Origin of the sequence: Streptomyces sp. NPDC051286 (assembly GCF_044455345.1) — a bacterium.
Classification (GTDB): domain Bacteria; phylum Actinomycetota; class Actinomycetes; order Streptomycetales; family Streptomycetaceae; genus Streptomyces.
Genome location: NZ_JBITER010000001.1, coordinates 223,612 through 333,147 on the forward strand (window position 1 = coordinate 223,612; position 109,536 = coordinate 333,147).

Sequence of the window (109,536 nt, forward strand, 5' to 3'; positions counted from 1 at the left end):
AGCAGCGAGGTGCCCTGCCGGGGGTCGACCGAGCCGAAGTACAGCCCGCCGAGCGCCCCGCCGAGCGCGGCGGCACAGCCGCCGATCGCGAAGACGAGGGTGAACGCCTTGCGGACATCGATACCGAGCGCGGTCACCATCGCCCGGTCCTCGACCCCCGCCCGTACGACCAGTCCGTGCCGGGTCCGCCCGAGGAAGAGCCGCAGCGCGATCAGCACCACGACCGCCGCCGCGATCAGCACCAGCCGGTTGACCGGGACTTCCGCGCCCAGCAGGGAGAACGTGCCGGACAGCGCCTCGGGCCCGGGGAAGGTCCGGGCGTCCGAGCCCCAGATGCCCGACAGCAGCGCCGGGACGGCGAGCCCCACCCCGACCGTGGCGAGCACCTGCTCGCGCGGCCGGGTGTAGAGCGGGCGGACCACGGTGAGTTCCAGCAGCACCGCGGCGGCGGTGCCCACCGTCGTACCGAACAGGACCGCGAGGACGAAGCCCGCACCGCCGGGGCCCGCGCCCGGCAGATGGCCGGACGCCGCCCACCAGGTGCCGTAGGCGCCGATGGAGAGCAGCGCCCCGTGCGCGAAGTTGAGCACGTCCATCAGACCGAAGATCAGCGAAAGCCCCGACGCGATCAGGAAGTAGAGCGCTCCCAGACCGAGTCCGGTCATGGTGAGCAGCACAAGGGTGGACATCAGGAATGTTCCTCCGCGTTCCGGGAAGGGACGGGGGCGGCCGGGCCGTGCCCCACGCCCAGCAGCCGGCGCGCCGCCTCCGCGTCGCCCAGCAGCTCACTGGCCGGTCCCTGATGGGCGGTCCGGCCGTCGGCGAGCACCGTGCAGTGCGCGGCGAGGCGCCGTACGACGGCGAGGTTCTGCTCCACGAGCAGCACCGGCACCGCCTCGGCGGCCCGCTCCAGCACCTCGGCGACCTCGGTGACCACCTTGGGCGCCAGCCCCTTGGTGGGTTCGTCCGCGATGATCAGCCGGTTCCGGCTCAGGAGGGTGCGCCCGATGGCGACCATCTGCTGCTGCCCGCCGGACAGCGTCCCGGCCAACTGGCGCTCCCGGCGTTTCAGTTCGGGGAAGAGCTCATGGACGAGGGGGTACGCGGGTGCGCCCGCCCCGCGCCGCTCGGCCAGCCGCAGGTTCTCCGCCACGGTCAGTCCGGCGAAGATGCCGCGGTCCTCGGGGGCGTAACCGATGCCCCGCCGCACCAGCGTGTGGGTGGGCAGCGCCACGGTCTCCTCACCGTCGAGCCGGACGCTTCCGGTGCGCGGGACGAGGCCGAGGATGCCGCGCACCGTCGTGGTCTTCCCGGCGCCGTTCCGGCCGAGGAGCGCGGTCACCCCGTGGCGGGCGACATCGAGATCCACGCCGTGCAGGATGTGCCGTCCGCCGATGAGAACCCGCAGGTTCCGCACGGCGAGCAGGGTTTGCGTCGTCACAGCCCCTCCCCGAGGTAGGCCTGCTGCACGGTCGGGTCGGCGGTCACGGCCTCGGGGGTGTCCAGCGCCAGCAGCCGGCCGTGGTGCATCACGGCCAGCCGGTCGGCCAGCCCCAGCAGTACGTCCATGTGGTGCTCGACCATGAGGACGGTGCGGCCCTCGTCCCGGTGCAGGGTGCGGATCAGTTCGGTGAGTGCCGGGACCTCCTCCGCGCTCACCCCGGCCATCGGTTCGTCGAGCAGCATCAGCCGCGGCTCGCCCACGAGCAGCACCGCCAGCTCCAGCTTCCGCTTCTCGCCGTGCGACAGTTCGGACGCCAGCGCCCGTGCCCGGTGGCCGAGCCCGGTGCGCTCCAGCACGCCGCGCACCTCGTCGGTGTACCGGGAAGCGCGCCGCCACACGCGGTACGAGCCGCCCCCGGCGGCCTGGGCGGCCAGCCGGACGTGATCGGCCACGCTCATCCCCGGCCAGAGACTGGACGTCTGGAACGTCCGGCCGATCCCGCGCCGGGCCCGGACGTGCGCCGGACGGCCGGTCAGGTCCGCACCGTCCAGCGCGAGGGTGCCCGAGGTGGCGGTCGTCAGCCCGCTGATCAGATTGAACAGCGAGGTCTTGCCGGCCCCATTGGGACCGATGAAGGCCAGGAACTCGCCCTCGCGGACCTCCAGGGTGATGTCCTCGACGATGGTCGCCCCACCGACGCCCCAGGTCAGTCCGGCCAGTTGAAGCACGGGGGCGGCGGAGTGCGCCGCGCTCCCGTGATCCGCCGTGATGTCAGGTGCCGCCACTGGTCAGCCCGCCGAGGGCTTCGCGGGCGGCGCCACCTTGTCCATCGGCTCGGTGCTCACCAGCTCCGGCTTCGCGGCGGCGCCCTTCCCGGTCAGCTTCGCCACGAACATCGGCTGCAGCAGCGCGTGGTCCTCGGCGCGGATCTGCTCCCTGCCCTTCACCCCGTCGAAGCTCCAGCCCTCCAGGGCCTTCGCCATGGCGGCGGGATCGGTGGCGCTGCCCTCCTCCACGGCGTGCACGATCATCTGGGCCGCGGTGAAGCCGTCGGGGGTGAACAGATCAGGGGTGCCGCCCGCCTTGGCCACCGCGTCCAGCATGGCCTTCTCCACGGCGTTGTTGCCGCCCGCGCCGGGGAAGTAGTGCGCCAGGAACGAGACCTTGGAACCCGCCGCGCCGAAGACCGGGTACGAGGCGGTCCCGGCCAGCCCGGTGACCACTTTGGATGCGCTCGGCACCCCCTGCTGGTCCAGGGCGGTCCACAGCGCGGGGGCGGTGGAACCGGCCCAGGCGACGAAGACCAGATCGGGACCGGCGGCCTTCACCTGCCGGGCGAACGGGGTCAGGTCCGTGGCGCTCGGCGGGGCCAGCACGGAACCCACCTTCGCGCCCTGGCCGCCGAGCACGGCCTTCACCGCGGCGACGTTGGCCTGGCCGAACGTGGAGTCCTGGGCCAGCACGGTGACCTTCTTGCCCTTGGCCCCGCCGAGCATCGCTCCGGCGGTGAGGATGTCCTGGTAGGACTGCCGGCCGGAGCGGAACGTGTAGTCGTTGATCCCGGTCACGGCGTCGGTGGCGGCGGGCCCGCTGACGTACAGCACCTTGTTCTGCGCGGCGAGCGGCGCCATCTGCAGGGCGACCCCGGAGTCCGTGGTCCCGGCCAGGACCTTGTAGCCCTTGCCGATCAGGTTCTTCGCCGCGGCGACCGCCTTGCCGGGGTCGCCCGCGTCGTCCTGCTCGGTGACCTCGATGCGGTGCCCGGCCACTTTGCCGGTGCCCTTCGTCGCGTAGTCCAGACCTGCCATGAAGCCGTCGCGGTACTGCTTCCCGTAGGCCGCGAGCAGCCCGGTCCGGGAGTAGACCAGCCCCACGTCGACGGTCTGGTCCTTCGCGCCCTTGCCGGACGCGCTGTCCGACTCGCCCGCCTTGCCGGCGGCGGTGCAGCCGGTCAGCAGGACGCCGGCGGCGGCCAGCGTGGCGAGTGCGGAGAGGGATCTGCGGTGGTGGACGGTGCCTGTGGCTCTGCGACGCATGGTGACCGGCTCCTCGGCGGGATTCCTGTGATGTCGCCGAACCGTATGAACCCCGCGCCGCCGTCGACATGGTGCAGGGGCCCCCACCTGAGGCGGTGCACATGTGGGGGCCGCACATGGGCCGGGGCCGGGAGGCGCCGCCCCGTGGACCGGAGCGTACGGCCCCGGGGCGGCGCGGCACCGACGCGTCAGTGCCGCGAGCGGTGGCCCTAGGCGATCGCCTGGACCGTGGCCGTGATCGCGCCGAGGGCGGCGAACGCGATGCCGATGATGCCCATCACCATTCCGGCGGTCGCCTGGCCGCGGCCGCCTCCCTCGCCCCGGTCCGCCATGCGCCGGGCCGAGATGCCGAGGCACAGCGCGATGATGGGCAGGATGATCGGGACGAGCAGCAGCCCGAGGATGCCGAGCACCATCGAGGCCGTCGCCTTGCCGCTGGGCAGTGGGGCGCCGCCGTACCCGTAGCCGCTCGGCGGCTGGGCGCCGTAACCCGCCGCGCCGACTGCACTGCCTGACTGGTCAGCCATGTCTTCCTCTCCATCAATGTTGATCATGGTCATGATAAGGAGAGGTTCGAGCTCCTTCCGGACAGGAAGGTGAGGGATGTGTGATGAAAGGTCCTCCGGGCGCGACCCGTCAGGACGCGTCCCGGGGTGCCGTCACGTCGATCAGCCGGCACACCGTCTCGATGTCTATCTTCACCTGCGCGATCGACGCCCGCCCCGACAGCCAGGTGATCAGTGCCGAGTGCCAGGTGTGCTCGATGACCCGGACCGCGGACAGCTGCTCCGGCGTCGGGTGCTGGAGCCCCATCGAGTCCAGGATGATGGCCGTCGTGATCCGCGAGACGGTGTCCACCTCGGGACTGACGCTGCGGTCCGCGAAGGTCAGCGCACGCACCATCGCATCCGCCAGATGCGGTTCGCGCTGCATCGCGCGGAACGCCCGCATCAGGGTGTCGGCGACGCGCGCCGCCGCGTCGTCCCCGGCCGGAGGGCGCTTGCGCAGCGTCCCGTGCATGTGCTGGAGCTGGTCCTGCATGGTGGCGACCAGGAGGTGGATCTTGGAGGGGAAGTACCGGTACAACGTGCCCAGGGCGACCCCGGCGGCCTCGGCCACCTCACGCATCTGAACCGCCTCGAAACCGCCCCTGCTGGCGAGCTGGGCGCTGGCGTGCAGAATGCGACGACGACGGGCCTCCTGCCGTTCCGTCAGGGGCGGCGATGCCGGCTTGGCTTCCGCTGTCATGTGTCCCCATCCATGGCTTCTGTCCACGACCGGGGGAGGCGTCTGGGCCCCGGCGGCGCACAGCATGCCAGGGTGCCCGGTGGTGGCGCGAATCACCTGATCCGGCCGTTGCCTCGACGCTACCTGCCGGTAGATTCGTAGCTCATTGAACGATCCAGTCTGAAACTTGTTCTAGATTAGCGTGAGCGGTTACGCTCCGGCGAACACGCAGTGAGAAGGGGGCCGAGTGTGACCGCTGAGGCCATAGAAGCGGGCCCCCGCGCGGGCGGCCACGCGGCGGGCAGCACCGACGGGCGACCCCTGCGCATCGCACTTCTCACCTACAAGGGCAACCCGTTCTGCGGCGGTCAGGGTGTGTACGTACGCCACCTCGGCCGCGAGCTCGCCCGCCTCGGCCACAGCGTCGAGGTGATCGGCGCCCAGCCCTATCCCGTACTCGACGAGGGCGTCCCGCTCACCGAGTTGCCGAGCCTGGACCTCTACCGCCAGCCCGACCCGTTCCGCACCCCCGCTCGCGGCGAGTACCGGGACTGGATCGACGTCGCCGAGGTCGCCACCATGTGGACCGGCGGTTTCCCGGAACCGCTCACTTTCAGCCTCCGGGCCCGCCGCCATCTCGCCTCCCGCCGCGGCGAGTTCGACGTCATCCACGACAACCAGACACTCGGGTACGGGCTGTTGGCGGATCTCGGCGCCCCGCTCGTCACCACCATCCACCACCCGATCACCGTCGACCGGCAGGTGGAGCTGGACGCCGCCGGCAGCCGTCGCCGCCGCGCCTCCGTGCGCCGCTGGTACGCCTTCACCCGCATGCAGAAGCGGGTCGCGCGCCGGCTGCCGTCGGTCCTCACCGTCTCCGGCTCCTCCAAGCAGGAGATCGTCGACCACCTCGGGGTGCGGCAGGACCGGATCCACGTCGTCCACATCGGTGCGGACACCGACCTGTGGTCGCCCGACCCGAAGATCGCCGAGGTGCCGGGCCGGATCGTCACCACCTCCAGTGCCGACGTCCCGCTGAAGGGCCTCGTCCACCTCGTCGAGGCGCTCGCCGAGCTCCGTACCGAGAACCCGCAGGCGCACCTCGTGGTCGTCGGCAAGCGGGCCGAGGACGGACCGGTCGCTCAGGCCATCGAGCGGTACGGACTCCAGGACGCCGTCGAGTTCGTCAAGGGCATCAGCGACGCCGAACTCGTCGACCTGGTGCGGAGCGCCGAGATCGCCTGTGTCCCCTCGTTGTACGAGGGATTCTCGCTGCCCGCCGCCGAGGCCATGGCCACCGGCACCCCGCTCGTCGCCACCACCGGCGGTGCGATCCCCGAGGTGGCCGGCCCGGACGGCGAGACCTGCCTGGCCGTGCCGCCCGCCGACGCCGGGGCGCTGGCCGCCGCACTCGCCCGGCTGCTGGGCGACCCCGAACTGCGGGCCCGGCTCGGCGCCGCGGGCCGCGAACGGGTGCTGTCCCGGTTCACCTGGAAGCAGGCGGCCATCGGCACCGCGGAGCTCTACCGGCAGGCGATCGCCGCCCGCGCCGCCACCACGCACTCCGGCAGCCGTCGGTGACCCCGGCGCCCGTCCTCGCCGTCCCGGCTCCCTGACCCCTCCTCGACCCCCGACCGCGAAAGCAGGCATTCGTGCTGACCGTGGACTTCACCCGCTTCCCGCTCGCCGCCGGCGACCGAGTGCTCGATCTGGGCTGCGGCGCCGGACGCCACGCCTTCGAGTGCTACCGGCGCGGCGCCCAGGTGGTGGCTCTCGACCAGAACGGCGAGGAGATCCGCGAGGTCGCGAAGTGGTTCGCGGCGATGAAGGAGGCCGGTGAGGCCCCCGAGGGCGCCACCGCCACCGCGATGGAGGGCGACGCGCTCAACCTGCCGTTCCCCGACGAGTCCTTCGACGTCGTCATCATCTCCGAGGTGATGGAGCACATCCCCGACGACAAGGGCGTGCTCGCCGAGATGGTCCGGGTCCTCAAGCCCGGCGGCCGGATCGCCATCACCGTGCCGCGGTACGGCCCCGAGAAGATCTGCTGGACGCTCTCCGACGCGTATCACGAGGTCGAGGGCGGCCACATCCGCATCTACAAGGCCGATGAACTCCTGGACAAGATCCGCGGCGCCGGTCTCAAGCCGTACGGCACCCACCACGCCCACGCCCTGCACTCGCCGTACTGGTGGCTGAAGTGCGCGTTCGGAGTCGGCCGCGACGGCGACGACGCGGCGCTCCCGGTCCGCGCGTACCACAAGCTGCTGGTCTGGGACATCATGAAGAAGCCGGCCGTCACCCGGGTCGCCGAGCAGCTGCTCAACCCGGTCGTCGGCAAGAGCTTCGTCGCCTACGCCACCAAGCCGCACCTGCCCAGGGCCGCCGCCGCGGACGACCTTTCGAAGGCCGAGGCGTGACCACTCCCGAGCAGACCGAACACCTCGTCCTGCCCGGAGTGCTCACCGCCGAGCAGGCCACCGAGACCGTCGCCGCGCTGCTCGCCGTGCAGTGCGAGGACGGCGCGCTGCCCTGGTTCCGCGGTCACCATCTCGACCCGTGGGACCACACCGAGGCCGCCATGGCCCTCGACGCCGCGGGTGAGCACGCCGCGGCGGAACGCGCCTACGACTGGCTGGCCCGGCACCAGAACGAGGACGGCTCCTGGTACGCCGCCTACCACGACGGCGACCCGGACCGGCCGACCGACCGGAGTCAGGAGTCCAACTTCTGCGCGTACGTGGCGGTCGGCGTCTGGCACCACTACCTCGCCACCGGCGACGACGCGTTCATCGACCGGATGTGGCCGACCGTCTACGCGGCCGTCGAATTCGTCCTGCGGCTCCAGCAGCCCGGTGGGCAGATCGGCTGGAAGCGTGAACCCGACGGCACCCCGGTCGACGACGCGCTGCTGACCGGCTGCTCCTCCATCCACCAGGCGCTGCGCTGTGCACTCGCCATCGCCGAACAGCGCGAAGAGCCGCAGCCCGACTGGGAGCTGGCCACCGGTGCGCTCGCGCACGCGATCCGCAACCACCCCGAGCGCTTCCTCGACAAGAGCCGCTACTCGATGGACTGGTACTACCCGGTCCTCGGCGGAGCGCTCACCGGAACGGCCGCCAAGGAACGGATCGAGGAAGCCTGGGACCGCTTCGTCGTCCCGGGCCTCGGGGTGCGCTGTGTGCTGCCCAACCCCTGGGTCACGGGCGGTGAGAGCTGCGAACTCGCCCTGGCGCTCTGGGTGATGGGCGAGTCCGACCGGGCGCTGGAGATTCTCCAGTCCGTCCAGCACCTGCGCGCCGAGGGCGGCATGTACTGGACCGGTTACGTCTTCGAGGGCAACCGGGCATTCTGGCCGGAGGAGCACACCACCTGGACCGCCGGCTCGCTGCTGCTCGCGGTGGCCGCTCTGGGAGGCGACGAGGCGACGACCGCGGTCTTCAGCGGCGAACGGCTGCCGAAGGGGCTGGAGCCGGACTGCTGCGATGCGGCTCCGCGCACCTGATGGTCCGCGCGGACCACTGAGCGCCTCCTCACCGGCGGGTCAGTAGCGGCGGATGCGGCCCGCCACCGCATGCCGCTTTCCGCGGCCCGGAACCCGGACGGCGCCTCCTGAGTGGCGCGGCACCCGGGCCGGGACGAGCCTGGCCTGGAGTGCCGAACCGCGTCACTCACCGCAGAACTCGCCGTGAGCCCGTCCAGGGAGGCCCGCTGTGCCCCGTTCCGTACCGCTCCGCAGTCTGTTCGTGGCGTTGCTGCTGTCGTGCACCGTGTTGGTGGGCGTCACCGCGTGCGGCAAGGGCTCCGGCAGCAGTGCGAGCTCCTCCCCGTCCCCGAGCGGCACTGCGTCGGCGGAGAAGCAGAAGCTCGCGAAGACGCGGTTCGTCGCCAACGCGGGGCTCGCGGCGGGTGCCACGTATCAGTGGATCGTGAAGCCGTACCGTGCGGGCAAGTTCAAGAAGGGCGCCGACGGGCGGAAGTTCGCACTGGTCAAGGCGGGGCTCGCGGGCGGGTTCGCGTACAACCGGCTCAAGGCGGCCGCGGAGAACGCCAAGGGTGACCCGCTGCTGTCGAAGGCGGTCGCGCCGCTGACGGTGGGCATCGAGTCGCTCAAGGGGCTCGGGGACAAGCTCCGCACGGGCGAGGCGGGCGCGGGGGACGTCACTGCCTTCGAGAACGTCATCAGCGGCATCAAGGACGCGGGCAAGAGCGCGGGCGCCGAGGTGAAGGACAAGGTGCCGTCCGCCTCCCAGCTCGGTGGGTAACCGGATGTGCGCAGAGCGACGGCCGTTCAGGCGCTGTTGAGGTCTGCCAGTACGCGCAGGGTGTGGGGGTCCGGTGCCGTGACCAGCAGGTCGGTCACCGGGCCCTCGCGCCACAACTCCAGCCGTTCCGCGATCCGTTCACGCGGTCCGACGAGCGAGATCTCATCGGCGAACGCGTCCGGCACGGCCAGCACCGCCTCCTCCTTGCGGCCTTGGAGGAACAGCTGTTGGATCCGCCGCGCCTCCTCCGCGAAGCCCATCCGTGCCATCAGGTCGGCGTGGAAGTTACGGGCGGCGTGTCCCATCCCGCCGATGTAGAAGCCGAGCATCGCCTTCACCGGCAGCAGGCCTTCCGTGACGTCGTCACAGACGTGCGCGCGGGTCATCGGCGCGATCATGAAGTCGTCGGGGAGCCCGGTCAGCGACGCCTCGTACACATCGGTCCGCAGCGGCGACCAGTACAGCGGCAGCCAGCCGTCCGCGATCCGGGTCGTCTGCGCGATGTTCTTCGGGCCTTCGGCACCCAGCAGTACGGGCATCCCGGCCCGCAGCGGATGGGTGATCGGCTTCAGCGGTTTGCCGAGCCCGGTCGCGTCCGGACCGGTGTACGGATGGGAGTGGAACCGCCCGTCCAGCTCAACAGGGGCCTCGCGCCTCATTACTTGACGGACGACCTCGACGTACTCGCGGGTGGCGGTCAGCGGGCTCTTCGGGAACGGGCGCCCGTACCAGCCCTCCACCACCTGGGGCCCTGACAGCCCGAGCCCGAGCATCATGCGGCCGCCGGAGAGGTGGTCGAGGGTCAGCGCATGCATGGCCGTCGCGGTCGGGGTGCGCGCCGCCATCTGCGCGATGCCGGTGCCCAGCCGGATGCGGGAGGTGTGCGCCGCGATCCAGGTCAGCGGGGTGAAGGCGTCGGAGCCCCAGGCCTCCGCCGTCCACACCGAGTCGTAGCCCAGCTGTTCCGCTTCGCGGGCGAGTTCCAGGTGGGCGGGGTTCGGGCCGCGGCCCCAGTAGCCGAGAGCGAGTCCGAGCCGCATACCGGTCCCTCCAGCCCTCTCGAACTGACGAAACGTCAGATCGCTGCGTATGGACGGAGAGTACGGCAGCGGCCCCCCGCCCGGAAGGGGCGAGGGGCCGCGGAGCGGAAGTGCTGTCAGCCGCGCTGGATGCCCGTGGTGTCCTGCAGAACGCCACGGCGGCCGTCCTGGGTCTGGGCGATGAGGCTCGGACCACGCTGCTCGACGGCGAGGTACCAGGTGCCCGGCGCCAGTTCGGCGATCGGGCTCGGTGAACCGTCCTCGCCGTACAGCGGACGGGCCACGGGCACGGCGAACCAGAACGGCGTGAAGTCGCCGGCCGGTGCGGCGCCGCCCTGCGGGGCCTGCTGCGCCTGGGTGGGGTCGGGCTGACCGGGCTGCGGCTGGGCACCGTACGGCTGGGGCTGACCCGGCTGCGCACCGTACGGCTGCTGCTGGGCACCCGGGTAGCCGTACCCCTGGCCGGGCTGCGGCTGGCCGCCGTACGGCGCCTGCACGGTCTGCGGGCGCGGGGCGCCCATCAGGGGCGCCTTCAGCGCGGGAACCAGCGGGGTGGCGACCGCGCCGCCGGCCAGCGCGAGCGAGGCGATCAGGCCGAGGACGAGACCGGCACCGGCGTCGACCTCGCCGAGGTCGATGATCGTCCAGAAGATGTTCCACGCGCTGAAGAGCGTGGCCGCGACACCGAACTGGCCGAGTTCCAGGCCGACGACCTTGCGGGGCTGAGGCTGCGAATGGGAGAGCACGATGAGTGCCGCACCGATCACCCCGACCAGGTAGACGCCGATCGCATTGCCCAGCGAGTCCCAGGCGTTCGGCGCGTCGACGGTGAGGCCCTTGTAGGAGATGAAATCGAGGAAAGAGGCGATGAACAGCACCACCGCTGCTCCGATCACCACGCCATCGCCTCTAGTGAGTGAGCGGATATCCACGTGAAGGTCCTTAGTCGGTCGTCTCGTCGGGGCGGTCGTCGCTGCCGCCGGTGCGGCGGGCACGGCGCGAAGCCCGGGGGCGGCTCCGCATCGTACGGATGAATCTATCGTCTGCCCGGGCGGGTTGTGTCCTGGCCCGGACCTTGGACGGTCATCCCCCCGAATAACCCTGCATAACCGCCGCACAATCCCCGCATAACTACACGTGCTTACCCGCGCAGGTAGGAACTGATGCCAGTCGCAATGCCCTGTGCGGCCTTCTGGCGCCAGTCCGCGCTGGTGAGCAGGACGGCGTCCTTCGGGTCACGCATATTGCCGCACTCGATGAACACCTTGGGTACCGTGGACAAATTGAGTCCGCCCAGATCCTTGCGGGTGTCCAGCCCCGTATTGCCGCCCACGTAATTGGAAGGCGCACTTCCGGTAGCGCGGACGAAGTAACCGGCGATCCGGGTGCCGAGCTCGCGCGACGGTTCGACGATTTTCGAGGTGTCCGCCGCCCCGCCGCGCACGAGTGCGGGAAGAATCACATGGAAGCCGCGGTTGCCGGCCGCGGAACCGTCCGCGTGCACCGACACGACCGCATCGGCCCCGGCGTTGTTGCCGATCCGGGCCCGCTCGTCGACGCACGGCCCGTAGGGGCGGTCGTTGTCGTATGTGAGGACCACCTCGGCGCCCTGCGCCTGCAGGAGCGCCCGCAGCCGGTGCGACACGTCGAGGGTGAACTCGGCCTCGGCGTAACCCGAGTCGGTGGACGTACCGGTGGTGTCGCACTCCTTGTGCGCGGTGCCGATGTCCACCTGGCGGCCGATCTCGCGGGTGTGCTCGCGGTTGCGTGGGTTGTGCCCGGGGTCGATCACGACCGTCTTCCCCGACAGCGGCCCGGACACCGTGCGGCTCGCGGGCTTCGACGGGGAGGGCGGCACCGACGTCGTCCTCGCCGCCGGACCGCTTTTCGCGGGCGAAGGCGACAGGGACGGCGGGGACGACGTGCCACCACCGCCCTCGCGCGGCTGCCCTGCCGCTCCACCACCACTGCCACCGCCGCAGCCCGCGATCAGGCACGCGCAGCCCAGCGCGGCAGCGGCGAGCAGGGCCCGGCGGCGCCGCGCGGGGTGAGAGGCGGGAGGAACGCTGGTGTCGTACGGCACGTCGCGATGCTATCGGGCGGCTCACGGCCTGGTGCACGATAGCGAGCGGGCTCCCGGCGTCATGCGACTCCGCCTCCGGCGTTGTCGTCGGTCCACGACTCCCCCATGGCCTTGAAGGCATGGGAGGGGCCCCCTTCGCGTCGCCTCCCTCCTCCGCCTTGGATTCGAAGCCCCATGACCCCGCTCGCTGATCCACTCTCTAGCGCGCACCAGGCCGTCAGATCCCCGTTCCGGTACGGCGCAGGACGCGCAGCGAGTCCGTGGCCGACACCTCGGTGAACGCCCCGGACTCCAGCGCCCGCAGGTACACCCGGTACGGCGCCTGACCACCGTGCGCGGGATCGGGGAACACGTCGTGGATCACGAGCAGCCCGCCCTCGGCGACATGCGGCGCCCAGCCCTCGTAGTCGCCGTTCGCATGCTCGTCGGTGTGCCCGCCGTCGATGAAGACGAAGCCGAGCTGCCCGCCCCAGATGGCCGCGACCTGCGGGGACCGGCCGACGAGCGCCACGATGTGGTCTTCGAGGCCCGCCGCGTGCAGCGTGCGGCGGAAGGTCGGCAGCGTGTCCATCCGGCCGACCTCCGGGTCCACGACCGTCGGGTCGTGGTACTCCCAGCCCGGCTGCTGCTCCTCGCTGCCCCGGTGATGGTCGACAGTGAGTGCGGTCACACCGGCCGCCCGGGCGACGTCGGCGAGCAGGATCGTGGACCGCCCGCAGTACGTCCCGACCTCCAGCAGCGGCAGACCGAGCGCGGCGGCGTCGGTGGCGGCCGCGTGGAGGGCGAGCCCCTCGACCACCGGCATGAAGCCCTTGGCCGCTTGGAAGGCAGCGAGAATCTCCGGCTCGGGCTCGGCGGCCACGGGGTTCCTCCTGGTCGTACGGGAATGAAACGGCGCCTCATCGTGCCGTACGGGCCGGTCGGCGGTGTCGGCGGGGGTGGCTTGCGCCGACCGGGCCGACACCCGGTGCGGAGCGGTACTTGGCCGAAACCGTGCGACCATCTGACCTTCCGTCAGATTGGAACGTGTTCTACTCTTGCGCCGTTCCAGTGGCAGCGACCGGCGAGGATCCGTACATGGGCATCGGAATCACCCAGGAACAGCGGGAGTTGGCGCAGGCCGTACGGGGGTGGCTGGCGCGCGCCGTGCCCCCGGACGAGATCCGCAAGCTCCTCGACGCGAGTACCCCTTCCGCACCCGGCGTGCGCCCCGGCTACTGGGACGGTCTGGGCGAGCAGGGGCTGCTCGGCATCCATCTGCCGGCGGAGCACGGCGGAGCAGGCGGCACACTCCTCGACCTCGCCGTGGTTCTTGAGGAGGCGGGACGGGCCGCGCTCCCCGGCCCGTACCTGGCGAACGCGCTCGCCTCGGCGGTGCTGGGCGACGCGGACCGGAGCGACCTGCTGGGCGCCCTCGCCGCCGGTACCCGCGTCGGCGCCGTCGCCCTCGGCCCCGGCACCCTCACCGTCGTGGAGGGCGAGGACGGTCACCTTCTCGACGGCACGGCTCCACCCGTGCTCTCCGGTGCCGACGCCGACCTGCTCCTGCTCCCCGCCGAATCGGCCTCCGGCACCCGCTGGTTCGCCGTCGACACCGCCGCCGAGGGGCTCACCGTGCGCCCGCACCGCGGCGCCGACCCGACCCGCCCCACCGCCGAGGTCCGGGCCGACGGCGTACTCGTACCCGCGGACCGTGCCGTAGGGATCGACTCCGCGGCCGTCCGTGATCTCGCCGCGGTCCTGCTCGCCGCCGAGGCGTGCGGCACCGCCTCCCGGGCGCTGGACACCGCCGTCGAGCACGCCAAGGTCCGCGAACAGTTCGGCCGCCCCATCGGGCAGTTCCAGGGCATCAAGCACCTCTGCGCCGACATGCTCGTCCGCGTCGAACAGGCCCGCGCCCTGGTGTGGGACGCCGCCCGCGCGGCGGACGAAGCCCCGAAGGTACGGGGACTGGTCGCCGCCCTTGCCGCAGGCACCGCGCTCGACGCCGCGTACAGCTGCGCCAAGGACTCCATCCAGGTCCTCGGCGGCATCGGCTTCACCTGGGAGCACGACGCCCACCTCCATCTGCGCCGGGCGCTCGTGGCACGGCAGCTGCTGGGGGCGGGGGACGCGCACCGGCTGCGGGCTCTTCGGCTGGCCGAGGGCGGAGCGCGCCGCGAACTCACCCTCGAACTCCCTGCCGAGGCCGACCGTCATCGTGCCGAGGCGCGCGAGGCCGTCGCCGCCGCCCAGGGGCTCGACCCGAAGGCCGCCCGCCGCGTCCTCGCCCCGACCGGCTACGCCGCACCACATCTGCCGGCCCCCTACGGTCTGGACGCCGGGCCTCTCCACCAGCTCGCCGTGCAACAGGAGTTGAAGGAGCAGGGTGTGAGGGTGAGCGACCTGGGGATCGCCACCTGGGTGGTGCCGTCGCTCCTCGCGTACGGGACACCGGACCAGCAGGACCGCTACCTCATGCCCACCCTGCGCGGCGAACTCCTCTGGTGTCAGTTGTTCTCCGAGCCCGGCGCCGGCTCCGACCTCGCCTCGCTGCGCACGAAGGCCGAGCGGACCGCCGAGGGCTGGCGGATCAACGGCCAGAAGGTCTGGACGAGCGCCGCCCAGTGGGCCGATCACGGCATCCTGCTCGCCAGGACCGACCCGGACGTGCCCAAGCACGAGGGGCTCAGCTACTTCCTCGTCGACATGAAGAACACCGAAGGCATCGACATCCGCCCGCTGAAGGAGATCACCGGCGACTCCCTCTTCAACGAGGTGTACTTCGACGACGTCCTGCTGCCCGCCGACGCCGTCGTCGGCGACGTGGGCGACGGCTGGCGGGTCGCCCGCAACACCCTCGGCAACGAACGCGTGCACATGGCCGACCAGATGACCTTCGACACCGGACTGGAAGCGCTCATCGCCGGCTCCGGCGAGCTCGACGGCACCTACCGGGCGCGGATCGGCGCCCTCGCCGCCGAGGCGCACGCGCTCGCCTGCATCGGACTGCGGACCACTCTGCAGCAGGTGTCCGGACTGGAGCAGGGCGCCGGAGCCTCGGTACGCAAGCTCGTCCAGACCACCCACCAGCAGAAGGTCGCCGAACTTGCCCTGGAACTGCTCGGACCGGCGGGCGCGACCGCGGAAGGTCCCGGGGACCGGGCCCTGCACGGATTTCTGATGTCCCGCTGTCTGACCATCGCGGGCGGCACCACCCAGGTTCAGCTCAATGTCGTCGCCGAGCGCATGCTCGGCCTCCCGCGTGACTGAAGGGACGTGACCTCGCCATGAAGGCGTACATCGTCGGTGTCGGGATGACGAAGTTCGAGAAGCCGGAGACACGCGACTGGCAGTACTGGGACATGGCGAAGGAGGCGGGGAACGCCGCGCTCGCCGACGCCTCGGTCGCCTACGAGGAGGTGCAGCAGGTTCCCGTCGGCTACTGCTTCCAGGCCTCCACGGCCGGCCAGCGCGCCGCGTACGAGCTCGGACTGACCGGCGTACCCGTCTACAACGTCAACAACAACTGTGCCACCGGATCCACCGCGCTGATGCTGGCCCGGCAGTTCGTCGAGGGCGGCATCAGCGACTGCGTACTCGCGCTCGGCTTCGAGAAGATGACGCGCGGGTCGCTGGGGAGCGGGGCCGACGGCGGAGCGGACTTCAGGACCTCGCCCGTCGCCCGGCACTACGGGATCATGGCCGCCGCCCACGGCTTCGAGATGTCCCCGCCCACCGCCCAGATCTTCGGCAACGCGGCCCGCGAACACATGGAGCGGTACGGGACGACCGAGGCGCAGCTCGCAGCGGTCGGCGCCAAGAACCACCGGCACTCGGTGAACAACCCGTACGCCCAGTTCCAGGACGCGTACACGGTCGACGAGATCCTCGCCGCCAGGACCATCCACCGCCCGCTGACCAAACTCCAGTGCTCGCCCACGTCCGACGGGGCGGCCGCAGCCGTCGTCGTGTCGGAACGCTTCGTCGCGAGCCACGGGCTGGAGGACAGGGCCGTCGAGATCGCCGCCCAGGCCATGACGACCGACACCGGAGAGTCGTTCGCCTCCGGCACCTGCATCGATGCCGTGGGACTGCCCATGTCCCGCGCCGCCGCCCGGCAGGTGTACGACACCTCGGGGCTCTCGGCCGCGGATCTCGACGTCATCGAGCTGCACGACTGCTTCTCCATCAACGAACTCCTCACCTACGAGGCGCTCGGCCTGTGCGGCGAGGGCGAATCCGGCAAGCTCGTCGAGTCCGGGGCCACCACCTACGGCGGCCGCTGGGTGGTCAACCCGTCCGGCGGCCTGATCTCCAAGGGCCACCCGCTCGGCGCCACCGGCATCGCCCAGGCCGCCGAACTCACCTGGCAGCTCCGCGGCGAGGCAGGCGACCGGCAGGTGTCCGGTGCCCGGGTCGGACTCGCCCACAACATCGGGCTCGGCGGTGCGGCTGTCGTCACGGTCCTGCGCCGATAGGCGGAGCCGGGTGTCCGGCCATATACCGATGTACGGGGCGCAGGGCGCCTGCGAGTATGACCCTCATGGTTGACGTCACGGCGCCCACGCCCCTGCAGATCCGGCAGAAAACCCGCACCTGGGCGGTGGTACTCGCCGCCTGCACCGGCCAGTTCCTCGTCATCCTCGATGTGTCCGTCGTCAATGTGGCGCTGCCGTCCATGCGGTCCGACCTGGGGCTGAGTGCCGGTCAGTTGCAGTGGGTCCTGAACGCGTACGCGATCGCGTTCGCCGGGTTCATGCTCCTCGGCGGGCGCGCCGCCGACATATACGGACGCAAGCGGATGTTCCTGGTCGGACTCGGCCTGTTCACCGCCGCCTCACTCGCCGGCGGGTTCGCCCAGGAGGGCTGGCAACTGCTGGCCGCCCGCGCCGCGCAGGGACTCGGTGCCGCCGTGCTGTCTCCCGCGACCCTCACGCTTCTCACCGCAGCGGTTCCCGAGGGCCCGGCCAGGACCAGGGCGATCGGCACATGGATGGCCGTCGGCGCCGGCGGCGGCGCGGCCGGCGGACTGGTCGGCGGGGTGCTCACCGACCTCCTCTCCTGGCGCTGGGTCCTGCTGATCAATGTGCCGTTCGGCGTGCTCGTCCTGATCGGCGCCACGGTCTGGCTCGCCGAGAGCCGGGCGGGCGGGCGGCACCGTATCGACCTGCTGGGCGCGGTGCTCGTCACGGTGGGGCTGGCCACGGTCTCGTACGGCATCGTGCAGACCGAGCAGGAGGGCTGGACGGCCGCGGCCACCCTGGTGCCGCTGCTCGGCGGGGTGGTGCTGCTGGCCCTCTTCGTCCTGGTGGAGGCACGGACGGCGGTGCCGCTGATGCCGCTCCGGGTGCTGGGCACACGGGCGGTGGCGGCGGCGAACGTGGCGATGATCGTGATGGGTTCCGCGACGTTCTCGATGTGGTACTTCATGACCGTGTACGCGCAGTCGGTGCTGGACTACACGCCGATGCAGGCCGGACTGGCCCTGATGCCGACCTCGTTGGCGGTCGTGCTCGGCTCGACGTTCGCGCCGCGGATCATGGCCCGGGTCGGCGCGAAGAACCTCGTCCTGATCGGTCTGGCGATCACCGCCACGGGCTTCGGCTGGCAGTCCACGATGGGCGCGGACGGCTCGTACCTCACGTCGATCTGCGGGCCCGGCATCCTGATGATGGCCGGTGCGGGGTTCGCGTCCACCCCGCTCGCCTCCCTCGCCACCTCGGGCGCGGCGCCCGGGGACGCCGGTCTGGTCTCCGGGCTGGTCAACACCTCGCGCACGATGGGTGGTGCACTGGGTCTCGCCGTGCTCTCCACGGTCGCGGCGGCACGGACCGGCGGCGGCACCGGGGCGGAGGAGCTGACCGCGGGGTTCGCGCTGGCCTTCCGGACAGCCGGCACGGTCCTGCTGGGCGGACTGCTGCTGATGGCCCTGTGGCTGCCGCGCCACCGCTCGTCGCGCTCCGTAATGACCGGCCCGTCGGCCACGTCAAGCCCGTCGACTCCGTCCCGCGCGTCGAGCCCGTCGGGCGTGTCGAGCCGGTCCGGCGATTGAGGGCAGCGGGGCGCCGGCCACGCCCGGCGCCCCGCTGCGAACACCGCCTACAGCCAGCCCTGCTGCCGCGCCGCCCGCACCGCCTCCATGCGGTTCCGCGTCCCTGTCTTCCCGATCGCCGACGACAGGTAGTTACGTACCGTCGACTCGGACAGCTGCAGCTTCGCCGCGATGTCGGCGACCGTCGCCCCGTCCACCGACGCGTTCAGCGCGTCCCGTTCCCGCGCCGTGAGCGGGCTGGGGCCCGCGCTCAGGGCGGCTGCGGCGAGGACGGGGTCGATGACGGTCTCGCCGGTCAGCACCCGGCGGATGGCCACCGCGAGCTCCTCGACCGGGCCGTCCTTGACCAGGAACCCCGCCGCGCCCGCCTCCATCGCGCGGCGCAGATAGCCGGGCCGCCCGAAGGTGGTGAGGATCAGCACCCGGCAGTCCGGCACCTCCTCGCGCAGGTCGGCGGCGGCGTCCAGGCCGCTGCGGCCCGGGAGTTCGATGTCGAGGAGTGCCACATCGGGACGGGACAGCAGCGCGGCGTCCACGATCTCGTCCCCGGTGCCGACCTGGGCCACGACCTCGATGTCCGGTTCGAGCCCCAGCAGCAGGGCGAGCGCACCGCGCATCATGCCCTGGTCCTCGGCGAGCAGAACCCTGACGGACGTGTGCGGCTGGTGATCTCGAGGCATCTCGTTCACCGGTCCAGCGTATGGGGTGAGGGGGGACTTCCGGCGGCATCCACCGTGTCCACCGGCAGCTCCGCGCCGACCACGAAGCCACCGCCCGGCCCGGGACGCGCGGTGAGCGAGCCTCCCGCCGCGGCGAGACGTTCGGTGAGGCCCTTCAGGCCGGTACCGCCGATGCCGGGCGCGGGCGGCGCGCCCGCCGGTCCGCGACCATCGTCGGTGACGGTCAGCCGTACCCGCTCGGCCGTGCCGTCGACGAGCAGCGAACAGGTGGTCGCGGCGCTGTGGCGTACGACGTTGGTCACCGTCTCCCGCACCACCCAGCCCAGCAGCGCCTCCGTCTGTGGGGTGAGCGGCGGTCCCGAGCGGCGGACCACCGATTCGATCCCGGCGGCGGTCAACGCGGACCTGGCCCGGTCGAGTTCGGTGGCCAGGCTCCCCTCGCGGTAGCCGGTGACCGCTTCCCGGATCTCGGTGAGGGCCTGCCGGCCGACGGACTCGATGTCGGCGACCTGGGCCAGCGCCGCGTCCATGTCGCGCGGCGCGAGCCGGCGCGCGGCCTCCGACTTGACGACGATCACCGAGAGCGTGTGTCCCAGCAGATCGTGCAGATCGCGGGAGAAGCGGAGCCGTTCCTTCTCCACGGCGGTGCGGGCCAGTTCCTGCCGGGTGGCCCGCAGTTCCATCACGGTCTCCGACAGGGTGAGGATCGCGGCGGTCACCGCACCCGAGATGAAGGTGCCGTATCCGATGGTCCACGGGTCCGAGGCGTTGTCCCCGCGCCAGACGGCGACGAGACTGGCGACGGCCGCGAGGCCCAACAGGCAGAGCATCAGCTGCCGGTGGCGCAGGATGACGCCGCAGGCCAACGAGAACAGGGGGAAGAACAGCAGCCAGGTGCCGCCGTACCCGATCGCCAGCCCGAACGTGACGAGGGCCATCACGGCGAGCAGCACGTACGACACGGGGCTCTCGCGCCTCTTCTTGTCGAAACCCCGGAACACCACGTTGATGTAAAGGGAGTTGAAGACAAGCAGCCCGAGACCGCCGATCCAGGGATTCGGCGCCCTTCCCTGGAAGAGGTTGGAGAAGCCGCCGAGTCCCATCAGTAGCCAGGGCAGCAGCGAGTACGGTCCGGGCGGGCCGGGGCGCCCCTCCTCGCGGTGCCGCCTGCGCCGTTCCCGCCACGATCCTGATCCGTTCCGGGACATGCTCGCTCCTGTCACACGGTCCTCGCGGACCGACGGTACGAGACGACGGCGTACGCACCGAACAGCAGGAGCCATCCGCCGAGCACGGTGATCGTCCCGAGGGAGGGCGCGTGGCCGCCGGTGGTCGCCCAGCCCAGGTCGGCGAACCGGTGGGCGGGCGTGAACCTGCCGACGGAACGCAGCCATTCGGGAAGCAGATCCAGCGGGAACCACAGCCCGCCGACGATCGCGAAGCCCATCAGACAGGCCACGTTGACGACGCCGGTGCCCTGCGGGGTGAGCCGGTAGCCGTTGCCGAGGCCGAGCAGGGTGAACGGCAGCGCGCCGATCCACAGCAGCAGTGCCAGTGCGATCCACTGCCAGGCGTCCAGCCGCACCCCGTTGAGCAGGCCGCCGGCCAGCAGCACCGTCACGATCGTCGGCAGGACAGTCACCGAACCGCTGATCGCCCGGCCCACGACCGCCCGGGAAGGGGCGAGCGGGGTGACCCGCAGCTGTTGAAGCCAGCCAAGCGTCTTGTCGGAGGCGACCCCCGTACCGATCGACATGGCGGAGCCCAGCGCACCGTACGCGGCCATGCCGACCATCGAGGCCGTCTTCCAGCCGTCGACGTCTTCGCCCCCGCCGATGTTGGTGAAGAGCAGATACATCATCACCGGCATCCCGGTCCCGAAGATCAGGAAGAAGCCGTCACGCAGGGTCCTGCGCACTTCGAGCACGATGTAGCGGAACATCACACGGTCTCCCTCTCGGAATCGGTTGCGGGTGCTGCGGCGGCCGGTGCGGTGAGGGCGAGGAACGCGTCCTCCAGCGTGGCCCGGGAAACCTGGAGGCCACGGATCGCGCCGAGGCGGGCCAACTCCATGACGGTGGCGTCCGAATCGTCGGTGTGCAGCAGCGCCCGGTCCCCGGACACCTCGACGGTGACGACGCCGGGCAGCAGCTCCAGGCCCTCGGTCGGCCGGCCCGCCAGGTCGAAGGAGACGAGACTGCTGCCGGCCGAGCCCCTGATCGTGTCGGCGCTTCCGTCCGCGACGATCCGGCCCCGGTCGATGACGACGATCCGGTCGGCGTTCTCGTCGGCCTCCTCCAGGTAGTGCGTGGAGAAGAGGACCGTGTTGCCGCGCCGGGTGTAGGCGCGCATGGAGTCCCAGAACGCCCGCCGGGCCTCGACGTCCAGGGCGGCGGTCGGCTCGTCCAGGACGACCAGCTCCGGGTTGCCGGCGAGTGCGACGGCGAACCGGACGCGCTGGATCTGCCCGCCGGAGAGCTTGTCGATGCGCCGGTCGGCGTACGCGGAGACACCCGCCAGGGCCAGCGATTCGGGGACCGGCATCGGGCCGGGGTAGGTGGAGGCGACGAACCTGATCAGTTCGCGGACGGTGACCCGGGGGATCGGCTGCCCGTCCTGCAGCATGGCACCGACCCGGCCGGCCCGTACTGCCTGCCCGGGGGTGGAGCCGAGCAGCTGCACACTGCCCGAGTCCGGCTCGTTCAGACCGAGCAGCAGGCTGATGGCGGTGGACTTGCCCGCGCCGTTGCGGCCGAGCAGGGCGACGGTCTCGCCGCGCTCGACGGTCAGATCGACCCCGTCGACGGCCCGTACGGTCTGCTCCGCCCGGCCGAAGGTCTTGACTGCCCCGGTGAAGACCACCGCGGGCCCGCTTCCCGTTGTCTCTTCCATGGCACTGACGGTACGGAGCCGGGCCCGCACTCCGGCAGAGGCGCTTGTACGGACTCCGCGATGACAAATGTCATGGCCCGGGTGGGCACCTGAACGGCCCTCGGCAGGCGCTTGATCGTTTGCCCCGCAGGGTATCTGACGATACGTCAGCAGTCTTCACAACTGCTGGGGGCTGCGTTATACATAGGGCCAACCGGCTAGAACGCGTTCTAGAACAGGCGTGGCGGCCGGTCCCGCACGACCTCGGTGCGGCCGACGGTGCGGACGGCCGTGCCGAGGTCTTCCCACCATCAAGGAGCAGCTCCCCCATGCCCATTGATGCCGCAAAGGCGATCGCCGCCGACCCCCGGACCACAGAGATCGGCTGGGACCACAAGGACATCCAGCTCTACCACCTCGGACTCGGCGCGGGCATCCCCGCCACCGACCCCGACGAGCTGCGCTACACCCTGGAGTCCCGGCTCCATGTCCTGCCCAGCTTCGCCACCGTCGCAGGCGCCGGCATGGGTGTCGTCGGCGGACTGTCCTCGCCCGGGATCGACGTCGACCTCGCCGCCGTGCTCCACGGCGGACAGACCGTACGAGTGCACCGGCCGATCCCCGTGAAGGGCAGGGCCGTGCAGACATCGAAGGTCGCCGCCGTGTACGACAAGGGCAAGGCGGCCGTCCTCGTCCTGCGCACCGAGGCCGCCGACGACGAGGGCCCGCTGTGGACCAACGACGCCCAGATTTTCGTTCGCGGCGAGGGCGGCTTCGGCGGCGAGCGCGGCCCGTCCGAGCGGCTGGCGCTCCCCGACCGGGCACCCGACCGGGTGGTCGAGCGGACCATCCGGAAGGACCAGGCGCTGCTCTACCGGCTCTCCGGGGACTGGAACCCGCTGCACGCCGACCCCGAGTTCGCCGAGCTGGCCGGCTTCGACCGGCCGATCCTGCACGGTCTGTGCACCTACGGCATGACGCTCAAGGCCGTGGCCGACACGCTGCTGGACGGTGATGTGGCCCGGATCGGCGCATACAGAACCCGTTTCGCCGGAGTGGTCTTCCCCGGCGAGACCCTCCGCATCCGGATGTGGGCCGGGGACGGCCGCGTCCAGGTGGCCGTGACCGCCGCCGAGAGGGACGACGCGCCGGTCCTGGCCGACACGCTCGTCGAACACTTCTGAATCACGCAACGACCTGAGGGGAGCCGCACCATGCGCGCAGCCGTACTGCACGAGATAGGTCAGGACAAACTGGAAGTCCTCGACGACGTCGAGGCGGTGGGCTTCGGCCCGGGCAAGGTCAAGCTCCGCATCCGGGCCACTGGGCTGTGCCACTCCGATGTCTCGGCGATGAGCGGCGTGCTGCCGCAGCCCGCCCCCTTCATCCCGGGCCACGAGGGCGCCGGCGAGGTCCTCGACGTAGGCGACGGCGTGACCGGACTGGGCGCGGGGGACCGGGTGCTGGTCTGCTGGCTGCCCGCCTGCGGGGCGTGTCCCGCCTGCCGGCGCGGCCAGACACAGCTCTGCCTGGCCGGGTTCATGAACGCGGGCACACCCAACTTCAAGCGCCCGGGCGGCGATGTGTTCGGCTTCGCCGGGACCGGCACCTTCACCGAGGAGGTCGTCGTCGACGCGGGCTGCGCGGTGCCGATCCCCGACGACGTGCCGTTCGAGATCGCCGCACTGATCGGCTGCGGGGTGACCACCGGACTCGGCGCCGCGATCAACACCGCGCAGGTGGAGGCAGGTTCGTCGGTCGCTGTGATCGGCTGCGGCGGCGTCGGTATCTCCACCATCCAGGGGGCCAGGGTCCAGGGCGCCGCTCAGATCGTCGCCGTCGACCCGGTCGCGTCCCGGCGCGAGGCGGCAGTCCGGTTCGGCGCGACCGAGGCGGTCCCGCCCGACGAGCTCGCCGACGCCAAGCAGCGGATCACCGGTGGCGAGGGCTTCGACTACGTCTTCGAGGTCGTCGGCAAGTCGGCGACGGCCCGCACGGCGTACGAGAACACCCGGCGCGGCGGCACGCTCTGCATCGTCGGCGCGGGCGCGATGGACGACAACTTCCAGGTCAACATGTTCGAGCTGTTCTTCGACGAGAAGCGGATCCTGCCCTCGATGTACGGGGGAGGGGACGTGCTCCGCTCCTACGAACGGGCCATCGCACTCTGGCGGGCGGGCCGGATCGACCTCGAATCGATGATCACCCACCGGGTGCAGCTGGCCGAGATCAACGACGCCCTCGGCCAGATGAGGACCGGCGAGGCGCTCCGTACCTGCATCGAACTCTGACCACTGCCGCTTCCGAGAGGACTCCGGGATTCCGATGTCACAACCCCTTCCCCTGGACGGGCTGTCCGCGATCGTCACCGGTGCGGGCCGCGGCCTCGGGCGCGCCGAAGCGCTGGAGCTGGCGGGGCTCGGCGCAGCCGTCGTCGTCAACGACTACGGGCAGCCGGGCCGCGACGGCTCCGGCGAAGCGTCCGCGACCCCCGCCGAGGAGGTCGCCGAGGAGATCCGCGCGGCGGGCGGCAGGGCCGTCGCCCACCTCGGCGACGTCTCCGATCACGAGCAGGCCCGCGCCCTGGTGGAACTGGCAGTCAGCACGTACGGCACGCTCGACATCCTGGTCAACAACGCGGGCATTCTGCGCGACCGGATGGTCTTCTCGATGACCGAGGACGAGTGGGACTCCGTCATCCGGGTGCATCTCAAGGGCCACTTCAACACCACGCACTTCGCCGCGGCCCACTGGCGCGCGCGCTCCAAGGAGTCCGGCGGCCCGGTCTACGGCCGGATCATCAACACCTCGTCGGAAGCGTTCCTGGCGGGCTCGGCGGGCCAGCCGAACTATGCGGCGGCCAAGGGCGGCATCGTCGGCCTCACCACCTCGACGGCCCTGGCCCTGGCCAAGTACGGTGTCACCGCCAACGCCATCTGCCCGCGGGCCCGCACCCGGATGACGGAGGACGTCTTCGCGGGATTCGAGGAGCCGACGGACGGCCGGCTCGACGCGCTGGCCCCCGAACACGTCTCCCCGCTGGTCGGCTATCTGGCCTCGCCGGCGGCCGCCAAGGTCAACGGCCAGCTGCTCGTGGTGCACGGCGGGATGGTCGCGATCGTCGAACGCCCCCGGGTGGCCGCGAAGTTCGACTCGTCCAAGGAGTCGTTCTCCTTCGACGAGCTGGACGAACTGATCTCCCCGTACTACGCCGAGCGTCCGCCGAACGAGACGTTCGCGGCGGCGGAGGTACTGGGACTGAAGCGGGGCTGATCCCCGGACGGCAGTACACAAGGAAGGGCCCTCCGCAGCCGAACAGTGCTGCGGAGGGCCCTTCCTTCACTCGTTCCCTCGTTGATTTCCGTTGCGGTCAGGCCGCCCGGTTGCCCTCCTCGGCGGGGCGCCGGTGGCGACCGTGCGGCTGCCCGTCGGTGCTCTCCATCGACACACCCCCTCGGTGCTTTCCGGAGCCGTCGGCGTCGGCCCGTGCGGCGTCCGCCCCCGGCGGGCGCGTCTGGGTCGTGTCGGTGCGGGCTTCAGACATGTGGGAAGTCACCCCGTTGTGATCGCTTGCGTGTGTGTCACCGGAACCATTGCGCCACCGCCACCCGACACGGTCACCGTCGGCAACCGCGCCTATCGGCTAGTAGGGATGCCCCCTGGCCCCGGTCCAGAATTTAACCAGGTGTCGTGCGCCCCACGAGAGGCGCCTGGCCCAGTGGAACCGGCTTGCACACGGGAAGAGGTGTGGCAGCCGCGGACGGTTGCATACCCCTTTCCGTGACCGCCGTCCACGCGGGCCCGGCGCCGCGTTCCCCGTCCTCCGGTGCCTGCAGCAGGGCCACCCCGCACGGCGCGTCCCGGCCGGCGTACGGGAGCTTCAGGAAGCCGTCCCGGGTCCACACCCCGGAACCGGCCAACCAACCGTCCGGGGCCGCCAGTTGGTGCAGCCTGCGCCCCGCTGGACGCCACACCCCGACCCAGTTGCCGGCCGCCCCGTCGATCCGCAGCGCCACCGCGCAGCTCTCCGGCATCAGCGTCTGCCCGGGCTGCACGGCGAACGGCGTCACCGCGACATCCGCGGGACACAGACTCTCGGGGAAGCGCACCGGCAGACAGCTGCCGAGTACCCCCCAGCCGAGCCGGTCGTGGCCCGGCGCATCGGAACGGATCAGCAGCAGCCCGCTGTCCGTATCGGCGAGCAGCAGACGGTCGTTGCTGTCCGGCGTGATCTGCAGCAGCGGCGACACCTCGCCGCCCCGGTCCAGATCCACGGCGACCGCCTTCACCGGACCCCCGCCCACAGGCTCCCGGTCCAGGGCCAGCATCCGCCCCGCCGGGTTCAGCCAGACCCCGCCGGAGCATCGTCCCGGCACCTCGGCCACCCGTTCCGGCCCGAACGCCCCGCCCGCCACCAGCCAGACGGTGGTGGAGCGTTCACCGACGGACAGCGCGTACGCGCTCGCACCGTCCGGCGACGGCGGCAACAGGGTCAGGGAGGTGTCGTCGGCGCACTCGAGGGCGCCGAGGGGCAGTTCGCCGGTGCCGGGGCCCGTCGGGTAGAGCAGGGAGAAGGCGTGCCGGTCCGCCACCCGCCGCCGGATCAACACCCGGCCGTCGGCGAGCGGCAGCACCTCGGAGTCCGGCTCCTCGGGCTGATTGAGGGGGAGCGGCACGGCGTACGGCTCGTGCCCGTCGAGCGTCCAGCGCTCGGGGAACCAGGCGGCGTCCGGCGCCTGCCCGGCGAGCGTGAGCCGTGCCGCGTACGAGCCGTCGGCGGTGATGGTGAAGGTGCCGGTCCGGGCGGTGGCAGCTCCGCCCGGCCCGACGGACTCGCCGGGTCCGTCGGGGACATCCGGCGCGCCGGACTCGCCCCGCTCGCCGGGCTCGATGAGCCCGCCCCGCTCCGCCGGCATGTCCCGGCCCCCGGGTTCTTCCGCTTCTCCGGGCGCGGGATCCGCCGTCGCGGCGGCCCCGGCCGTCTCACCCTCGATGGCGCAGGCAGTCATGAGCTCGTCACCTCCGGCAACCGAAGCTAGTTTTCGCACTTCCTGCCGAACAACACGTGACCCGTCACTTCACACATAAGGATGGTGATGCCCGGATTCGCCTGAGAGCGAGGGGACGGTGTGCTTCAAGTGGGCGGCCGGGCAGAACTACGCGTAACGATACGTAACCGACTGTCGCCCGGCCTTCACGGGTCGCCTCAGCCATGGGCAACGGGGCGCGGACGGCAGGTAGCCTTTCCTCCGTGCCCCGTCTGTCTGAAGTCCTCACCGCGCTCGACGCCCTCTGGCCGCCCGAGCGGGCCGAAGGATGGGACGCGGTCGGAACGGTCTGCGGAGACGTGGACAATCCTGCTGCCGAAGTCGACCGCGTGCTCTTCGCCGTCGACCCGGTACAGGAGGTCGCCGACGAGGCGGTCGGACTCGGAGCCCAGCTGATCGTCACCCACCACCCCCTCTACCTGCGGGGTACGACGACGGTCGCGGCCGACACCTTCAAGGGCCGGGTCGTGCACACCCTCATCAAGCACGACATCGCCCTGCACGTCGCGCACACCAACGCCGACACCGCCGACCCAGGGGTCTCCGACGCCCTCGCCGGCGCCCTCGACCTGCGGGTCACCGGCCCCCTCGTACCCGACCCGACCGACTCCAAGGGCCGTCGAGGCCTCGGCCGGATCTGCGAACTCGACCACCCCGAGACCCTCCGCGACTTCGCGGCCCGCGCCGCCGCGCGGCTGCCCGCCACCGCCCAGGGCATCCGCACGGCCGGCGACCCGGACGCGCTGGTGCGTACCGTCGCGGTCAGCGGCGGCTCCGGCGACGGCCTCTTCGACGCCGTGCGCGCCGCGGGCGTCGACGCCTTCCTCACCGCCGATCTGCGCCACCACCCGGCCTCCGAGGCCGTTCAGCAGTCTCCGATCGGCCTGATCGACGCCGCGCACTGGGCCACCGAATGGCCCTGGTGCGAGCAGGCTGCGGCGCAGCTCGACGCGATTTCCGACCGCCACGGATGGGACCTGCGGGTCCATGTCTCGAAGCAGGTCACCGACCCCTGGACCACCCACCACTCTTCTGGAGCCCCCAACTGAACGCCGCGCCCGCCGACCAGATCCGACTTCTCGACGTCCAGGCCCTCGACGTACGACTGTCGCAGCTTGCCCACAAGCGCAAGTCGCTGCCTGAGCACGCCGAGATCGACTCGCTCACCGCCGACCTCGCACAACTGCGTGACCTGCTGGTCGCCTCACAGACCGAGGAGAGCGACACCGCCCGCGAGCAGACCAAGGCGGAGCAGGACGTCGACCTGGTGCGCCAGCGCGCCGTCCGCGACCAGCAGCGCCTGGACTCCGGCGCGGTCACCTCGCCGAAGGACCTGGAGAGCCTGCAGCACGAGATCACCTCGCTGGCCAAGCGCCAGGGTGACCTGGAGGACGTCGTCCTCGAAGTCATGGAGCGCCGCGAGTCCGCACAGGAGCGCGTCACCGAGCTGACCGCACGGGTCTCCGCCGTCCAGGCCAAGGTCGACGACGCGACCGCTCGCCGGGACGCCGCGACGCGGGAGCTCGACGAGGAGGCCGCGACCGTCACGAAGGAGCGCGAGCTCGTCGCCGGCTCCGTACCGGCCGACCTCCTCAAGCTGTACGACAAGCTCCGCGCCCAGTCGGGCGGGGTCGGCGCCGCCCGGCTCTACCAGCGCCGTTGCGAGGGTTGCCGGCTGGAGCTGAACATCACCGAGATCAATGACGTGAAGGCGGCGTCCCCGGACACGGTGCTGCGCTGCGAGAACTGCCGCCGCATCCTGGTCCGTACGGCGGAGTCGGGCCTGTAATGACGGAGCCGCGCCAGTTCGTCATCGAGGCCGACGGCGGCTCCCGGGGCAACCCGGGGCCCGCCGGGTACGGCGCGGTCGTGATCGACCCGGTCACGGGGGAGACCCTCGCCGAGGCCGCCGAGTACATCGGCATCGCGACGAACAACGTGGCCGAGTACAAGGGCCTCATCGCGGGCCTGAAGGCAGCGAAGGCGCTGGTGCCGGACGCGTCGGCGGACGGTGCGCTGCGGGTGCGCGTCCGGATGGACTCCAAGCTGGTCGTGGAACAGATGTCGGGCCGCTGGAAGATCAAGCACCCCGACATGAAGCCGCTCGCGGCGGAGGCGGCCCGGATCCTTCCGGCGTCCGCTGTCACGTACGAGTGGATCCCGCGCGAGAAGAACAAGCACGCGGACCGGCTCGCCAACGAGGCGATGGACGCGGGCCGGCGAGGCAAGCAGTGGGAGCCGTCGGCGTCGACAGCCGCACTCGACCTGCCCCCGGTCTCCGGCCCTCCCGGGGACGCGGCGGCAGGCGCCGCGAAGGCACGTGCGGCGATGTCCACCCGCCGTGAACCCGCGGCCACCCCACAGGCCGGCTGGGGCGCCGCCCCCGACCTGGGTGCGCCTGCGACGTTCGTCCTGCTCCGCCACGGCGAGACGGCTCTCACCCCCGAGAAACGGTTCTCCGGCAGTGGCGGCACCGACCCCGAACTCTCGGCGGCCGGCCGCCACCAGGCGGAGCGCGTGGCCGAGTACCTCGCGGCCCGCGGCACCATCCAGGAGATCGTCAGCTCGCCCCTGCGCCGCTGCCGCGAAACGGCGGCGACGGTGGCCGCGCGTCTGGGCCTGACCGTCGAGATCGAGGAGGGCCTGCGCGAGACGGACTTCGGTGCCTGGGAAGGCCTGACGTTCGCCGAGGTCCGTGAACGGTACGGCCCCGACCTGGACGCCTGGCTCGCCTCCACGAGGACGCCCCCCACGGGCGGCGGCGAGAGCTTCGCCGAGGTGGCCCGCCGGGTCTCGTCCACCCGCGACCGCCTGACCACCCGCTACGCGGGCCGCACGGTGCTCCTGGTCACGCACGTGACCCCGATCAAGACCCTGGTCCGCCTGGCCCTGGGCGCCCCGCCGGAGTCCCTGTTCCGCATGGAACTCTCGGCGGCGTCGCTGTCCGCGGTGGCGTACTACGCGGACGGCAACGCGTCACTGCGACTGCTGAACGACACATCGCACCTCCGGTAGGAAGCCGCACCTCCGGTAGAAAGCCGCGCCCCGGATTCCGCCGCCCCCGGTGGTGGCGCCCCGGGAATCGTCGCGGGGCTGTCGCTGCCGCAGGGGCGGCTTCCGCGTGGTGCGAAGCTGCCGCTGCGCGAAGCAGGCTACGGGCTCCCGCTCCCGCAGGGGCCAGCCGCGCGCAGCGTGCGGTGCCGCTCTCGCCAGGGGCGACGGAGCGGTTCCCGCGGTGCGCAGCCGCCGCTTCCCCGGGGTGCTCCGTACCCCGTCAGCACCCACCGGGGTCCGGGGCGGAGCCCCGGTTCGGGAAGGGGCGGGGAATCAGCCGCGCAGCGCCGCCGCCTCGCCCGCCAGCCGCTCCACCCGCGCCCAGTCCCTCGCCGCCACCGCGTCCCCCGGAACCATCCAACTGCCGCCCACGCAGCCGACGTTCGGGAGTGCCAGGTACGACGGAGCCGAGGCGAGCGAGATGCCGCCCGTCGGGCAGAACCGGGCCTGGGGGAGCGGTGCGGACAGCGCCTTGAGGCAGGCGGTCCCACCCGCCGCCTGGGCCGGGAAGAACTTCATCTCGGTGACCCCGCGCTCCAGCAGCGCCACGACCTCGGACGTCGTCGAGACGCCCGGCAGGAACGGCACCCCCGACGCCTTCATCGCGTCCAGCAGCACATCCGTCCAGCCCGGGCTGACCAGGAACCGGGCCCCGGCCGCCACCGTGTCGGCGACGTTCTGCGGGGAGATCACGGTGCCCGAGCCCACCACCGCATCCGGTACCTCCGACGCGATCGCCTTGATCGCGTCCAGCGCCGCCGCCGTCCGCAGTGTCACCTCGATGGCCGGGAGCCCGCCCGCGACCAGGGCCCGGGCCAGCGGCACCGCGTCGGCGGCGTCCTCCAGGACGACTACGGGGACTACGGGGGCAAGGTCCAGCACAGAGGAGGAGGGCATGGCCTCATCCTCTGTGCTCACCGCACAGCACGCAACGAGCGTTGCACATGCTGCAACGGCATGTGTCCGGTGTCAGTGGATCTCCGTCACGACCACATCGAGCGCCCACGGCCGCCCCGCCCGCACCGGAGCCTCCGCCTCGACCACGTACCCCAGCTCCCGCAACGCTTCCACCAGCTCCGCGGGCCCCTTTGGCCGGTCCCCCGACTGCAGCAGGTCGCGGACGATCCGCCCCTTCGTCGCCTTGTTGAAGTGGCTGACCACCGACCGCTTCTCCACCCCGTCCACCATCTGGGAGTGCAGCACCCGCACGCTCGCCGTGCGCTCCGCCACCGCACCCTTCGGCTTCCACGCCGCCGTGTACGCCGATGACCGCAGATCCAGTACGAGCCCGTCCCCGGCCGCCTCCGGCATCACCTCGGCCATTGGCGCCCGCCAGTACGCGCCCAAGGCGCCGAGCCCCGGCAGCTTCACCCCCATCGAGCAGCGGTACGACGGAATCCGGTCGCCCACCCGCACCGCGCCCCACAGCCCGGAGAAGACCAGCAGCGACTTACCGGCCCGCCGCCGGGCCGCCGTGTCCAGGGACGCCAGGTCCAGAGCGTCGTACAGCACCCCGGTGTAGATCTCCCCGGCGGGCCGCGTCCCCGCCGTCCGCAGTTCGGCGTTCTTCGCGATCTCGCCGCGCAGGCCCTCGCTGAGACCGAGCACCTCGCGGGCCTTCTCCTCGTCCGCCACGCACAGCTCGACCAGCTCGTCGAGGACCGCGGCCCGGGCCTCGGCGAGCCCCGGCAGCGACAGCGACTCCGGCTTCAGGGGTGCTCCGCGCCCCGAGGCGGCCTTTCCTTCGGAGGGCGGCAACAGCACGAGCACGGCGGTTCTCCTTCGTACGAACAGGGAAGCGGCCCCACGACTGCCCAAGGCCCGCCTGCCAGCGTAAGGGGACGCCCGGACCGGCCCGGCACCCGGACCGCCCGGCCCGGCACCCGGACCGCAGGCGCCCAGACCCGGACCGCCCGGCCCGGCACCCGGACCGCAGGCGCCCGGCACCCGGATCGCCCGGCCCGGCACCCGGACCGCAGGCGCCCAGCACCCGGACCGCAGGACCACCGGTCCCAGACCGCAGGGCTGCGCGCACCCGGGATGCCGGTCGCCCCGCTCCGCCATACGCTCAGTCCATGCCCCGCCGCCATCTCCACATGACCGGCGCAGCCGACACCCCGCTGCGGGCGGCCCTGCGCGAGCTGCGCACCACGCTCGGACTGCCCGTCGATTTTTCGCGCGAGGTCCTCGCGGAGGCGGCGCAGGTGGCGAAGTCTCCCGTCCTGACCGGACACCAGGACGCGACGGACCTCCCCCTCTTCACCATCGACCCGCCCACCTCCACCGACCTCGACCAGGCGATGCACCTCGAACGCCGCCCGCACGGCTTCCGGGTCCACTACGCCATCGCCGACGTCGCCGCCTTCGTCCGCCCAGGCGGCGCACTCGACACCGAGGCCCACCGCCGGGTGACGACCCTCTATTTCCCCGACGGCAAGGTGCCGCTGCACCCCGCCCCGCTCTCCGAGGGCGCAGCCAGCCTCCTCCCCGGGCAGACCCGCCCCGCCCTGCTCTGGCGGATCGACCTCGACGCGGAGGGCCGCGCGGGCGCCACCGACGTACGCCGGGCCCTGGTCCGCAGCCGGGCCAAGCTGGACTACGCGGGCGTCCAGCGGCAGATCGACGCGGGCACCGCCGAGGAACCCGTGGCCCTGCTGAAGGACATCGGCCGGCTCCGCGAGGAGCAGGAAGTCGACCGCGGCGGGATTTCGCTCGATGTGCCCGAGCAGGAGATCGTCCAGCGTGACGGCGCATACGGCCTGGAGTACCGCGCCCCGCTTCCCGCCTACGGCTGGAACGCCCAGATCTCCCTCCTCACCGGCATGACCGCCGCCCACCTGATGACCGAGGCGGGCACCGGCATCCTGCGTACGCTCCCGGTCGCTCCGGACGGCGCCGTCGCCCGGCTGCGCCGCTCGGCCGAGGCCCTGCACATCGACTGGCCGCACCACGTCCCGTACGCCCAGGTCGTGCGGTCGCTCGACCCGAAAAGGGCGAGCCACGCCGCGTTCCTGCAGGAGTGCACCACCCTGCTCCGCGGCGCCGGTTACACGGTCTTCGACCACGGTGAACTCCCCACCCCCGCCGTCCACGCCGCCGTGGCCGACCTCTACACGCACTGCACCGCGCCGCTGCGCCGCCTCGTCGACCGGTACGCGGCCGAACTGTGCGTCGCGGCAGTCGCGGACCAGGAGCCGCCCGAGTGGGTGACGGCCGCGCTTCCCGGCCTCCCGAAGGAAATGGCCGAAGGAGCCCGCCGCGCCAACACGGTGGAACGCGAGTGCGTCGACCTGGTCGAGGCGGCACTCCTCAGCGACCGGGTGGGCGAGGTCTTCGACGCGTACGTGGTCGACGTACAGGACCAGGAACCCACCATCGGCACGGTCCACATCGAGCACCCCGCCATCGTGGCCCGCATCGACGGCGGCACGACGAACCTCCCCCTGGGCGAACGGCTCCGGGTCCGCCTCACCCAGGCGGACCCGGGGGCGGCGAAGGTACTGTTCGCCCCCGCGTGAGAGCGGCGACGGCGGCACGCGGGTCGTCGGCATGGAAGCGGACGGTCCGGGCCCACCCCCGCTTCCCGAGCGGCCGGACGAACTCGACCGGCCGGGTCAGCTCCACGGTCACCGTCGTCTGGCTCCCCACGACGAGGTCGAGCACCCCGTCCGGATGCAGCTGGACCAGCCTCCCCTCCGGATAGCGCCGTTCGACGCGCGCCGTGGCAACGGTGGTCGCGGGCACCCGTAGGTCGAACAACCCCCCGTAGCGGATGCGCAGTGACCCGTCCGCGCCCACCACATGCGGCCGGGTCACACAGGCGGCATGAAGAGCCAGGACCAGCAGCACCCCGTACACATCCAGGACGAGCAAAGTCCGATGGACGGCGGGCCAGGGGATCAGCAGGGCCAGCATCACCGTCTCGACGAGCGAGACGAAGACCAGGCCGTACATCATTGCGGTCTGCGGTCCGGTGTACGGGACGGCCAGCGCCCCCTCCGGCACGGCGTGGCGCCGCCGCCGCATCCACAGCCCGAGACTGTGCAGGGCACGCAGCTCGTGCGCGACGAGGCGGCGCACCTTCTCCGGCACGACAGTACGGAGCACAGCTCCCATCGTGGCCCGCCGCCCGTCACCTGCACGCCGGGCCACGAGCCAGAGCCGCCACAGCGCCCAGGTCTCGACGCCGAGCGTGGCCACTACCAGCACCCCGGCCCCGAGCAGAACCGCACCCGGTATCCGGACCCCGGCGGCCAGACAGCCCGCCAGAACAGCTTCGACAGTCGGCACGACCACCGCCACGTACCGCACAAGTCGCACATTCATCCCGTCCCCCTCCCCGCCACGCGTGCAGTCAGCGCCGCGATCACCCGGCGTACCACCTCGGCCTGCGCGGGCGCGTAGTCGTCGAGCAGGGCCTGACCGAATCCCGTCATTGCCGGCCCGTCGGAGGGGATCTCCGCCAGCACTTCATCCGGCACGGCGGCGGCCAGATCAGCGGCGAGCGGAGCGATCCGCGGATCGTCCACGGGCGCCAGGTCCAGTGCGTCCAGCCGCTCGTACAGCGCGTGCACGGCAGGGTCCTCGGCCAGTGGTCGCAACGCGGCGTAGACCTCACTGCCGAAGCCCGCCGTGTCCAGCAGCACCAGGTGCTCGCGGTCCTTGGCGGCGATGGGCGAGCCGGTGGCGGGAGCCGTGCCCAGCAGTTCGGCCAGCGCGGGCGATACGGTCTCCTCGGCGCTCACCGGCTCGTCCAGCAACCGTGCCAGCCGACGCCGCCGCTCCCTGATCTCGTCCTCCTGCCGGGCCAGATCGGCATCCAACTCGATGAGTACCTCGGTGAGTTCGCGCCCGGCATCGTCAGCGAGCGCATCCCGTACCTCATCCAGACCGAGCCCCAGCTCGGTGAGCCTCCTGATCCGGGCCAGTACAACGGCGTCGCGCACGCTGTAGGCACGGTAGCCGTTTGCCCGGCGGCCGGGCTCGGGCAGCAGACCGATGTGGTGGTAATGCCGAATCGCCCTCGCGGTGACCCCGACGAGCGCGGCAATCTCTCCTATGCGCATGGAGCCAGTAGAAACGTTGACGCCGCGGCAGGGTCAAGGTGCCCGTCCGGCACCACCGCCTGCGGACGCCTTCCACCTCTGAGAACTCGGCGCGGTCCTGTGCCACGATCGAGGGAAGAGCTCCGATCTCACGGACGGCTGATCCCACCATGTCCCAAGCCGGCGAGCGACCGAGGAAAGGGCGTGACATGACCGCCATGGCGCATGAGCCGCTCACGCAGGCAGAGGTCCTTCTGGAGGGCTTCCTGGCCTTGGATACGCCGGAGGGCTTCCGGGCCGAGCTGATCGAGGGGGAGATCGTGGTGACGCCGCCGCCAGACGGGGATCACGAGGACTGCATCAATCTGGTTCTGAAGCAGGTGATCAGGCGAGCCCGGACCGAAATGGACTTCTCCGGGAACAAGGGGCTGAAACTCAGGAGCGGCGGTGACTGTCCCAAGAACCACGCCTTCCCCGATGGGACGTTCGCGCCCACGGACCTGCGGCTCTTCCGGGGGGCCGAATCCTGGATGCCGTGCGAAGGAGTGGCGATGGTCGTGGAGGTGACCTCGACCAAGCCCGCAGCCGACCGGGAGGCGAAGCGCCGTTGCTATGCCCGTGGCGGCATCCCGCTCTACCTGCTGATCGACCGCGAGACATTCTCCGTCACCCTCTTCGGCGATCCCGAGGACGCCGACTACCGTCGGCACTGCGCGATCCCGTTCGGCGAGACGCTCTCCCTCCCCGAGCCGTTCGGCTTCGATCTGGACACCACGGACTTCGTCTGAGCCACCCCGCCCCGCCGGGTAGCATGGTCGACACGGCAGACGAGCCGGGCGGACGGCCGCGTGGGGATTTTCGGATCCTCCCGAGGAACGTCCGGGCTCCACAGGGCAGGGTGGTGGCTAACGGCCACCCGGGGTGACCCGCGGGACAGTGCCACAGAAAACAAACCGCCGGAGACTTCGGTCCTCGGTAAGGGTGAAACGGTGGTGTAAGAGACCACCAGCGCCTGAGGTGACTCAGGCGGCTAGGTAAACCCCACCCGGAGCAAGGTCAAGAGGGGCCGTCGCAGGACGGCCCTGCGCGAACGTCCGAGGGCTGCCCGCCCGAGTTCGCGGGTAGACCGCACGAGGCCGGCAGCAATGCCGGTCCTAGATGGATGGCCGTCTCCCCGGCCGCCGCGAGGCGACCGGGTGACAGAACCCGGCGTACAGCCCGACTCGTCTGCCATCACCTGCCTCTTTGCCTTCGAAAGGGCCTCAGACCTGCGTCGGAGGCCCTTTCTGGGCTCTCATGGACTTGCCGCGTCAGGCAGCGAAAAGTCCCTCGGGAGTCCCTCGGACCGCGCTGAAAGTCCCTGAAAAGTCCCTGGGGGACGGAGGTTGCTGACGCCTCTGTGCTGGTCCGGGTCGATGGGGCATGGCCTGTTGTTCCATCCCTGCTGCCGGATGCGTTGTTCACCCCGGTCGGCTACGGCATGGACTGTTTGGTGGACGTCTTTGAGCGCCTGCCGGACGGTGAACCGCCCCGGGTTCGGTAGCCCGGGTGGACACCCGGGGTGAGGCCCTGCTGGTCGGCGATGCGCGCAAGCAGTGCGGTCAGTTGGGCCCGCTCGTCGTGGTCCAGGGCTGAGCAGACATCTTCCTCATGCGCGGAGGCAACCTGCCATATCGCGTCGAGAACGCGTTGGCCTTCGGCGGACAGATACAACGCGTGGTTGCGACGATCCTCGGTGCTGCGGCGCCGCTCCACCAGTCCCTTGTCGTCAAGGTTGTCGATCAAGGTGACGACGCGGCTGGGCACAACCCCCAGTTCGGCGGCCAATGACCGCTGACTTCGCCCGGGTTGGCCGGCGATCATGCGCAGCACTCCGACATCCGGCGGGGCCAGCCCGAGTTGACCGACCCGTTCGGCAAAGCGGCCCGCGGCGTGCGCGCCGATCTGGGCAAGCAGGAACGCCGTGCCCTGCGGCCGCGGGGGCGACGCCTCGCGATCTTCGCCTGGTTGCCATGGTGTGCTCACCCGGCTATCGTACGCGACTCAGAACGATTCTCTATGGTGAACCATTCAATCCAGAGAACGGATAGTGTCGTGCAGTTATCGAACAGGACTGATTCCTGGCCGCGTTACCCGGATCTCGTCGGCAAAGTGGCCCTCGTCACCGGCGGATCACGCGGAATCGGCGCGGTCACCTGCCGGGCGCTGGCCGCCAACGGGGTAAGGGTCGCGGTCAACGGCCGGGACGCCGCGGCGATCGACGCGGTCGTGGAATCGATCAACACCGATGGGGGTCACGCCATGGCGGCGCCAGGTGATGTGACCGACCCCGACACGGTAGGACGGCTGCGCGCAACGGTGGAGCGCGCCTTGGGCCCGGTGGACGTGCTTGTCCCGTTCGCCGGGGGCCAGGGAAGTCCCGTGCCGACCACAGAGCTGGGACCCGACCGGTGGCGCGCCGTCATCAGCTCCGACCTGACATCGGTGTACCTCACCGTGACGGCTTTTCTCCCCGCGATGATCGAACGCGAGACGGGGTCGGTGGTCATGATGGCGTCCACGGCCGGACGACGGCCCGGTGGAGCAAACGCCGCCTACGCCGTGGCCAAGGCGGGTGTGGTGATGCTCAGCAAGCATCTGGCCAACGAGGTCGGCCGCCATGGCATCCGGGTCAACTGTCTGGCACCGTCTGCGGTGCAGGGCGACCGGATGCAACAGTTCATGTCCGCCCAGCAGATGGAAACGCTGGCCGGCACCTTCCCGCTCGGACGGATCGGGCAGCCTGAGGACATTGCCCAGGCGGTGCTCTACTTGGCTTCCGACGCGGCATCCTGGATCACCGGGGCCACCCTCGACCTGACCGGCGGGCGGGTGATCGTATGACCGCCACCGCCCCTACTCGGAACCGGCGACAAGCTCAGGGCGGACCACCGCCGGGCGTGCTCGCCGTGGTGTTCACCACGCTCTTCCTCGCCGGGCTCGTCATCAGCACCGTGCTGGCCGACGGCCGTCCCTTTCCCTCACCGTTCGGCTCCACCAGCGACATCCTGGCGTACTTCCGCGGCAACCGAGGCGCCGTTCAGGTCAGCGCCGCCCTGCAGTTCGCGGCCGCGATTCCACTGGCGATCTACGCGGCCACAGTGGCGGCGCGGCTGAACAGGCTCGGCATCCGCGCACCCGGCGCGACCATCGCCCTGACCGGCGGGGTGCTCGCCGCGGCCTTCCTGGCCTGTTCAGGCCTGGTGAGCTGGGTACTGTCCCGCCCCGAGGCCCTCGACCAGCCCGCTCTCGTACGGGCCTTGCAGGACCTCGCCTTCATCACCGGCGGCCCCGGGCATGTGGTGCCGCTCGGCCTGCTTGTCGCGGGCATCGCCGTGCCCGGACTCCTCGCCTCTGTACTGCCCCGCCGACTGGCGATCACCGGTCTGATCATCGCCGCCATCGCCGAACTGTCCACCCTCACCCTGTTGATCAACGAAGCGGCCTATCTGCTCCCGGTCGCCCGGTTCAGCGGCCTGGCCTGGCTGATTGCCGCCGGTTTCCTGCTGCCCCGTCAACGCACCCGAACGGACGGATGACATGAACGCCGATCAGACCGAAAAGCTGGTGCGGTTTCAGCAGCCCGAAAGGAGCCTTCCCTTCCTCGGCGCACTCGACGAGTCTCGCGTCGCCGGACTCTTCGGCCTCGACCTCGCCGCCTACCGCAGCCTGCGGCAGGGCTTCGAGGATCAAGTACGGCAGGTCGCCGCCGATCTGCTCACGGACACCGGCTTCGCGGACTGTGTGGCCCGACTGCCCTTCATGTCAGGACAGCGCGTCGTCGTCATAGGAGAAAGCACAACCGCCGACCGGATGTCCTGGTTCGAAATCCTGCGCCACGTCCTCCCCGGCGACATCACGCTCACCAATCTCGCGGTCTCGGGATGCACCACCACCCAGGCCCTGGCTCAGGTGCACCTCCTGGCGTTCCACCGCCCCGACTGGGTGCTGTGCATGCTCGGCGCCAACGACATCCAACGCCTCGGCCCCGAGGGCGCTTCACCCTTGGTCAGCCTGGAAGAAACCGAACGCAACCTGCTCGCTCTGCGAGGGCTCGCCACCGGACGTACGTCCGCCCGATGGCTCTGGATCACACCGACCACGGTGGACGAAGAGCGTCTCAATGCGTACCCGCACTTCCAGCGGGCCCAGATCACCTGGTCCAACACGGACATCGGCCGCATCGCCGAGTTCCTGCACGCGCAGCCGGAACCCACCGTCGACACCCGGGGCATCACCGCCGGTCTGCATCTGGAGGACGGCGTACACCTCACGCTCGCCGGGCAGCGGGCCGTCGCTGTCGCTGTGGTCCACGCCCTTGGGGCCTGTCGATGAATTAGTGGTGTGTGTCGCGTCAACTCGTCGTTGACGTCGCGTTCATGACGTATCTGGCGAGTTCACGCGGGTCGATGAGGCGGACGGGAAGCGGCTCGCTGTGGTGGCCGTGCTGCTGGAACAGGTGTCGGGCCTGCCAGGTTCTGCTGACGGCGGACCAGGTCAAGGTGAGGCCGGCCGGCCGATCAGGGATGCGCGGACCATGGTGACCCCGGCTGTCAGTGACGTGAACAAGGACGGCAAGGGCGATCTCGTCGGCACCGAGGTGGAGAGCGGCAAGCCCGGTCCGTACCCCGGTACCGGTAGCGGGACAGGGCAGTTGTACGGAGATCGGTTCCGGCGGCTGAAACGGCATCAGCAACACCTTCGTCGGCGACTTCACGGTGACGGTGGGGATGATCTTGGCGGTGTCGGGACGTCGACCGGGACGTTCTACCTGTACAAGGGTCATGGCGACGGCGCCGTCGATGGCGGTTCTTCCGTACGGAGATCGGTTTCGGTGGCTGGAACGGGATCTCGGACTACAACGCCGGTGACTTCACCGGTAGCGGTACGGGTGACCGGGCAGCCCCCGAATCCCAGTCGGGCGCCATCGGAATGCCCTACCTCTACAAGGTCAACGGCACGGGCGGCCTCAACGCCCGCGTCAAAATCTCCGGCGGCTGGTGAGGGACCGGCCCCTCGACGACGGCAACCAGGAGGCGGACCCGAACCAGGCAGCGCCGGACCCGGCTATCGGTCCGGCGCTGCTGTGCACTGTGTTCCGGAGGCCTGCGCGGGCTGGTGATTCGTCCGCCTCGTCAGCCCGCCATCGGCAGGATCTTCCGCGACGGCACAGCGGCCAGTTCGTCCACGTCCACGTCCACCGCCTCGCCGCTGTCCGCGTCGACGTAACTGACACGGACGACCGGGTCGTCACCGGTGTCGCGGCCGGCCGTGGCGTCGAGTGCGAACACCACCGCGACCGGGCGCGCGTTCTCCCGGTCCCTGTACACCCCCGAGTACTGGAGAATGCGCCAGCCGTCGTCCTCCCAGTGGTCCAGCAGGGCGGACCGGACCACTGGTGCGGCGGCCTGCCAGGCAAGGGAGTTCTCCAGGAGTTCGACGCTCACCGCGACCGGCACGGTTGTGCCGGAGCGCGGCGGCGGCCGCGCCCCGGCACGGCGACGCTCAGCCTCCCGGTCCTGCGCGACGGCCCAGGTGGCCGGTGAACCACCCCGTGGCCAGGTCCGCCACCTCTGCGAGAGCACCGGGCTCCTCGAACAGGTGAGTGGCGCCTGGGACCACGGCGAGCCGGCTCTCGCAGCGCAGCTGTGCCTGAGCCTGGCGGTTGAGGTCCAGCACCACCTCGTCCTCGCCCCCGACGATGAGCAGCGTGGGCGCGGTCACCGCCGGCAGGCGGGCCCCGGCCAGATCGGGCCTGCCGCCGCGGGAGACGACCGCCACCGCCGGGGAGCCCGGCTCCGCCGCCGACCACAACGCGGCGGCCGCGCCGGTGCTGGCGCCGAAGTAGCCCACCGCGAGGCCTTCGACCTCGGGCTGTTCGAGCAGCCAACCGGTGGTGTCGGTCAGGCGGCGGCCCAGCAGGGCGGTGTCGAAGACGTTGGCCCGGTCCAGTTCTTCCTCCGCCGTCAGGAGGTCGAACAACAGCGTGGCCAGGCCGACCTTGTTCAGCGAGTCCGAGACGGAGCGGTTGCGCGGGCTGTGCCGGCTGCTGCCGCTGCCGTGAGCGAACACCACGAGGCCCGTGGCCCCTTCGGGGACGGCCAACTGACCGGCGAGCCGGACCGGTCCGGCGTGCACCACGACGTCCGGATCCGCGACGGGCGGAGCGGCGGATCGTGCTGCATCCTGCGCGGCCGAGCCCAGCGGACCGCTCCCTGACAGCCGGTCCGCCGCCCGCTCGAGGCAGGCGATGACCTCGGTGTCGGTGGTCTGCGCGAAGTCCTCGTAGAACTGCCCGATCCCGAGGAAGCCGACCGGGGTGCTCGGGCACACCAGTTCATCGGCGGCGTCCTGCATCTTGGCGGTCCAGCCCTCCGGTGCCACGGGGACGGCGAGGACCACCCGGGCCGCTCCCTGGCCGCGGGCGATCAGGCAGGCGGCCCGGGCGGTCGACCCGGTGGCGACGCCGTCGTCGACGACGACCACCGTCCGGCCCCTGACCCCGGTACGCGGCCGACTGCCCCGGTAGCGCCGGGCACGCCTGTCCAGCTCCGCACGCTCCCGCTCCTCCACAGCGGCCAGTTCCTCCTCGGTCGTTCGCGTCGCATGCATCACCTCCTCGTTGACGACGCGCACGCCGTCCTCACCGATGGCTCCCATGCCCAGCTCCGGCTGGAAGGGCACGCCGAGCTTGCGCACCACGATGATGTCCAGCGGCGCTCCCAGGGCCTCGGCGACCTCCGCCGCCACCAGCACGCCACCACGGGGAAGCCCGAGGACGACGACGTCCTCGCCCGAGAGGTGCGTCAGCAGCCCGGCCAGTCGCCGCCCCGCGTCAGGGCGGTCAGCGAAGTGCATGGTCCAGCCTCCTCGATGCGGCAGAACCTCGCCGCGGCTCCCCGCGCGGGCACCTGCGCCCGGGGATTCGCGGGGCGAGAAACGCGCCGCTCACGGTCGCTCCTCGTCGGCGATGCGGCACGCTCGCGGCTCCTACGAGCCGTCGGGGTCACGTCGCCGATGAGAGGTGCGGCCCGTCCGGGACACGTGGGTCCGTCGAGCCGGTCTCTTCGGTTCGCCACCGACTACGAGCGGTGCGGAACGGTCTGATGTCAGCCGACCCCATCGACCGCTCCAGCAGTACCGGACGGCCGCCCTCGCTGCTCCGCCCGCGGCTCCCACGCCCGGGGCGGCAGCCGACTTCTTGCCGGTCCTGCCTCACGCCCCACGCTACTCGCGTTCCGCGCAGGCGCGAGCGCCGAACGGCTTCACCACCGCAGCCCACCGTGACCGCCGCCCCGGCGCGCCAGGGACACATCCCTCCGCCCCGATGAATTCGGATGAACGGATGATGCGGCTGGTACCTCGGTGGGGTGCCGGCCACCGGACGGAGCAGGTCGTCGACATCCCGTCCGCGTCGGTCCCGGACCGTCCACCGTCACGGGCCCGTGCCGCCCGGTGGACGGCGTCGTCGCTGTCCACCCGGCCCCTTCGCTGCGCCTTCGAACACCCAGGTCGACACCGGACCACCGTGGTACGCGGCGCCATCGGCCCGCACGCGGCATCCCGCCCCTGACATACGCTGCCCCGTCCCGCCCGTTGAGAGGCGCGGCGGCCACCCCGGAGGTCTACTGGGTCTGCAGGCTGCCGCCGAACGAGGGGGCGACCCACCCGTGCGATCCGCCACCGCCACTGCTGTCCGGCCGAAGGAGCTCTTCGACCGTGAGGCCGAATGGGACGCGCTCGTCGCCTTCGCCCGCGATCCACGGCCCGGGCCCGCGGTCGCCATCGTCACCGGGCCCCGTCGGCAGGGTAAGAGTTTCCTGCTCCAGCAACTGACCTCGGCGACCGGTGGCTTCTACTTCGGAGCCCAGGACGTTGCGGAAGCGGAGTCCCTCCGGCGGCTCGGCGACCAGCTCGCCCGTCACACCGGTGCCACCCGCCCGACTCGCTGGACCTGCTGGGCGGACGCGCTCGACGCCTTCGCGACTCTCGCGAGCGAACATCCGCTGCCCGTCGTCATCGACGGCTTCCCCGAACTCGTCCGGCAGAGCCCCGCACTGCCCTCCGCCGTCAGCAGTGTCTGCCGCCGACTGCGCGAAGCGGGCCGGCCCAACCGGGTGCGGCTGCTGCTGTGCGGCAGTGCCATGCCGATGATGCGCCGACTGCTCGGCACCGACTCGGCCTCGGCAGACCTCCACCTGAAGTTCCTGCCCCTGGACTTCCGGCAGGGCGCGCGGCTCTGGAGCATCGACGATCCGCGCCTCGCCCTCCAGGTCCACGCCGTCGTCGGCGCAAGCACCGCCTTCCGGTACGACCCGGCCAGCGAGGACATCCCGGCCGGCCCCGACGATTTCGACGCCTGGGTGTGCCGGACCGTCCTCAACCCCCGTCTTCCGTTGTTGTGGAAGGCCGGACACATCATCGAGCAGGAGCCCGACGGCTGGGACCGCGGCCTGTGCCACTCCACCCTGGCCGCCATCGCCGAGGGCTGCTCGACGCCCGGCGCGATCGCCGACTGGCTGGACCGCCCGGGCACCGAGGTGCCCCACATCCTCTCCGTACTGCGTGACTGCGGCCTCGTCGAGGGCGTACCCGATGCCTTTCGGCCGGGCGTGACCCGCTACCGCATCACCGAGCCGCTGCTCGCCTTCGACCACGCCGTCATACGCCCCAACCGCATCGCGCTGGGGCGGCAGGGCCCCGCAGAGGTCTGGAAGTCGGCGCGGTCCGCCTTCGAATCCATGCTGGTCCGGCCGCATTTCGCCCAGGTGTGCCGGGACTGGGTGACCGGGTTCGCGTCCCGGGACACCTTCGGCCTCCGGCCCGTCACCGCCTCCACCGGGTCGCTTCCAGGGGCCCAGGGGCACCGGCCGGTCGACGTCGATGTGGTGGTCCGAGGCGAGGTGCACGGCCGTACGGTCCTGCTCTCGGTCGGCAGGGCCTGCTGGGACGAGGCGATGGACATGCACCACCTGCACGAGCAGTTCCAGATCCTGGCCGAACTCGCCGACCGCGGCGAGGACGTGAGCCGGGCCCGGCCGGCCTGCTACAGCGCGGCCGGGTTCAGCCCGCACCTGCGCGAGGCCGAGGTGCGCGGCGAGGTGATCCTGGTGGATCCCGACCGGCTCTACCACGGAGAGTGAGAGGCAGCGTCCGGCTTCCCGCCGTGCTCTGCAACCGCGCCCCTCTCTCCCGCCCCGTCCCGGCTCATCCCTTGACGACGCCCAGCGGCACCAGGCGGGCGATCAGCCGGGCGAGTCCCGCGCCCTCGGTGACGGCGGCGACCGCGTCGACGTCCTTGTACGCCTCCGGCGCCTCCTCGGCGAGACCACGCCACGACGAGGGGCGCACGGCGATGCCCCGGGCCTCCAGCTCGCCGCGAAGCCGCTCCCCGCGGACCATGCGCAGCGCGTGGTGGCGGCTCCAGACCCGGCCGGCGCCGTGGCAGGCGGAATGGAAGGCGTCATTGCCGGGCAGGCCGACCATCACATACGAGGCGGTGCCCATCGTCCCGGGGACCAGTACCGGCTGGCCCGCCCCGACGAGGTCCTCGGGCAGGCTCGGGTCGCCGGGCGGCAGCGCCCGCGTGGCGCCCTTGCGGTGGACGCACAGCTGACGTGCCACACCGTCCACTTCGTGCGTTTCGAGCTTGGCGGTGTTGTGCGAGATGTCATAGACCAGATCCAGACCGACGTCCGCAGCCGTCGCGAAGGCATGGCGGGCGGCTTCGGACAGCAGCTGGCGGTTGGCCCGGCCGTAGTTGGCGGCCGCCGCCATCGCCCCCAGGTAGGCGCGGCCCCGCGGCGAGTCGACCGGCGTGCAGGCCAGCTGCCGATCCGGTACCTGGATGCGCGACCGGTGCAGTTCCTGGTCCATCACGCGCACGTGGTCGGTGCACACCTGGTGTCCCAGGCCGCGCGAACCGCAGTGGATCATGACGCACACCTGGCCCACCCGCAGCCCGAAGGCCGCCGCGGTGACCCGGTCGTAGACCTGGTCGACCGCCTGGACCTCCAGGAAGTGGTTGCCCGAGCCGAGGCTTCCCACCTGGTGCAGGCCGCGCTCGACGGCGCGCTTGCTCACCTGCCCCGGGGCCGCGCCGTCCAGGACGCCGTAGTCCTCGCAGCGCGCGAGGTCGCGTGGCACACCATGGCCGCGCTCGACCGCGTAGCGAGCGCCGCCGACCAGCAACTCGTCCATCTCCCCGGCCCCCGACAGCTTCCACAGGCCGCCGCGCCCCATGCCGCGCGGGATGGTGCGGTCGAGGATGTCCATCAGCCGCCGCATCCGGTCGTGGCCGAGCGCCTCGCGGTCGATGCCGGCGGCCAGCAGCCGTACGCCGCAGGAGATGTCGAACCCGACGCCGCCGGGTGAGATGACCCCGCCGTGGGAGATGTCGGTGGCAGCCACCCCGCCGATCGGGAAGCCGTAGCCCCAGTGGACGTCGGGCATGGCGAAGGAGGCGCGGACGATGCCGGGCAGCGTCGCCACGTTCGCCACCTGCTCCAGCGCCTTGTCCCCCGCCGCCTGCGGCAGCAGCGCCCGCGAGGCGAACACCACCCCGGGTACGCGCATCGGCTCCCGCTGCTCGATCCGGAAGCGGTACTGGTTCTTCTCCACCAGTGCGATCTCCACGTCCCTCACCTCCAGTCCACCGTCAGCCGTCCGGTCCGATCGGCGACGGCGGTGCCGAACTCGGCGCAGGCGGTGGTGAACCGCTCGCGGATCCACTCCCGGTCCTCGCCGACCGCCAAGCGGGTGTGGCAGTAGTCCAGGGCCAGCGGCACCGCCTCCACCCGCGCGGGAACCAGATGCGCGGCATCCGGGCCGTCCAGGGTCACCAGGAAGAGGAGCCCGAGATCATTGCGCAGGACCGGGTCGACGGCGTAGTCGTCGACGAAGTCACCCAGGTCGTAGAGGATCCGGTCGGCGATCCCGTGGAAGACATGGGCGGAGTGCCCGGCGACCAGTGTCGCTCCTGCCGCCAGCAGCTCCGGGGCCGCAGCCGACACGTGGCGCGGCGGCCGGGAGGTCATGTTGGGACCCCAGTGCGGAGTCACCAGCACGACATCCGCTGCCGCGGCGGCCCGGGCCACCGACTCCGTCAGCCAGCCGGGCACGCCCGCATGGAGGTCGGCCCAGGCGACACCGGGACTGTCCTCGCCGGCCGCATACTCCTCCGGGTGGTCCGTGACGCCCACCACCGCCAGCCGGACTCCGCCCGCCTCCAGCACCGCGAACTCCCGGGCCGTGCCTGCGTTCGCCCCGGCACCGACCGCGCGGACGCCCGCCCCGGCCAGCAGGGTGCGGGTGTCGGCCATGGCGTCGAACCCGTAGTCCAGAGCATGGTTGTTGGCGAGCGTCACACAGCTCACCCCCAGTTCGGCCAGCACCTTCGCGGCGGCCGAGGGCGCGCGGAAGAAGAAGGGCTTGCGCGGGTCGGGCCAGCGGTGCCCGCGGTCGGAGACACAGCACTCCAGGTTGAGCACGAACAGATCCGCTTCCGCGACCGCCTCCCTGACCCCTGCGGAGACGAGCGTTTCCGGCACCGGCGAGCGGCGCAGCCCCTCGGCGACGCCGCGCCCGAGCATGGTGTCGCCGGCCAGTGCCACCGTGAGCGCCATGATTCCGTCCCTTTCCCGCTGTGCACTCAGACGTCGAGCGTCACCCGGCAGGTCCAGCCGCCGGGGCCGCCGCGCAGGTGCAGGTCGTGCAGCGAAACGGCCTTGGGTACGGCACCGACCGGCGCGGCGGTGCCGACGTCTGCCATCCGGAAACGGACCGACAGCTCCCGGCTGCCCCCCGCCGACCGGATCGGCCCCACCTCCACATCGAGCGGGATCTCACCGTCGGCATCCATCCGGTAGACGACCTCCTCCAGGACGGACACCAGCAGGTCCTCGTCAGACTCCCCCGTGACCGCGAATTCGCGTTCCCCGGCGACTGCGGCCCCGGACGTGTCGGCGAAACCCTCCACCATCGCGCGCACCGCCTCGCCGATGCAGCCCTCGGCTGTCGGCGACCACGCCTCCACCCGCATGTCCGCGGTGTGCGGCACAGCCCGGTGGCCACGCGCGCCGGGCCGCTTTCCCACAGGTTCCCGACCGTCCACGGCCGGCACCTCTCCGTAGTCTCCGGATGCACAGCCTCACGGCGAGTTCTCCGAACCGCAGGCGATGCTTCCTCCAGAGTCGTCCCGCACACCGCTTCGGGGCAACCTGCACGAGGCGACGCACGCGGTCACTGTCCAGGGCCCGGCGGTCTCACCTCGACGGGACGCCCGCCGGCACGCCCGCTCCAGCTCGTTTTCGACCGGGAGACGCCGGGCGCATCGTCGGCCGGCGCAGACGGCCGGCATCGTACGGTCCGCCATCGGCAGGGCCGAGCTGCTGTGCGGCGGCAGGGCGGGTATCCGGCTCGTACGCGTCGGACTGTTCGTGTGGGGGAGACGCGGCAGGGAGAACAGTCCCCAGGGTCATACCGCCAGGGGAGGTCCGTTGCGGCGGCGATTGGAGCACATGGCGGTCTGTCACCCATCCGAACACGTCGAGTAACGCTACGCATGGGGGCGTGAAGCGAAGACAGTCGACGGGCCGCTGAACCTGACGGCCGGGGGACCCCTGCTTCGTAGGCCGCTCGCCTCGCGCCCCGCTCCGGAGCATCCCGAGCGGGGCGCGAAGCACTTCCCTACGTGTCCCTGTGTGCACACCGCGTGTCCAGTGCCCCCAAGGAGCGCTCTCGAAGGAGCAGATCTGTGGAACCCACCCTGATCAACGGCGTCCCCGCACACGCACTGCTGGTCCACCTCGTCGTGGTCTTCGTGCCACTCACCGCACTGGCTCTCGTGGTCTGCGCCGCCTGGCCCCCCATCATGCGCCGCTTCGGCCTGGCCCTGCCCCTCCTGGCCCTCGTCACCCTGGTCTCGGTGCCCCTGACAACAGGCGCCGGCGAGTGGCTGGAGGGGCGCATCGTGCAGAACGCCTTGGTGGCAAGGCACGCGGATCTGGGCGACGAGCTCCTGCCGTGGGCCGTGGGCCTGTTCGTCCTGAGCGCAGCCCTGTGGTGGTTCTACCGGCGCGCGTATGCAGCTACTTCCTCGTTCTACAGCGGCAGGAGTTCATCGGCAGAGGTGAGTACTCCCCTGCGAGCGACATCGGTGGTGCTGTGTCTGGCCGTGGCAGTCGGCGCGGTCGTGCAGGTCTACCGCATCGGTGACTCGGGCGCCAAGGCCACCTGGAACAACAGGTTCTCCGCCACAGCCGGCGACCACAGGGCCTGAACACGGCCGCCTGACTTCCCACAGCGCGACCAGGGTCCGGCACGCCGACTCCATCGACGCCGCCGGCGGCGGCTTCGCCGGCCCCGGAAGAGGTCCCACGGCCTCGCCCCGGTGCCAGCGGGGAGTGGGCTCGCCACGGTTGCCGGGGCGGAACGGCCGGCACTGTCCGTACGGATCGGCGTCGCACGTCCCGAAGCCGGAGTCCTGGGACCGGCCGAGGTCATGGGACGTCTGTGGGTGCTGCCGACGGACACGACCGCATGGGCCCCGGCTGAAGGGCCTTGCAGCACGACCTGGGAGCCACCCGTCGGCCGCCCGCCGGCGCACAGACCCGCCCTACCCGCCTTGTTGACCGCAGGCAATCGGCGAATGACATACGGTAGTTGTCTCGCCGTCCTCGTGAAGGAGTGCACGCATGCCGGTCTCACTCGGTCTCGGTCTTCCGCAGATGAAGCAGTACGACATCGGTCGCGATGTGGCCACGGTGGCACGCGCGGCGGAGGATGTCGGGTACGAGAGCCTGTGGGTCTTCGAGCGGGTGCTCTTCCCGGAGCCGGCCACCCAGGGGCTGTACGGCGTACCGGGGCTGCCGTGGCCCGACCAGTACCGCAGCGTCGCCGACCCGCTGGTCACCCTCACACTTGCCGCCGCGGCCACCGACCGGGCCCGGCTCGGCACCAGCGTCCTGGTCGCCCCGCTCCACGTGCCGTTCCAGCTGGCCCGATCGCTCGCCTCGCTCGACGTCGCGAGCGGTGGCCGGGTGATCGCGGGCCTCGGAACCGGCTGGTCACTCGACGAGTACGCGGCCGCCTCGGTCGCCCCCTTCGAGAAGCGCGGCGCGGTCCTGGACGAACTGCTCGACGTCTGCGCGGCCGTCTGGGGCCCGGACCCGGTCTCGTACCGGGGTGAGCTGACCACCATCGCACCGGCCGAGGTCGGCCCCAAGCCCGTTCGCCCCATCCCGGTCTATCTGCCGGCCAACAGCCCACGCGCCACCCGCCGGCTGGTGGACCGGGCGGACGGCTGGATGCCTGTGGCCATGGGTGTCACGGAACTGGCCGAACAGTGGCGGCGGGTACACGACCTGGCGGCCGAGCGTGGCAGGCAGAGGCCGATCGAGGTGTGTGCCCGTGCCAATGCGAGATACAGCGCCAAGCCGTTCGAGGGCGCGGACCGGCAGCCCTTCCACGGCAGCGTGGCCCAGATCGTGGAGGACCTGGTGGCCCATGCGGCAGTGGGTGTGACGGAGATCCTGCTGGACCTCCAGGGAACGACGCGAGACGCCGCCGAACTGGCCGATGTGGCGGCCGAGGTGTATCGGGCGGCCCGAGCGGCGGGCGTCTGACGGTCGCACCGAGGAAGCACCGGTCCGCCGTCCGGCGGGACGGATCGCGGTGGCCGACAGCACACCACCGCGTCCGCCCCTCGGATTGCGGCGGTGCCTGTCCGGCGCATGAGCCGGTGTTCACGATCGGGTGCTGGTCACCGATGCCCTGTCGGCCGCGCACCGTGGGGGCACCGGCGGACCGGCGGTGCTGGGCTGCGGCAGTGTGACCGTTGGCTTCAGTTCGTATGCGGGTGACCGTCGGCGGCGTCATGGGTCTGCTTCAGGGCCATGGGGTAGGCCGATGGGCCCGCAGGGCTGCACAGTGTGTCGGGGGCGCGGTGGGGGCGAAGGTCCCTGAGGACCGACTCGACCTCACAGAGAAAGGACTGATAAGAGGTCAGGCGCTGCCATTCGGAGTCGGGGATGCCCGGCACCGTGGCGGCGCATGCCGACCAGCTCGCCACCAGTTCGGCGTACAGCGGTGTGTCACTTGCCGTCTCTGCATAAGACTGACCCGGCATGAACGCGCCGGAGAGCTGCTCGCGCGATGCGCGCGCTCCGTGAGCCACATCCAGCTGGGGCCTCGGACGCGGCCGGGCATGAGAAGGGCGTGGGGCCTGTGAGGGGTGCGGAATGGATGCCGCCGAGCCTCTGCCGATGGTGGTAGCGGAAGTGGGTGCGTTCATGACGGTGGTAACGATCAGCCGCCATTTGGGTAACTACCGTCCGACACGGCAAGATTAGATGGAGTTTCACCTTTCTTGGTGCCTTTCGGCCGAAAGTCGCTTCAAATCCTGTGGAGGGACGTTGGTCCCGACATGGAACCGAGGGAGCTGTGGGAGCGTCACGCCGTACTGGCGCGGGCGTATTTGAGGAATGACGAGGACGTGCGCGATGCGCAGAGCACCCTCGACGAGCAACAGGCGAACCGTATGCGGACGCTGGCCGCGTTCGCGGTGACACTGGGGAGCGACGGGACCGTCGCGGATCTCCTTGGGCTCCATGAACGCGAAGTGCGCATGGCTCGCCGTACCGTGGGAAAGGACGATGCCAGGGCCATCGCCAAGGCACTCCTGGACCACCATGCTGCCGATGCGCACGAGCTGTCTCCCGAGGACGCGGACAGGTGCCAGCCCTACCCGGAACCGGAGGAAACGCCGGTGTCCCATGAGGCCCCGGCCCCATCTGCATGCCACCCTCAGGCCCCCGGCACGCCGGACGCTGCCGACGAGGCGGTCCAAGGAATGGTGTCGTCGTCGGCCGTGGACGCGGTTCTGGTCGGCGCGTGGAGCACCGGCGCCGACCTCTCCGTACTGGCAGGCGAGCTCGGTCTCGATCTCCCCCGGCTCGTCGCTCGCACCCGGTACCTGGAGGCGCAGGGCCGCCTCACCCATGGCGCGCAACCGCTGGACCGTTCCGGCCGTCACCGCCGCGTCGACGGCGCCGAGGCGCCCAGCGTGACCCAGTCCCGGCAGTGGTACTACCCCACCCAGCATCGCTCGTCGCACCAGGAGACGACGTGGGGCCAGCAGGCTTCTCACACCAGCATGAACGCCGCACCGATGCATGACTGGGACGGCATCCTCGATCAGTGGCAGGTCACCACCAGCCCCACGTCCTCCTGGTAGGGAACCGCGACAGCCCGGGACGGTGCGACAGCGAGGTCCGATGGGCCGAAAGGCAGGTGACGTCGTCGTAGTCGACCGCCGTGTGCTGCCGGGTGACAGTGTGTCCTGCATCGATCTGCGACTGGCCTGAGCGAGCAGGCCGGCGGGCACCGTGCGAACCGGGCGCCCGTCGGCACGTCCGGGTCAGATGACCGGTGGCCGCCCCAGCATCGTCATCCGCCACACCGTGCGCCATCGCATCGGCTGCCGACGCCCGCACGGGGTGCGGACCCCTTCGGCGAAGCCGGCGGCCCAGGCGCGCAGTCCCGTGGCCGAGCGGGTGCGGGCCACGGTGAGGAGGGCCCAGGTGCCCAGATAGGCGGGGACCAGAGGGAGCGGAAGATTGCGACGGGCCAGCCAGACACGGTTGCGGGCCGTCATCCGGTAGTAGACCGAGTGCCGGGCCGGGGACGTCTTGGGGTGCTGGAGCAGCAGATCGGGCTCGTACAGGATCTTCCAGCCGGCGTCGAGCGCCCGCCAGGAGAGGTCGGTCTCCTCGTGAGTGAAGAAGAACTCCGCCGGCCAGGGGCCCGTTTCCGCGAGCATCTTCATGGAGAGGGCGTGGCCACCGCCGAGGAACGCCGTGACGGGGCCGCGCCGCATCGGATCCGTGGCGCGCAGGCGCGGGACGTGGCGGCGCTGCGTCTCGCCGTGTTCGTCGGCGATACGGAACCCGACGATGCCGAGCTGCGGGTCGGCGGCGTACAGCTCCTGGACCTTGCGCAGCACACCGGCGTCGACGAGCAGACCGTCGTCGTCCAGCTCGATGACGACATCCACGTCCCCGAGTTCAGCCAGTGCCGCGATGGCGACGTTACGGCCGCCGGGGCAGCCGAGGTTCTCGTCCAGCTCGATCGTGGTCACGCCGCCGGCGAGGCCCGACAGGCCGGGGAAGCCGGTGAAGTCCGGGAGCGGTGAGCCGTTGCCCACGACGACGAGACGGGCCGGCAGCACGTCCTGCATGGCCACCGAGGCCAACAGCGCCTCGACCTGTTGCGGGCGGTCGCCCATGGTCACGATGGATACGCCGATGCGCGGTTCGGACAAGGTCAGCACTCCTGAGCTCGCTGCGGTGCCCGCGATCGTAGTCGCTCGATGTTCAGCTGCCGGTCGCTGACCCGCCACGAGGCGGATGCCGCCGCCCGGTAGCGGAGCGGTCGTCAGGAACCGGGGGCGCCGCCCGCCGCGCCGGTCCGCTCCGGCGAGGGCACCCGTGCCGCGATCCGTCGCAGATGCCCCGCGAATACCTGAGGCGCCTCGGGGGTGAGGGTGCGGAGGGCGACCATCGCCGTCACGATGACGTCGCAGAGTTCCGCCTCCACGTCCTGCCAGGAATGGGTGATGCCCTTGCGCGGGTTCTGACCGATGGTCCCGATGACGGCCTGGGCGACCTCGCCGACCTCCTCCGAGAGTTTCAGCATCCGCAGCAGGAGGTCCTGCTCGGGGCGGATGCCGGTTCCCGCGTCCAGCCAGTTGCGGAGGTGGTCGATGGTGTCCCAGGGGGACCGGTCCGCATCGTCGGTGTCCGTACCGTCCGGGCGGCCGTTCGTGTCGGCACTCATACGGTGCAGCCTGCCAGGTCCGGACACTGGTGCTTGTCCTCGTGTGCACTCCAAGTCCCGGACTGGCCGTCCGGCACTGGAGAACCGGGGGAGTCCCGCAGACCGCCCGGTACGATTCCGGGCCGGACGGTGCGGCTCCGGGCAATCAGCCGGTGGCGCCGGCCTGGCTCGGCACGGATTCCAGCTGCGAGAGCAGCCGCCCGCCGCGATCCTCGGACATGTCGAGCGTGGCCAGCACGGCGGGTGTCGAGATGCTCGGCAGGACGTAATGCAGCAGTACGGAGATCCGGCGCCCCAAGTCCTCACGCCGGCACAGGACCTGGGACATCACCTGGATCCCGGAGAAGGCGCCCGCCAGCAGCTCGGCGGTCTCACGCGGATGCACGTGCGGCAGCAGCTCGCCCTGGCTCCTGGCAGTGATCAACAGATGTTCGAGCCGGTCGATCCAGGCCCGGAACGGTGTGCCCCGGTCGAGACCCTCGACCGCCTGGTCCATCGCCAGCCCGACACTTGCCCTCACCAGGGGTTCGTGGCGGAGCCGGTGGGCAAGAATCATCCCTTGGTCCACCAGCTCCTGAAGCTTCGTCGGCTGCGGCGGCAGCGGGAAACTGTCCAGCTGGACGTCCATCACGCCGAGCGCCAGCTCTTCCTTCGAGTTGAAGTGGAAGTACAGTGCGCCCTTGGTCACCCCCGCCCGGGCGAGGATCTCGCTGATGGTGGCGCTGCTGTAGCCACGCTCGTCGAACACGGCGGCGGCCGCCACCAGGATCGACCGTCGAGTCTGGATCGCGCGCGCCTGCTGGGCCATCAGCTACGAGTCTCTCTAGTCATGGCGTGGTCGGCGCCACAGGGGTCTGACTGAAAGGGGAAACCGGACTGCCAGTATCTTACGGCCTCCCTCACGACAGGGAGTGGGCTCCCGACGCCCTGCGACTCCGCTTGCGGCGTTGTCGTCGAAGCCGCATGACGCCGCTCGCTGATCCACTCTCTATCGTGCACCAGACCGTTACTGCTGAGGGTGGGGGGCGCGGGCTTCGGCGCCGCCCAGGCCCGGCACACGGTGACGTCAGCAGGCCGGCCTCGGCCGGTTGCTCACTCCGCCGCGGGGATACGCGTCCCCGTGCCGCTCACCCGCACCCGCGCGTCGCCCGCGCGCAGTTCGACCGCGAGCGTGCCGGGGCGGCCCATGTCCTGGCCCTGGTGGAGGGTGAGGACCGTGGTGTCCGGGACGAGCGCCAGCTCGCGCAGGTACGCGCCGAAGGCGGCCGCCGCCGCACCCGTCGCCGGGTCCTCGACCACGCCGCCGACCGGGAACGGGTCGCGGACGTGGAAGACGGTCGCCGACTCGCGCCGCACCAGCTGGACCGTGGTCAGGTCGAGCCGGTGCATCAGTGCTTCGAGGCGGGCGAAGTCGTAGTCGAGGTCGGCGAGGCGCTCCCGGCTTCCGGCGGCCAGCACCAGATGACGGGCGCCCGCATAGGCGATCCGTGGCGGCAGGGCCGGGTCCAGGTCGCCGGCCGGCCAGTCCAGGGCGGCCAGCGTTTCGGCCAGGTCGTCCGGGGCGACATCCGTGACGTGCGGTTCGACGCTCGTGAGGGTGGCGCGGAGTTCGGTGCCGTCCTGGGCGACGGTGACCGGGACCGTACCCGCCTGAGTGGTGAACACCAGGTCGCCGGGGCCGTTGCGCTCGGCGAGGGCGATGGCTGTCGCGACGGTGGCGTGGCCGCAGAACGGGACTTCGGCCTTCGGGCTGAAGTAGCGGATCGTGTAGCCGCGACCGCCCGATTCGCCAGAAGTGCCCGGTCCGGTCAGGAAGGCCGACTCGCTGTAGCCGAGTTCCGCCGCGATCGCGAGCATCGCCGCGTCGTCGAGACCGGACGCGTCGAGGACGACCCCCGCCGGATTGCCGCCCTGCGGGTCGGCGGAGAAGGCGGTGTAGCGCAGGACCTCGGTTCCTGGAATCTCACTCATGACGCTGCTCAACCCTGCCGCGGTCCACGGCATTCCCGCCCGGATCGGGCCGGCGCCCCGGACCCCGGCCCGCGGGCTCGGTGACGGTTCTCGACGCCGGTACCCCTCTTCGTCCGGGAGCAGGAGTCCAGGAGCGTGCCGCTCGCCTCGGCCGGCGGCGCGCGCAAGGAATCGTCAGCCCCGGCCCACGTACGGCATCGTCGTCGCCAGGACCGTCGCGAACTGCACGTTGGCTTCGAGCGGCAGCTCCGCCATGTGCACCACCGTCCGGGCCACGTCCGTCACTGCCATCACCGGCTCCACCGCCAGTTCGCCGTTGGCCTGGAGGATGCCGGTCTGCATCCGCTCCGTCATCTCCGTGGCCGCGTTCCCGATGTCGATCTGGCCGCAGGCGATCCGGTACGGACGGCCGTCCAGCGACAGTGACTTCGTCAGCCCGGTCATTGCGTGCTTGGTCGCCGTGTACGCCACCGAGTGGGGGCGCGGCGCATGTGCGGAGACCGAGCCGTTGTTGATGATCCGGCCGCCCTGCGGGTCCTGCTCCTTCATCTGCCGGTACGCCGCCTGCGCGCACAGGAAGGCCCCGGTCAGGTTCACATCGACGACCGTGCGCCAGTCGTCGTAGGAGAGCTCCTCGACCGGGACGGAGCGCGGGCCGAACGTGCCCGCGTTGTTGAACAGCAGGTCGACCCGGCCGGTCCACTCCCGTACGCAGGAGAAGAGCGCGTCCACGTCCTCGGGGCGGGAGACGTCGGCGGGGACGGTGATCGCCCGGGCGTCCGGCCCGGCCAGTTCCACAGTCTCGGCGAGGGGTTCGGGGCGGCGGCCGGCGAGCGCCACCGACCAGCCGGCGCCCGTCAGAGCGAGAGCCACCGCGCGGCCGACCCCGGAGCCCGCGCCCGTGACGACGGCCGTCCTCGCATCCGGGTTCAACAGTTTGTTGCTCATGACGCCGCAGCGTACGCCTTGCGCCTCACGAGTCGCCGCCGGGCGGCCGGTTCGGGCTCCCAGGGGTGATTCCCCGATCGATCAGCCGATGTCGTCCGCCGGGTAGCGGACGCCGATGCGGTCACGTACCGCATCGAGCGTCCGCATCACCGCCAGCGATCCGTCCAGCGGCACCAGCGGCGACTCCGTCTCACCCGCCCGCAGCGCGCGCAGGACCTCCGCCTGCTCGAACTGCATCCCACGGAGCCCGTCGCCCGCGGTCCCCGCAGTGAACTCCTCCGGGTCGTGACCCTCCCGGTGCAGCACGAACCGCTCCGGGTAGAAGAAACCGCGCGGGAAGTCGATCCGTCCCCTGGTGCCGGTGACCGACGCGGTCTGCGGGGTGTCGGCGGTGACCGAACAGCTCAGCAGCGCCGTGGCCCCGGACTCCCAGCCCAGCAGCATGCCGGTGTTCAGATCGACGCCCTCGGGGGAGAGCAGCGCATCGGCCTGGACACGGTCCGGCTCACCCAGCAGCAGATGCGCGAACGACACCGGGTACACCCCGAGGTCCAGCAGCGCGCCGCCGCCGAGTGCCCGGTCCCGCAGCCGGTGGTCCGGGCCGAACGGACCCGCGAGCCCGAAGTCGGCCTGCAGGGTACGGATGTCGCCGATGGCGCCGTCGGCGATCAGTGCGGTCAGCCGCCGGACGACCGGGTTGCAGTACGTCCACATCGCCTCCATGAGGAAGAGGCCACGGTCCCGGGCGAGCGCCACGAGCTCCTCCGCCTCCCGGGAATTGAGGGTGAACGCCTTCTCGCACAACACGTGCTTCCCGGCCTCCAGACAGAGCGCGGTGGCCTCCCGGTGCGCGGAGTGCGGCGTGGCCACGTACACCACGTCGACCTCGTCGTCGGCGGCGAGTTCGGCCCAGCTGCCGTACGCCTTCGGTATGCCGAACCGTTCGGCGAACGCCTTCGCCGCCGTGTCCGTACGGGACGCCACGGCGACCACTTCGGTGTCGGGCATCGCCTGCAGGTCAGCGGTGAAGGTCGCGGCGATGCCACCCGTAGCCAGCACGCCCCAACGCACGGTCCTGTTCACGCCTGCCCCCAAGAAAAGGTCTCGACCACTCCGGCTGAGCTGAGAGCATAGAGGCGGATTCAACTATTTGGAGATGAGAATGCCGGAGACCGGCGCGAGCCGAGCCCAGCACGCAGACATACCGAATGCCGCAGCCGGGACCGGGCCCGCCGCCACCGCCGCGGCTCGCCGCACCGCACTCCTCGTCACCCTCGTCCTCGGCGGTCTCACCGCACTTCCGCCGCTCTCCATGGACATGTACCTGCCGGCGCTGCCGGCGGTCACCGACGCCCTGCATGCCCCCGCGGCCACCGTCCAGCTCACCCTCACCGCCTGCCTCGCCGGAATGGCGCTCGGCCAGGTCGTCGTCGGACCGATGAGCGACCGCTGGGGCAGGCGCCGGCCGTTGCTCCTCGGCATGGCGGTCTACGTACTCGCCACCGCCATCTGCGTCTTCGCGCCCACCGCGGAACTTCTCATCGGCTTCCGCCTCCTGCAGGGCCTGGCCGGCGCGGCCGGCATCGTCATCGCCCGGGCCGTCGTCCGTGACCTGTACGACGGCGTGGAGATGGCCAGGTTCTTCTCCACCCTGATGCTGATCTCCGGCGTCGCACCGATCGTCGCGCCACTGATCGGCGGACAGGTGCTGCGGTTCACTGACTGGCGGGGCATCTTCGCCGTCCTCACCGTCGTCGGCGTCGTGCTGACCCTCGTCGTCTGGAAGTGGCTGCACGAGACGCTGCCGCCGGAGGAACGGCACAGCGGCGGGATCGGCGACGCACTGCGCACCATGCGCGGGCTCCTCGGCGACCGGGTCTTCACCGGTTACATGATCGCGGGCAGCCTCGCCTTCGCCGCGCTCTTCGCCTATGTCAGTGCCTCGCCGTTCGTGGTCCAGGAAATCTACGGTGCCTCGCCGCAGACCTTCAGCCTGCTCTTCGGTATCAACTCGATCGGCCTGATCACCGTCGGCCAGATCAACGGCAAGCTGCTGGTGGGCCGGATCAGCCTGGACAAGGCGCTCGGCTTCGGGCTCGGCGTCATCGTCCTCGCCGCTGTCGCGCTGCTGCTGATGACGTCCGGGGTCTTCGGCGAGGTCGGTCTGATACCGGTCGCCGCCGGGCTCTTCGTCCTGATGTCGGCGATGGGGCTCGCGATGCCGAACACCAATGCCCAGGCGCTCATGCGTACCAAGCACGCAGCGGGTTCCGCCTCGGCGCTGCTCGGTACGTCGTCGTTCCTGATCGGGGCCGCCGCCTCACCGCTCGTCGGGATCGCGGGGGAGGAGACGGCCGTCCCGATGGCAGTCGTCCAGGTGGTGTGCGCGGTCGGCGCGATGGCCTGCTTCCTGGTCCTGTGCCGGCCCTGGCAACGGCAGTCGTAGAAGCTCGGGAATGACCCGGGAGTGGCCGGGAGCCCATTTCCTGTCGCGGGGGAGGCCGTTAGCGGGGCGCGCGCGGGTAGCCGAGCAGGTGCAGCCGGTCGAGCTCGTCCGTCCACCGGAACACGCCGACGCCTGCCTCCGCCTCCGCGCCCGGCAGCCGCACATTGGACGGCAGCCCCTCCGGGGTCCCCGTGACGACCTCGACGGCGACCGGGCGCCCGCTGCCGTTCAGGGCGTCCGTCGCGTTGCGCACGTTCGTCGCGCCGTACGCGATGCCCTCGTCCGTGACGGAGGCCAGCGTCAGCCGCTTCGAACCGTCCGGTGCCTCCAGGCAGAAACCCTTCTTCGCCGTCAGGTCGAAGGCGAGGTTCCCGGCCACCAGATAGCCCCCCGAGGGCGACATGACGGCCTGCGGGTACTGCCCCGGCTTGATGGCCACCTTGCTGCACTCCACCGTGGCCACCGGCTTCCCCGTCTCCGCGTCGTGCAACGCCCACAGATCATGGGTCTGCGCCAGGTTCTGCCCCTTGGCGAGCTGCCACTTGGCCAGCACCCAGCCGGGGGCCACGGTCGTCGGGATCCCGCTGGTGCGGTCGGTGTTCTTCGGGGCGACGTTCCGGCTGAACCAGCCGCCCTGCACCCAGAACTCCCGTGCCCCGCTCACCAGGAGGCCCTTCTTCGTCAGTCCGAACACCTCGGTGAGCTGCTTGCAGGACGGGCAGTCCTTCGGGTACTTCAGCGCCGAGGGAGCGATCTTCGAGAACCGTCCGGTCGCCGGGTCGACCACCACACTGGTCGTCCGGCCGTCGCTGATCAGGATGTCGGGGCCGGAGGCGATCACACTCGGTGCGGAGGACCACGGCACCTCGATGCGCCGCCGGGCGCCGTCCTTCACGTCGTACACATCGAGGGAGACGATCGTGTCGGCCGGGGTCAGCGCGTTCACGCCGACCTTTCCGTACGACCAGGTGACGAAGTACTCCACGTCGTTCTTGGTGACCAGGATCAGCTTGGGGGAGTGCTTCGAGGCCGGCGGCCGCCAGTTCTCGCCCTTCCAGCCCGCCCTTCCGGTATCCGAGTCGATGGTCTCCAGCCGGTACTGGTTGTCGGCGACCCGCAGCAGATAGCCGAGGCGTCCCGTCGTCCGGGAGATCGCGTAGTCGGGGGACGTGTTGACGAGCTCCCAGCCGCTTTGCGTGGTGTACGCGGGAGGAACCGTGAGCTGCGTCGCCGGGCCCGGACCCGTGGGCGTCGGCACGGGTGTCGTCGGCTTGTCGGCGCCCTTCCGGTCCTGGCTGCCCCCGGCACCGCATGTGGCCAGCAGAAGCAGCAGGGCGAGCACGAGCACCCCGGCGACCAGAGTCAGGCGCACGATCTTCTGTCTCATGGTCCCCTCCGATGAGCAATCCTGGCGTCGCGGCGGTCAGCGTAGCAACTGGCCAGGGTTTACCAGCAGTTCGGATTCGGCGCTGTTCCGCGAAGATCCCGTGCCGGGCAACGGGCCACAGGACGGGACAGGAACCTGCCGGGGAACGGCCGGGGAACAACCGGTCGAATCCGCCTACAATTCGTCGGTGAACGTCACCCTCTCCACCGCGGAAGCCCTGCGCGCGGCGCTGGCCGGACTCCTCGACGGGCTGCCGCCCAAGCAGGCCGCGCAGGCCGTCGACCGGCTCATCGCCAACTACCGGGGGACCACCCCCACCGATGCCCCGGTGCTCCGCGACCGCTCGGACGTCGCCGCGTACGCCGCGTACCGCATGCCCGCGACCTTCGAAGCGGTACGGTCCGCCCTCGCCGCCCTCCGTGAGGCCGCTCCGGAGTGGACGCCCGCGACGCACACCGACATCGGCGGCGGCACGGGTGCGGCGAGCTGGGCCGTCGCCGGGGCCTGGGAAGGCCAGCGGACCACCGTCCTGGACTGGGCCGAGCCCGCGCTCACCCTCGGCCGCGAGCTCGCCGAGGCCTCCGGCATCGAGGCCCTGCGCACGGCCGAGTGGCGGCGGGCCCGGATCGGTGCAGGACTGGAGCTCGACCCCACGGACCTGGTGACCATCAGCTACGTACTCAAGGAACTGACGGCGCAGGCGCGCACCGGGCTGGTCGACACCGCGGCGGCCGCAGCCCAGGCCGTCGTGATCGTCGAGCCCGGCACCCCCGACGGCTACGCCCGCGTCATCGAGGCCCGCGACCGGCTGATCGCCGCAGGACTGACGGTCGCCGCCCCGTGCCCGCACAGCGACGCGTGCCCGATCGAGCCGGGCACCGACTGGTGCCACTTCTCGGCCCGGGTCAGCCGTTCCTCGCTGCACCGGCAGGTGAAGGGTGGCTCGCTGCCGTACGAGGACGAGAAGTTCAGCTATGTCGTGGCGACCCGCTTCGCCACCGAACCGGTACCCGCCCGGGTCACCCGCAAGCCGCAGATCCGCAAGGGGCAGGTGCTGCTGGAGCTGTGCACCCGCGACGAGGCCCTGCAGCGCTCCACGGTCACCAAGCGGCACGGCGAGCTGTACCGGGCCGCCCGGGACATCGAGTGGGGCGACGCCTGGCCGCCGCCCCACGGTGAGGGTGACTAGTGTCCCTCCCGGCAAACATTGCCGGTCACGGCACTAGTCCTGCTGGCTCCGCAGCTCCTGGGTGCAGCACTTCACGCTGCCGCCGCCCTTGAGCAGCTCGCTCAGGTCCATCGGGACCGGTTCGAAGCCGCGCGCCCGGAGCGGGTCGAAGAGGCCCGCGGCGCCCTGCGGCACCAGCACGTGGAGCCCGTCGCTGACGGAGTTCAGGCCGAACGCGGCGGCGTCCGCCTCCTCGGCGATCAGTGCGTCGGGGAAGAGCCGCCGCAGCACCGACCGGCTGCCCGGCGAGAACGCGCCCGGGTAGTACATGATCTCGTCGCCCGCCTCGTCGAGCACGCAGAGGGCCGTGTCCAGGTGGTAGTAGCGCGGGTCCACCAGATCGAGGCCGATCACCGGCCGGCCGAAGAACTCCTGCGCTTCGTTGTGCGAGAGCGGACTGGACCGGAAGCCGCGCCCGGCCAGGATGTACGAGGAAGTGACCGCGAAGTCGCCCTCGCCCTCGTTGACATGGTCCGGATCACGGATCTCGGTGAAGCCGTGGTCCCGGAACCAGTCCCGGTGCGCCTCCGCCTCCGCGTACCGCTCCTGGTAGGCGAACCGGGCGCCCAGTACCCGCCCGTCGACGACGGTGGCGCCATTCGCGGCGAAGACCATGTCGGGCAGCTCGGGGCGCGGGGTGAGCAGCTCGACGGTGTGGCCGAGCGCACGGTAGCGGTCGCGCAGGTCCTCCCACTGGGCCTGCGCCAGCGGCAGATCGACCGGCTTGGTCGGGTCCATCCACGGGTTGATGGAGTAGGTGACCTTGAAGTGGGCCGGGGCGCACATCAGGTAGCGGCGCGGCGTGGCTGTACGGGGCGCCGGAGCAGTGGCTTCGCGAGGCAAGGGGACAGCGGCTTCACGAAGCGACGAGGGTGTGGCTTCACGCGGCAATGAGGGCTCCTCACGGACGGCAGGGGTTGCCTGCAGAGTGCCGGGGCTCGCACGGGTCTGTGCGTGAGCTCATGGTGCGCCGATCGGAGCTACCGCGCAGTGAACCGATCGGGTGGTTCTGCGGGATGCACCGTAACGTCTGTGGAGAGATGCAGAGACGATACGTCTCGCCTCGCTCCGCTGCTACGGTGACGGGCATGGCAGATAACCGGCCGCCCGACCCCGGCCGCCGCAGCGAGCGCTCCCGCCGGGCGATCTACGACGCGGCACTCGGCCTCGTCGGCGAGGTCGGCTACCCGAGGACGACGATCGAGGCCATCGCCGCCCGCGCCGGTGTCGGAAAGCAGACGATCTACCGCTGGTGGCCCTCCAAGGCCGCCGTCCTGATGGAGGCCTTCGTCGACCTCGGCAACCGGGCCGCCGAGCAGGCCGGAGCGGCCGGGTACGCCATCCCGGACACCGGCGACCTGGCGGCCGACCTGAGGACCGTCCTGCGGGCAACCGTCGACGAGCTGAACGATCCGGTGACCGAGGCACCCACCAGGGCGCTGGCCGCCGAGGGGATCGTCGACGCCGCGCTCGGCGCCGAATTTGTCGAAAAGCTGCTCGAACCGCAGCTGCAGCTCTACGTCACCAGGCTGCGCGCCGCCCAGGAGGCGGGCGACGTACGCGCCGAGATCGATCCGAGGATCGCCCTCGAGCTCCTCGTCGCCCCGCTCACCCACCGCTGGCTGCTGCGGACCAGGCCGCTCACCCACGCGTACGCGGACGCGCTCGTCGACTACGCCCTACACGGTCTGGCCACCCGCTGAGCGCACCACGCCGCGTCCGCCCGATCAGAGGTCGCCCGACAGGCTCTGAGCCACGAAGCGCGACGCAGCCACACCGAGCCGGCCGCAGCCACGCCTGTCATTTCCGGACAAAAGATTACAAAGAGCCCTGCTCAAGGCATCGGTCGACGCCCCCGCTTCAGGACTCTGGCCACCCGGGGCGCAGGATGGTGGGACCATAGGGGCAGGGGCAACGCTGAGGTAAGGGGATAGATGGGCGCCGATTTCGGCCGTTCTCGCGGCACAGAGAGCAAGTTTTCCCAATGGCTGCGCCGGCGACCCAAACCGCAGCAGCGCGCGGTCGACGACACCGCCCGGGAGGCGCTGCTCCTGGCCGTCGCCGAAGCCGGAATGCCGATCGCACCCGCCGCCCACCCGATCGGCTACCGATGTTCGTGCGAACGCATCGGCTGTCCCACCCCCGCCAGGCACCCCGTCTCCTTCGCCTGGCAGACGCAGTCCACCACCGACCGTGCCCAGATCGAGCGCTGGGCCCGCAGTCAGCCGCAGGCCAACTTCATCACCGCGACCGGCATGATCCATGACGTCCTCGACGTGCCGTTGACCGCGGGCAGCCAGGCACTGGAGCGGCTCATTGCCGCGGGTATCGACGTCGGCCCGGTGGCCGTGTCCGGCGAGGACCGGATGCTCTTCTTCACCGCCACCCGCGGCACCCCCGAGGACGAGGACGAGTGGTGGCCCTGCGAGCTGGACTGCCACCCCGAGACCATGGACGAGCATCCCGGACTGCGCTGGCACTGCCGCGGCAGCTACGTGCTCCTGCCGCCCGCCCTGCTCCCCGGTGAGCTGGACGTGCACTGGGTCCGCGGGCCGGAGAACCCGCTGCCGGACCCGCTGACGCTGCTGGAGACGCTCACCGACGCCTGTGCGCAGTACGCCGATGCGGCGGACCAGGGCGATTTCGACCACGGGTCGGTGGCCTGGCCGCTCAGCCGCTGATGCTGGAGCGCGGGGCCTGACGAGCCCTGCGCCCCCGTCTCCCGGTTCGGGGCCACCGGATCGCGGGGCCCCGGCTCCCGGGCCCACGGCGTTATGGCGTCACGAACCCTTTGCCGCGGTGAGCCCCGGCAGCCGGTTCAGCATGATGACCTTGGCGCCGTTCGCGGCGCCCTTCTTCGGGACGTACACCAGCTGGCTGGAGACGCGCTCCTTGGTGAGGGTGGTCTTCACCTCACCGGTCAGCAGAGCCTGCACATCCGCGTTGACCGGCGGACGCAGCCCCTTCGCCGCGGTCTGCTGCTCGAAGTGCTTGCTGCTGAAGAAGACCAGTGCCCCGCCGTCCTCGGTCTCGAGGCCGAGCGGACCGAACGCACCGCTGTCCAGCGGCTGGTCGATGTACTGGTACGAGAAGCCCGCCTGGCGGGTGGTCCTGCGCACGTCCCGCCAGCCCGAGGTGGCGACGCCGGGGGCGAACACGTCCGGCGTGCCCTTCTGCAGATACTCCGTGTACTGGGTGCCCAAGTCCTTGGGTGCCACGGAGAGTTCACTGCTGTCCGTGGCCACCGGCCGGGCCCGCCCGTCGCTGTCCTTCGCGAAGGCGGGCACCGCGGCGGGCGCCACGACCGACAGATAGGCGGCCCGCCACCCGGCGTCGGGCCCGGACCGCAGGAAGACGATCAGCCAGCGGGTGTCCTGCTTCCCGCTGTCCTGGTCGCGGTTGGAATCGGTGTCCGCGACGAACCAGCGCGGCCAGCCTGCCTTCTTCGGGATGACGTAGGTGGCGTCGGTCAGCTCCAGCGGCTTGTGGTTGGCATTGCCGCCGGGGTAGTTCTTCTGCCGCGCCTTCAGGCCGGCCTGGTTGATCGCGCCGAGCGAACCGGTCACCCGGTCCGCGTCGAGCGCGGGATCGTAAGCCTTGTCCGCCGCGTTGTACGCGGCGGTGAAGTCCGCGAGGGCCTTCGCGGCCTCAGGCTTCGTCGCCGCCGGTACGACTTCCAGCTCGCCGTGCACCGTCACGCACCCGCTCGCCGTCATGCTCAGCACTGTCGCTGCCGCGAGCCCCGTCGCCAGCCGAATCGGCCTCAGGCTTCTCATCCGTTGCTTTCTGCGCCTTCTGATCCGTCGCCCCCACTGACCGTCCGAACCCTACCGGGGCCAGGAACAGTGCGAGCGTGGGGATCAGATACAGCGCCCACACCGTGACTTGAAGAACGGTCGGGTCGGGCTGGAAGTTGAAGGTGCCCTTCAGCAGCGTGCCGTACCAGCTGTCCGGCGGAATCGTGGCGCTGATGTCGAACGCCCGGTTGTGGATGCCGCCCAGGAACTCGGCCTCCTGCAGGTCGTGGACGCCGTACGCGAGCACACCCGCCGCGACGATCACCAGCATGCCGCCGGTCCAGGTGAAGAACTTCGACAGGTTGATCTTCAGCGCACCGCGGTAGAACAGCCAGCCCAGCACCACGGCGGCGGCGATCCCGAGGAACGCCCCGATCATCGGATGCCAGCCGTCGTCCGCGGCGTGCACCGCGCGCCAGACGAACAGCGAGGTCTCGAGCCCCTCCCGGCCGACCGCGAGCAGCGCCGTCGCGACCAGCGCCCCGGTGCCCATCGCGAGCGCCGCGTCCAGCTTGCCGTGCAGTTCCTTCTTCAGATGCCGCGCGGTGCGCCGCATCCAGAAAACCATCCAGGTGACCAGACCCACGGAGATGATCGACAGCGAACCGCCGAGCGCCTCCTGCGCCTTGAACGTCATCTCCTGCGAGCCGAATTCGAGACCGGCGCCGAACGCCAGGCTGACGACGACCGCGATGCCGACACCGATCCAGATCGGCAGCAGTTTGCTCTTGTTGCCGGTCTTGACCAGATAGGCGATGAGGATACAGACGACCAGGCTCGCCTCAAGGCCTTCGCGCAGGCCGATCAGGAAGTTGCTGAACACGTTTCGGTTCTCCTTTGTCCGCTTCGAGCCCCGTTACGAGAACAGCGCCCGGCCCCACCAGTCGTCCTTGTCGCGGACGCCCGGCGGGACGGCGAAGTGCGCCGAACCCACGTGCTGGATGTACTCGTTGAGTGCGTCATGTGCCGCGAGGCGGCGCTGCAGCGGGATGAACGCCTTACGGACATCGCGCTGGTAGGCGAGGAAGAACAGCCCGGCGTCGAGCCGGCCCAGACCGTCCGTACCGTCCGTGAAGGAGTAGCCGCGACGCAGGATCGTCGCACCGTCGTTGCTGTCCGGGTGGGCGAGCCGCACGTGGGCGGTCGGCAGCATCGCCTTGAGGAACGGCTCGTCGCGTTCCTTCGCCTTGCCCACCGGGGCGCCCTCGCCCTTGTCCCGGCCGAAGACGTCCTCCTGCTCCTGGAGCCCGGTCCGGTCCCAGGTCTCGATGTGCATGCGGATGCGCCGGGCCACCAGGTACGAACCCCCGGTCATCCAGCCCGCGTTGTCCTTCTCGCCGACCCACACGTGCTTGTCCAGGGCCGCGGTGTCGGTGCCGGAGATGTTCCGGGTGCCGTCCTTGAAGCCCATCATGTTGCGCGGGGTCTGGGCGTCGGGCGTCGTCGAGGACGTCTTGCCGAAGCCCAGCTGCGACCAGCGGATCGCGGTGCGGCCCATGCCGATCCTGGCGAGGTTGCGGATGGCGTGCACCGCGACCTGCGGGTCGTCCGCACACGCCTGTATGCACAGGTCGCCGTCGCTGCGGGCCGTCTCGAGATTGTCGCGGGGGAACTTCGGCAGATCGACGAGCGCCTCCGGGCGCCGGTCCTCAAGACCGAACCGCCCCTTGGCGAACAGCGAGGGACCGAAGCCGATGGTGAGGGTGAGGCGGGACGGCTTGAGCCCCAGCGCCTCGCCCGTGTCGTCCGGCGGCGCTTCGGCGAGGCCACCGTATGCCCCGTCGCCGACCGCATGACCGGCCGTCATCCGCTCGGCCGCCCGCGTCCACTCCTTGAGCAGCGCGATCAGCTCGGCCCGGTCCTTCGTCGTCACGTCGAACGCGGCGAAGTGCAGCCGGTCCTGGACAGCGGTGGCGATACCGGCCTGGTGCACACCGTGGAACGGCACCGCGGCGCCGCTGTCCGCGGCCGGCACGGTATCGCTCTTCGGGCGCACCGCGGCGACTGCGCCACCGGCCGCGACCGCGCCGAGCGCCAGTCCGGCACCGCCCCAGCCGAGCAGGGCGCGGCGGGACGGGGCACGCCCGCCGGTCGCGGCAGTAGCCTCTTCGCCGACGACGGTGTTCTGCGTCTCCTCGGACATGTGCGAAGCCTCCCCGCTCGTTACTTCGTCACCGCGGCGGCGAGCTGCGACAGCGGCTCGGCCAGGGCGTTGACGGCGTCCGACAGTTCCTTGCGGTCCGCCTTGCCGACCTTCTCGTACGAGGTGAACTCGTAGGAGTTCTTGTCCGCGCGGTACTTGTCCAGCAGCGTGTTCAACGCCGCGAACTGCTTGTCCAGGGAGGCGGTCAGCGCCGGGTCGTTCTTCGACGCGATCGGCTTCAGCAGCTCGTACGACTTCTGCGCACCTTCGACGTTGCCCTTGAAGTCGATCAGGTCGGTGTGGCTGTAGCGCTCCTCCTCGCCGGTGACCTTGCCGGTGGCTACCTCGTCGAGGAGCTCCTTGGCGCCGTTGGCCATCGAGGTCGGGGTGATCTCCGCCGTGCCGACCCGCTTCTGCCAGTCGACCAGGTCCTTGTAGAGGACCGGGGCGAGAGCCTTCTCCTCGGCGCCGAGCTTCTTGTCGTGCCACAGCGCCTTTTCCAGCCGGTGCCAGCCGGTCCACTTCTGGCCGGACTCCAGGCCGTCCTCGCGGAGGTCGACCTTCGGGTCGATGTCACCGAAGGACTCGGCGACCGGCTCGGTGCGTTCCCAGCCGATGCGGGACTCGGCGTACGCCTTCTTCGCGGCCTCGATGTCACCGGCGGCGACGGCGTCCGTGAAGACCTTGGCCTTCGGCAGGGTCTCGTCGGCCTGCGCCTGCACATAGGTGCGGAACTCGGTGACGGCCTTGTCCATCTCGGGGCTGCGCTTGGCCGCGGTGCCGCCGGTGACCTCGATCTTCTGCCGGTAGCCGGCGCCCTTCATGCCGGGCTTGCAGACGATGTCGTAGGAGCCGGTCTTGACCTCGGCCGTGATGGTGGCCTTGGTGCCGGGGCCGATGTTCTCGCGCTCGGCGGCGATGCGGGCATCCGGGAAGAGCAGGTAGACCTCGGTGACCTTGGAGCCCTTGTTCTCGACGGCCAGTTCGATGTGGCCGGCCGGGAGCTTCTTCTTGGACACCGTGCAGGAGTCGTCCTTCGCGACGACGCTCAGAGCGCCCTCGCCCTTGCCGTCACTCTTCTCGGCGCAGCCCGTGACGGCGGTCAGGGCTGCCACGGTGGCTGCAGCGGTGACTACGGAGAGACGAACGGCTCGCATACGGGCTCCACACAGGCTGAAGAGAAAGGACTGGAACGGACAAAGGCAGGGCAGGTGAGGCGAACCTAACTTAACCGAGGCTTACCTGACTGATGCCCACTCGTGCAGTGATTCAGCTCTCACTTGGGGCGCGGAGGAACGAGGTGATCACGAACGACCCATGGGTAACCCAAGAGAAGGTCAAGTAAAGGTCAAGTGGCCGGGTTTCTTTCGGTTCTGCAGGGCGAGGGCGGCGGCCGGCTCGTCGAGCGGCGGCGGGCCGCACTGCGCCGGCGCCCGGGCCCGTTGGCCCCGGACGACACAAAGTGCGATCGCCCTCGACGGGGCCGTCGAACTCCGGACTCCACGGGAGCTCTGGGCCCCTCGGGTGCATCGGCCCGGCACCCTGCCGGTCCGGACCTGTGACGCGGCCGGCGCCCGCGCGGTGCTTGAATGCGCACGTGAATGACTTCGACGTGCCCGCCGGCATCGACGTACTGCGGGTGTTCTGCGGCCCCGACGGCCGGCACGGCAACGCCCTCGGGGTCGTACGCGACGGGAGTGCGTACCCCGACGAGGCGTCCCGGCAGGCGCTCGCCGGACAACTCGGTTTCAGTGAGACCGTGTTCGTCGACGACCCCGAGCGGGGGCACATCGACATCTACACGCCCGGGCTCCGGCTGCCCTTTGCCGGGCATCCGCTCGTCGGTACCGCCTGGCTGCTCGATCTGGAGATTCTGGAACTGCCGGTCGGGGAGCTCTTCGCCCGCCAGGACGGTGAGTTCACCTGGATCACCGCACGCCCCGAGTGGGCGCCGCCGCGCACGCTGGAGCGCTACGCATCCGTCGCCGAAGTCGAGGCGCTGACCGGACCGCCGCCCGGGGAGGGCTGGCTCTACGTCTGGGCGTGGGAGGACGAGGCGGCGGGGCGGGTCAGGGCGCGGGCGTTCCCGCGGCGCGACAAAAGGATCGTGGAGGACGAGGCGACGGGCGCCGCGGCGCTGCTGCTCAGCGCGCAGCTGGGCCGCGCCCTCAACATCACCCAGGGGCGCGGCTCCCAGATCCTCACCGCACCCGCACCGGACGGCACGGTGGAGATCGGGGGCCGCGTCCGGCTGTCCACTCGCGGCTGAGCGCCCGGCGGATCCTGGCCGGGACGTGGGCCGCTACTCGGGCTCGCCTGCGTCGACAACTTCCCGACGGCCCGTCGGTAAAAACGGTACGGCCGACTCCGCCCCTGTGCCCGGTGGGAAAGATCGCGTACGAGCGTTACGGAAGGGTGAGGATCTCCGCGCCCGTCTCCGTCACCACCAGCGTGTGCTCGAACTGGGCGGTGCGCTTGCGGTCCTTCGTCACCACGGTCCAGCCGTCGTCCCACATGTCGTAGTGGTGCGTCCCCAGCGTCAGCATCGGCTCGATGGTGAAGGTCATGCCGGGCTGCATCACGGTGGTCGCGTGCGGGCTGTCGTAGTGCGGAATGATCAGGCCGGAGTGGAACGAGGAATTGATCCCGTGCCCGGTGAAGTCCCGGACCACGCCGTACCCGAAGCGCTTGGCGTACGACTCGATGACCCGCCCGATCACATTGATCTGGCGCCCGGGGCGGACCGCCTTGATGGCGCGGTTCAGGGATTCCTCGGTGCGCTCCACGAGCAGCCGGGACTCGTCGTCCACATCGCCGCAGAGATAGGTGGCGTTGTTGTCGCCGTGCACACCGTTGATGTACGCGGTGACGTCGAGGTTCACGATGTCGCCGTCGCGCAGCACCGTGGAGTCCGGGATGCCGTGGCAGATGACTTCGTTGAGCGACGAGCAGAGCGACTTGGGGAAGCCGCGGTAGCCGAGCGTCGACGGATAGGCGCCGTGATCGCACATGAACTCGTGGGCGACCCGGTCGAGTTCGTCCGTCGTCACGCCCGGGGCGATGTGCTTCGCGGCCTCCGCCATCGCCTGTGCGGCGATCCGCCCCGCGATGCGCATGCGCTCGACGGTGTCGGCGTCCTGGATCTCCGGGCCGGTGTACGGCGTGGGAGCGGGCTTGCCCACGTACTCGGGGCGCCGGATGTTTCCGGGTACGGAACGGATGGGAGTGATCTCCCCTGGTACGAGGAGCGACTGGCCAGACATATCAGCGAGTCTAACCAGCGCGCTTGGGGCAGCATGGCCCCTAGGAAAGGAGTCGATGATGGCCCTGTTCAAGAAGCGCACGGTCGGCAAGCCGGGCGAGTGGTACTACTGCCTGGAGCACAAGAAGGTCGAGGAGGGCCCGGAGTGCCCGGCGAAGGACCGGTTCGGGCCGTACACCACGCCCGAGGAGGCTCGGCACGCCATGGAGAGGGCGCAGGAGCGGAACCTGGAGTGGGAGAACGACCCCAAATGGCACGACCGCTCCACGCCCCCGGAGGCCGACGCGTAGGCCCGGCCGGGGCTCCGCCCCGGACGCCGTTTCTCACGCGCCGGACGGGTGTGACTGTCCGGGCGCCGGGAGACCGGATGCTCTCGCCTGCCGCCGCCGTTCGGCGTCCTCGTCCGTCTCCGAGTCGTACGTGAGCAGCTTCGGCAGCGCCGCCGCCAGCAGCGCGACCGAGGCCACGCACGCCACCCCGCCCGACCAGATCGCCGAGCGGGTGCCCGTCCAGCCCGCCATCGCGCCCGCCCGCACCTGACCCAGCTGCGGCCCGACGCTGTATGACAGCACCTCGATGCCCGCCAGTCGGCCGCGCAACTCCTCCGGGATGGTCTGGTTCCAGATCGTGGAGCGGCCGAGCCCGCTGAGCATGTCGCCCGCGCCCGCCGCCGCCAGGCAGCCCAGCACCAGCCACACATTGCCGAACCATCCCGCCGCGGCGATCGCCAGCCCCCAGACGGCCGCACCGAAGACCACGAACAGTCCGTGCCGTCGCACCCGTGAGGTCCAGCCGCTCGTCAGCCCCAGCACCAGGGACCCGACCGACCCCGCCGCGTACATCAGCCCCAGCGACCACTCGGCGTGCAGCTCGTCCGCGAGGAACGGGAAGATCGTGTTCGGGAAGGCGAAGAACATCGCGGCCAGATCGATCGCGTATGTCCCCAGCAGCACCGGCCGGCTCCACGCGTACCGCGCGCCCTCCGCGATCCCGCGCAGCGACGGCTTCCGCGCATGCTCGGCGGGCGGTGCGGGCGCCAGCCGCAGACACAGCAGCACGGAGACGGTGAACGTGACCACCGTGACCGCGTACGCCGTGGCGTGCCCGGCATAGGCCACCACCAGACCGGCCACGGCCGGGCCCGTGATCGCGCCGAACTGCCAGCGCAGCGAGTTCAGCGCGGCGGCCGCGGTGAGCTGGTCGTGCGGCACGATCCTGGCCATCAGCGAGTCCAGCGCGGGCCGCTGCAGCCCGGCGAGCGCGGAGACGCCGCCCGCGACGACATAGAGCGGCCAGAGCGCAGGGTCGGGCAGCGCGGCATTCGCCAGCAGGACGACGGCGAGCAGCCCCAGCCCCGCCTCGGTGCCCAGGATCACCTTGCGGCGGTCCGCGGAGTCGGCGAGTGCCCCGCCGTACAGGCCGAAGACGACCAGCGGCACCAGCTCGACCGCACCCATCGCGCCGACGGCGAGCGGCGAACCGGTGAGCTCCTTGATCTGGAGCGGCAGCGCGATCAGCGCCATGAAGCTGCCGAAGTAGGTGATCAGGCCCTGGACCCACAGCAGCCGGAAGTCGGCCGAGGACCGCCAGGGCGAGAGGTCGGGCAGCATGGCGGAGAGCCGGGTGGGCAGGGCGGAGGTCACGAGGGGTCATGTTCCGGTGCCTTATGTGCCGCCTGCAACCGGTTTTGGCCGCGGTGTGCGGCCCTTCACCACCTCGGTGGCGGTGGCGCGGTCAGCTGATCGGCGAGCCGGGACAGCCGGTCCCGGAAGCCGCGCCGACCGCGTGGCGCCGGGGTGCTGTTCTCGCCGGCCGCCGCGCTCACCAGATGCTGCACGGTGTCCAGGTCCACATCGTCGGTGCCGGTCACCGCCAGCGTCTCATGGGCCAGCCCTCCCACCTCCGGGTCACCGTCGCCCAGTGACAGCACCGTCGCCCCGGCCCGGCGCGCATCGTGCACCCGCTCCAGCAGCCCGGCCCCGGGCCGCTCCGGGGCCACCAGGAGCAGCGTCTCGCCCCGCCCGGCCGCCTCGATCCGGCCCAGGCCGACAGCCAGATGCGCCGGATCGCCCGGTCCCACCCGGTGCCGCACAAGCGTGGGAGTCAGCTCCGGCAGCCCGGACCAGGTGGACTCGTCGACGAGATGGGCCGCCAGATGCCACGGCTCGTACGCCGCCGTCCCCACCAGCAGCAGCCCGCCGTCGTGCGGAACCACGGACGAGCGCAGCGTCCCCGCGAAGCGTCGGGCCGCCGCGGGCCACTCGGCCCCGGCAAGCACTTCTCGGAGCAGGGCGACGCGTACGGCATCCATGGCCCGGCATCAGGCCGCAGAGCCCGTCCCCCGGCACCGGCGAACGCCACCGAACCAGCCGAACGGGGCCTGAGAGCCTGTCGGGCGGCCTCTGATCGGGCGGCCACGGAGCGGGCAGTAATGTCGGCGCCATGACTACGAACGACAATGGCAGCGCGCCCAAACCCCCCGCCAAGGACCCCTGGGACCTTCCCGACGTATCCGGTCTGACCGTCGGTGTGCTCGGCGGCACCGGTCCGCAGGGCCGCGGGCTCGCCTACCGGTTCGCCCGTGCCGGGCAGAAGGTGATCATCGGCTCGCGCGTCGCCGACCGCGCCCAGGCCGCCGCCGGCGAGCTGGGCCTCGGCGTCGAGGGCGCGGACAACGCCGACTGCGCTCGGCGAAGCGACGTCGTGATCGTCGCCGTGCCGTGGGACGGCCACGCCAAGACCCTGGAGTCGCTGCGCGAGGAGCTCGCCGGGAAGCTCGTCATCGACTGTGTCAACCCGCTCGGCTTCGACAAGCAGGGCGCGTACGCCCTGAAGCCCGAGGAGGGCAGCGCCGCCGAGCAGGCCGCCGCCCTGCTGCCCGATTCCCGGGTCACCGCCGCCTTCCACCACCTCTCGGCGGTACTGCTGCAGGACGAGGCGATCGAGGAGATCGACACCGATGTGCTGGTGCTGGGCGACGCCCGCGCCGACACCGACCTCGTCCAGGCGCTCGCCGGCCGGATCCCCGGCATGCGCGGCATCTTCGCGGGCCGGCTGCGGGGTGCCCACCAGGTCGAATCGCTCGTCGCCAACCTGATCTCGGTCAACCGCCGCTACAAGGCGCACGCGGGCCTGCGTACCACCGACGTCTGAGCCGGAGGACGCCCACGGCCGCACCCTGCGGAGAGCGGAACGGGGCATGAGGGACACTGGACGGGACCGTGCACCGCCCCCGGACAGGAGCTGCCCCCATGCCCCGCCTTGCTCTCTACGCCCTCGCTGTCTGCGTCCTCGCCGTCGGTGCGGCCGTGGCCTCCTTCGTCCAGGGCAGCTGGCTCGGGATCGTCTGGGTGCTGCTGGCCGGGCTCTCGTCCAACATGGCGTGGTACTACCTGCGTAAGCAGCGCGCCGGGGCCGCGGGCTGAGGGCTGTCCTCGGGGACAGCCCTTACGGCCCGCATCGTCGGGAAGGCCGTCAGGGCCTGTCGACGGCGCAGACCGGATTCGCCGTGCTCCAGAACTGGTAGGCATCGCGTCCGCAGTACGTCCTGAACTCACTCACGCCCAGTGACTGCAGCAGGCTGTGGATCGCGTCGAAGAACACGTGGTTGATCCCCGGGATCCACAGCACGCCGAAGACCGCGATCAGTCCGAACTGTGCGAACGGTTCGACCTGACGGCGGATCCGGAACGACAACCAGGGCTCGATCACCCCGTACCCGTCCAGGCCGGGGACCGGCAGGAAGTTCAGGATCGCCGCGGTGACCTGAAGCAGTGCCAGGAACGCCAGCGCGTACCGGAACTCCCTCGGGACCCCGTCCAGGGCGTGCAGCCAGAACGGCGCCGTGCAGACGAGCGCGAACAGTACGTTCATCAGCGGGCCCGCCGCCGAAATCAGGCTGTGTTTCCAGCGGCCGCTGATCCGGCCCCGCTCGATGAAGACCGCGCCACCGGGCAGACCGATCCCACCCATGATCACGAACAGCACCGGCAGCACGATGCTCAGCAGCGCGTGCGTGTAGGCGAGCGGGTTGAGGGTGAGATAGCCCTTCTCCCCGATCGAGATGTCCCCGCTGTGCAGTGCGGTGCGGGCGTGCGCGTACTCGTGCAGACAGAGCGAGACGACCCACGCCGCCGTGATGAAGAGGAAGACCGCGAGCCCCGGGGGAGACCCGAAGTCCGTCCACACCGCCCAGCCCGATACCGCCATGACGGCGACGATCCCGAGAAAGACCGGGCTGATCCGCCGGTCGCTCCGGGCTGCTGCAGTGGTCATCAGCGGACTCCAGGTGGCTGGGTGCGGGGAGTGCGTCGGGGCAGGCGCGAGCCCCGACCGTACCGGTGGCACGGAGGGAACGTCTCGCGCCGACGCGGTGGTTCCGGACGGGGTGGGGACACCGCGAGCAGGAAGCGCCCCACATGGACCGCGCGCACCGCGGAGCGGGATCTCTCCTCGGACGAGAAGCAGTCAAGGAGAATAGGCGCGTGCGCTACAGCATCCTCGGCACCACACAGGCCCTCCATGACGACGGCACGGCCGTCGTCATCGGTGGGGCGCGGCTGCGCGCCCTGCTGACCGTTCTCGCGCTGCGCCCCGGCCGTGCCGTCCCGGCCACCGTGCTCGTCGACGAGGTGTGGGACGGCGATCCGCCCGCCGACGCGGTCGGTGCCCTGCAGGCGCTCGTCGGCCGGCTCCGCCGCGTCCTCGGCCATGAGGCGATCACTTCGGCGGAGAGCGGCTACCGGCTCGCCGCCGACCCGGACGCGGTCGACCTGCACCGCTTCGGGCGGCTCGCCGGGGACGGGGCGCGCGCACTGGAGGAGGGCGATCCGGCGAAGGCCGTGGCGGTCCTCGACGACGCCCTCGCACTCTGGCGCGGACCGGTTCTCGCCGATCTGCCGGACCGGGGCGCCGCCGCCGCCCGCTGGACGGCCCGCCGCCTGGACGCCCGCCGCGCCAGGCTGACCGCGGCGCTGGCGCTGGGCCGGGCCGATGAGGTCCTGCCCGAGCTGGTCGCGCTCTGCGCGGACCACCCGATGGACGAAGCTCTTCAGGCGCTGCGGCTGCAGGCGCTTCGGGACGCCGGACGTACGGCGCAGGCGCTGGCGGCGTACGAGGAGGTGCGCACCATGCTCGCCGACCGCCTCGGCGCCGCCCCGGGACCCGAACTGCGTGCACTGCACGCGGAGTTGCTCCACCAGGAGCCGGTGCGCAGACCGCCGGACCGGACGCCGGGACAGGAGCCGGCCCACGCCACGGACCGGACGCCTGCCCCGGGCCGGACGCCTGCCCCGGGCCGGGCGCCTGCGGAAGCGGCCCGCACCCGTACCCGCCACACCCACGGCAACCTGCGGGCCAGGCTCACCAGCTTCGTCGGGCGCGAGCACGACATCGACGCCATCCGTGAGGACCTCGCGCAGGCCCGGCTCGTCACCCTTCTCGGGCCCGGCGGCGCGGGTAAGACCCGGCTCTCCCAGGAGGCGGCCGAATCCGTCGCGCCCGCCTGGCCGGACGGTGTCTGGCTGGCCGAGCTCGCCCCCGTCGACGACCCGGAAACCGTGCCCGAAGCCGTACTGACCGCGCTCGGTGCCCGCGAGACCGTGCTGCGCGGCGCCGGTGCCGAAGAGCTCCGGGCCGCCGAGCGCGGCGCGGGCGACCCGCTCGTCCGGCTCACCGAGCACTGCTCCCGGCGCCGCATGCTTCTCCTCCTCGACAACTGCGAGCACGTCGTCGAGGCCGCCGCCGCGCTCGCCGACCATCTGCTCGCCCATTGCCCGGACCTCACCGTCCTGGCGACCAGCCGCGAACCCCTCGGTGTACCCGGTGAGTTCGTCCGCCCCGTCGGCCCGCTGCCCGACCCGATGGCGCTGCGTCTGCTCGCCGACCGTGGCTCCGCCGCGAAGCCGGGGTTCCGGACCGACGCCGACGAAGAGACCGCGGCGGCCGCCGCCGAGATCTGCCGCCGGCTCGACGGACTGCCGCTCGCCCTCGAACTCGCCGCCGCCCGGCTGCGCATGCTCAGCCCGCGCCAGATCGCCGACCGGCTCGACGACCGGTTCCGCCTGCTGACCAGCGGGGCCCGTACCGTGCTGCCGCGCCAGCAGACGCTGCGTGCCGTCGTCGACTGGTCCTGGGATCTTCTCGACCCGTCCGAACGCGCCGTCCTGCGCAGGCTGTCGGTCTTCGCAGGCGGCTGCACGCTCGCCGCGGCCGAAGCGGTCTGCGCGGACGGGCCGCAGGACGCGCGCGAGGTCGCCGGACTGCTCGGCTCACTCGTCGACAAGTCCCTCGTCGTCGCCGCACTCGCCGACGACGGCGAAATGCGCTACCGGTTGCTGGAGACCGTCGGCGAGTACGCCGCCGAGCGGCTCGACGAGGCCGGGGAGCGGGCCACCGTCGAGCGGCACCACCTGGTGCACTTCCGGGAACTGGCCCGTACCACCGACCCCGAACTCCGGGGTGCCGGACAGCGGGCCGCCATCGACCTCCTGCAGCGCGAGTACGAGAATCTGCGCACCGCGCTGCGCCACGCCGTCGCCGCCCGCGACGAGCAGGAGGCGCTCTGCATGGTGCTCTCGCTCTCCTGGTACTGGCAGATGCGCGACCTGCGGGCGGACGCCCTGCAGTGGGCGGACGCCGCCGCCGCGCTGGGCCCCGACCCCTTCACCTCACCCGCCACCCCCGCACCGTCGATCCACGAACGCTGCACCGACGCGCCGCCGCCCATGTCGCCGGAACTGCTCCAGGAGGCCAGGCGCGAGGTGGCGCTGGTCCAACTGGTCAGCATGGACCACGCCATGGACGAATGGACCAACGAGGCGAGCATGGCGCGGCTCCGTGTCATCGCCGACACCTATCACCCGGGCCAGCCGCAGACCTGCCGGACTCCGGCATCACTCTGGTTCTTCGCGGTCATGCTCACCGGGGACATGGGCGAGCTGCGCGAGCTGCTGGACGAGACGGTCCGCTCCTGCCGCGAGCTGGGCTACGACTGGGAACTGGCCGGCGCGCTCCAGATGCGTGCCAATATGCTGGCCAACCGCCCCAGTTGGTCGAGCGAGGCACGCATCGACGCCGACGAGAGCCTGGAGATCTTCAGCCGGCTCGGCGACGACTGGGGCGCCGCCGAGTCACTCTCCTCGCGGGGCGAGGCGAACGAGCGGTGCGGCGAATACGCCCGCGCCGCCGAGGACTTCCTGGCCGCGATCGGCTATGCCGAGAAGCTCGGCGCGCAGTCCCAGGTGGCGGTGCTCCGTACCCGCTACGCCTCGGTGCTCACCGAGCTCGACCGCGGCGCGGAGGGCGAACTGATCCTGCGGGACGTGCTCTCCCAGGGACCACAGGCGGGCCACGAGACGATGCCCACAGCCCGGCTCTTTCTCGCCATGTGGCTGGGCCGCTCCGGCCGGACGGCCGAGGCCCGCGCGCAGCTGCTCACCCTGCGCGACCACTTCCGCTCGGAGACCATGGCCATCTTCGAAGGCTTCGTGCTGGGAGCCATGGCCTGGCTGGACAACCAGGAGGGGCTGTACGCAGACGCGCTGGCCCGCGGCAGTACGGCGCTGGCCCGGTCCGGTGACCCGCTCTCGCAGATGGTCGCGCCGCAGATGACCGTCATCCATCTCGTCACCGTGGCCAGGGCCCTGGCCGGACTCGGCGACGAACGGGCGGCCGGGCTCGCCGCACGGCTGCTGGGCGCGGGCTCGCGACTGCTGCCGGACGGACATGTGCCGACGTCGATGGAGCGGGACAACCTGGCGCGGGCGAAGGCCCTGGCCTCGGCGGTCCTCGGCGAGGCCGCGTACGACTCCGCATACGCCGAGGGCGACGGCCTCGCACTGGAGGAGGCCGTCGCCCTGGTCGACGCGTACCGGGAGTGAACCGGAGGGGCGCGTCAGGTCCTCTTGCGGAACTTGGCGACCGCGAGCGGCGCCGTCACCAGGGTGATGGCCGCGGCCCAGCCGAGCGTCAGCCACACCGAGTGCGCCACCGGACCACCGAGCATCAGCCCGCGCGCCGCGTCGGCGAGATTGGACAGCGGGTTGTAGTCGGTGAAGGCCTGGAGCCAGCCGGGCATTGTGGCCGGCGGGGCGAAGATCGATGAACCGAACTGCAGTGGCATCAGCACGAGGAACCCCATGGCCTGAACCGACTGGGACGTCTTGAGGGACAGCCCAAGCAGGATGAAGATCCACATGATGGCGGCGCCGAACACCGCCGACAGCGCGACCGCCTCCAGCAGGCCGACCACCGAGGTCTTGATCTCCAAGCCGAGGGCGAAGCCCATGGCCAGCAGGATCACCGTGGCGACCATCATCCGGCCGAGCTCGACCACGATCTTCGCGACGAGCACCGAGGAACGGGCGATCGGCATGGTCCGGAACCGGTCCATGACGCCCTTGCGGAAGTCGTCATTGACACCGGTGCCGACCGCTGAGGCGATGTTCATGCCCATCATCGCCATCAGACCGGGGATCAGGTAGTTGATGTACTCCTGCCGGCCGCCGCCCAGGCTCCCGCCGACCGAGCCGCCGAAGACGTACACGAACAGCAGCGTGAAGATGACCGGCATCAGGAGCGCGTCGAACATCGACTCCGGGTCCTGCTTGATCTGGAGCAGATTGCGCCGCACCAGCGCCCCGATGTGCCGCAGATTGCTGCGCAGTCCGATCCGGCCCTCGTCGGGGAGGACCTTCGCCGGTGCGGAGCCGGTCGGGGCGTCGGGTGTCAGAGTCGCCGTGCTCATGCCGCGACCTCCTCGGGAATCGTGTCGGTCACGGATGGCGCGGTCTTCTCGCCGGTGATGGCGAGGAATACCTCGTCCAGGCTGGGCAGCACGGTGGCGATGTGCGCGATGGAGAGACCGCGGTCGGCGAACAGGCCGATGACGGCGTTCAGTTGGCTGTCACTGAGGATCGGCACGTACAACATGCCCTCGTCCGGGACGGCCTGTGAACCAGCCACCCCGTCGAGACCGGCCTCGGCGAGCGCCCGGGCCATGACGGGCAGCAGGCCCGGGTCCGTAGGCCGGATCTGCAGGGTGCGGCCGCCGACCTTCGCCTTGAGCTCGTCGACCCCGCCGTTGGCGATGATCCTGCCCTTGTCGATGACGGTGAGCTCGTTGGCGAGCTGCTCGGCCTCTTCCATGTACTGGGTGGTGAGCAGCACGGTCGCCCCTTCCGCGACCATCCGCCGCACCTCGTCCCAGACCTCGTTACGGGTCCGGGGGTCGAGCCCCGTCGTCGGCTCGTCCAGATACAGCACGGCCGGGCTGCCGATCATCGAGGCGGCCAGGTCGAGCCGGCGCCGCATGCCGCCGGAGTAGTTCATCGCGGGCCGCTTGGCGGCTTCGGTGAGCGAGAACCGCTCCAGCAGCTCGTCGGCGCGGGCCCGCGCGGTCGTGCGGGGCAGGTCGAGGAGGCGCCCGATCATGTAGAGGTTCTCCCAGCCGGAGAGCTTCTCGTCGACCGAGGCGTACTGGCCGGTCAGGCCGATGACGCGGCGCAGCTGCCGTGGCTGCTTCACCACGTCGTAGCCCGCCACGGTGGCGTATCCGGCATCGGGAACGATCAGCGTGGACAGGCAGCGTACGAGGGTGGTCTTGCCGGCGCCGTTGGGGCCGAGCACACCGAGGACGGTGCCCTCGCGCACATCGAGGTCCACGCCGTCCAGAGCCTTGGTCGAGCCGTAGTGCTTGACCAGCCCCCGCACCTCGACGGCGTTGCCGCCGCTCCTGGGGTTCTTGTCGATTCGCGTCATGTCCACCATGGGACCAGCCGCCACCGACAGCCCACCGACAACCCGCCGACAGGGCCGCCTACAGAACGCCTGCAGCGGCCGGCACACGCCGACAGCCCGCCGATGGGGGAAGTCGGCGGGCTGTCGTTGTGCGGGCGGTGGCCAGTGATCCCCCGGAGGGGACCGGTCACGCCCTAGTGGAAGGTGTGCTCCGGCTGCGGGAACGTGCCGCCGACGACCTCGTCCGCGAACTCCTTCGCCGCGTCACCGAGCACCTTGCGCATGTTCGCGTACTGCTTGGTGAAGCGCGGGACCTTGCCGCCGGTCAGCCCCACCATGTCGGTGTAGACCAGTACCTGGGCGTCGGTGTCGGGACCGGCGCCGATGCCGACGGTCGGGATGTGCAGACTGCGGGTGATCTCGGCGGCGACCTCGGCCGGTACGAGCTCCAGGACGACGGCGAACGCCCCCGCGTCCTGCGCCGCCTTGGCGTCCCTGATCAGCCGGTGGGCGGCCTCGTCGCTGCGGCCCTGCACCCGGTAGCCCATGGTGTTCACGGACTGCGGGGTCAGACCGAGGTGCGACATGACCGGGATGCCGGCCGAGACGAGCAGCTCGGTCTGGGGGAGCGACCGCTCGCCGCCCTCCAGCTTGACCGCCCCGACGCCGGACTCCTTGACCAGCCGGGTGGCGTTGCGCAGGGCCTGGACAGGCCCTTCCTGGTACGCCCCGAAGGGCAGGTCGCCGACGATGAGGGCGCGCTTGGTGCCCCGTACGACGGCGGCGGAGAGGATGGCGATCTCGTCCATCGTGACGGGCACGGTGGTCTCGTAGCCGAGGTGACAGTTGCCCATGGAGTCGCCGACGAGCATGACCGGGATGCCGGCCTCGTCGAAGACGGACGCGGTCATCGCGTCGTAGGCGGTGAGCATGGGCCACTTCTCGCCGCGCTCGGTGGCGGCGGCGATGTCGTGGACGGTGATGCGGCGAGTGCTCTTGCCTCCGTACAGCGCCTTGCTGCTGTCGGTGGGGGCCCCCGCGGGGGTTGCGGGCTGGTTCTGCGCAGCCTGAAGCGTCATTGTCAACGGCTCCTTCGTCATCTCGAGGCGCCCTGACGGCGTCCCCGGATCCCGTCCATGGTGGCATCCCGGGCCACCCACGGGAAGTGGGCACGACTGGGCAAAGGCTTTCCAATACGAGACGGTCTCGTATCGAAATGGGATACGCTCGCCGCCATGTCGATACCCTCCGGCCCTCCGGCCGCCGTGCCCCGTGTTCCCGAGGCGATCCACCGTCGCCGTTGGGTGATCCTCGCCGTACTGATGTTCAGCCTGCTCATCGTGGTGCTGGACAACTCGATCCTGAACGTCGCGGTCAAGACCATCGCGAGCCCGTCGCCCACCGGGCTCGGAGCCACCCAGAGCGAGCTGGAGTGGGCGATCAACTCGTACACGCTGGTCTTCGCCGGACTGCTCTTTACCGCCGGTCTGCTCGGCGACCGCATCGGCCGCAAGAAGGTCCTGCTCTTCGGCATCCTGCTGTTCGGTGTCGGCTCGGCGCTCGCCGCGATGTCCGGTTCGCCCGGCGAACTCATCACCTGGCGCGCTGTGATGGGCTTCGGCGCCGCGTTCGTGATGCCCGCCACACTCGCGATCCTGATGAACGTCTTCGAGCGCGACGAGCAGCCCAAGGCGATCGGCATCTGGGCCGGCAGCGTCGGCCTGGGCATCGCGATCGGCCCGATCACCGGCGGACTGCTGCTCGAACACTTCTGGTGGGGCTCGATCTTCCTGGTCAACGTGCCCGTCGTCGTCATCGCGCTGATCGCGATGGCGGTGCTGGTGCCGGACTCCCGGGACCCGAAGCCGGGCCGGATCGACCCGCTCGGGGTCCTCCTCTCCATCGTCGGTCTGGTCCTGCTGGTGTTCGGCATCATCCGCGGCGGCGAACTCGCCGACTTCGGCGACGCCGTCGTCCTCCTCTCGATCACCGGCGGTCTCGTCGTCCTGGCCGGATTCGTCTGGCACGAGAAGCGCAGCAGCCACCCGGCCATCGACATCACGTACTTCAAGAACGGCGCGTTCTCCGCCGCCGTCGCCGCTGTGGCGCTGGTCTTCTTCGCGCTGATGGGCGTGACCTTCTTCTCCGCCTTCTACCTGCAGAGCGTGCGCGGCTACAGCGCCCTGCAGTCCGGACTCCTGATCGTGCCACTGGCCGCCGCGCAGATGATCTTCGCGCCGCGCGCCCGGCTGGTCGTCGAGCGGTTCGGCTCCCGTGCGGTGTGCACCGTCGGCATGCTGCTGGTCGCGGTCGGACTGTCGGCGTTCGCGCTCTTCGACGCCACCACACCCATCTGGGTGATGTGTCTGGTCTTCTTCGTCCAGGGCACCGGCATGGCGCATGTCATGCCACCCGTCACCGTTGCCGTGATGCAGGCGCTGCCGCGCGAGAAGGCCGGTTCCGGATCGGCCATCAACAACACGTTCCGGCAGGTCGGCGGGGCGCTCGGGATCGCCATCCTGGGCTCGGTGCTGTCCACCGTCTACCGCGGTGAGATCGACGGCCACCTCGGTACGCTCCCGGCCGCGGCCAGGGACGCGGCGGGGGAGTCGATCGAGGCGACCCTCGGCATCGCGGAGAAGCTCGGTCCGGCGGGCGCTCCGCTGGTCGGTGCGGCCAACGACGCGTTCGTCAGCGCCATGCACGTCACCGCCCTCGGCTCCGCGTGCGTCGCCCTGATCGGTGCGCTCGTGGTCGGAATCTTCCTGCCGGGCAAGCCGCCCGCCGGGCAGCGGTCCGAACAGGGCGCCGACGACCGGGCCGTGCCCGCGGGCGCGCGCCGATGACACCATGACGGCCACGGGCCCGGACGGCTGAGAAGCCCCGCCCCGGTCACCCCGGACCCACCGGGCCGACCGGGGCGGGGAGCGGGACACCGCCCGGTCAGTGAGAATCAGGACAGGTACCGGACGGGCGCGGCGAAGAGGTGGAGCCAGGTGCAGGTGCAGGACGAGGACCGGGAACCGCGGCGCGGCCGACCGCGCAGTGCGGCGGCGGAGCGGGCGATCCTGGACGCCGTCGTCGAACTCCTGGAGGCCGGCGAACCGCTCGCCGGGCTGTCCATCGAGCGCATCGCCCGGACCGCTGGCGTCGGCAAGGCCACCATCTACCGGCGCTGGAGAGGCAAGGAAGAGCTCTTCGTCGATGTGCTGCGCGACATCGAACCCGCGGAACCGAAGATCTCCGGCACCGCCGGGCTCAGCGACCTCCGCGCGATGCTGGAGTCGCTGCGCAGGCGCGGACTCGCCCAGCGCTCCTCGGCCCTCCTCCACAACGTCTTCGCGCAGATGAAGAGCCACCCCAAGCTGTGGGCCGAGTACCAGTGCACGGTGATAGCACCGCGGCGGGTCGCGATGGTGGCGGCCGTGCGGCGGGCGGTCGAAGCGGGCGAACTCCGGGCGGACCTGGACGTGGAGCTGATGGACGACCTGTTCATCGGTCCCATGCTCGTACGGACCGTTCACCGGCCCGACGCGCCACTCCCGGAGGACCTCGCCGACCGGATCATCCGGACGCTGGTCGAGGGCCTGGCGCCGCGCCCGGCTCCCGACACCACCCCGGTTTCCGCCCGGGCAACCGCCCCCACCGCCCTTCTCTCCGGCAAAAGCGCAGGCCAGGTATGACACGCTCGGCTCTGCCCGAGTGTGAGCGTTGTGTCACAACGCCCCACAAGATCCTTCCGGCCGGAACTCGCCGGACCGCGTCCTTCGTCCTCGTGACAGTACGGCCGTCGTGGGCGGCAGGAAAGGCGTTGCTCATCGCCTAGGGTCGGGGAGCGCGGCGATGGGTACGGCGAAGCAGTGAGGACGGCGCAATGGTGCAGGCGTACAGGGCGGACACCGGGAACGGCAGCGCGGGACCGCAGCGCACCGGGTCCCGCTTCCGGAACCTGCGCGACAGATGGACCAGTGGCAAGGGGATGTGGCGGCGCGGCATCGTCCTCGCCGCCTGCGCGGTGCTCCTCACCCTCGTGATGGCGTTCCACGCGAAGATCCCGAACACCATCGGCAACCTCGGCAGCCTCAGCGAGACGTTCCTGCCGTGGTTCGGCGTGTTCGTCCCGCTGCTGCTGATCCTGGGCCTGGTGCGTCGCTCGGCGACCGCGCTGATCGCCCTGCTGCTGCCGGTCATGGTCTGGCTCAACCTCTTCGGCGGGCTGCTCACCGACAAGTCGGGCAGCGGCGGCGACCTCACCGTGGCCACCCACAACGTCAACGCCGACAACCCCGACCCCACGGGCACCGCCCGGAAGGTCGCGGGCTCCGGCGCCGACATCATCGCCCTGCAGGAGCTGCCGAGCGGCCAGGTGCCGACGTACGAGGCGGCGCTCGCCCACCGCTTCCCGTACCACTCGGTGCAGGGGACCGTCGGCCTGTGGAGCAAGTACCCGATGAGCAGCACCCGGCCGGTCGACATCAAGATGGGCTGGACCCGGGCGATGCGTTCCACGGTGACGACGCCCAAGGGCGAGGTCGCCGTCTATGTGGCCCACATGCCGTCCGTACGGGTCAAGCTGCACTCCGGATTCACCGCCAACCAGCGCGACGACAGCGCGGACGCCCTGGGCGAGGCCATCGCCCACGAACGCCTCGGCAAGGTGATCCTGCTCGGTGACCTCAACGGCACGATGAACGACCGCTCGCTCAACGAGGTCACCTCGCAGATGAGGTCCACCCAGGGCGCGGCGGGTGACGGCTTCGGCTTCAGCTGGCCGGCGTCGTCCCCGATGGCCCGGATCGACCAGATCATGGTGAAGGGGGTCGAGCCGATGTCGTCGTGGACGCTCCCGGCGACGGACAGCGACCACCTCCCGATCGCCGCCCGCGTCGAACTCTGAGATCTGCCCCGTCGGGGGATTGTGTAGGGGGCGCGTGCGGTGAAAGGGGTTGTGGAGACCGCGGATATTATTGCCCCTCGTGTCCATAAATACTGCACTCATCGAGTGGAGCTTCTCTGTCGTCGAACGGCGTGCGGATCAGCTGAGCAAGTACTTCTACGCTCACCTGTTTCACCACAACCCTGGCGTCCGCCACATGTTCCCGGAGCAGATGGACGAGCAGCGGGACCGGCTCTTCGCTGCCCTCACTGCGGCAGCCATGAACACCGCCGACCCCGAAGCCCTCGTGGCGTACCTGCGCCCCCTCGGCTTCGATCACCGCAAGTTCGATACCCGTCCCGAGCACTACCCGGCCGTGGGCGCCAGCCTCATCGCGGCGCTGAAGGTGTTTTCCGGCGACGCCTGGACGCAGGAGATCGAGGAGGCGTGGGTCGCGGCCTACGGCCTCATCTCGCAAGTGATGATCGCTGCGGCCGAAGAGGTCCCCGCGTCGACGCCCCGCTGGTGGGACGCGGAGGTTGTCCACCACGAGCTGCGCACCGATGACATCGCGGTTCTCACGGTGCGCCCGCACCTTCCCTATCCCTTCGAGGCCGGTCAGCACGCCGCGCTGACCGTGCCCGAGGCGCCCCAGGTCTGGCGCCCGTACTCGATCGCCAACGCTCCGCGCAACGACGGCACCCTGGAATTCCATGTGCGCCGTATCGAGCGCGGCCGACTGAGCACCGCACTGGTGGACCGGGTCCGCTCCGGAGGCAGCGTCCGTCTCGGCCCCGCGACCGGCAGCATGACCCTGCCGCCCGATTCCGGGCACGGTCTGCTGTGCGTGGCCGGGGGTACCGGCTGGGCGCCGGTGAAGGCGATCATCGAGGCGGCCGCGGCCCTGCCCCGGCCGGGCGAAGTGAGGCTCATCCTCGGCGCCCGCACCGAGCGCGAGGTCTACGACCTCGACGGCCTGGAGCGGCTGGCCAAGACGTACGACTGGCTGGACGTCACAGCGGCGCTGCCACCGGAGGGCGGGGAACCGGAGGACGCCGACGCCGAACTGCTGCGACAGGTCGGTGAGTACGCCCGTAACCGACCTGGCCGCCAGGTCTACGTCAGCGGACCCTCGGGCATGGTGCGCGCTGTCGAGAAGCAGCTCGGGGCGCTCGGCTTCGATCCCGACCACATACGCCGCGACGCCTACATCCATCAGCACGGCACCGACGAGCCCACGTCTCCGGCGGAGTGGTTCCTGAGTAAACGCGACGTCCCATGGATTCACCCCCGGTAGACATGCGAGGGATGTCGCCGCTCACCCCGACTCGCGCCACCGATTGGTGATCGGCAGCCGCCGGTCCTTGCCGAAGCCCTTCGGGGAGATCTTGGTGCCCGGCGGGTACTGCCGCCGCTTGTACTCCGCCGTGTCCACCATCCGCAGCGTCCTCGTCACCAGCGTTTCGTCGAACCCGGCCGCCACGATCGACTCCAGCCCCAGGTCCTGGTCGACGTACAGCTCCAGGATCCGGTCCAGCACGTCGTAGTCGGGCAGCGAGTCCGTGTCGACCTGGTCGGGCCGCAGCTCGGCGCTGGGCGGCTTGGTGATGGACGCCTCCGGGATCGGCGGGGTCTGGCCGCGTTCCTCCGCGGCCCGGTTGCGCCACTTCGCCAGCCGGAAGATCGACGTCTTGTAGACGTCCTTGATCGGCCCGTACGCGCCGACGGAGTCCCCGTACAGCGTCGAGTAACCGACCGCCAGCTCCGACTTGTTGCCCGGCGCGAGGACGATCTGGCCCTCCTGGTTGGAGACGGCCATCAGCATCGTGCCGCGCAGTCGCGACTGGAGGTTCTCCTCGGCGAGACCGGTGAGCCCCAGCGACTTCATGTACGCGTCGAACATCGGCTCGATCGATACGGTGCGGAAGTTCAGCCCGGTACGGCGCGCCAGCTCCGCTGCGTCGCCCTTGGAGTGGTCCGAGGAGTACTTCGAGGGCATCGAGATGCCGTACACGTTCTGCGCGCCCAGCGCATCGCACGCGATGGCCGCGACGAGCGCCGAGTCGATCCCGCCGGACAGCCCGATCAGCACACTGCTGAAGCCGTTCTTGGCGGCGTACGCACGCAGGCCCACGACCAGCGCCGAGTACAGCTCCTCGTCGTCGTCGAGCCGCTCGGCGTAGCCGCCGGTCAGCTCCGCCTCGTAGGCGGGGAGGGGCTCGTCGGAGAGGGTCACGTGGTCGATCCGCAGTCCGTCGTTCACCACCCCGGACGGCGCCTCGGGCGCCGCGGCGGGCAGCTCCAGGTCGAGGACGACACAGCCCTCGGCGAACTGCGGGGCACGGGCGATCACGTCGCCGTCCTTGTCGACGACGATCGAGTCCCCGTCGAAGACCAGCTCGTCCTGCCCGCCGATCATCGCCAGATAGGCGGTGGTGCAGCCGGCCTCCTGCGCCCGCTTGCGGACCAGTTCCAGCCGGGTGTCGTCCTTGTCCCGCTCGTACGGCGAGGCATTGATCGACAGCAGCAGCCCGGCCCCGGCGGCGCGCGCGGCCGGCACCCGGCCGCCGTCCTGCCAGAGGTCCTCGCAGATCGCGAGCGCCACATCGACCCCGTGGACCCGTACGACGGGCATCGAATCGCCCGGCACGAAGTACCGGAACTCGTCGAAGACCCCGTAGTTGGGCAGGTGGTGCTTGGCGAAGGACAGCGCGACCCGCCCGCGGTGCAGCACCGCAGCGGCGTTCTGCGGAGAGCCGGCAGGCTGGCCGTAGCGCGGCTGGGCCTTCTCGGAACGGTCGAGGTAACCGACGACGACCGGCAGCTCCCCGAAGCCCTCCGCGTCGAGGCGGGCGGCGAGCGCAAACAGCGCGTTCCGTGACGCCTCGACGAAGGACGACCGCAGGGCCAGGTCCTCGACGGGGTAACCGGTCAGCACCATCTCGGGGAACGCCACCAGATGGGCGCCCTGTTCGGCGGAGTGCCGGGTCCAGTGGACGATCGCCTCGGCGTTGCCGGCGAGGTCACCGACGGTCGAGTCGATCTGATTCAGTGCGAGGCGTAGTTGAGGCACGCGCCTCAGTGTAATCGTCTTTCTGACGCGATATCCTGGCGGGCCGCACTTCCGCTGCCGCGGCCCGCCAGGAGCGGGTCAGCGGCGGTAGCCGAGGACCGTCATCATGTTCATGTTCGAGTGGTAGACGTTGTGGCAGTGGAGCATCCACAGCCCCGGGTTGTCCGCGTCGAGCTCCACGGCCACCGACCTGTTGGGCAGAACGATCGCGGTGTCCTTGCGCGCTCCGGGAGCCCCGCCCAGCACCGAGCGCCGTCCCGCACGTCCCGCGAGGCCGAACGTGTGCCCGTGCAGATGGATGGGGTGCCACATCTCCGTGATGTTGTAGAACTCCAGCCGGACCCGCTCGCCCGCGCTGACCCCGTGGCGCTGAGCGGGGTCGTACTTCCTGTGGTCGAAGCCCCAGTCGAACGCCCTCATGTTGCCGGTCATCTTGATCCGGATCGTCCGGTCGGGCTTGCGGGCGGCCAGCGCCACCGACTCGTCCGCATTCAGCTCGAAGGCCGATACCAGCTGCCCGGTCAGCTCCTCGGGCAGCACGGAGGCGGCCGGCGCCGCGCCACCGCCGGTACGGAGCAGGGCCAGCGCCGACGCCCTCTTGCCCTCGGCGACCGCCGTCAGCGGGAACACCCCGTCCCCGGCGGTGACCAGCACGTCGTACCGCTCGCCCATGCCCAGCAGCAGTGCGTCCGTCGTGGTGTGCCGGACCGGGAAGCCGTCCGCGTGGATGATGGTCATCCGGTGGCCGCCGAGCGCGACGCGGAACGGGGTGTCGCCGCCCGCGTTGATGATGCGCAGCCGGATCCGGTCGCCGGGCTTCGCGGTGAACGTGGTCGGGTCCTTCGGGACGCGGCCGTTGATCAGGTAGTACGGGTAGTCGACATTGCCCGCGTCACCGCCGAGCAGTTCGCTCGGGGCTCCCCTCAGCACCCGCGAGGGCCCGGACCCGGAGCGGGGCTTGTCATCGCCCCCGGAAGACCCGTGTTCCATGCCACCCATGCCGTGGCTGAGCTCGGCGAGCACCGCCTCCGGAGTGGAACCCTCCACTCCGTCGACCCAGTCGTCGAGCACGACGACCCACTCCTTGTCGTACGACAGGGGCTCCTTCGGATCATCGATGATCAGTGGTGCGTACAGACCACGGTCCTGCTGGACGCCCTGGTGCGGATGGAACCAGTACGTCCCCGACTGCGGCACCGCGAAGCGGTACGTGAACTCCGCGCCCCGTTTGACGGCCGACTGGGTCAGCTCGGGAACACCGTCCATGTCGTTGCGCACATGGAGGCCGTGCCAGTGCACGGTGGTCGACGTCGGCAGGTGGTTCGCGAGGGTCACTGCCAAGGTGTCGCCCGCGGTGATCCGGACCTCCTTGCCGGGCAGCCGGTCCCCGAAGGACCAGGAGCTGACGGTGAGCCCGCCGCCCAGATCGAGGCGGCCCGGGGTGGCGGTGAGGTTGATCTTCCGTACGGGGCCGGAGCCTCGCTTCGCCTCTACCGCTGCGACCTCCGCGTCGCCGGGAGAGATGTACTCCCCGCGGCTCCCCGACGCGGGCGACGGGCTGTGGTTCATGGCGTCGTGATGCGTGGGGCCAGGGTTCGCGGCGTGCCGTTGCGGGTCCGTACCACTGGAGCAGGCGGCCAGAACTCCCGTGCCGGCCATGGCGATTCCGGCGCCGAGCACGGTGCGCCGAGTGGGTTGAGTGGGCATGGCTGGAACACCTCTGATGCAGTCGGCGTGGGCTGAAGGACGGATGCGGAGTGACCCGCTCCTATATCCGAAGCGCCGACAACCGGCCGGGAGCCGTCATCGCGGGCGAGAGGCCGGACCGCAGCGCACGCGACAACAGCGCTCCGGCGGACACGAGGAGATGCTCCGCGGTCCGGAGCGCCATCAGCCGGCCGGCGAGCAGGGCGAGACCCCAGGCGCCCAGCACGGCGAGACAGACCGCCATCGGGTCCGTTCCGTCGCCCACCGGCACGGGCGGGACGGAGGCGTGCTCCACCGAGGGCTCCGTCATGGCGCTCGCCGGGTGTATCCCCTGAGCTCCCTGGTTCCGCACGTGGTCCGTCGTCACCACGGCCTCATGGCCGCTGTGTTCCGCCGGATGCCTGACGGTGTGCACGGTGAAGATTCCGAACAGCAGCGCGGCAAACAGCAACAGCTGTCCGTACGTCGCACTCCGTTTCGAGCCCATGCCAGGCACCCTACCCCCGCTGGGTATACCTCGCACGCGGGCCCGGCACCCCCTTGCCGTGGGTGCCGGGCCCGCGGTGGCGCGCTGCCGAACGCCGGTCAGCCGCGGGCGTAGACCTTCTCCGCCCAGCCGGCGATCTGGTCCTCGGAAAGGTGCTGGGCGAGGTCGGCCTCGCTGATCATGCCGATCAGCACCTTGTTCTCGACCACCGGGAGCCGGCGGATCCGGTGGCTCTGCATCTCCTCCAGGACCTCGTTCACCTCTGCGTTCGCATCGATCCAGCGCGGCGTTCCCTGGGCGAGTTCACCCGCGGTGACCTTCGACGGATCGTGGCCCATCGCCACACAGCCGACCACGATGTCGCGGTCCGTGAGGATGCCGACCATCCGGTCCTTCTCGCCGTTGGCCGAGATCGGCAGTGCGCCGACGTTGTGTTCGCGCATCATCTGGGCGGCGCGGTCGAGCGTCTCGTGCGCGGGGATCCAGTGGGCCCCGGTGTGCATGATGTCCTTGGCGGTGGTCATGAGGAATTCCTCCTGGTGCCGATGGGCACTGCGGTCCGACCCCGAGCGAACCCATCGTCATGGGCCCGTTCGGGGTGCGCGACCGCTATCACCCATTCGGGTGCATCCATGCCGCTTGGGGACCGGCGGAATGCCTCAGGACCTGGGCTTCGCCCCGCGCGCCGCCAGCATCTGGGCCATCGCGTCCAGCTCGGACTGCTGAGCCTCGACCATGCCCTGGGCGAGTCGCTTCTCCGCCTTCACCGTGCAGAGCCCGGCGCAGCCGCGCGCCATGGCGACGCCGCCCTTGTGGTGGTCGGTCATCAGCTGCAGGAACAGGATCTCGGCCTGCTTGCCGCTCGCCTTCCTGAGCCGGCCGAGTTCGGTCCGGGTGGCCATGCCGGGCATGAGGGCGCCGTCATGCGCGGTGAAGGCGCCGTCCGACCTGCCCGTGTCCCCCATGCCTTCCATGCCGTGATCACCGTGCATGCCGTGTCCACCGTGGGTCGTCATCCACCCCATCGGCTCCTGCCCGGCGGCCACCTTCGGCAGCTCCCACAGATCCAGCCAGCCGAGTAGCATGCCCCGCTGATTGGCCTGGGTATTGGCGATGTCGTACGCGAAACGGCGTACCTCCTCGTTCTGCGTACGGTCACGGACGATGAAGGACATCTCCACGGCCTGCTGATGGTGGACCGCCATGTCGCGGGCGAACCCTGCGTCGGCCGAGTCCGGGCCGGGCACCCGGACGGCCGCAGCGGCTGCCCCGGGCTGCTTCCCGTCCGCCGTGTCGTCCCGCGCCGAGGCGATCGTCGCCACCCCCGCGAGGAGCAGTGCGAGGGCGACGGCGGAACCGGCCACCCACTGTTTCGTACCGGTCACGGGGACCCCAGCCCGCCCGTGCACGCCGCACCCGGCTCCGGGGTCTGTTCCCCCTGCACGAACTTGGCGAAGAACCGGCCGACCCGCGGGTCATCGGCGCTGTCCACGGTGACCTGCTTGCCCCAGGCACTCAGCATGATCGTGCCGGCCTGGTCCTGGTACGGGCTCATCAGCGAGTACGGCGTCCTCCCGACCAGGGCCGCGAGCTCGGCCACGTCGGCCGCCGACGCCTTGTCCGTGTACGTCACCCACACCGACCCGTGCTCCAGCGAGTGCACGGCGTTCATGTCGGGGATCGCCTTCTTGTATACCTCGCCGTCGCAATTCATCCAGACGGGGCTGTGGTCACCGCCGACCGGAGGCTTCATCGGGTACGTGACCGTCTTGGTGACGTGGTTGCGGGTCAGCTTCTTCGCGTCCCACGTCTTGAGCCCCTCGATCGGCTCGGCGGCCAGCACCTTCTTCTCTGCCGCGGACAGCGTCGCTTCATCGGCCGCGACGGCGTCCCTCTTGTCCGCAGCCTCGGAGCTGTCCAGCAGCGCGTAAGTGCCGAAAGTGACCAGACCAGCGACGACAAGGGCGCTCAGCCCTATGGCGAGGGCACGGTTGCGACGGTCGCGTGCACGGTCCGTGTTGCGCATCTGCTCTATGCGGGTCCTGCGGTCGAAGCTCATGTCGTCTGGTCCTTCGGTCCTTCTGCGAACGGGCGGGGAGGGACAGGAACGGATCGGGAAACCGGCGCGCACGGGGCAGCTGCGACGCCGCTCCGCCCCCGGGGCCTCTCCTTCGGAGGCCCCGCACACCATGGCCGCCGATCGTAGTGGGTGGCCGAGTGCTCCATGTCACGTCGAGTGCGTAATCTGGGTGAAATCCCGGGTCGTGATACTGGAGCTTCTCCCCTATCCCGGGCGGTGGTGCACAGACCGTCTGAACTGCAAGGATGTGGCTATGGACAAGCAGCAGGAATTCGTCCTCAGGACACTTGAGGAGCGAGACATCCGCTTTGTGCGCCTGTGGTTCACCGATGTGCTCGGGTATCTCAAGTCCGTTGCCGTGGCCCCTGCCGAGCTGGAACAGGCGTTTGACGAGGGAATCGGCTTCGACGGCTCGGCCATCGAAGGCTTCGCCCGGGTGTACGAGTCCGACATGATCGCCAAGCCGGATCCGGGTACCTTCCAGATCCTGCCCTGGCGTGCGGAGGCCCCCGGCACCGCGCGAATGTTCTGCGACATCCTGATGCCCGACGGTTCGCCGTCCTTCGCCGACCCGCGCTATGTGCTCAAGCGCATCCTTGCCAAGACCTCCGACCTGGGTTTCACCTTCTACACCCACCCGGAGATCGAGTTCTTCCTACTGAAGAACAAGCCGGTCGACGGCAGCCGCCCGACCCCCGCCGACAGCTCCGGCTACTTCGACCACACCCCGCAGAACGTCGGCATGGACTTCCGCCGCCAGGCGATCACCATGCTCGAATCCATGGGCATCTCCGTCGAGTTCAGCCACCACGAGGGCGCCCCCGGCCAGCAGGAGATCGACCTGCGGTATGCGGACGCGCTCTCGACCGCCGACAACATCATGACCTTCCGTCTTGTCATGAAGCAGGTGGCGCTGGAGCAGGGCGTGCAGGCGACGTTCATGCCGAAGCCGTTCTCGGAGCACCCCGGCTCCGGCATGCACACCCACCTCTCCCTCTTCGAGGGCGACCGCAACGCGTTCTACGAGTCGGGCGCCGAGTACCAGCTCTCCAAGGTCGGCCGCTCCTTCATCGCGGGCCTGCTGAAGCACGCCGCGGAGATCTCCGCCGTGACGAACCAGTGGGTCAACTCGTACAAGCGCATCTGGGGAGGCTCCTCGCGCGCCGCGGGCGCCGGCGGCGAAGCCCCCTCGTACATCTGCTGGGGCCACAACAACCGTTCCGCGCTGATCCGCGTCCCGATGTACAAGCCCGGCAAGACCGGTTCGGCCCGCGTCGAGGTCCGCTCCATCGACTCCGGCGCCAACCCCTATCTGACGTACGCGGTGCTGCTCGCTGCGGGCCTCAAGGGCATCCAGGAGGGGTACGAACTCCCGGCGGGCGCCGATGACGACGTGTGGGCGCTGTCCGACGCCGAGCGCCGCGCGATGGGCATCGAGCCGCTGCCGCAGAACCTGGGCGAGGCGATCTCGCTGATGGAGAAGAGCGAACTGGTCGCCGAGACGCTCGGCGAGCACGTCTTCGACTTCTTCCTCCGCAACAAGAAGCAGGAGTGGGAGGAGTACCGCTCCGAGGTCACGGCCTTCGAGCTGAAGGCACTGCTGCCGGTGCTGTAACCGCAGGCCGGCGCTGTCCGAGCGAACGTACGCGGCTTCGGGCCGACGGTTCCTTACCGTCGGCCCGAAGCCGTTTCACCCGCCCTGGGCAGTGCGACGGGGCAGCGCCTGCCAGGAGGGGCACGGGCGTGGCCGATGTGACGGTCGACCTGTACTGGCGCGGCATGATGCCGCTGATCGTCTTCACGGATGCCACGAGCTGCACTACGCGCGAGCGGATGCGATGTGAACCGACGGGGACTCGCGTCGCGACGGTTTTCCAGAACTCAGTGCTGGAGCGCGACCTTGGCGGCCACGATGATCAGCCCAAGCACCAGATTGACGGCAGCGACAGACACCACCGCACCGCGAGAGGCGCCGGCCTGGATGACAGCGGCACTGGCCCAGGTGACTTGCTGGGCCACAGCGACGCCCAGCGCGAGCCAAGCCGCCCCTTCGAGACCCAGACCCAGGAACGGACTGATCGCGACAGCGGCGGCCGGCAGAAAGGCCGACTGTACGATCGGCCACTCGCGAGCGCAGACGTGGCGGATCTCCCGCCACGTCATGGCCTCGTGCCTCAACCGGTCTCCGACGAAATCGGCGTAGACGTGCGCGGCCCAGAACACCCCACCGGTACACAGCAGAAGCACCACGAGCTCAAAGCGCGGATAGTGGCCGAGCGCACTGGCCCCGGCCACCACTGATGCGGCCAGGAGCGAACCGTAGATTGCGCCCGTGTAGTCGGTCCGGACCGCATCGGGCGGTTGACGGGCGTTCGGTTCATCCGGAGAGGTGCGGTGTGCCACCTGTCCAGGATCGCAAGAGTGGTCGGATCGTGCCATTGCACTGTTGCGGCTCGCTGCGGCCCGGAGCGGATGCGCGCCGGCACGACCAACAGTCAGGGGTGGCCGCTGCTCGTGACCGCCCGTCCAACGCGTACCGCCCGGTCCGGCCCGTGGCAGGCACCGGGACTCGATTCGGGTAGTGTTGCCGACCCCAGCACGGGGACAGACCGAGGAGGTGAGACCCATTACCGCTGTATCAGGCTGGGTGCTCATCTCTCACGATTGCGTGGTCGGACCGGTATAGGCGGACCGCGGAGCACCCATCGGCATTCCGAAAGGCTCCGCTCCATGTCGCTTTCCTCGACACCGCTTCCTTACTCCGTCATCGTCACCAGACTTCGCGCCGCCGGCTGTGTATTCGCCGAGGACGAGGCGGAGTTGATCCTCTCCACAGCCGTGGACCCGGCCGAACTCGCGGCCATGGTCGACCGGCGGACCGCCGGGCTCCCCCTCGAACACGTCCTCGGCTGGGCCGAGTTCCGCGGTCTGCGGATCAGCGTGGACCCCGGTGTCTTCGTCCCCCGGCGCCGTACCGAATTCCTTGTCGACCAGGCCGTCGGTCTCGTCCGTCCCTCGGACGGACCCGTCGTCGTTGATCTGTGCTGCGGTTCCGGTGCGCTGGGCGCCGCGCTCGCCGCCGCCCTGGACCTGGTCGAGCTGCACTCCAGCGATGTCGAACCCGCCGCGGTGCGATGCGCGCGCCGCAATGTCGCCGGCGTGGGGGAGGTGTACGAGGGCGACCTCTTCGAACCGCTGCCCGCCTCGCTGCGCGGTCGCGTCGGGATTCTGCTCGCCAATGTGCCGTACGTACCCAGTGAGGACGTCGAACTGCTGCCCGCGGAGGCCCGGGTCCATGAACCGAGGGTGGCGCTCGACGGTGGGGGCGACGGGCTCGACGTGCTGCGCAGAGTGACTGCCGAAGCGCCTCGGTGGCTGGCGCCGGGCGGGCATCTGCTGGTCGAGACGAGTGAACGGCAGGCGGCGCGGGCCGAGGAGACCGTCGCCCGGAGCGGGCTGATCGCGCGGGTGGTCACCTCCGACGAGCTGTACGCGACCGTCGTCATCGGTACGAAGCCCGTTGCCGGGAACGGCAGGTAACCGGTCCCGGGGCGCCTGAGCCGCTCTCGCTCAGGCGCCGGGTGATCCGTCGGCGCGCTTGTCCGGGGACGGCGGTGGTACGGGACCGGCGTGGAACACGGCCGTCCCCGCGTCCAGATCCACCCCCATCCGGGGCGGTGCGCCGTCCAGGGCGTCGTCCTTGAGGACCTGCTCCTCCACCCGGTGCTCGATCTGCACCCGCTTGGCCGAATTCAGGAACGCGTGCAGTTCGTCGGCGACCGAGGCCCCCACGCCCAGCCCGTGACGAGGGGTGCGGGCCGCGAGGACGCGGCGTAACCAGTCGGGGCGGCCGGTGCGTACGACCACATGACGGGCCGATGCCAACAGGAACGGCACCATGACCAGTACGGCCATGAACAGCAGGCTCGACATCATCACCATGCCCCGCCAACGCCCTGGCGGCCCGCGCGGTTCCGCTGCGCGGGCCTGCGCCAGGGGTCAGCGCTCAGCTCTCAGCGCTCAGCCGAAGAGCCAGCGCGTCTGGCTGTACGGCTCTCCCTTGCCGAAGCCGAATGCCTTGCGCGGGGTCACGCCGAACACGTCGGCGCGTCCGCCCGCACCGTTCGCGAACGCGCCCGCGTGGACCTCGAAGTGCCAGTCCGCGCCGTACTTCTCCTCCCAGAGCTCCGCCAGCCGGGTCAGCCGGGTCTCGTCCGTCACCGGGACCGCCCGGCCCTCGACCACCACGTCGAAGCCCTGGGACAGGGTGTTGGTGCCGGTCGTCAGCACGACCTCCGGGTTCTCCGCCAGGTTCCGCGCCTTGCGCTCCGTCGGGCCCGTGCAGAAGTGCAGCGTGCCGTCCGTCCATAGCCCGATCAGCGGAGTGACGTGCGGGCGGCCGTCCGGGCGGACCGTGGACAGCCAGAACACCTCTGCCTGCGTCAGCACACCCACGGCTTCCGACCACGGGCGGGCGGTGGCTCTCTTGTCGCTGTACTCGTGATGCAGCTCGGCGACGGGTTCGGGTCCGGACATGGGCGCGCCCTCCTGATACAGGTCCTGCAGGCGATCGTGCCTGCAGAGTACAGACGGCGCAGCCGCTACGAATTCATCGGCACCGGGCTAGGCTCGGAATGCTGGGACGGGAACGGGCGGCGAGCAGGAGAGCACGGAATGACGACGGTGCCGGGGCGCAGAAGCAGTACGTTCACCCGACTGCTGCGGCACGGTTTCACCGACCCCGCCGCCGCCGAGCGGCTGCTCGACCTGCCCGCCCTGGCGTCCGTACGCACCGATCCGGTGCTGCTCGACGCGCTCGGGGCGACCGCCGACCCCGATCTGGCGCTGCGCGGACTTGTCCGGCTGGTGGAGGCGGAGGACGCCGACGAGCGGCAGATGCTGCTCGACACGCTCGTCTCCGCCAAGCCGCTGCGGGACCGGCTGCTCGGGGTGCTCGGGGCGTCCGAGGCGCTCGGCGACCATCTGGCCCGGCACCCCCGCCACTGGCAGGCGCTCGTCATGTACGAGGCGACGGACCTGCACCCCGGGGTCGCCGAATTCGAGCACGAGCTCGGGGACGCTCGCGACCCGGACACGCTGCGCATCGCCTACCGCCGGTGCCTGCTGGCCATAGCGGCCCGGGATGTGTGCGGTACGACGGACGTCGCCGAGACCGCCGCCGAACTCGCCGACCTGGCGACCGCGACCCTGCGGGCCGCGCTCGCCATCGCCCGGACGGCCGCACCCGCCGACGCCGCGCTGTGCCGGCTGGCGGTCATCGCGATGGGCAAGTGCGGCGGGCACGAACTGAACTACGTCTCCGACGTCGACGTCATCTTCGTGGCGGAACCGGTCGACAGCTCGGGGGAGGGCAAGGCCGTCCAGGCCGCCACCCGGCTGGCCGCGCACATGATGCGGATCTGCTCCGAGACGACCGTCGAGGGCACCATCTGGCCGGTCGACGCCAACCTCCGGCCCGAGGGCCGCAACGGACCGCTGGTACGGACGCTCTCCTCACATGTCGCGTACTACCAGCGCTGGGCCAAGACCTGGGAGTTCCAGGCACTGCTCAAGGCCCGGCCGGTGGCCGGAGACCCCGAACTGGGTGCGGAGTACGTCGAAGCCGTCTCGCCGATGGTCTGGCAGGCAGCTGACCGGGAGAATTTCGTCGGCGACGTACAGAAGATGCGCCGCCGCGTCGTCGACAACATCCCCGCGGACCGCGTCGACCGCGAGATCAAGCTCGGGCCCGGCGGACTGCGGGACGTCGAGTTCGCCGTACAGCTGCTGCAGCTCGTGCACGGCCGCAGCGACGCGTCCCTGCACAGCGGCTCGACCCTGGACGCCCTGCGGGCGCTCGCCGGGGGCGGTTACGTCGGCCGGGTGGACGCCGCGCAGTTCGACGACGCGTACCGCTTCCTGCGCGCCTTGGAGCACCGCATCCAGCTCTACCGGCTGCGCCGCACCCACCTCGTGCCCGAGGGCGAGTCGGACCTGCGGCGGCTCGGGCGCTCCCTCGGGATGCGTACGGACCCCATCGCCGAGATCAACCAGGCGTGGAAGCGGCACACGTCCGTGGTGCGGCGGCTGCACGAGAAACTGTTCTACCGGCCGCTGCTGGACGCCGTCGCCCAGCTGGCACCCGGCGAGACCCGGCTCAGCGCGAAGGCCGCCGGGGTCCGGCTCGAAGCCCTCGGATACGCCGATCCGGCCGCCGCGCTCCGGCACCTGGAGGCGCTGTCGTCCGGGGTGTCCCGCAAGGCGGCGATCCAGCGGACCCTGCTGCCGGTGCTGCTCGGCTGGTTCGCGGACTCCGCCGACCCGGACGCCGGGCTCCTCGGCTTCCGCAAGGTGTCCGACGCGCTCGGCAAGACCCCTTGGTACCTGCGGCTGCTGCGCGACGAGGGCGCGGCGGCGGAGAACCTCGCCCGGGTCCTGTCGGCCGGCCGGCTCGCCCCCGACCTGCTGCTGCGGGCGCCCGAGGCGGTGGCGATCCTCGGCGACCCGCAGGGGCTGAAGCCGCGCAGCCGGAATCACCTGGAGCAGGAGGTGCTGGCCGCGGTGGGGCGGGCCGAGGACGCCGAGTCGGCGGTCGCGGTGGTCCGCGGTGTGCGACGGCGCGAACTGTTCCGTACGGCGGCGGCGGACCTCATCGGCTCGTACGGCACGGAGGAGAACCCCGCGGAACTCGACCACGGCGCACTCGTCGACCGGGTCGGTAACGCGGTCACGGACCTGAACGCGGTCACCATCGCGGGCGCGCTGCGCGCCGCCGTGCGCGGACAGTGGGGCGACACCCTTCCCACCCGGTTCGCCGTCATCGGCATGGGCCGCTTCGGTGGTCATGAACTCGGTTACGGCTCCGACGCCGACGTCCTGTTCGTGCACACACCGAGGGAGGGCGTCGACGAGCAGGAGGCGACCCGGGCCGCCAACACCGTCGTCGCCGAAATGCGCAGACTGCTGCAGCTGCCCACCGCCGACCCGCCCCTGCTCATCGACGCGGATCTGCGGCCGGAGGGCAAGAGCGGACCGCTGGTGCGCACATTGAAGTCGTACGAGGCGTACTACCGGCGCTGGTCGCTGATCTGGGAGAGCCAGGCCCTGCTGCGCGCCGAACCCATGGCGGGTGACGCGGAGCTCGGCCGCGACTTCATCGAGCTGATCGATCCCCTGCGCTACCCGATGGAGGGGCTGGGGGAAGACGCGGTCCGCGAGATCCGCCGCCTCAAGGCCCGGATGGAGTCCGAACGGATGCCGCGCGGCGCCGACCCGACGCTCCACACGAAGCTGGGGAGGGGCGGGCTGAGCGACGTCGAGTGGACGGTCCAGCTGCTGCAGATGCAGCACGGCTGGGTGGAACCGGGGCTGCGCACGACCCGCACCCGCGAGGCGCTGGCCGCGGCGTGCGCGGCGGAACTGATCTCCGTCGAGGACGCACAGACGCTGGACGAGGCATGGGTCCTGGCGACCCGGGTCCGCAACGCGGTGATGCTGGTGCGCGGACGCCCGGGGGACACGTTCCCTTCGGGGCCGCGGGAGCTGACGGCGGTGGGGCGGTACCTGGGGTACGAGCCGGGGCACGTGGGGGACATGCTGGACGACTACCGGCGGATCACGCGGCGGGCGCGCGCCGTGGTGGAGGAGCGGTTCTACGGGGCGTGAGGGGGTTTACGCTGCGGCGCGGGGCCATTCGGGGCTCCGCCCCGGAACCCCGGTCCTCAAGCGCCGGCCGGCGGGCGTTCTCAAGCGCCGGACGGGTCGAACGGCGTCCTCAAGCGCCGGACCGGCTTGATGCGTCCTCCGTGCCCAGCGCGGCGGTCACCGTGGCGTCGGCCGCTGAGTCACGGATGGCCCGCGGCGAAACCCTCAGCGGCGCGCCGCCACGTCCGCCGCGGGGTGGCCCGCCCGGATCGGCATCCCCGCGCTCAGCCCTGCCAGGCGTGCCCGCCCCCGCGGCACCTGCACCCGCTTCGCAAGGTGGTGCGGCAGCGCTCCGTACCAGGCGTACGACATCGCGAATCCGAACGTCAGGCAGGCCGTCCCGCCCATCGCGTCGAGCCAGAAATGGTTGGCCGTCGACACGATCACGACCAGGGTGACCGCCGGGTAGAGCAGGCTCAGGATCCGCGCCCAGGGCGCAGACGCCAGCGCGAAGACGGTCAGTCCGCACCACAGCGACCAGCCGATGTGCATGGACGGCATCGCCGCGTACTGGTTCGACATGTTCTTGAAGTTGCCCGAGGCCATCGAACCCCAGGTGTGGTGCACCAGCACGGTGTCGATGAAGTGCCCGCCGTTCATCAGACGGGGCGGTGCGAGCGGATACAGGTAGTAACCGAGCAGTGCGACACCCGTCGTTGCGAACAGCGCCAGACGCGCTGCCGCGTAACGGCCGGGATGGAAACGGAACAGCCACACCAGCACGCCGACGGTGACGATGAAGTGCAGTGTCGCGTAGTAGTAGTTCATCGTGATGACCAGCCATGTCACGGAATTCACCGTGTGGTTGACCGTCTGTTCGACGGCGATGCCCAGGAACCTCTCCACCGACCAGAGCCGGTCGGCATTCGCCAGGGCCGCGGCCTTCTGTTCCGGGACTGCGTTGCGCACCAGCGAGTAGAGCCAGTAACTGGCCGCGATCAGCAGGACTTCGAACCAGATGCGCGGCCTACGGGGGGACCGCAGCGAGCGCGGCCTCGCCGGTCTGTCGTTCCGCTTCGCCTCAAGGGCCGCCTCGTCCACGATGGGTGACGGGGGGGCCGCCATTCGGCCTTCCTGTGACTTCACACTCAATTCACCCATAGGCATCGATTAGGCATCGATCCTGCCAGATGCGTTCCTCTACCCGATCATCCTCCTGATGGGTTCCGGCTGCACATGATGCGCCCTACGGGTGGGCGTGCGACCCTGGGCCCATTCCGGAAGCGGACGACGGATCCGGGCCGGGGCCCGCGGCAGTGGAACCGCGTACGACCAGTTCCGGCATGAAGACGAACTCGCTGTGCGGAGCCGGTGTGCCACCGATCTCCTCGAGCAGGGTGCGGACCGCGGCCTGCCCCATCGCCGTGACCGGCTGCCGAATCGTCGTCAGCGGCGGATCGGTGAACGCTATGAGCGGTGAATCGTCGTAGCCGACCACCGACAGGTCGCGCGGCACCTCCATCGACAGCCTGCGCGCGGCCCGGATCGCTCCGAGCGCCATCATGTCGCTCGCGCACACCACCGCCGTGCACCCGCGCTCGATCAGTGCGGAGGCGGCCGCCTGGCCGCCCTCCAGTGTGTACAGAGAGTGCTGAATCAGTTCCTCCACCTCGTCCGAGGTGAGGTTCAACTGCTCCTGCACGGTGGCGTGGAAGCCCTCGATCTTCCGGAGTACGGGAACGAAACGCTTGGGTCCGACCGCAAGACCGATCCGCTGATGGCCGAGTGACACCAGATGCGTCACCGCGAGCCGCATCGCCGCCCGGTCGTCGGGCGAGATGAAGGGCGCCTGGACTTTCGGTGAGAATCCGTTGACCAGGACGAAAGGGACGCCCTGGGCGCGCAGTTGCTCGTACCGCTGCATATCGGCCGAGGTGTCGGCGTGCAGCCCCGAGACGAAGATGATGCCGGAGACGCCACGGTCGACGAGCATCTCGGTGAGCTCGTCCTCGGTGGAACCGCCGGGCGTCTGTGTGGCCAGCACCGGGGTGTAGCCCTGCCGGGTCAGCGCCTGGCCGATCACCTGGGCGAGCGCCGGGAAGATGGGGTTCTCCAGCTCGGGCGTGATCAGCCCGACCAGCCCCGCGCTGCGCCTGCGCAGCCGTACCGGCCGTTCGTAGCCGAGGACGTCGAGCGCGGCGAGTACGGATTCGCGGGTGGCCGCAGCGACACCGGGCTTGCCGTTCAGTACACGGCTGACCGTAGCTTCGCTGACCCCCGCCTGATTTGCGATATCGGCAAGCCGTGCGGTCATGGAAGTGGACTGTACCGGGCGTATGTCGGATTGCCCACCATGCGCAGGAATCGGGCGACCGGCCCCGCACGGTCGCGCGCGGCAACCGCGCGCCGGTGAGCGGCCTCGTCCCGGAGCGTCGTCACGGCCACGGCTGTCGCAACATCTTGCAAGGACTTGCGTGGGCGTCATGCTGCCCGCGGCCGGATCGTCGCACTGCGGAATCCGCCGCCCGTGCCTTTTCCTGTCGGGGTGGGACGGTCGCGTCAAGAGGCTTGACGGCAACCTTGAGGACACGCGAATGTAACGATCGCCGAAGCTTGCAGAAATATTCCGCAAGGTCTTTCGGCCTTCTTGCATCCTTGTTACGTTCACGTCGACCCGGCGCCGCGACGGAGCGGTACGGCAGTTGAAGGAGTTCACAGATGCGACGTGGCATAACGGCCACCGCCCTGGTCGCGGCCCTGGCGCTCGCGGCGACCGCCTGCGGCAGTGACGACAAGTCCGACAGCACCACCAAGGGCTCGGGCGAGCTCTCCGGGACCGTGACATGGTGGGACACCTCCACCGTGGGCAGCGAGGACAAGGTCTTCAAGAAGATCGCCGAGGACTTCGAGAAGAAGCACCCGAAGGTGGACGTCAAGTACGTCAACGTGCCCTTCGGTGAGGCGCAGAACAAGTTCAAGAACGCTGCCCAGTCCGGCTCCGGCGCCCCCGACGTGATCCGCTCCGAGGTCGCCTGGACCCCTGAGTTCGCGGACCTCGGCTACCTCGCCCCGCTGGACGGCACCCCCGCCCTGCAGAAGGCGGACGACTTCCTGAAGCAGGCCGCGGCCTCCACCAAGTACCAGGGCAAGACGTACGCGGTGCCGCAGGTCATCGACTCCATGGGCATCTTCTACAACAAGAAGATCTTCAAGGAGGCCGGCGTCGAGGTCCCCACGACCATCGCCCAGCTGAAGACCGTCTCCAAGAAGATCAAGGACAAGACCGGCAAGACCGGCATGTACCTGCGCGGCGACGACGCGTACTGGTTCCTGTCCTTCCTGTACGGCGAGGGCGGCGACCTCGTCGACGCGTCCACCAAGTCCGTCACCGTCGACAACGCCAATGGCGTCAAGGCGATGAAGGTCGTCAAGGACCTCGTCGACTCCGGTGCGGCCAAGACCGACGCGACGGACGGCTGGGAGAACATGCAGTCGTCCTTCAAGGACGGCAAGGTCGCCATGATGATCAACGGTCCGTGGGCCGTCGCCGACACCTACGCAGGCAAGGAGTTCAAGGACAAGGCCAACCTGGGCGTCGCCCCCGTCCCGGCCGGCTCCGTCGGGCAGGGTGCCCCGCAGGGTGGTCACAACCTGGCCGTCTACGCGGGTTCCAAGAACCTCGACGCCTCCTACGCCTTCGTCGACTACATGACGTCCGCGGAGACCCAGGCCAAGGTCACCAAGGAGCTGAACCTCCTGCCGACCCGTACCTCCGCCTACACGAGGGAAGAGGTCGTCGACAACGAGATCGTCACCTTCTTCAAGCCGGTCGTCGACACCGCTGTCGAGCGTCCCTGGATCCCGGAGACCGGCAGCCTCTTCGCCCCGCTCGTCACCGAGTACACCAAGGTCCTGACCGGCCAGACCACTCCGGAGAAGGGCGCCAAGTCCACCGGTGACTCCTACCGCAAGCTCCTCAAGGGCTGGAAGTAACTCAGGAAGGCAGGCCGACTGATGGCTGTCCACACCAGCCAGTCGGTGGCGAAGGCCGCGGGCGACGACGTCGCCCGCGGCCGCAGCCGCGGTACTGGTAACCCTCCACCGCCGAGCCGGCTCCGGCGGGCGCTGTCGACCCACTGGTACGCCTGGACCATGGTCGCCCCGGTCGTCGTCGTCATCGGAGTGATCATCGGCTACCCCCTGGTCCGGGGGATCTACCTGTCGCTGACCGATGCCAATGAGCGCAACGTCGAACGGTCCATCGGCGTCAACCACATGCCCGCCACGTACAAGTTCGTAGGGCTGGACAACTACACCGAGGCGCTCACGGGCGATCAGTTCCTCGGCACGCTCGGGTGGACCCTGGTGTGGACGGTCTCCTGCGTGGCCATCACCTTCTGCCTCGGCATGGCCCTCGCCAACATCCTCAACCGCAGGATCGCCGGCCGCTCCGCGTACCGGATGGCGCTGATCCTGCCCTGGGCCATTCCCGGATTCGTCTCCGTCTTCGCCTGGCGCTTCCTCTACAACGAGGACCGTGGGCTGCTCAACAAGATCCTCTCCGGTGCCGGTATCGACGGCATCCCGTGGCTGAACGACCCGACCTGGGCGAAGTTCTCCGTCATCGCCGTCAACGTCTGGCTCGGCGTGCCGTTCATGATGGTCGCCCTGCTCGGCGGTCTGCAGTCCATTCCCAGCGAGCAGTACGAGGCCGCCGAGATGGACGGCGCCACCGCCTGGCAGCGGTTCCGCCACATCACGCTGCCCGGGCTGCGGCCGGTGTCCACCACGGTGATCCTGCTGTCGACCATCTGGACCTTCAACATGTTCCCGGTGATCTTCCTGCTGACCCGCGGCGGACCCGGCGAGGCCACCCAGATCCTCGTCACCCAGGCGTACAAGTTCTCCTTCGAGATCAGCCCGCGCGACTTCGCGCAGTCCTCCACCTGGGGCGTACTGATCCTCGTCCTCCTGATGCTCTTCGCCGCGGTCTACCGGCGAGTCCTCCGCACGCAGGGAGATAACTGGTGACCACCGCCCCCGCACCCACCGCGCGCCACTCGGCGCGCAAGGCCAAGGTCCGGCTCCGCGGCGAACGCTCGCCACTCGCCTCCGTCGGAGTGCACCTCACGCTGATCGTGGCGTCCGTCATCGCCGTGTTCCCCGTGCTGTGGGTCCTGCTGACCTCGCTGAAGCCCGCCTCGTACGCGACGACGACGGACTTCTTCAAAGAGACCACGTTCGAGAACTACACGAACCTGATCAAGGACACCGAGTTCCTGACCTGGTTCGGCAACTCCCTGCTCATCGCCGGGCTCACCACCGTCCTCGGCGTCTTCGTCTCCGCCACCACCGGCTACGCCGTCAGCCGCTTCCGGTTCCCCGGCAAGCGCGGGCTGATGTGGACGCTGCTGATCACCCAGATGTTCCCGGTCGCCGTCCTCATCGTGCCGATCTACAACATCATGTCGGGCCTGGGACTACTCAACCAGCCTGTCGGCCTCGTCATCACGTACCTCACCATCGCGGTGCCGTTCTGTGCCTGGATGATGAAGGGCTTCTTCGACACCATCCCGCGCGAGATCGACGAGTCGGGGCAGGTCGACGGACTCACCCCGTTCGGCACGTTCTGGCGGCTGATCCTGCCGCTCGCCAAGCCCGGCCTCGCCGTCACCGCGTTCTACTCCTTCATCACCGCCTGGGGCGAGGTGGCGTACGCCTCCGCCTTCATGGTCGGCGACGAGAACCTCACGCTCGCCGGCGGACTGCAGAAGTTCGTCAACCAGTACGGAGCCCAGTGGGGGCCGATGACCGCCGCGTCCGTGCTCATCGCGATACCCGCGGCCCTGGTCTTCCTCTTCGCCCAGCGCCACCTGGTGACCGGCATGTCCGCCGGAGCCGTCAAGGGCTGACGTACGCAGCAGCACGACCGTACGACCGCACGCACCAAGTCACGGCGGCGCCGGATCCCCGACCCGGTCCCGGCGCCGCTCCCCACCCCGACACCTCAGGGACGACATGACCCAGCACCTCGCTGCCCCCTCCACCGGCACGTCCGGCGACGCTCCGGCCCACCAGACCGGCTGGTGGCAGGACGCGGTGATCTACCAGGTCTATCCACGGAGCTTCGCCGACGGCAACGGCGACGGCATGGGCGATCTCGCAGGCGTACGCGGCAGACTCCCGTACCTCAAGAACCTCGGCGTCGATGCGGTCTGGCTCAGCCCGTTCTACGCGTCGCCGCAGGCGGATGCGGGATACGACGTCTCCGACTACCGTGCCATCGACCCGATGTTCGGCACGCTGCTGGATGCCGACGGGCTGATCCGGGACGCCCACGAACTGGGCCTGCGGATCATCGTCGACCTGGTGCCCAATCACTCCTCCGACCAGCACGAGTGGTTCAAGCGCGCCCTTGCCGAGGGCCCCGGTTCCGCACTGCGCGAGCGCTACCACTTCCGCCCCGGCAAGGGCGCGGACGGTGAACTCCCGCCCAACGACTGGGAGTCCATCTTCGGCGGCCCCGCCTGGACCCGGACCACCGACCCGGACGGCACCCCGGGCGACTGGTACCTCCACCTTTTCGCGCCCGAGCAGCCCGACTTCAACTGGGAACACCCGGCCGTCGCCGACGAGTTCCGCTCCATCCTGCGGTTCTGGCTCGACATGGGCGTGGACGGCTTCCGCGTCGACGTCGCCCACGGCCTCGTCAAGGCCGAGGGCCTGCCCGACCTCGGCACCCACGACCAGCTCAAGCTGCTCGGCAACGACGTCATGCCGTTCTTCGACCAGGACGGGGTGCACGAGATCTACCGCTCCTGGCGCACCATCCTCGACGAGTACTCCGTAAAAACGGGGCCCGAAGGGCCTTCGTCAGAAGGGCGGTGGTGGGAGACGGGCGGGCGGATCCTCGTCGCCGAGGCATGGACCCCCACCGTCGAGCGCACCGCCAACTACGTGCGCCACGACGAGATGCACCAGGCGTTCAACTTCCAGTACCTCTCCACCGCCTGGGACGCCGCCGAGCTCCGCAAGGTCATCGACACATCGCTGGACGCGATGCGCCCGGTCGGCGCCCCCGCCACCTGGGTGCTCTCCAACCACGACGTCACGCGGCACGCCACCCGGTTCGCCAACCCGCCCGGCCTCGGCACCCAGATCCGCACCGCCGGCGACCGCGAGCTCGGCCTGCGCCGGGCCCGCGCCGCCACCCTGCTGATGCTGGCGCTGCCCGGTTCCGCGTACGTCTACCAGGGCGAGGAGCTCGGTCTGCCCGACGTCACCGACCTGCCCGACGAGGTCCGCCAGGACCCGTCGTTCTTCCGCGCCGAGGGCCAGGACGGCTTCCGCGACGGCTGCCGGGTGCCGATCCCGTGGACGCGGACCGGCTCCTCGTACGGCTTCGGCAGCGGCGGCAGCTGGCTGCCGCAGCCCGACAGCTGGGGCGCGCTGAGCGTCGAGGCGCAGACCGGCGACGCGAACTCCACGCTGGAGCTGTACCGGGCCGCGATCGCCGCCCGCCGGGTGCACCCGGGGCTCGGTGCCGGGACCGCGGTGGGGTGGCTCCAGGCCCCCGAGGGGCTGCTGATCTTCGCCCGCCCCGGCTTCGTCTGTACCGTCAACACGACGAGCCGTCCGGTGCGCATCCCCGTACGTGGCACCGTCCTGCTGTCCAGCACCCCGGTCGTCACCGACGGCGCCGAGATCGAGCTGCCCGCGGACACCACTGTGTGGTGGACGGTGTGACGGTTCCCCTGCCCAGGACCGGTGGTGCGCCGAGGCTCTCGGACATCGCCGGCCAGGCAGCGGTCAGCGAGGCGACCGTCAGCCGGGTGCTCAATGGGAAGCCGGGCGTCGCGGACACCACGCGTCAGCGGGTGCTCGCGGCGCTGGACGTCCTGGGCTACGAGCGCCCGGTACGGCTGCGGCAGCGCAGCGCCGGGCTGATCGGGCTGGTGACGCCCGAACTCACCAACCCGATCTTCCCGGCGTTCGCGCAGGCCGTTGAACAGGCCCTGGCCGGGCACGGCTACACCCCGGTGCTCTGCACCCAGACACCCGGCGGCGCCACCGAGGACGAACTCGTCGAGCAGCTCGTCGAACGGGGTGTCGGCGGGATCGTCTTCCTGTCCGGGCTGCACGCCGACCTGTCGGCCGACCCCGTCCGGTACGCCGCACTCACCGAGCGCGGTGTGCCCTTCGTCCTGATCAACGGCTACAACGAACGGATCAACGCCCCGTTCGTCTCGCCCGACGACTCCGCCGCCGTACGGATGGCCGTCGGCCACCTCGCCGAACTCGGCCACCGCAGGGTCGGCCTGGCCATCGGACCGCAGCGTTACGTGCCGTCCCGCCGTAAACGCGAGAGTTTCCTCGACGCCGCTGTGAACCTCCTCGGTCTGGGCCGGACCGAGGCCGAACTCCTGGTCTGCTCCGCACTGTTCGGCGTCGAGGGCGGCCAGGTCGCGGCTGGTGCGTTGCTCGACCAGGGGTGCACGGGCATCGTCTGCGGCAGCGACCAGATGGCGCTCGGCGTGGTGCGCGCGGCTCGGGGCCGCGGACTCGACGTGCCGCGCGACGTGTCGGTGGTGGGCTTCGACGACTCACAGCTGATCGCGTTCACCGACCCGCCGCTGACGACGGTGCGGCAGCCGGTGCAGGCCATGGCGGCGGCCGCGGTCGGGGCGCTGCTGGAGGAAATCGGCGGCAGTCCTGTGCAGCGTACGGAGTACGTATTCCAGCCGGAGCTGGTGGTACGGGGGTCCACCGCGGCGGTCCGCGCCGCCTGACGGCGCGTCCGGCACGCGCAGAGGTCCTGGATCCGGAGGGGGGTCCAGGACCTCGTCGTCTCTGGGTACGAGGACAGGCCGACGTACAGGAGAGGCACCGGGAGTCGGCCCTGAATGGGCCGGCGGGGAGTGAGCGACTCCGGGTGCCTCTCTTGTCCGTGACCGGCCCGGCCGGCCGGGCGCGTGGGGCCCGGGTTACCGGAACCACCGACCGGCCGGACCGGAGTCGGGAGAAACGTAACAGGGCTGCAATGTTTTGCGTAAGACCTTGCAGAAAGAAAGCTGCAGCATTTCGCCGATGTGAGCGGGCGGTGTCCCAAGGGTTGACCAGAACCTGACGGACTCGTACGGTCTCCCCGCGGCAAGGTTTGCATTCTTGCAGCAAGAACCTTCAGGAGCCTTGAGGGCAGGGCGCGTTGCCATGTGAGGCTGCACCGTCACCCGCATTTCCCCCACAGCAGGAGGAAAGACATGGCACGCAGACACCTGTCTGCAGCGCTCGCCCTGATAGCAGGTGCCGCTCTCGTGGCCCCCACCGCGACGGCCCAGGCGTCGCTCGGCCAGAACATCTACGTCGTCGGCAACCAGTCCGCGCTCGGCAACTGGAACACCGACAGCGCGCTCAAGCTGGACCCGGCGACGTACCCGGTCTGGAAGCTCGATGTGGGCATGCCTGCCGGGACGTCTTTCGAGTACAAGTACATCCGCAAGGACGCGAGCGGCGCCGTCACCTGGGAGAGCGGCGCCAACCGCACGGCGGCGGTGCCGTCGACCGGCAAGGTGTCGCTGACGAGCGACGTCTGGCGAAGCTGAGGTCCTCCCCGGACCGGGGCAGCCGACCATGTCGTCCCAGTCCGGTGGCTGAACCGGGGTCGGTGCCGCATCGGGGCGTCTCCTCGGGTGCAGCAGACTCCCCGACACCGTGGCGAACCGTCCTCTTACTGCGTCACCCTGCGGGGATCGCCCCGATACGTCCCCTCCCGGAGCGTCGGCTGACAGGACGTGGCCGCCCCGCACGCAGGCCTGCGGGCGCCCCGGGGCGGGGGTGCACCAGGGCGATCCCCGCAGGACGACGCAGTAAGTGCACGGTTCCCCCGCGGTGTCGGGGAGTCTGCGGCGTCCGAGGAGACGCCCTGGTGGACCCCCCCCCCCCCGCCCCCCCAACAAATACGGCCACCCCAGGGTAAACCCGACACCCAAGGAGACAAGACCCCTGTACCCGACCACCCACCCGCGGGGCGCCCTATCCCGCAATTGGG

The 109,536-nt window shown here is 70.7% G+C and carries 100 protein-coding genes, 1 other RNA gene and 1 pseudogene (1 of these 102 only partly in view); 45 read left to right on the forward strand and 57 right to left on the reverse strand.

All coding sequences use genetic code 11. The annotated features are described in order from the left end of the window. The 6 genes from ACIBB8_RS01010 to ACIBB8_RS01035 form a co-directional block, all read right to left on the reverse strand. On the reverse strand, positions 1 to 689 hold the 5' portion of the coding sequence (locus tag ACIBB8_RS01010; protein WP_398948266.1) for a branched-chain amino acid ABC transporter permease. 199 nt of this gene lie to the left of the window's left edge; the window shows 689 of its 888 coding nt (coding positions 1-689); its start codon is at positions 687 to 689; its stop codon lies off the left edge, out of view. Then, entirely contained in the window at positions 689 to 1,441 is a 753-nt protein-coding gene (locus tag ACIBB8_RS01015; protein ID WP_398948267.1) for an ABC transporter ATP-binding protein, read from the reverse strand. The genes ACIBB8_RS01010 and ACIBB8_RS01015 overlap by 1 nt, the downstream gene beginning before the upstream one ends. Then, on the reverse strand, positions 1,438 to 2,229 hold the full coding sequence (locus ACIBB8_RS01020) for an ABC transporter ATP-binding protein (RefSeq protein WP_398948268.1): 792 nt from the start codon (positions 2,227 to 2,229) through the stop codon (positions 1,438 to 1,440). The genes ACIBB8_RS01015 and ACIBB8_RS01020 overlap by 4 nt, the downstream gene beginning before the upstream one ends. 3 nt (positions 2,230 to 2,232) lie before the next feature. Beyond that, entirely contained in the window at positions 2,233 to 3,480 is a 1,248-nt protein-coding gene (locus ACIBB8_RS01025; RefSeq protein WP_398948269.1) for a substrate-binding domain-containing protein, read from the reverse strand. Between the two features lie 209 nt (positions 3,481 to 3,689). After that, complete coding sequence (locus tag ACIBB8_RS01030) at positions 3,690 to 4,007, reverse strand: DUF4190 domain-containing protein (protein WP_398948270.1); 318 nt, start codon at positions 4,005 to 4,007, stop codon at positions 3,690 to 3,692. A gap of 109 nt (positions 4,008 to 4,116) precedes the next feature. Further along, on the reverse strand, positions 4,117 to 4,728 hold the full coding sequence (locus ACIBB8_RS01035) for a TetR family transcriptional regulator (protein WP_398948271.1): 612 nt from the start codon (positions 4,726 to 4,728) through the stop codon (positions 4,117 to 4,119). A 228-nt stretch (positions 4,729 to 4,956) separates the two neighbouring features. Here ACIBB8_RS01035 and ACIBB8_RS01040 point away from each other — a divergent pair, with 228 nt between their 5' ends. The 4 genes from ACIBB8_RS01040 to ACIBB8_RS01055 all read left to right on the forward strand — a co-directional run bounded on the left by ACIBB8_RS01040 (position 4,957) and on the right by ACIBB8_RS01055 (position 8,972). After that, positions 4,957 to 6,288: a glycosyltransferase family 4 protein gene (locus ACIBB8_RS01040; RefSeq protein WP_398948272.1), complete on the forward strand. Its 1,332-nt coding sequence runs from the start codon at positions 4,957 to 4,959 to the stop codon at positions 6,286 to 6,288. 71 nt (positions 6,289 to 6,359) lie between these two features. After that, complete coding sequence (locus tag ACIBB8_RS01045) at positions 6,360 to 7,127, forward strand: class I SAM-dependent methyltransferase (protein ID WP_398948273.1); 768 nt, start codon at positions 6,360 to 6,362, stop codon at positions 7,125 to 7,127. Beyond that, the gene (locus ACIBB8_RS01050; RefSeq protein WP_398948274.1) at positions 7,124 to 8,212 is read left to right on the forward strand and encodes a prenyltransferase; all 1,089 of its coding nucleotides are present in this window, start codon (positions 7,124 to 7,126) and stop codon (positions 8,210 to 8,212) included. The genes ACIBB8_RS01045 and ACIBB8_RS01050 overlap by 4 nt, the downstream gene beginning before the upstream one ends. A gap of 208 nt (positions 8,213 to 8,420) precedes the next feature. Then, a complete protein-coding gene (locus ACIBB8_RS01055; RefSeq protein ID WP_398948275.1) occupies positions 8,421 to 8,972 on the forward strand; it encodes a hypothetical protein in 552 nt (183 codons plus the stop codon). A 26-nt stretch (positions 8,973 to 8,998) separates the two neighbouring features. Here the strand turns inward: ACIBB8_RS01055 and ACIBB8_RS01060 are convergent, their stop codons facing one another. The 4 genes from ACIBB8_RS01060 to ACIBB8_RS01075 form a co-directional block, all read right to left on the reverse strand. Then, positions 8,999 to 10,012 carry an LLM class F420-dependent oxidoreductase gene (locus ACIBB8_RS01060; RefSeq protein ID WP_398948276.1) on the reverse strand — a complete coding sequence of 338 codons (1,014 nt, stop codon included), beginning with the start codon at positions 10,010 to 10,012 and terminating at the stop codon, positions 8,999 to 9,001. A 116-nt stretch (positions 10,013 to 10,128) separates the two neighbouring features. Beyond that, positions 10,129 to 10,911: a hypothetical protein gene (locus tag ACIBB8_RS01065; RefSeq protein ID WP_398948277.1), complete on the reverse strand. Its 783-nt coding sequence runs from the start codon at positions 10,909 to 10,911 to the stop codon at positions 10,129 to 10,131. Between the two features lie 242 nt (positions 10,912 to 11,153). Next, positions 11,154 to 12,095 (reverse strand): N-acetylmuramoyl-L-alanine amidase, encoded by a 942-nt coding sequence (locus ACIBB8_RS01070; protein ID WP_398948278.1) that lies wholly within the window; start codon positions 12,093 to 12,095, stop codon positions 11,154 to 11,156. Positions 12,096 to 12,312: 217 nt separating this feature from the next. Next, entirely contained in the window at positions 12,313 to 12,900 is a 588-nt protein-coding gene (locus ACIBB8_RS01075; RefSeq protein WP_398948706.1) for a class I SAM-dependent methyltransferase, read from the reverse strand. 272 nt (positions 12,901 to 13,172) lie between these two features. Between ACIBB8_RS01075 and ACIBB8_RS01080 the strand changes: the two genes are divergently transcribed. Genes ACIBB8_RS01080 through ACIBB8_RS01090 form a run of 3 tightly spaced genes read left to right on the forward strand, consistent with a single transcriptional unit; the run spans position 13,173 to position 18,129 of the window. After that, positions 13,173 to 15,347, forward strand: a complete 2,175-nt coding sequence (locus ACIBB8_RS01080) for an acyl-CoA dehydrogenase (protein ID WP_398948279.1) — start codon at positions 13,173 to 13,175, stop codon at positions 15,345 to 15,347. A gap of 17 nt (positions 15,348 to 15,364) precedes the next feature. Then, on the forward strand, positions 15,365 to 16,555 hold the full coding sequence (locus ACIBB8_RS01085) for a lipid-transfer protein (RefSeq protein ID WP_398948280.1): 1,191 nt from the start codon (positions 15,365 to 15,367) through the stop codon (positions 16,553 to 16,555). Positions 16,556 to 16,611: 56 nt separating this feature from the next. Then, positions 16,612 to 18,129: an MFS transporter gene (locus tag ACIBB8_RS01090; RefSeq protein ID WP_398948281.1), complete on the forward strand. Its 1,518-nt coding sequence runs from the start codon at positions 16,612 to 16,614 to the stop codon at positions 18,127 to 18,129. Between the two features lie 47 nt (positions 18,130 to 18,176). Here the strand turns inward: ACIBB8_RS01090 and ACIBB8_RS01095 are convergent, their stop codons facing one another. The 4 genes from ACIBB8_RS01095 to ACIBB8_RS01110 are packed head-to-tail and all read right to left on the reverse strand — an operon-like array spanning position 18,177 to position 21,701. Then, the gene (locus tag ACIBB8_RS01095; RefSeq protein ID WP_398948707.1) at positions 18,177 to 18,809 is read right to left on the reverse strand and encodes a response regulator; all 633 of its coding nucleotides are present in this window, start codon (positions 18,807 to 18,809) and stop codon (positions 18,177 to 18,179) included. A gap of 5 nt (positions 18,810 to 18,814) precedes the next feature. Continuing rightward, complete coding sequence (locus ACIBB8_RS01100; RefSeq protein WP_398948282.1) at positions 18,815 to 20,017, reverse strand: sensor histidine kinase; 1,203 nt, start codon at positions 20,015 to 20,017, stop codon at positions 18,815 to 18,817. 11 nt (positions 20,018 to 20,028) lie between these two features. Then, a complete protein-coding gene (locus tag ACIBB8_RS01105; RefSeq protein WP_398948283.1) occupies positions 20,029 to 20,751 on the reverse strand; it encodes an ABC transporter permease in 723 nt (240 codons plus the stop codon). Next, positions 20,751 to 21,701 (reverse strand): ABC transporter ATP-binding protein, encoded by a 951-nt coding sequence (locus ACIBB8_RS01110; protein ID WP_398948284.1) that lies wholly within the window; start codon positions 21,699 to 21,701, stop codon positions 20,751 to 20,753. Before ACIBB8_RS01110 ends, ACIBB8_RS01105 begins: the two co-directional genes overlap by 1 nt. 308 nt (positions 21,702 to 22,009) lie before the next feature. On the opposite strand from ACIBB8_RS01110, the gene ACIBB8_RS01115 reads away from it, so the two are divergent. Genes ACIBB8_RS01115 through ACIBB8_RS01125 form a run of 3 tightly spaced genes read left to right on the forward strand, consistent with a single transcriptional unit; the run spans position 22,010 to position 24,953 of the window. Then, positions 22,010 to 22,864, forward strand: coding sequence for a MaoC/PaaZ C-terminal domain-containing protein (locus tag ACIBB8_RS01115; protein WP_398948285.1), 855 nt, complete (start codon positions 22,010 to 22,012; stop codon positions 22,862 to 22,864). A 30-nt stretch (positions 22,865 to 22,894) separates the two neighbouring features. Further along, positions 22,895 to 23,971, forward strand: a complete 1,077-nt coding sequence (locus ACIBB8_RS01120; protein WP_398948286.1) for a Zn-dependent alcohol dehydrogenase — start codon at positions 22,895 to 22,897, stop codon at positions 23,969 to 23,971. A 34-nt stretch (positions 23,972 to 24,005) separates the two neighbouring features. Then, a complete protein-coding gene (locus tag ACIBB8_RS01125) occupies positions 24,006 to 24,953 on the forward strand; it encodes a 3-oxoacyl-ACP reductase (protein WP_398948287.1) in 948 nt (315 codons plus the stop codon). A 97-nt stretch (positions 24,954 to 25,050) separates the two neighbouring features. On the opposite strand, the gene ACIBB8_RS01130 is transcribed toward ACIBB8_RS01125, so the two are convergent. Together ACIBB8_RS01130 and ACIBB8_RS01135 are read right to left on the reverse strand one after the other, a co-directional pair. Continuing rightward, on the reverse strand, positions 25,051 to 25,224 hold the full coding sequence (locus ACIBB8_RS01130) for a hypothetical protein (protein WP_398948288.1): 174 nt from the start codon (positions 25,222 to 25,224) through the stop codon (positions 25,051 to 25,053). 133 nt (positions 25,225 to 25,357) lie between these two features. Next, entirely contained in the window at positions 25,358 to 26,689 is a 1,332-nt protein-coding gene (locus tag ACIBB8_RS01135) for a hypothetical protein (RefSeq protein ID WP_398948289.1), read from the reverse strand. A gap of 242 nt (positions 26,690 to 26,931) precedes the next feature. Between ACIBB8_RS01135 and ACIBB8_RS01140 the strand changes: the two genes are divergently transcribed. Genes ACIBB8_RS01140 through ACIBB8_RS01150 form a run of 3 tightly spaced genes read left to right on the forward strand, consistent with a single transcriptional unit; the run spans position 26,932 to position 29,743 of the window. Further along, positions 26,932 to 27,777, forward strand: a complete 846-nt coding sequence (locus tag ACIBB8_RS01140) for a Nif3-like dinuclear metal center hexameric protein (protein ID WP_398948290.1) — start codon at positions 26,932 to 26,934, stop codon at positions 27,775 to 27,777. After that, the gene (locus tag ACIBB8_RS01145; protein WP_398948708.1) at positions 27,774 to 28,517 is read left to right on the forward strand and encodes a zinc ribbon domain-containing protein; all 744 of its coding nucleotides are present in this window, start codon (positions 27,774 to 27,776) and stop codon (positions 28,515 to 28,517) included. The genes ACIBB8_RS01140 and ACIBB8_RS01145 overlap by 4 nt, the downstream gene beginning before the upstream one ends. Further along, positions 28,517 to 29,743 (forward strand): bifunctional RNase H/acid phosphatase, encoded by a 1,227-nt coding sequence (locus tag ACIBB8_RS01150; RefSeq protein ID WP_398948291.1) that lies wholly within the window; start codon positions 28,517 to 28,519, stop codon positions 29,741 to 29,743. The genes ACIBB8_RS01145 and ACIBB8_RS01150 overlap by 1 nt, the downstream gene beginning before the upstream one ends. Positions 29,744 to 30,055: 312 nt before the next feature. Here ACIBB8_RS01150 and eda read toward each other — a convergent pair whose 3' ends face one another. Both eda and yaaA read right to left on the reverse strand, forming a co-directional pair. Continuing rightward, positions 30,056 to 30,679: a bifunctional 4-hydroxy-2-oxoglutarate aldolase/2-dehydro-3-deoxy-phosphogluconate aldolase gene (gene eda, locus ACIBB8_RS01155; protein WP_398948292.1), complete on the reverse strand. Its 624-nt coding sequence runs from the start codon at positions 30,677 to 30,679 to the stop codon at positions 30,056 to 30,058. 72 nt (positions 30,680 to 30,751) lie between these two features. Continuing rightward, positions 30,752 to 31,552, reverse strand: coding sequence for a peroxide stress protein YaaA (yaaA, locus tag ACIBB8_RS01160; protein ID WP_398948293.1), 801 nt, complete (start codon positions 31,550 to 31,552; stop codon positions 30,752 to 30,754). Between the two features lie 305 nt (positions 31,553 to 31,857). Here yaaA and ACIBB8_RS01165 point away from each other — a divergent pair, with 305 nt between their 5' ends. Further along, positions 31,858 to 33,300, forward strand: a complete 1,443-nt coding sequence (locus ACIBB8_RS01165; RefSeq protein WP_398948294.1) for an RNB domain-containing ribonuclease — start codon at positions 31,858 to 31,860, stop codon at positions 33,298 to 33,300. Here the strand turns inward: ACIBB8_RS01165 and ACIBB8_RS01170 are convergent. Together ACIBB8_RS01170 and ACIBB8_RS01175 are read right to left on the reverse strand one after the other, a co-directional pair. Continuing rightward, positions 33,251 to 34,108 (reverse strand): hypothetical protein, encoded by an 858-nt coding sequence (locus ACIBB8_RS01170; RefSeq protein WP_398948295.1) that lies wholly within the window; start codon positions 34,106 to 34,108, stop codon positions 33,251 to 33,253. The two genes, ACIBB8_RS01165 and ACIBB8_RS01170, sit on opposite strands and share 50 nt — an antisense overlap. Next, positions 34,105 to 34,848 (reverse strand): MerR family transcriptional regulator, encoded by a 744-nt coding sequence (locus ACIBB8_RS01175; protein ID WP_398948296.1) that lies wholly within the window; start codon positions 34,846 to 34,848, stop codon positions 34,105 to 34,107. Before ACIBB8_RS01175 ends, ACIBB8_RS01170 begins: the two co-directional genes overlap by 4 nt. Positions 34,849 to 35,045: 197 nt before the next feature. On the opposite strand from ACIBB8_RS01175, the gene ACIBB8_RS01180 reads away from it, so the two are divergent. Both ACIBB8_RS01180 and rnpB read left to right on the forward strand, forming a co-directional pair. Further along, positions 35,046 to 35,615, forward strand: a complete 570-nt coding sequence (locus ACIBB8_RS01180; protein WP_398948709.1) for a Uma2 family endonuclease — start codon at positions 35,046 to 35,048, stop codon at positions 35,613 to 35,615. Positions 35,616 to 35,655: 40 nt separating this feature from the next. Then, an RNA gene (rnpB, locus tag ACIBB8_RS01185) (RNase P RNA component class A) lies at positions 35,656 to 36,057 on the forward strand. Between the two features lie 243 nt (positions 36,058 to 36,300). On the opposite strand, the gene ACIBB8_RS01190 is transcribed toward rnpB, so the two are convergent. Further along, the gene (locus ACIBB8_RS01190; RefSeq protein ID WP_398948297.1) at positions 36,301 to 36,852 is read right to left on the reverse strand and encodes a MarR family winged helix-turn-helix transcriptional regulator; all 552 of its coding nucleotides are present in this window, start codon (positions 36,850 to 36,852) and stop codon (positions 36,301 to 36,303) included. 69 nt (positions 36,853 to 36,921) lie between these two features. Between ACIBB8_RS01190 and ACIBB8_RS01195 the strand changes: the two genes are divergently transcribed. The 3 genes from ACIBB8_RS01195 to ACIBB8_RS01205 are packed head-to-tail and all read left to right on the forward strand — an operon-like array spanning position 36,922 to position 39,201. Further along, positions 36,922 to 37,710 carry an SDR family NAD(P)-dependent oxidoreductase gene (locus ACIBB8_RS01195; RefSeq protein ID WP_398948298.1) on the forward strand — a complete coding sequence of 263 codons (789 nt, stop codon included), beginning with the start codon at positions 36,922 to 36,924 and terminating at the stop codon, positions 37,708 to 37,710. Continuing rightward, positions 37,707 to 38,405 (forward strand): hypothetical protein, encoded by a 699-nt coding sequence (locus ACIBB8_RS01200; RefSeq protein ID WP_398948299.1) that lies wholly within the window; start codon positions 37,707 to 37,709, stop codon positions 38,403 to 38,405. Before ACIBB8_RS01195 ends, ACIBB8_RS01200 begins: the two co-directional genes overlap by 4 nt. A 1-nt stretch (position 38,406) precedes the next feature. Continuing rightward, on the forward strand, positions 38,407 to 39,201 hold the full coding sequence (locus ACIBB8_RS01205) for an SGNH/GDSL hydrolase family protein (protein ID WP_398948300.1): 795 nt from the start codon (positions 38,407 to 38,409) through the stop codon (positions 39,199 to 39,201). A 19-nt stretch (positions 39,202 to 39,220) separates the two neighbouring features. Here ACIBB8_RS01205 and ACIBB8_RS01210 read toward each other — a convergent pair whose 3' ends face one another. The 3 genes from ACIBB8_RS01210 to ACIBB8_RS01220 all read right to left on the reverse strand — a co-directional run bounded on the left by ACIBB8_RS01210 (position 39,221) and on the right by ACIBB8_RS01220 (position 41,724). Then, positions 39,221 to 39,652: a hypothetical protein gene (locus ACIBB8_RS01210; RefSeq protein WP_398948301.1), complete on the reverse strand. Its 432-nt coding sequence runs from the start codon at positions 39,650 to 39,652 to the stop codon at positions 39,221 to 39,223. Positions 39,653 to 40,001: 349 nt separating this feature from the next. Further along, positions 40,002 to 40,313 carry a hypothetical protein gene (locus ACIBB8_RS01215; protein WP_398948302.1) on the reverse strand — a complete coding sequence of 104 codons (312 nt, stop codon included), beginning with the start codon at positions 40,311 to 40,313 and terminating at the stop codon, positions 40,002 to 40,004. Positions 40,314 to 40,371: 58 nt separating this feature from the next. Next, the gene (locus ACIBB8_RS01220; RefSeq protein WP_398948303.1) at positions 40,372 to 41,724 is read right to left on the reverse strand and encodes a phosphoribosyltransferase family protein; all 1,353 of its coding nucleotides are present in this window, start codon (positions 41,722 to 41,724) and stop codon (positions 40,372 to 40,374) included. Positions 41,725 to 42,536: 812 nt separating this feature from the next. On the opposite strand from ACIBB8_RS01220, the gene ACIBB8_RS01225 reads away from it, so the two are divergent. Beyond that, positions 42,537 to 44,009: an ATP-binding protein gene (locus ACIBB8_RS01225; RefSeq protein WP_398948304.1), complete on the forward strand. Its 1,473-nt coding sequence runs from the start codon at positions 42,537 to 42,539 to the stop codon at positions 44,007 to 44,009. Positions 44,010 to 44,073: 64 nt separating this feature from the next. On the opposite strand, the gene ACIBB8_RS01230 is transcribed toward ACIBB8_RS01225, so the two are convergent. From ACIBB8_RS01230 to ACIBB8_RS01240, 3 genes are read right to left on the reverse strand one after another with little or no spacing between them, the layout of a single operon-like run. Beyond that, entirely contained in the window at positions 44,074 to 45,501 is a 1,428-nt protein-coding gene (locus ACIBB8_RS01230; protein ID WP_398948305.1) for an RtcB family protein, read from the reverse strand. Positions 45,502 to 45,506: 5 nt separating this feature from the next. After that, complete coding sequence (locus ACIBB8_RS01235; protein WP_398948306.1) at positions 45,507 to 46,490, reverse strand: CapA family protein; 984 nt, start codon at positions 46,488 to 46,490, stop codon at positions 45,507 to 45,509. Positions 46,491 to 46,516: 26 nt separating this feature from the next. Continuing rightward, entirely contained in the window at positions 46,517 to 46,978 is a 462-nt protein-coding gene (locus ACIBB8_RS01240) for an archease (RefSeq protein WP_398948307.1), read from the reverse strand. A gap of 642 nt (positions 46,979 to 47,620) precedes the next feature. Here ACIBB8_RS01240 and ACIBB8_RS01245 point away from each other — a divergent pair. From ACIBB8_RS01245 to ACIBB8_RS01255, 3 genes are all read left to right on the forward strand, one after another. Next, the gene (locus tag ACIBB8_RS01245) at positions 47,621 to 48,145 is read left to right on the forward strand and encodes a DUF2231 domain-containing protein (protein WP_398948308.1); all 525 of its coding nucleotides are present in this window, start codon (positions 47,621 to 47,623) and stop codon (positions 48,143 to 48,145) included. A gap of 415 nt (positions 48,146 to 48,560) precedes the next feature. After that, entirely contained in the window at positions 48,561 to 49,490 is a 930-nt protein-coding gene (locus tag ACIBB8_RS01250; RefSeq protein WP_398948309.1) for an LLM class F420-dependent oxidoreductase, read from the forward strand. A gap of 800 nt (positions 49,491 to 50,290) precedes the next feature. Next, entirely contained in the window at positions 50,291 to 51,100 is an 810-nt protein-coding gene (locus tag ACIBB8_RS01255; RefSeq protein ID WP_398948310.1) for a hypothetical protein, read from the forward strand. A gap of 183 nt (positions 51,101 to 51,283) precedes the next feature. Here ACIBB8_RS01255 and ACIBB8_RS01260 read toward each other — a convergent pair whose 3' ends face one another. From ACIBB8_RS01260 to ACIBB8_RS01285, 6 genes are all read right to left on the reverse strand, one after another. Next, positions 51,284 to 52,186: a glycosyltransferase family 2 protein gene (locus ACIBB8_RS01260; protein WP_398948311.1), complete on the reverse strand. Its 903-nt coding sequence runs from the start codon at positions 52,184 to 52,186 to the stop codon at positions 51,284 to 51,286. A gap of 113 nt (positions 52,187 to 52,299) precedes the next feature. Further along, positions 52,300 to 52,701 carry a MazG-like family protein gene (locus ACIBB8_RS01265; RefSeq protein WP_398948312.1) on the reverse strand — a complete coding sequence of 134 codons (402 nt, stop codon included), beginning with the start codon at positions 52,699 to 52,701 and terminating at the stop codon, positions 52,300 to 52,302. A 145-nt stretch (positions 52,702 to 52,846) separates the two neighbouring features. Continuing rightward, positions 52,847 to 53,509, reverse strand: a complete 663-nt coding sequence (locus ACIBB8_RS01270) for a ScbR family autoregulator-binding transcription factor (protein WP_398948313.1) — start codon at positions 53,507 to 53,509, stop codon at positions 52,847 to 52,849. A 284-nt stretch (positions 53,510 to 53,793) separates the two neighbouring features. Beyond that, on the reverse strand, positions 53,794 to 54,672 hold the full coding sequence (locus ACIBB8_RS01275; RefSeq protein WP_398948314.1) for a PhzF family phenazine biosynthesis protein: 879 nt from the start codon (positions 54,670 to 54,672) through the stop codon (positions 53,794 to 53,796). A 174-nt stretch (positions 54,673 to 54,846) separates the two neighbouring features. Further along, a complete protein-coding gene (locus ACIBB8_RS01280; RefSeq protein WP_398948315.1) occupies positions 54,847 to 55,620 on the reverse strand; it encodes an SDR family oxidoreductase in 774 nt (257 codons plus the stop codon). Between the two features lie 81 nt (positions 55,621 to 55,701). After that, a complete protein-coding gene (locus tag ACIBB8_RS01285) occupies positions 55,702 to 56,703 on the reverse strand; it encodes a Gfo/Idh/MocA family protein (RefSeq protein ID WP_398948316.1) in 1,002 nt (333 codons plus the stop codon). Between the two features lie 79 nt (positions 56,704 to 56,782). On the opposite strand from ACIBB8_RS01285, the gene ACIBB8_RS01290 reads away from it, so the two are divergent. Next, entirely contained in the window at positions 56,783 to 58,066 is a 1,284-nt protein-coding gene (locus tag ACIBB8_RS01290; RefSeq protein ID WP_398948710.1) for a multidrug effflux MFS transporter, read from the forward strand. A 58-nt stretch (positions 58,067 to 58,124) separates the two neighbouring features. On the opposite strand, the gene ACIBB8_RS01295 is transcribed toward ACIBB8_RS01290, so the two are convergent. Then, positions 58,125 to 59,453 (reverse strand): hypothetical protein, encoded by a 1,329-nt coding sequence (locus tag ACIBB8_RS01295; protein ID WP_398948317.1) that lies wholly within the window; start codon positions 59,451 to 59,453, stop codon positions 58,125 to 58,127. A gap of 187 nt (positions 59,454 to 59,640) precedes the next feature. Here ACIBB8_RS01295 and ACIBB8_RS01300 point away from each other — a divergent pair, with 187 nt between their 5' ends. Continuing rightward, entirely contained in the window at positions 59,641 to 60,642 is a 1,002-nt protein-coding gene (locus ACIBB8_RS01300) for a small ribosomal subunit Rsm22 family protein (protein ID WP_398948318.1), read from the forward strand. Positions 60,643 to 60,675: 33 nt separating this feature from the next. Here the strand turns inward: ACIBB8_RS01300 and ddaH are convergent, their stop codons facing one another. Beyond that, entirely contained in the window at positions 60,676 to 61,524 is an 849-nt protein-coding gene (gene ddaH / locus ACIBB8_RS01305; protein ID WP_398948319.1) for a dimethylargininase, read from the reverse strand. Positions 61,525 to 61,769: 245 nt separating this feature from the next. On the opposite strand from ddaH, the gene ACIBB8_RS01310 reads away from it, so the two are divergent. Continuing rightward, positions 61,770 to 62,384: a TetR/AcrR family transcriptional regulator gene (locus ACIBB8_RS01310; protein ID WP_398948320.1), complete on the forward strand. Its 615-nt coding sequence runs from the start codon at positions 61,770 to 61,772 to the stop codon at positions 62,382 to 62,384. A 231-nt stretch (positions 62,385 to 62,615) separates the two neighbouring features. Beyond that, on the forward strand, positions 62,616 to 63,362 hold the full coding sequence (locus ACIBB8_RS01315; protein ID WP_398948321.1) for a bifunctional DNA primase/polymerase: 747 nt from the start codon (positions 62,616 to 62,618) through the stop codon (positions 63,360 to 63,362). A gap of 99 nt (positions 63,363 to 63,461) precedes the next feature. Here ACIBB8_RS01315 and ACIBB8_RS01320 read toward each other — a convergent pair whose 3' ends face one another. From ACIBB8_RS01320 to efeO, 4 genes are read right to left on the reverse strand one after another with little or no spacing between them, the layout of a single operon-like run. Continuing rightward, entirely contained in the window at positions 63,462 to 64,397 is a 936-nt protein-coding gene (locus ACIBB8_RS01320) for a hypothetical protein (protein ID WP_398948322.1), read from the reverse strand. Continuing rightward, positions 64,330 to 65,301: an iron uptake transporter permease EfeU gene (gene efeU, locus ACIBB8_RS01325; protein ID WP_398948323.1), complete on the reverse strand. Its 972-nt coding sequence runs from the start codon at positions 65,299 to 65,301 to the stop codon at positions 64,330 to 64,332. The genes ACIBB8_RS01320 and efeU overlap by 68 nt, the downstream gene beginning before the upstream one ends. A 33-nt stretch (positions 65,302 to 65,334) precedes the next feature. Beyond that, on the reverse strand, positions 65,335 to 66,621 hold the full coding sequence (gene efeB, locus ACIBB8_RS01330; RefSeq protein WP_398948324.1) for an iron uptake transporter deferrochelatase/peroxidase subunit: 1,287 nt from the start codon (positions 66,619 to 66,621) through the stop codon (positions 65,335 to 65,337). A 20-nt stretch (positions 66,622 to 66,641) separates the two neighbouring features. Next, positions 66,642 to 67,778 carry an iron uptake system protein EfeO gene (gene efeO / locus ACIBB8_RS01335; protein WP_398948325.1) on the reverse strand — a complete coding sequence of 379 codons (1,137 nt, stop codon included), beginning with the start codon at positions 67,776 to 67,778 and terminating at the stop codon, positions 66,642 to 66,644. A 440-nt stretch (positions 67,779 to 68,218) separates the two neighbouring features. Here efeO and ACIBB8_RS01340 point away from each other — a divergent pair, with 440 nt between their 5' ends. Continuing rightward, a complete protein-coding gene (locus tag ACIBB8_RS01340) occupies positions 68,219 to 68,890 on the forward strand; it encodes a PhzF family phenazine biosynthesis protein (RefSeq protein ID WP_398948326.1) in 672 nt (223 codons plus the stop codon). A gap of 136 nt (positions 68,891 to 69,026) precedes the next feature. Here ACIBB8_RS01340 and map read toward each other — a convergent pair whose 3' ends face one another. After that, a complete protein-coding gene (gene map, locus ACIBB8_RS01345) occupies positions 69,027 to 69,884 on the reverse strand; it encodes a type I methionyl aminopeptidase (RefSeq protein WP_398948327.1) in 858 nt (285 codons plus the stop codon). 58 nt (positions 69,885 to 69,942) lie between these two features. On the opposite strand from map, the gene ACIBB8_RS01350 reads away from it, so the two are divergent. After that, positions 69,943 to 70,173, forward strand: coding sequence for a hypothetical protein (locus tag ACIBB8_RS01350; protein WP_398948328.1), 231 nt, complete (start codon positions 69,943 to 69,945; stop codon positions 70,171 to 70,173). 33 nt (positions 70,174 to 70,206) lie between these two features. Here the strand turns inward: ACIBB8_RS01350 and ACIBB8_RS01355 are convergent, their stop codons facing one another. Both ACIBB8_RS01355 and ACIBB8_RS01360 read right to left on the reverse strand, forming a co-directional pair. Further along, positions 70,207 to 71,493, reverse strand: coding sequence for an MFS transporter (locus ACIBB8_RS01355; RefSeq protein ID WP_398948711.1), 1,287 nt, complete (start codon positions 71,491 to 71,493; stop codon positions 70,207 to 70,209). A gap of 98 nt (positions 71,494 to 71,591) precedes the next feature. After that, on the reverse strand, positions 71,592 to 72,194 hold the full coding sequence (locus ACIBB8_RS01360; RefSeq protein ID WP_398948329.1) for a hypothetical protein: 603 nt from the start codon (positions 72,192 to 72,194) through the stop codon (positions 71,592 to 71,594). A 131-nt stretch (positions 72,195 to 72,325) separates the two neighbouring features. Between ACIBB8_RS01360 and npdG the strand changes: the two genes are divergently transcribed. Beyond that, positions 72,326 to 73,036, forward strand: a complete 711-nt coding sequence (gene npdG / locus ACIBB8_RS01365; protein WP_398948330.1) for an NADPH-dependent F420 reductase — start codon at positions 72,326 to 72,328, stop codon at positions 73,034 to 73,036. Positions 73,037 to 73,134: 98 nt separating this feature from the next. Then, on the forward strand, positions 73,135 to 73,308 hold the full coding sequence (locus tag ACIBB8_RS01370) for a hypothetical protein (RefSeq protein WP_358858515.1): 174 nt from the start codon (positions 73,135 to 73,137) through the stop codon (positions 73,306 to 73,308). A 49-nt stretch (positions 73,309 to 73,357) separates the two neighbouring features. Here the strand turns inward: ACIBB8_RS01370 and ACIBB8_RS01375 are convergent, their stop codons facing one another. Beyond that, on the reverse strand, positions 73,358 to 74,158 hold the full coding sequence (locus ACIBB8_RS01375) for a site-2 protease family protein (RefSeq protein WP_398948331.1): 801 nt from the start codon (positions 74,156 to 74,158) through the stop codon (positions 73,358 to 73,360). Between the two features lie 209 nt (positions 74,159 to 74,367). Between ACIBB8_RS01375 and ACIBB8_RS01380 the strand changes: the two genes are divergently transcribed. Continuing rightward, positions 74,368 to 77,763: an AfsR/SARP family transcriptional regulator gene (locus ACIBB8_RS01380; RefSeq protein ID WP_398948332.1), complete on the forward strand. Its 3,396-nt coding sequence runs from the start codon at positions 74,368 to 74,370 to the stop codon at positions 77,761 to 77,763. 14 nt (positions 77,764 to 77,777) lie between these two features. Here ACIBB8_RS01380 and ACIBB8_RS01385 read toward each other — a convergent pair whose 3' ends face one another. From ACIBB8_RS01385 to panB, 3 genes are all read right to left on the reverse strand, one after another. Beyond that, positions 77,778 to 78,629 (reverse strand): ABC transporter permease, encoded by an 852-nt coding sequence (locus ACIBB8_RS01385; protein WP_398948333.1) that lies wholly within the window; start codon positions 78,627 to 78,629, stop codon positions 77,778 to 77,780. Continuing rightward, positions 78,626 to 79,651 carry an ATP-binding cassette domain-containing protein gene (locus ACIBB8_RS01390; protein ID WP_398948334.1) on the reverse strand — a complete coding sequence of 342 codons (1,026 nt, stop codon included), beginning with the start codon at positions 79,649 to 79,651 and terminating at the stop codon, positions 78,626 to 78,628. Before ACIBB8_RS01390 ends, ACIBB8_RS01385 begins: the two co-directional genes overlap by 4 nt. Positions 79,652 to 79,815: 164 nt before the next feature. Further along, on the reverse strand, positions 79,816 to 80,700 hold the full coding sequence (gene panB, locus ACIBB8_RS01395) for a 3-methyl-2-oxobutanoate hydroxymethyltransferase (protein WP_398948335.1): 885 nt from the start codon (positions 80,698 to 80,700) through the stop codon (positions 79,816 to 79,818). A gap of 156 nt (positions 80,701 to 80,856) precedes the next feature. Here panB and ACIBB8_RS01400 point away from each other — a divergent pair, with 156 nt between their 5' ends. The 4 genes from ACIBB8_RS01400 (at position 80,857) to ACIBB8_RS01415 (ending at position 85,794) form a co-directional block, all read left to right on the forward strand. Continuing rightward, the gene (locus ACIBB8_RS01400) at positions 80,857 to 82,467 is read left to right on the forward strand and encodes an MFS transporter (protein WP_398948336.1); all 1,611 of its coding nucleotides are present in this window, start codon (positions 80,857 to 80,859) and stop codon (positions 82,465 to 82,467) included. Between the two features lie 150 nt (positions 82,468 to 82,617). Then, the gene (locus ACIBB8_RS01405) at positions 82,618 to 83,304 is read left to right on the forward strand and encodes a TetR/AcrR family transcriptional regulator (RefSeq protein WP_398948337.1); all 687 of its coding nucleotides are present in this window, start codon (positions 82,618 to 82,620) and stop codon (positions 83,302 to 83,304) included. Between the two features lie 296 nt (positions 83,305 to 83,600). After that, positions 83,601 to 84,518, forward strand: a complete 918-nt coding sequence (locus ACIBB8_RS01410; RefSeq protein WP_398948712.1) for an endonuclease/exonuclease/phosphatase family protein — start codon at positions 83,601 to 83,603, stop codon at positions 84,516 to 84,518. A 79-nt stretch (positions 84,519 to 84,597) separates the two neighbouring features. Then, complete coding sequence (locus ACIBB8_RS01415) at positions 84,598 to 85,794, forward strand: globin domain-containing protein (protein ID WP_398948339.1); 1,197 nt, start codon at positions 84,598 to 84,600, stop codon at positions 85,792 to 85,794. Positions 85,795 to 85,815: 21 nt separating this feature from the next. Here ACIBB8_RS01415 and ACIBB8_RS01420 read toward each other — a convergent pair whose 3' ends face one another. The 6 genes from ACIBB8_RS01420 to ACIBB8_RS01445 form a co-directional block, all read right to left on the reverse strand. Further along, on the reverse strand, positions 85,816 to 87,570 hold the full coding sequence (locus ACIBB8_RS01420; protein ID WP_398948340.1) for an NAD+ synthase: 1,755 nt from the start codon (positions 87,568 to 87,570) through the stop codon (positions 85,816 to 85,818). 78 nt (positions 87,571 to 87,648) lie between these two features. Further along, the gene (locus ACIBB8_RS01425; protein ID WP_398948341.1) at positions 87,649 to 89,277 is read right to left on the reverse strand and encodes a multicopper oxidase family protein; all 1,629 of its coding nucleotides are present in this window, start codon (positions 89,275 to 89,277) and stop codon (positions 87,649 to 87,651) included. A gap of 61 nt (positions 89,278 to 89,338) precedes the next feature. After that, positions 89,339 to 89,764 carry a hypothetical protein gene (locus ACIBB8_RS01430; protein WP_398948342.1) on the reverse strand — a complete coding sequence of 142 codons (426 nt, stop codon included), beginning with the start codon at positions 89,762 to 89,764 and terminating at the stop codon, positions 89,339 to 89,341. 98 nt (positions 89,765 to 89,862) lie between these two features. Then, positions 89,863 to 90,288, reverse strand: coding sequence for a CBS domain-containing protein (locus tag ACIBB8_RS01435; RefSeq protein ID WP_398948343.1), 426 nt, complete (start codon positions 90,286 to 90,288; stop codon positions 89,863 to 89,865). A 135-nt stretch (positions 90,289 to 90,423) separates the two neighbouring features. Further along, on the reverse strand, positions 90,424 to 91,149 hold the full coding sequence (locus tag ACIBB8_RS01440) for a DUF305 domain-containing protein (protein WP_398948344.1): 726 nt from the start codon (positions 91,147 to 91,149) through the stop codon (positions 90,424 to 90,426). Next, entirely contained in the window at positions 91,146 to 91,823 is a 678-nt protein-coding gene (locus ACIBB8_RS01445; protein WP_398948345.1) for a DUF3105 domain-containing protein, read from the reverse strand. The genes ACIBB8_RS01440 and ACIBB8_RS01445 overlap by 4 nt, the downstream gene beginning before the upstream one ends. A 274-nt stretch (positions 91,824 to 92,097) precedes the next feature. Between ACIBB8_RS01445 and glnA the strand changes: the two genes are divergently transcribed. Then, complete coding sequence (gene glnA, locus ACIBB8_RS01450) at positions 92,098 to 93,459, forward strand: type I glutamate--ammonia ligase (protein WP_358858499.1); 1,362 nt, start codon at positions 92,098 to 92,100, stop codon at positions 93,457 to 93,459. A gap of 266 nt (positions 93,460 to 93,725) precedes the next feature. Here glnA and ACIBB8_RS01455 read toward each other — a convergent pair whose 3' ends face one another. After that, positions 93,726 to 94,247: a hypothetical protein gene (locus ACIBB8_RS01455; RefSeq protein ID WP_398948347.1), complete on the reverse strand. Its 522-nt coding sequence runs from the start codon at positions 94,245 to 94,247 to the stop codon at positions 93,726 to 93,728. A gap of 327 nt (positions 94,248 to 94,574) precedes the next feature. On the opposite strand from ACIBB8_RS01455, the gene ACIBB8_RS01460 reads away from it, so the two are divergent. Next, complete coding sequence (locus tag ACIBB8_RS01460) at positions 94,575 to 95,384, forward strand: putative protein N(5)-glutamine methyltransferase (RefSeq protein WP_398948348.1); 810 nt, start codon at positions 94,575 to 94,577, stop codon at positions 95,382 to 95,384. Positions 95,385 to 95,414: 30 nt separating this feature from the next. On the opposite strand, the gene ACIBB8_RS01465 is transcribed toward ACIBB8_RS01460, so the two are convergent. Both ACIBB8_RS01465 and ACIBB8_RS01470 read right to left on the reverse strand, forming a co-directional pair. Beyond that, a complete protein-coding gene (locus ACIBB8_RS01465) occupies positions 95,415 to 95,786 on the reverse strand; it encodes a DUF6191 domain-containing protein (protein WP_398948349.1) in 372 nt (123 codons plus the stop codon). Between the two features lie 78 nt (positions 95,787 to 95,864). Then, entirely contained in the window at positions 95,865 to 96,380 is a 516-nt protein-coding gene (locus tag ACIBB8_RS01470; protein ID WP_398948350.1) for a pyridoxamine 5'-phosphate oxidase family protein, read from the reverse strand. Positions 96,381 to 96,518: 138 nt separating this feature from the next. Here ACIBB8_RS01470 and ACIBB8_RS01475 point away from each other — a divergent pair, with 138 nt between their 5' ends. Next, entirely contained in the window at positions 96,519 to 99,509 is a 2,991-nt protein-coding gene (locus ACIBB8_RS01475; protein ID WP_398948352.1) for a bifunctional [glutamine synthetase] adenylyltransferase/[glutamine synthetase]-adenylyl-L-tyrosine phosphorylase, read from the forward strand. A gap of 204 nt (positions 99,510 to 99,713) precedes the next feature. On the opposite strand, the gene ACIBB8_RS01480 is transcribed toward ACIBB8_RS01475, so the two are convergent. Together ACIBB8_RS01480 and ACIBB8_RS01485 are read right to left on the reverse strand one after the other, a co-directional pair. Further along, complete coding sequence (locus ACIBB8_RS01480; protein WP_398948353.1) at positions 99,714 to 100,613, reverse strand: phosphatase PAP2 family protein; 900 nt, start codon at positions 100,611 to 100,613, stop codon at positions 99,714 to 99,716. Positions 100,614 to 100,734: 121 nt separating this feature from the next. Next, positions 100,735 to 101,802 carry a LacI family DNA-binding transcriptional regulator gene (locus ACIBB8_RS01485; protein ID WP_398948354.1) on the reverse strand — a complete coding sequence of 356 codons (1,068 nt, stop codon included), beginning with the start codon at positions 101,800 to 101,802 and terminating at the stop codon, positions 100,735 to 100,737. Positions 101,803 to 102,206: 404 nt separating this feature from the next. Between ACIBB8_RS01485 and ACIBB8_RS01490 the strand changes: the two genes are divergently transcribed. From ACIBB8_RS01490 to ACIBB8_RS01515, 6 genes and pseudogenes are all read left to right on the forward strand, one after another. Continuing rightward, positions 102,207 to 103,481 carry an extracellular solute-binding protein gene (locus tag ACIBB8_RS01490; RefSeq protein WP_398948355.1) on the forward strand — a complete coding sequence of 425 codons (1,275 nt, stop codon included), beginning with the start codon at positions 102,207 to 102,209 and terminating at the stop codon, positions 103,479 to 103,481. A 21-nt stretch (positions 103,482 to 103,502) separates the two neighbouring features. Beyond that, a complete protein-coding gene (locus ACIBB8_RS01495; RefSeq protein WP_398948356.1) occupies positions 103,503 to 104,519 on the forward strand; it encodes a carbohydrate ABC transporter permease in 1,017 nt (338 codons plus the stop codon). Beyond that, a complete protein-coding gene (locus tag ACIBB8_RS01500) occupies positions 104,516 to 105,400 on the forward strand; it encodes a sugar ABC transporter permease (protein WP_398948357.1) in 885 nt (294 codons plus the stop codon). The genes ACIBB8_RS01495 and ACIBB8_RS01500 overlap by 4 nt, the downstream gene beginning before the upstream one ends. A gap of 106 nt (positions 105,401 to 105,506) precedes the next feature. Further along, a complete protein-coding gene (locus ACIBB8_RS01505) occupies positions 105,507 to 107,234 on the forward strand; it encodes a glycoside hydrolase family 13 protein (RefSeq protein ID WP_398948358.1) in 1,728 nt (575 codons plus the stop codon). Next, complete coding sequence (locus tag ACIBB8_RS01510) at positions 107,219 to 108,277, forward strand: LacI family DNA-binding transcriptional regulator (RefSeq protein WP_398948359.1); 1,059 nt, start codon at positions 107,219 to 107,221, stop codon at positions 108,275 to 108,277. The genes ACIBB8_RS01505 and ACIBB8_RS01510 overlap by 16 nt, the downstream gene beginning before the upstream one ends. 543 nt (positions 108,278 to 108,820) lie before the next feature. Continuing rightward, positions 108,821 to 109,090: pseudogene (locus tag ACIBB8_RS01515) on the forward strand (carbohydrate-binding module family 20 domain-containing protein); the annotation flags it as partial. Positions 109,091 to 109,536: the final 446 nt, after the last annotated feature.

Coding starts and splice junctions, on each gene's coding strand:
- ACIBB8_RS01390 (WP_398948334.1), bottom strand. CDS start 79,651: ATGGTGGACATGACGCGAATCGACAAGAACCCCAGGAGCGGCGGCAAC.
- ACIBB8_RS01375 (WP_398948331.1), bottom strand. CDS start 74,158: ATGACCACTGCAGCAGCCCGGAGCGACCGGCGGATCAGCCCGGTCTTT.
- ACIBB8_RS01505 (WP_398948358.1), top strand. CDS start 105,507: ATGACCCAGCACCTCGCTGCCCCCTCCACCGGCACGTCCGGCGACGCT.
- ACIBB8_RS01495 (WP_398948356.1), top strand. CDS start 103,503: ATGGCTGTCCACACCAGCCAGTCGGTGGCGAAGGCCGCGGGCGACGAC.
- ACIBB8_RS01475 (WP_398948352.1), top strand. CDS start 96,519: ATGACGACGGTGCCGGGGCGCAGAAGCAGTACGTTCACCCGACTGCTG.
- ACIBB8_RS01460 (WP_398948348.1), top strand. CDS start 94,575: ATGTCGCTTTCCTCGACACCGCTTCCTTACTCCGTCATCGTCACCAGA.
- ACIBB8_RS01400 (WP_398948336.1), top strand. CDS start 80,857: ATGTCGATACCCTCCGGCCCTCCGGCCGCCGTGCCCCGTGTTCCCGAG.
- ACIBB8_RS01090 (WP_398948281.1), top strand. CDS start 16,612: ATGACCCTCATGGTTGACGTCACGGCGCCCACGCCCCTGCAGATCCGG.
- ACIBB8_RS01135 (WP_398948289.1), bottom strand. CDS start 26,689: ATGACTGCCTGCGCCATCGAGGGTGAGACGGCCGGGGCCGCCGCGACG.
- ACIBB8_RS01205 (WP_398948300.1), top strand. CDS start 38,407: ATGAACGCCGATCAGACCGAAAAGCTGGTGCGGTTTCAGCAGCCCGAA.
- ACIBB8_RS01175 (WP_398948296.1), bottom strand. CDS start 34,848: ATGCGCATAGGAGAGATTGCCGCGCTCGTCGGGGTCACCGCGAGGGCG.
- ACIBB8_RS01280 (WP_398948315.1), bottom strand. CDS start 55,620: ATGAGCAACAAACTGTTGAACCCGGATGCGAGGACGGCCGTCGTCACG.
- ACIBB8_RS01315 (WP_398948321.1), top strand. CDS start 62,616: ATGGGCGCCGATTTCGGCCGTTCTCGCGGCACAGAGAGCAAGTTTTCC.
- ACIBB8_RS01130 (WP_398948288.1), bottom strand. CDS start 25,224: ATGTCTGAAGCCCGCACCGACACGACCCAGACGCGCCCGCCGGGGGCG.
- ACIBB8_RS01490 (WP_398948355.1), top strand. CDS start 102,207: ATGCGACGTGGCATAACGGCCACCGCCCTGGTCGCGGCCCTGGCGCTC.
- ACIBB8_RS01295 (WP_398948317.1), bottom strand. CDS start 59,453: ATGAGACAGAAGATCGTGCGCCTGACTCTGGTCGCCGGGGTGCTCGTG.
- ACIBB8_RS01125 (WP_398948287.1), top strand. CDS start 24,006: ATGTCACAACCCCTTCCCCTGGACGGGCTGTCCGCGATCGTCACCGGT.
- ACIBB8_RS01275 (WP_398948314.1), bottom strand. CDS start 54,672: ATGAGTGAGATTCCAGGAACCGAGGTCCTGCGCTACACCGCCTTCTCC.
- ACIBB8_RS01105 (WP_398948283.1), bottom strand. CDS start 20,751: ATGTTCCGCTACATCGTGCTCGAAGTGCGCAGGACCCTGCGTGACGGC.
- ACIBB8_RS01485 (WP_398948354.1), bottom strand. CDS start 101,802: ATGACCGCACGGCTTGCCGATATCGCAAATCAGGCGGGGGTCAGCGAA.
- ACIBB8_RS01310 (WP_398948320.1), top strand. CDS start 61,770: ATGGCAGATAACCGGCCGCCCGACCCCGGCCGCCGCAGCGAGCGCTCC.
- ACIBB8_RS01410 (WP_398948712.1), top strand. CDS start 83,601: ATGTGGCGGCGCGGCATCGTCCTCGCCGCCTGCGCGGTGCTCCTCACC.
- ACIBB8_RS01430 (WP_398948342.1), bottom strand. CDS start 89,764: ATGGGCTCGAAACGGAGTGCGACGTACGGACAGCTGTTGCTGTTTGCC.
- ACIBB8_RS01095 (WP_398948707.1), bottom strand. CDS start 18,809: ATGCCTCGAGATCACCAGCCGCACACGTCCGTCAGGGTTCTGCTCGCC.
- ACIBB8_RS01385 (WP_398948333.1), bottom strand. CDS start 78,629: ATGAGCACGGCGACTCTGACACCCGACGCCCCGACCGGCTCCGCACCG.
- ACIBB8_RS01320 (WP_398948322.1), bottom strand. CDS start 64,397: ATGACGGCGAGCGGGTGCGTGACGGTGCACGGCGAGCTGGAAGTCGTA.
- ACIBB8_RS01355 (WP_398948711.1), bottom strand. CDS start 71,493: ATGCTGCCCGACCTCTCGCCCTGGCGGTCCTCGGCCGACTTCCGGCTG.
- ACIBB8_RS01165 (WP_398948294.1), top strand. CDS start 31,858: ATGCCCCGCCGCCATCTCCACATGACCGGCGCAGCCGACACCCCGCTG.
- ACIBB8_RS01150 (WP_398948291.1), top strand. CDS start 28,517: ATGACGGAGCCGCGCCAGTTCGTCATCGAGGCCGACGGCGGCTCCCGG.
- ACIBB8_RS01115 (WP_398948285.1), top strand. CDS start 22,010: ATGCCCATTGATGCCGCAAAGGCGATCGCCGCCGACCCCCGGACCACA.
- efeB (WP_398948324.1), bottom strand. CDS start 66,621: ATGTCCGAGGAGACGCAGAACACCGTCGTCGGCGAAGAGGCTACTGCC.
- eda (WP_398948292.1), bottom strand. CDS start 30,679: ATGCCCTCCTCCTCTGTGCTGGACCTTGCCCCCGTAGTCCCCGTAGTC.
- ACIBB8_RS01220 (WP_398948303.1), bottom strand. CDS start 41,724: ATGCACTTCGCTGACCGCCCTGACGCGGGGCGGCGACTGGCCGGGCTG.
- ACIBB8_RS01465 (WP_398948349.1), bottom strand. CDS start 95,786: ATGGTGATGATGTCGAGCCTGCTGTTCATGGCCGTACTGGTCATGGTG.
- ACIBB8_RS01100 (WP_398948282.1), bottom strand. CDS start 20,017: ATGTCCCGGAACGGATCAGGATCGTGGCGGGAACGGCGCAGGCGGCAC.
- ACIBB8_RS01035 (WP_398948271.1), bottom strand. CDS start 4,728: ATGACAGCGGAAGCCAAGCCGGCATCGCCGCCCCTGACGGAACGGCAG.
- ACIBB8_RS01180 (WP_398948709.1), top strand. CDS start 35,046: ATGGCGCATGAGCCGCTCACGCAGGCAGAGGTCCTTCTGGAGGGCTTC.
- panB (WP_398948335.1), bottom strand. CDS start 80,700: ATGACGCTTCAGGCTGCGCAGAACCAGCCCGCAACCCCCGCGGGGGCC.
- ACIBB8_RS01170 (WP_398948295.1), bottom strand. CDS start 34,108: ATGAATGTGCGACTTGTGCGGTACGTGGCGGTGGTCGTGCCGACTGTC.
- ACIBB8_RS01435 (WP_398948343.1), bottom strand. CDS start 90,288: ATGACCACCGCCAAGGACATCATGCACACCGGGGCCCACTGGATCCCC.
- ACIBB8_RS01350 (WP_398948328.1), top strand. CDS start 69,943: ATGGCCCTGTTCAAGAAGCGCACGGTCGGCAAGCCGGGCGAGTGGTAC.
- efeO (WP_398948325.1), bottom strand. CDS start 67,778: ATGCGAGCCGTTCGTCTCTCCGTAGTCACCGCTGCAGCCACCGTGGCA.
- ACIBB8_RS01255 (WP_398948310.1), top strand. CDS start 50,291: ATGGAACCGAGGGAGCTGTGGGAGCGTCACGCCGTACTGGCGCGGGCG.
- ACIBB8_RS01445 (WP_398948345.1), bottom strand. CDS start 91,823: ATGAGCTTCGACCGCAGGACCCGCATAGAGCAGATGCGCAACACGGAC.
- ACIBB8_RS01360 (WP_398948329.1), bottom strand. CDS start 72,194: ATGGATGCCGTACGCGTCGCCCTGCTCCGAGAAGTGCTTGCCGGGGCC.
- ACIBB8_RS01060 (WP_398948276.1), bottom strand. CDS start 10,012: ATGCGGCTCGGACTCGCTCTCGGCTACTGGGGCCGCGGCCCGAACCCC.
- ACIBB8_RS01080 (WP_398948279.1), top strand. CDS start 13,173: ATGGGCATCGGAATCACCCAGGAACAGCGGGAGTTGGCGCAGGCCGTA.
- ACIBB8_RS01425 (WP_398948341.1), bottom strand. CDS start 89,277: ATGCCCACTCAACCCACTCGGCGCACCGTGCTCGGCGCCGGAATCGCC.
- ACIBB8_RS01075 (WP_398948706.1), bottom strand. CDS start 12,900: ATGCCGGTGGTCGAGGGGCTCGCCCTCCACGCGGCCGCCACCGACGCC.
- ACIBB8_RS01025 (WP_398948269.1), bottom strand. CDS start 3,480: ATGCGTCGCAGAGCCACAGGCACCGTCCACCACCGCAGATCCCTCTCC.
- ACIBB8_RS01250 (WP_398948309.1), top strand. CDS start 48,561: ATGCCGGTCTCACTCGGTCTCGGTCTTCCGCAGATGAAGCAGTACGAC.
- ACIBB8_RS01480 (WP_398948353.1), bottom strand. CDS start 100,613: ATGGCGGCCCCCCCGTCACCCATCGTGGACGAGGCGGCCCTTGAGGCG.
- ACIBB8_RS01470 (WP_398948350.1), bottom strand. CDS start 96,380: ATGTCCGGACCCGAACCCGTCGCCGAGCTGCATCACGAGTACAGCGAC.
- ACIBB8_RS01290 (WP_398948710.1), top strand. CDS start 56,783: ATGCCGGAGACCGGCGCGAGCCGAGCCCAGCACGCAGACATACCGAAT.
- ACIBB8_RS01110 (WP_398948284.1), bottom strand. CDS start 21,701: ATGGAAGAGACAACGGGAAGCGGGCCCGCGGTGGTCTTCACCGGGGCA.
- ACIBB8_RS01200 (WP_398948299.1), top strand. CDS start 37,707: ATGACCGCCACCGCCCCTACTCGGAACCGGCGACAAGCTCAGGGCGGA.
- npdG (WP_398948330.1), top strand. CDS start 72,326: ATGACTACGAACGACAATGGCAGCGCGCCCAAACCCCCCGCCAAGGAC.
- ACIBB8_RS01120 (WP_398948286.1), top strand. CDS start 22,895: ATGCGCGCAGCCGTACTGCACGAGATAGGTCAGGACAAACTGGAAGTC.
- glnA (WP_358858499.1), top strand. CDS start 92,098: ATGGACAAGCAGCAGGAATTCGTCCTCAGGACACTTGAGGAGCGAGAC.
- ACIBB8_RS01265 (WP_398948312.1), bottom strand. CDS start 52,701: ATGAGTGCCGACACGAACGGCCGCCCGGACGGTACGGACACCGACGAT.
- ACIBB8_RS01270 (WP_398948313.1), bottom strand. CDS start 53,509: ATGGCCCAGCAGGCGCGCGCGATCCAGACTCGACGGTCGATCCTGGTG.
- ACIBB8_RS01210 (WP_398948301.1), bottom strand. CDS start 39,652: ATGACCCTTGTACAGGTAGAACGTCCCGGTCGACGTCCCGACACCGCC.
- ACIBB8_RS01235 (WP_398948306.1), bottom strand. CDS start 46,490: ATGGCGCTCACGGTGGCACTGGCCGGCGACACCATGCTCGGGCGCGGC.
- map (WP_398948327.1), bottom strand. CDS start 69,884: ATGTCTGGCCAGTCGCTCCTCGTACCAGGGGAGATCACTCCCATCCGT.
- ACIBB8_RS01085 (WP_398948280.1), top strand. CDS start 15,365: ATGAAGGCGTACATCGTCGGTGTCGGGATGACGAAGTTCGAGAAGCCG.
- ACIBB8_RS01370 (WP_358858515.1), top strand. CDS start 73,135: ATGCCCCGCCTTGCTCTCTACGCCCTCGCTGTCTGCGTCCTCGCCGTC.
- ACIBB8_RS01030 (WP_398948270.1), bottom strand. CDS start 4,007: ATGGCTGACCAGTCAGGCAGTGCAGTCGGCGCGGCGGGTTACGGCGCC.